General features: G+C 72.8%; 108 protein-coding genes (2 of these 108 only partly in view). 43 read left to right on the forward strand and 65 right to left on the reverse strand.

All coding sequences use genetic code 11. The features are described from left to right. Nucleotides 1–633, forward strand: the 3' portion of a protein-coding gene (locus O7604_RS24690; RefSeq protein WP_281577957.1) for an alpha/beta hydrolase. The gene continues 246 nt to the left of window position 1, outside the view; only the last 633 of its 879 coding nucleotides appear in the window; the start codon falls outside the window, past its left edge; it ends in the stop codon at nucleotides 631–633. 61 nt (nucleotides 634–694) lie between these two features. Further along, nucleotides 695–1111 (forward strand): ASCH domain-containing protein, encoded by a 417-nt coding sequence (locus tag O7604_RS24695; protein WP_269706377.1) that lies wholly within the window; start codon nucleotides 695–697, stop codon nucleotides 1109–1111. 17 nt (nucleotides 1112–1128) lie between these two features. Here the strand turns inward: O7604_RS24695 and O7604_RS24700 are convergent, their stop codons facing one another. Next, the gene (locus O7604_RS24700) at nucleotides 1129–2256 is read right to left on the reverse strand and encodes a CoA transferase (protein WP_281577958.1); all 1128 of its coding nucleotides are present in this window, start codon (nucleotides 2254–2256) and stop codon (nucleotides 1129–1131) included. 113 nt (nucleotides 2257–2369) lie between these two features. Between O7604_RS24700 and O7604_RS24705 the strand changes: the two genes are divergently transcribed. After that, entirely contained in the window at nucleotides 2370–3770 is a 1401-nt protein-coding gene (locus tag O7604_RS24705; RefSeq protein ID WP_281577959.1) for an acyl-CoA synthetase, read from the forward strand. 49 nt (nucleotides 3771–3819) lie between these two features. Next, nucleotides 3820–4554 (forward strand): zf-HC2 domain-containing protein, encoded by a 735-nt coding sequence (locus tag O7604_RS24710; RefSeq protein WP_269706380.1) that lies wholly within the window; start codon nucleotides 3820–3822, stop codon nucleotides 4552–4554. A gap of 128 nt (nucleotides 4555–4682) precedes the next feature. Here the strand turns inward: O7604_RS24710 and O7604_RS24715 are convergent, their stop codons facing one another. Next, the gene (locus O7604_RS24715; RefSeq protein ID WP_269706381.1) at nucleotides 4683–5249 is read right to left on the reverse strand and encodes a sigma-70 family RNA polymerase sigma factor; all 567 of its coding nucleotides are present in this window, start codon (nucleotides 5247–5249) and stop codon (nucleotides 4683–4685) included. 148 nt (nucleotides 5250–5397) lie between these two features. Beyond that, nucleotides 5398–5871, reverse strand: coding sequence for a molybdenum cofactor biosysynthesis protein (locus tag O7604_RS24720; RefSeq protein WP_281577960.1), 474 nt, complete (start codon nucleotides 5869–5871; stop codon nucleotides 5398–5400). Between the two features lie 91 nt (nucleotides 5872–5962). On the opposite strand from O7604_RS24720, the gene O7604_RS24725 reads away from it, so the two are divergent. After that, nucleotides 5963–7222 (forward strand): hypothetical protein, encoded by a 1260-nt coding sequence (locus O7604_RS24725; protein ID WP_281577961.1) that lies wholly within the window; start codon nucleotides 5963–5965, stop codon nucleotides 7220–7222. Between the two features lie 103 nt (nucleotides 7223–7325). Here the strand turns inward: O7604_RS24725 and O7604_RS24730 are convergent, their stop codons facing one another. The 5 genes from O7604_RS24730 to O7604_RS24750 all read right to left on the reverse strand — a co-directional run bounded on the left by O7604_RS24730 (nucleotide 7326) and on the right by O7604_RS24750 (nucleotide 12071). Next, the gene (locus O7604_RS24730; protein ID WP_269706384.1) at nucleotides 7326–8396 is read right to left on the reverse strand and encodes a PIN domain-containing protein; all 1071 of its coding nucleotides are present in this window, start codon (nucleotides 8394–8396) and stop codon (nucleotides 7326–7328) included. A gap of 35 nt (nucleotides 8397–8431) precedes the next feature. After that, nucleotides 8432–8659 (reverse strand): hypothetical protein, encoded by a 228-nt coding sequence (locus O7604_RS24735; RefSeq protein WP_269706385.1) that lies wholly within the window; start codon nucleotides 8657–8659, stop codon nucleotides 8432–8434. A 127-nt stretch (nucleotides 8660–8786) separates the two neighbouring features. After that, a complete protein-coding gene (locus tag O7604_RS24740) occupies nucleotides 8787–10376 on the reverse strand; it encodes a DHA2 family efflux MFS transporter permease subunit (RefSeq protein ID WP_269706386.1) in 1590 nt (529 codons plus the stop codon). A 328-nt stretch (nucleotides 10377–10704) separates the two neighbouring features. Next, complete coding sequence (locus tag O7604_RS24745; protein ID WP_281577962.1) at nucleotides 10705–11337, reverse strand: DUF305 domain-containing protein; 633 nt, start codon at nucleotides 11335–11337, stop codon at nucleotides 10705–10707. Then, entirely contained in the window at nucleotides 11322–12071 is a 750-nt protein-coding gene (locus tag O7604_RS24750; RefSeq protein ID WP_281577963.1) for a lytic polysaccharide monooxygenase, read from the reverse strand. Before O7604_RS24750 ends, O7604_RS24745 begins: the two co-directional genes overlap by 16 nt. Nucleotides 12072–12316: 245 nt before the next feature. Here O7604_RS24750 and O7604_RS24755 point away from each other — a divergent pair, with 245 nt between their 5' ends. Then, nucleotides 12317–14371 (forward strand): cellulose binding domain-containing protein, encoded by a 2055-nt coding sequence (locus tag O7604_RS24755; RefSeq protein WP_281577964.1) that lies wholly within the window; start codon nucleotides 12317–12319, stop codon nucleotides 14369–14371. A 7-nt stretch (nucleotides 14372–14378) separates the two neighbouring features. On the opposite strand, the gene O7604_RS24760 is transcribed toward O7604_RS24755, so the two are convergent. Then, nucleotides 14379–15221 (reverse strand): phosphatase PAP2 family protein, encoded by an 843-nt coding sequence (locus O7604_RS24760; RefSeq protein ID WP_281577965.1) that lies wholly within the window; start codon nucleotides 15219–15221, stop codon nucleotides 14379–14381. Nucleotides 15222–15295: 74 nt separating this feature from the next. Next, the gene (locus O7604_RS24765; RefSeq protein ID WP_281577966.1) at nucleotides 15296–16936 is read right to left on the reverse strand and encodes an MDR family MFS transporter; all 1641 of its coding nucleotides are present in this window, start codon (nucleotides 16934–16936) and stop codon (nucleotides 15296–15298) included. 121 nt (nucleotides 16937–17057) lie between these two features. On the opposite strand from O7604_RS24765, the gene O7604_RS24770 reads away from it, so the two are divergent. The 5 genes from O7604_RS24770 to O7604_RS24790 all read left to right on the forward strand — a co-directional run bounded on the left by O7604_RS24770 (nucleotide 17058) and on the right by O7604_RS24790 (nucleotide 23736). Next, nucleotides 17058–17648, forward strand: coding sequence for a TetR/AcrR family transcriptional regulator (locus O7604_RS24770; RefSeq protein ID WP_281577967.1), 591 nt, complete (start codon nucleotides 17058–17060; stop codon nucleotides 17646–17648). Nucleotides 17649–17737: 89 nt separating this feature from the next. After that, complete coding sequence (locus O7604_RS24775; RefSeq protein WP_281577968.1) at nucleotides 17738–19069, forward strand: low temperature requirement protein A; 1332 nt, start codon at nucleotides 17738–17740, stop codon at nucleotides 19067–19069. Between the two features lie 21 nt (nucleotides 19070–19090). Beyond that, nucleotides 19091–20155 (forward strand): SRPBCC domain-containing protein, encoded by a 1065-nt coding sequence (locus O7604_RS24780; protein WP_281577969.1) that lies wholly within the window; start codon nucleotides 19091–19093, stop codon nucleotides 20153–20155. 396 nt (nucleotides 20156–20551) lie between these two features. After that, on the forward strand, nucleotides 20552–21979 hold the full coding sequence (locus O7604_RS24785; RefSeq protein WP_281577970.1) for a non-reducing end alpha-L-arabinofuranosidase family hydrolase: 1428 nt from the start codon (nucleotides 20552–20554) through the stop codon (nucleotides 21977–21979). A 26-nt stretch (nucleotides 21980–22005) separates the two neighbouring features. Then, complete coding sequence (locus tag O7604_RS24790; protein WP_281577971.1) at nucleotides 22006–23736, forward strand: cellulose binding domain-containing protein; 1731 nt, start codon at nucleotides 22006–22008, stop codon at nucleotides 23734–23736. Nucleotides 23737–23795: 59 nt separating this feature from the next. Here the strand turns inward: O7604_RS24790 and O7604_RS24795 are convergent, their stop codons facing one another. Then, on the reverse strand, nucleotides 23796–25361 hold the full coding sequence (locus tag O7604_RS24795; protein ID WP_281577972.1) for a pectate lyase: 1566 nt from the start codon (nucleotides 25359–25361) through the stop codon (nucleotides 23796–23798). A gap of 331 nt (nucleotides 25362–25692) precedes the next feature. Here O7604_RS24795 and O7604_RS24800 point away from each other — a divergent pair, with 331 nt between their 5' ends. Beyond that, nucleotides 25693–26907, forward strand: coding sequence for a hypothetical protein (locus tag O7604_RS24800; protein WP_281577973.1), 1215 nt, complete (start codon nucleotides 25693–25695; stop codon nucleotides 26905–26907). Here O7604_RS24800 and O7604_RS24805 read toward each other — a convergent pair. After that, the gene (locus O7604_RS24805; protein WP_281577974.1) at nucleotides 26845–27852 is read right to left on the reverse strand and encodes a DMT family transporter; all 1008 of its coding nucleotides are present in this window, start codon (nucleotides 27850–27852) and stop codon (nucleotides 26845–26847) included. The genes O7604_RS24800 and O7604_RS24805 overlap by 63 nt on opposite strands. Nucleotides 27853–27880: 28 nt before the next feature. Here O7604_RS24805 and O7604_RS24810 point away from each other — a divergent pair, with 28 nt between their 5' ends. Further along, nucleotides 27881–29272, forward strand: a complete 1392-nt coding sequence (locus tag O7604_RS24810; protein WP_281577975.1) for a PLP-dependent aminotransferase family protein — start codon at nucleotides 27881–27883, stop codon at nucleotides 29270–29272. 249 nt (nucleotides 29273–29521) lie between these two features. On the opposite strand, the gene O7604_RS24815 is transcribed toward O7604_RS24810, so the two are convergent. From O7604_RS24815 to O7604_RS24845, 7 genes are all read right to left on the reverse strand, one after another. Next, nucleotides 29522–33808, reverse strand: coding sequence for a discoidin domain-containing protein (locus tag O7604_RS24815; protein ID WP_281577976.1), 4287 nt, complete (start codon nucleotides 33806–33808; stop codon nucleotides 29522–29524). A 96-nt stretch (nucleotides 33809–33904) separates the two neighbouring features. Continuing rightward, nucleotides 33905–36775: a discoidin domain-containing protein gene (locus O7604_RS24820; RefSeq protein ID WP_281577977.1), complete on the reverse strand. Its 2871-nt coding sequence runs from the start codon at nucleotides 36773–36775 to the stop codon at nucleotides 33905–33907. Nucleotides 36776–36929: 154 nt separating this feature from the next. Next, nucleotides 36930–38555 carry a glycoside hydrolase family 13 protein gene (locus O7604_RS24825; RefSeq protein WP_269707091.1) on the reverse strand — a complete coding sequence of 542 codons (1626 nt, stop codon included), beginning with the start codon at nucleotides 38553–38555 and terminating at the stop codon, nucleotides 36930–36932. Nucleotides 38556–38646: 91 nt separating this feature from the next. After that, nucleotides 38647–39534, reverse strand: a complete 888-nt coding sequence (locus tag O7604_RS24830; RefSeq protein WP_269706403.1) for a carbohydrate ABC transporter permease — start codon at nucleotides 39532–39534, stop codon at nucleotides 38647–38649. Between the two features lie 3 nt (nucleotides 39535–39537). Continuing rightward, the gene (locus tag O7604_RS24835) at nucleotides 39538–40497 is read right to left on the reverse strand and encodes a sugar ABC transporter permease (RefSeq protein WP_269706404.1); all 960 of its coding nucleotides are present in this window, start codon (nucleotides 40495–40497) and stop codon (nucleotides 39538–39540) included. Nucleotides 40498–40557: 60 nt separating this feature from the next. Beyond that, complete coding sequence (locus O7604_RS24840; protein WP_269706405.1) at nucleotides 40558–41934, reverse strand: extracellular solute-binding protein; 1377 nt, start codon at nucleotides 41932–41934, stop codon at nucleotides 40558–40560. A gap of 328 nt (nucleotides 41935–42262) precedes the next feature. Beyond that, nucleotides 42263–43264, reverse strand: coding sequence for a LacI family DNA-binding transcriptional regulator (locus tag O7604_RS24845; RefSeq protein ID WP_194801556.1), 1002 nt, complete (start codon nucleotides 43262–43264; stop codon nucleotides 42263–42265). A gap of 199 nt (nucleotides 43265–43463) precedes the next feature. Between O7604_RS24845 and O7604_RS24850 the strand changes: the two genes are divergently transcribed. Further along, the gene (locus O7604_RS24850; protein ID WP_281577979.1) at nucleotides 43464–45464 is read left to right on the forward strand and encodes a glycosyl hydrolase family 28-related protein; all 2001 of its coding nucleotides are present in this window, start codon (nucleotides 43464–43466) and stop codon (nucleotides 45462–45464) included. Nucleotides 45465–45516: 52 nt separating this feature from the next. Here the strand turns inward: O7604_RS24850 and O7604_RS24855 are convergent, their stop codons facing one another. The 4 genes from O7604_RS24855 to O7604_RS24870 all read right to left on the reverse strand — a co-directional run bounded on the left by O7604_RS24855 (nucleotide 45517) and on the right by O7604_RS24870 (nucleotide 49050). Continuing rightward, on the reverse strand, nucleotides 45517–46326 hold the full coding sequence (locus O7604_RS24855; protein ID WP_281577980.1) for a SigB/SigF/SigG family RNA polymerase sigma factor: 810 nt from the start codon (nucleotides 46324–46326) through the stop codon (nucleotides 45517–45519). A 143-nt stretch (nucleotides 46327–46469) separates the two neighbouring features. After that, a complete protein-coding gene (locus O7604_RS24860; RefSeq protein ID WP_281577981.1) occupies nucleotides 46470–47033 on the reverse strand; it encodes a GerMN domain-containing protein in 564 nt (187 codons plus the stop codon). Further along, complete coding sequence (locus O7604_RS24865; RefSeq protein WP_281577982.1) at nucleotides 47030–48379, reverse strand: HAMP domain-containing sensor histidine kinase; 1350 nt, start codon at nucleotides 48377–48379, stop codon at nucleotides 47030–47032. The genes O7604_RS24860 and O7604_RS24865 overlap by 4 nt, the downstream gene beginning before the upstream one ends. Continuing rightward, nucleotides 48376–49050 carry a response regulator transcription factor gene (locus tag O7604_RS24870; RefSeq protein WP_269706411.1) on the reverse strand — a complete coding sequence of 225 codons (675 nt, stop codon included), beginning with the start codon at nucleotides 49048–49050 and terminating at the stop codon, nucleotides 48376–48378. The genes O7604_RS24865 and O7604_RS24870 overlap by 4 nt, the downstream gene beginning before the upstream one ends. A 149-nt stretch (nucleotides 49051–49199) precedes the next feature. Between O7604_RS24870 and O7604_RS24875 the strand changes: the two genes are divergently transcribed. The 5 genes from O7604_RS24875 to O7604_RS24895 all read left to right on the forward strand — a co-directional run bounded on the left by O7604_RS24875 (nucleotide 49200) and on the right by O7604_RS24895 (nucleotide 52329). After that, nucleotides 49200–49565 (forward strand): STAS domain-containing protein, encoded by a 366-nt coding sequence (locus tag O7604_RS24875; protein WP_269706412.1) that lies wholly within the window; start codon nucleotides 49200–49202, stop codon nucleotides 49563–49565. 9 nt (nucleotides 49566–49574) lie between these two features. Beyond that, nucleotides 49575–49889, forward strand: coding sequence for a hypothetical protein (locus tag O7604_RS24880; protein ID WP_269706413.1), 315 nt, complete (start codon nucleotides 49575–49577; stop codon nucleotides 49887–49889). Beyond that, nucleotides 49886–50452 carry an STAS domain-containing protein gene (locus O7604_RS24885; protein WP_281577983.1) on the forward strand — a complete coding sequence of 189 codons (567 nt, stop codon included), beginning with the start codon at nucleotides 49886–49888 and terminating at the stop codon, nucleotides 50450–50452. The genes O7604_RS24880 and O7604_RS24885 overlap by 4 nt, the downstream gene beginning before the upstream one ends. Next, a complete protein-coding gene (locus O7604_RS24890) occupies nucleotides 50452–50736 on the forward strand; it encodes a BON domain-containing protein (RefSeq protein WP_269707092.1) in 285 nt (94 codons plus the stop codon). Before O7604_RS24885 ends, O7604_RS24890 begins: the two co-directional genes overlap by 1 nt. A 138-nt stretch (nucleotides 50737–50874) precedes the next feature. Next, a complete protein-coding gene (locus tag O7604_RS24895; RefSeq protein WP_281579997.1) occupies nucleotides 50875–52329 on the forward strand; it encodes a cellulase family glycosylhydrolase in 1455 nt (484 codons plus the stop codon). Between the two features lie 44 nt (nucleotides 52330–52373). On the opposite strand, the gene O7604_RS24900 is transcribed toward O7604_RS24895, so the two are convergent. Further along, complete coding sequence (locus O7604_RS24900) at nucleotides 52374–53264, reverse strand: diiron oxygenase (protein WP_281577984.1); 891 nt, start codon at nucleotides 53262–53264, stop codon at nucleotides 52374–52376. A gap of 48 nt (nucleotides 53265–53312) precedes the next feature. On the opposite strand from O7604_RS24900, the gene O7604_RS24905 reads away from it, so the two are divergent. The 4 genes from O7604_RS24905 (at nucleotide 53313) to O7604_RS24920 (ending at nucleotide 55800) form a co-directional block, all read left to right on the forward strand. Continuing rightward, nucleotides 53313–54029, forward strand: coding sequence for a TetR/AcrR family transcriptional regulator (locus O7604_RS24905; RefSeq protein ID WP_281577985.1), 717 nt, complete (start codon nucleotides 53313–53315; stop codon nucleotides 54027–54029). Next, the gene (locus O7604_RS24910) at nucleotides 54026–54295 is read left to right on the forward strand and encodes a DUF4873 domain-containing protein (protein ID WP_269706417.1); all 270 of its coding nucleotides are present in this window, start codon (nucleotides 54026–54028) and stop codon (nucleotides 54293–54295) included. Before O7604_RS24905 ends, O7604_RS24910 begins: the two co-directional genes overlap by 4 nt. Nucleotides 54296–54316: 21 nt before the next feature. Then, nucleotides 54317–54955 carry a YdcF family protein gene (locus O7604_RS24915; protein ID WP_269706418.1) on the forward strand — a complete coding sequence of 213 codons (639 nt, stop codon included), beginning with the start codon at nucleotides 54317–54319 and terminating at the stop codon, nucleotides 54953–54955. Between the two features lie 83 nt (nucleotides 54956–55038). After that, nucleotides 55039–55800 carry a glycosyltransferase family 2 protein gene (locus O7604_RS24920; RefSeq protein ID WP_269706419.1) on the forward strand — a complete coding sequence of 254 codons (762 nt, stop codon included), beginning with the start codon at nucleotides 55039–55041 and terminating at the stop codon, nucleotides 55798–55800. Here O7604_RS24920 and O7604_RS24925 read toward each other — a convergent pair. The 5 genes from O7604_RS24925 to O7604_RS24945 form a co-directional block, all read right to left on the reverse strand. After that, on the reverse strand, nucleotides 55760–55882 hold the full coding sequence (locus O7604_RS24925; RefSeq protein WP_281577986.1) for a hypothetical protein: 123 nt from the start codon (nucleotides 55880–55882) through the stop codon (nucleotides 55760–55762). The two genes, O7604_RS24920 and O7604_RS24925, sit on opposite strands and share 41 nt — an antisense overlap. Next, on the reverse strand, nucleotides 55879–56532 hold the full coding sequence (locus tag O7604_RS24930; protein ID WP_269706421.1) for an SDR family oxidoreductase: 654 nt from the start codon (nucleotides 56530–56532) through the stop codon (nucleotides 55879–55881). The genes O7604_RS24925 and O7604_RS24930 overlap by 4 nt, the downstream gene beginning before the upstream one ends. A 5-nt stretch (nucleotides 56533–56537) precedes the next feature. After that, entirely contained in the window at nucleotides 56538–56660 is a 123-nt protein-coding gene (locus tag O7604_RS24935) for a ribosomal protein bL36 (protein WP_043324353.1), read from the reverse strand. Between the two features lie 123 nt (nucleotides 56661–56783). Further along, nucleotides 56784–58154, reverse strand: a complete 1371-nt coding sequence (locus O7604_RS24940; protein WP_269706422.1) for a PHB depolymerase family esterase — start codon at nucleotides 58152–58154, stop codon at nucleotides 56784–56786. 128 nt (nucleotides 58155–58282) lie between these two features. Beyond that, complete coding sequence (locus O7604_RS24945) at nucleotides 58283–59368, reverse strand: DUF4037 domain-containing protein (protein ID WP_269706423.1); 1086 nt, start codon at nucleotides 59366–59368, stop codon at nucleotides 58283–58285. A 99-nt stretch (nucleotides 59369–59467) separates the two neighbouring features. Here O7604_RS24945 and O7604_RS24950 point away from each other — a divergent pair, with 99 nt between their 5' ends. Continuing rightward, a complete protein-coding gene (locus O7604_RS24950; protein ID WP_281577987.1) occupies nucleotides 59468–60391 on the forward strand; it encodes a 5'-3' exonuclease in 924 nt (307 codons plus the stop codon). Nucleotides 60392–60399: 8 nt separating this feature from the next. Here O7604_RS24950 and O7604_RS24955 read toward each other — a convergent pair whose 3' ends face one another. Continuing rightward, the gene (locus O7604_RS24955) at nucleotides 60400–61290 is read right to left on the reverse strand and encodes an MHYT domain-containing protein (protein WP_269706425.1); all 891 of its coding nucleotides are present in this window, start codon (nucleotides 61288–61290) and stop codon (nucleotides 60400–60402) included. A 167-nt stretch (nucleotides 61291–61457) separates the two neighbouring features. Then, the gene (locus tag O7604_RS24960; RefSeq protein WP_281577988.1) at nucleotides 61458–64238 is read right to left on the reverse strand and encodes a DEAD/DEAH box helicase; all 2781 of its coding nucleotides are present in this window, start codon (nucleotides 64236–64238) and stop codon (nucleotides 61458–61460) included. A gap of 103 nt (nucleotides 64239–64341) precedes the next feature. On the opposite strand from O7604_RS24960, the gene O7604_RS24965 reads away from it, so the two are divergent. Then, on the forward strand, nucleotides 64342–65088 hold the full coding sequence (locus tag O7604_RS24965) for an HAD-IA family hydrolase (RefSeq protein WP_269707094.1): 747 nt from the start codon (nucleotides 64342–64344) through the stop codon (nucleotides 65086–65088). Nucleotides 65089–65142: 54 nt separating this feature from the next. Next, nucleotides 65143–66135: an EamA family transporter gene (locus tag O7604_RS24970; RefSeq protein ID WP_281577989.1), complete on the forward strand. Its 993-nt coding sequence runs from the start codon at nucleotides 65143–65145 to the stop codon at nucleotides 66133–66135. On the opposite strand, the gene O7604_RS24975 is transcribed toward O7604_RS24970, so the two are convergent. The 3 genes from O7604_RS24975 to O7604_RS24985 form a co-directional block, all read right to left on the reverse strand. Next, nucleotides 66098–67024 carry a diacylglycerol kinase family protein gene (locus tag O7604_RS24975; RefSeq protein ID WP_269706428.1) on the reverse strand — a complete coding sequence of 309 codons (927 nt, stop codon included), beginning with the start codon at nucleotides 67022–67024 and terminating at the stop codon, nucleotides 66098–66100. The genes O7604_RS24970 and O7604_RS24975 overlap by 38 nt on opposite strands. Nucleotides 67025–67130: 106 nt before the next feature. Beyond that, nucleotides 67131–67781 carry a fasciclin domain-containing protein gene (locus O7604_RS24980; protein ID WP_281577990.1) on the reverse strand — a complete coding sequence of 217 codons (651 nt, stop codon included), beginning with the start codon at nucleotides 67779–67781 and terminating at the stop codon, nucleotides 67131–67133. A gap of 110 nt (nucleotides 67782–67891) precedes the next feature. Beyond that, nucleotides 67892–68590, reverse strand: a complete 699-nt coding sequence (locus O7604_RS24985) for a hypothetical protein (RefSeq protein WP_269706430.1) — start codon at nucleotides 68588–68590, stop codon at nucleotides 67892–67894. Between the two features lie 184 nt (nucleotides 68591–68774). Between O7604_RS24985 and O7604_RS24990 the strand changes: the two genes are divergently transcribed. After that, nucleotides 68775–69659, forward strand: a complete 885-nt coding sequence (locus O7604_RS24990; protein ID WP_281577991.1) for an ABC transporter substrate-binding protein — start codon at nucleotides 68775–68777, stop codon at nucleotides 69657–69659. Nucleotides 69660–69940: 281 nt separating this feature from the next. Here O7604_RS24990 and tatC read toward each other — a convergent pair whose 3' ends face one another. From tatC to O7604_RS25015, 5 genes are all read right to left on the reverse strand, one after another. Beyond that, nucleotides 69941–70894, reverse strand: coding sequence for a twin-arginine translocase subunit TatC (gene tatC, locus O7604_RS24995; RefSeq protein ID WP_281577992.1), 954 nt, complete (start codon nucleotides 70892–70894; stop codon nucleotides 69941–69943). A 21-nt stretch (nucleotides 70895–70915) separates the two neighbouring features. Next, the gene (gene tatA / locus O7604_RS25000) at nucleotides 70916–71248 is read right to left on the reverse strand and encodes a Sec-independent protein translocase subunit TatA (protein ID WP_269706435.1); all 333 of its coding nucleotides are present in this window, start codon (nucleotides 71246–71248) and stop codon (nucleotides 70916–70918) included. 217 nt (nucleotides 71249–71465) lie between these two features. Continuing rightward, nucleotides 71466–71714, reverse strand: a complete 249-nt coding sequence (locus O7604_RS25005) for a hypothetical protein (RefSeq protein ID WP_269706436.1) — start codon at nucleotides 71712–71714, stop codon at nucleotides 71466–71468. Between the two features lie 10 nt (nucleotides 71715–71724). Next, nucleotides 71725–72732, reverse strand: a complete 1008-nt coding sequence (locus tag O7604_RS25010; RefSeq protein WP_281577993.1) for a YafY family protein — start codon at nucleotides 72730–72732, stop codon at nucleotides 71725–71727. Beyond that, on the reverse strand, nucleotides 72729–73727 hold the full coding sequence (locus tag O7604_RS25015; protein WP_269706439.1) for a WYL domain-containing protein: 999 nt from the start codon (nucleotides 73725–73727) through the stop codon (nucleotides 72729–72731). The genes O7604_RS25010 and O7604_RS25015 overlap by 4 nt, the downstream gene beginning before the upstream one ends. 104 nt (nucleotides 73728–73831) lie before the next feature. Here O7604_RS25015 and O7604_RS25020 point away from each other — a divergent pair, with 104 nt between their 5' ends. Next, nucleotides 73832–74824 (forward strand): cation diffusion facilitator family transporter, encoded by a 993-nt coding sequence (locus O7604_RS25020; RefSeq protein ID WP_281577994.1) that lies wholly within the window; start codon nucleotides 73832–73834, stop codon nucleotides 74822–74824. Nucleotides 74825–74869: 45 nt separating this feature from the next. Continuing rightward, nucleotides 74870–75955 carry a DUF3866 family protein gene (locus tag O7604_RS25025; RefSeq protein ID WP_281577995.1) on the forward strand — a complete coding sequence of 362 codons (1086 nt, stop codon included), beginning with the start codon at nucleotides 74870–74872 and terminating at the stop codon, nucleotides 75953–75955. Between the two features lie 59 nt (nucleotides 75956–76014). On the opposite strand, the gene O7604_RS25030 is transcribed toward O7604_RS25025, so the two are convergent. The 8 genes from O7604_RS25030 to arc form a co-directional block, all read right to left on the reverse strand. After that, nucleotides 76015–76233, reverse strand: coding sequence for a hypothetical protein (locus O7604_RS25030; protein ID WP_269706443.1), 219 nt, complete (start codon nucleotides 76231–76233; stop codon nucleotides 76015–76017). 59 nt (nucleotides 76234–76292) lie between these two features. Beyond that, complete coding sequence (pafA, locus tag O7604_RS25035) at nucleotides 76293–77651, reverse strand: Pup--protein ligase (protein WP_269706444.1); 1359 nt, start codon at nucleotides 77649–77651, stop codon at nucleotides 76293–76295. Between the two features lie 149 nt (nucleotides 77652–77800). Continuing rightward, nucleotides 77801–78634 carry a proteasome subunit alpha gene (prcA, locus tag O7604_RS25040; RefSeq protein ID WP_269706445.1) on the reverse strand — a complete coding sequence of 278 codons (834 nt, stop codon included), beginning with the start codon at nucleotides 78632–78634 and terminating at the stop codon, nucleotides 77801–77803. Nucleotides 78635–78689: 55 nt separating this feature from the next. Continuing rightward, nucleotides 78690–79529 carry a proteasome subunit beta gene (gene prcB, locus O7604_RS25045; protein ID WP_181726645.1) on the reverse strand — a complete coding sequence of 280 codons (840 nt, stop codon included), beginning with the start codon at nucleotides 79527–79529 and terminating at the stop codon, nucleotides 78690–78692. Beyond that, on the reverse strand, nucleotides 79448–79729 hold the full coding sequence (locus tag O7604_RS25050; RefSeq protein WP_269706446.1) for an endonuclease domain-containing protein: 282 nt from the start codon (nucleotides 79727–79729) through the stop codon (nucleotides 79448–79450). Before O7604_RS25050 ends, prcB begins: the two co-directional genes overlap by 82 nt. After that, the gene (locus O7604_RS25055; RefSeq protein WP_030504127.1) at nucleotides 79707–79913 is read right to left on the reverse strand and encodes a ubiquitin-like protein Pup; all 207 of its coding nucleotides are present in this window, start codon (nucleotides 79911–79913) and stop codon (nucleotides 79707–79709) included. The genes O7604_RS25050 and O7604_RS25055 overlap by 23 nt, the downstream gene beginning before the upstream one ends. 107 nt (nucleotides 79914–80020) lie before the next feature. Further along, nucleotides 80021–81538, reverse strand: coding sequence for a depupylase/deamidase Dop (dop, locus tag O7604_RS25060; protein WP_348650995.1), 1518 nt, complete (start codon nucleotides 81536–81538; stop codon nucleotides 80021–80023). Between the two features lie 166 nt (nucleotides 81539–81704). Beyond that, nucleotides 81705–83486 (reverse strand): proteasome ATPase, encoded by a 1782-nt coding sequence (gene arc, locus O7604_RS25065; protein ID WP_269706447.1) that lies wholly within the window; start codon nucleotides 83484–83486, stop codon nucleotides 81705–81707. Between the two features lie 177 nt (nucleotides 83487–83663). Between arc and O7604_RS25070 the strand changes: the two genes are divergently transcribed. Next, nucleotides 83664–83957, forward strand: a complete 294-nt coding sequence (locus O7604_RS25070; RefSeq protein ID WP_269706448.1) for a ferredoxin — start codon at nucleotides 83664–83666, stop codon at nucleotides 83955–83957. 70 nt (nucleotides 83958–84027) lie between these two features. On the opposite strand, the gene O7604_RS25075 is transcribed toward O7604_RS25070, so the two are convergent. The 3 genes from O7604_RS25075 to O7604_RS25085 form a co-directional block, all read right to left on the reverse strand. Then, nucleotides 84028–84600, reverse strand: a complete 573-nt coding sequence (locus O7604_RS25075; protein ID WP_013476950.1) for a hypothetical protein — start codon at nucleotides 84598–84600, stop codon at nucleotides 84028–84030. Between the two features lie 175 nt (nucleotides 84601–84775). Next, entirely contained in the window at nucleotides 84776–85720 is a 945-nt protein-coding gene (locus O7604_RS25080; protein ID WP_281577996.1) for a tRNA (adenine-N1)-methyltransferase, read from the reverse strand. Next, on the reverse strand, nucleotides 85717–86775 hold the full coding sequence (locus O7604_RS25085) for a M50 family metallopeptidase (protein ID WP_281579998.1): 1059 nt from the start codon (nucleotides 86773–86775) through the stop codon (nucleotides 85717–85719). Before O7604_RS25085 ends, O7604_RS25080 begins: the two co-directional genes overlap by 4 nt. Nucleotides 86776–86991: 216 nt before the next feature. Between O7604_RS25085 and O7604_RS25090 the strand changes: the two genes are divergently transcribed. The 4 genes from O7604_RS25090 to O7604_RS25105 all read left to right on the forward strand — a co-directional run bounded on the left by O7604_RS25090 (nucleotide 86992) and on the right by O7604_RS25105 (nucleotide 92437). Next, nucleotides 86992–87894: a PD-(D/E)XK nuclease family protein gene (locus O7604_RS25090; RefSeq protein WP_269707097.1), complete on the forward strand. Its 903-nt coding sequence runs from the start codon at nucleotides 86992–86994 to the stop codon at nucleotides 87892–87894. Nucleotides 87895–88178: 284 nt separating this feature from the next. Continuing rightward, entirely contained in the window at nucleotides 88179–88862 is a 684-nt protein-coding gene (locus O7604_RS25095) for a response regulator transcription factor (RefSeq protein WP_281577997.1), read from the forward strand. A 261-nt stretch (nucleotides 88863–89123) separates the two neighbouring features. Beyond that, nucleotides 89124–89888 (forward strand): ABC transporter ATP-binding protein, encoded by a 765-nt coding sequence (locus O7604_RS25100; protein WP_269706451.1) that lies wholly within the window; start codon nucleotides 89124–89126, stop codon nucleotides 89886–89888. Next, complete coding sequence (locus O7604_RS25105; protein ID WP_269706452.1) at nucleotides 89888–92437, forward strand: FtsX-like permease family protein; 2550 nt, start codon at nucleotides 89888–89890, stop codon at nucleotides 92435–92437. Before O7604_RS25100 ends, O7604_RS25105 begins: the two co-directional genes overlap by 1 nt. 52 nt (nucleotides 92438–92489) lie before the next feature. On the opposite strand, the gene O7604_RS25110 is transcribed toward O7604_RS25105, so the two are convergent. The 3 genes from O7604_RS25110 to O7604_RS25120 form a co-directional block, all read right to left on the reverse strand. Then, nucleotides 92490–93128, reverse strand: coding sequence for an HAD family phosphatase (locus tag O7604_RS25110; RefSeq protein WP_269706453.1), 639 nt, complete (start codon nucleotides 93126–93128; stop codon nucleotides 92490–92492). A gap of 115 nt (nucleotides 93129–93243) precedes the next feature. After that, a complete protein-coding gene (locus O7604_RS25115; RefSeq protein ID WP_269707098.1) occupies nucleotides 93244–93984 on the reverse strand; it encodes a neutral zinc metallopeptidase in 741 nt (246 codons plus the stop codon). Between the two features lie 186 nt (nucleotides 93985–94170). Further along, nucleotides 94171–94353: a hypothetical protein gene (locus O7604_RS25120; protein WP_013286093.1), complete on the reverse strand. Its 183-nt coding sequence runs from the start codon at nucleotides 94351–94353 to the stop codon at nucleotides 94171–94173. A gap of 436 nt (nucleotides 94354–94789) precedes the next feature. Here O7604_RS25120 and O7604_RS25125 point away from each other — a divergent pair, with 436 nt between their 5' ends. Genes O7604_RS25125 through O7604_RS25135 form a run of 3 tightly spaced genes read left to right on the forward strand, consistent with a single transcriptional unit; the run spans nucleotide 94790 to nucleotide 95903 of the window. Beyond that, nucleotides 94790–95119: a hypothetical protein gene (locus tag O7604_RS25125; RefSeq protein ID WP_281577998.1), complete on the forward strand. Its 330-nt coding sequence runs from the start codon at nucleotides 94790–94792 to the stop codon at nucleotides 95117–95119. After that, on the forward strand, nucleotides 95119–95571 hold the full coding sequence (locus O7604_RS25130; protein WP_269706455.1) for a MerR family transcriptional regulator: 453 nt from the start codon (nucleotides 95119–95121) through the stop codon (nucleotides 95569–95571). Before O7604_RS25125 ends, O7604_RS25130 begins: the two co-directional genes overlap by 1 nt. Next, nucleotides 95568–95903, forward strand: coding sequence for a YnfA family protein (locus O7604_RS25135; RefSeq protein WP_269706456.1), 336 nt, complete (start codon nucleotides 95568–95570; stop codon nucleotides 95901–95903). Before O7604_RS25130 ends, O7604_RS25135 begins: the two co-directional genes overlap by 4 nt. A 10-nt stretch (nucleotides 95904–95913) precedes the next feature. On the opposite strand, the gene O7604_RS25140 is transcribed toward O7604_RS25135, so the two are convergent. Next, entirely contained in the window at nucleotides 95914–96333 is a 420-nt protein-coding gene (locus tag O7604_RS25140; RefSeq protein ID WP_269706457.1) for a hypothetical protein, read from the reverse strand. Nucleotides 96334–96446: 113 nt separating this feature from the next. Between O7604_RS25140 and O7604_RS25145 the strand changes: the two genes are divergently transcribed. Next, on the forward strand, nucleotides 96447–97445 hold the full coding sequence (locus O7604_RS25145) for an RNA polymerase subunit sigma-70 (protein ID WP_269706458.1): 999 nt from the start codon (nucleotides 96447–96449) through the stop codon (nucleotides 97443–97445). Between the two features lie 87 nt (nucleotides 97446–97532). Next, entirely contained in the window at nucleotides 97533–97979 is a 447-nt protein-coding gene (locus O7604_RS25150) for a DUF6069 family protein (RefSeq protein WP_281577999.1), read from the forward strand. Between the two features lie 41 nt (nucleotides 97980–98020). Here the strand turns inward: O7604_RS25150 and O7604_RS25155 are convergent, their stop codons facing one another. Continuing rightward, nucleotides 98021–98422, reverse strand: coding sequence for a hypothetical protein (locus O7604_RS25155; protein ID WP_281578000.1), 402 nt, complete (start codon nucleotides 98420–98422; stop codon nucleotides 98021–98023). A gap of 203 nt (nucleotides 98423–98625) precedes the next feature. Here O7604_RS25155 and O7604_RS25160 point away from each other — a divergent pair, with 203 nt between their 5' ends. After that, a complete protein-coding gene (locus tag O7604_RS25160) occupies nucleotides 98626–99027 on the forward strand; it encodes a hypothetical protein (RefSeq protein WP_269706461.1) in 402 nt (133 codons plus the stop codon). Between the two features lie 71 nt (nucleotides 99028–99098). After that, entirely contained in the window at nucleotides 99099–99500 is a 402-nt protein-coding gene (locus O7604_RS25165; RefSeq protein WP_281578001.1) for a hypothetical protein, read from the forward strand. A gap of 75 nt (nucleotides 99501–99575) precedes the next feature. On the opposite strand, the gene O7604_RS25170 is transcribed toward O7604_RS25165, so the two are convergent. The 3 genes from O7604_RS25170 to metH form a co-directional block, all read right to left on the reverse strand. After that, nucleotides 99576–100445, reverse strand: coding sequence for an endonuclease/exonuclease/phosphatase family protein (locus tag O7604_RS25170; RefSeq protein ID WP_269706463.1), 870 nt, complete (start codon nucleotides 100443–100445; stop codon nucleotides 99576–99578). A 77-nt stretch (nucleotides 100446–100522) separates the two neighbouring features. Next, complete coding sequence (locus O7604_RS25175) at nucleotides 100523–101629, reverse strand: family 43 glycosylhydrolase (protein ID WP_281578002.1); 1107 nt, start codon at nucleotides 101627–101629, stop codon at nucleotides 100523–100525. 346 nt (nucleotides 101630–101975) lie between these two features. After that, nucleotides 101976–105491, reverse strand: a complete 3516-nt coding sequence (gene metH / locus O7604_RS25180) for a methionine synthase (protein WP_281578003.1) — start codon at nucleotides 105489–105491, stop codon at nucleotides 101976–101978. 242 nt (nucleotides 105492–105733) lie between these two features. Between metH and O7604_RS25185 the strand changes: the two genes are divergently transcribed. Together O7604_RS25185 and O7604_RS25190 are read left to right on the forward strand one after the other, a co-directional pair. Next, nucleotides 105734–106603 carry a PAC2 family protein gene (locus O7604_RS25185; RefSeq protein WP_030504102.1) on the forward strand — a complete coding sequence of 290 codons (870 nt, stop codon included), beginning with the start codon at nucleotides 105734–105736 and terminating at the stop codon, nucleotides 106601–106603. A gap of 115 nt (nucleotides 106604–106718) precedes the next feature. Further along, nucleotides 106719–107510: a GntR family transcriptional regulator gene (locus O7604_RS25190; RefSeq protein ID WP_281578004.1), complete on the forward strand. Its 792-nt coding sequence runs from the start codon at nucleotides 106719–106721 to the stop codon at nucleotides 107508–107510. 38 nt (nucleotides 107511–107548) lie between these two features. Here the strand turns inward: O7604_RS25190 and O7604_RS25195 are convergent, their stop codons facing one another. The 7 genes from O7604_RS25195 to O7604_RS25225 all read right to left on the reverse strand — a co-directional run. Continuing rightward, the gene (locus tag O7604_RS25195) at nucleotides 107549–108787 is read right to left on the reverse strand and encodes an IS110 family transposase (RefSeq protein WP_281578005.1); all 1239 of its coding nucleotides are present in this window, start codon (nucleotides 108785–108787) and stop codon (nucleotides 107549–107551) included. 389 nt (nucleotides 108788–109176) lie between these two features. After that, nucleotides 109177–110415: a cysteine--1-D-myo-inosityl 2-amino-2-deoxy-alpha-D-glucopyranoside ligase gene (gene mshC / locus O7604_RS25200; RefSeq protein WP_281578006.1), complete on the reverse strand. Its 1239-nt coding sequence runs from the start codon at nucleotides 110413–110415 to the stop codon at nucleotides 109177–109179. A 67-nt stretch (nucleotides 110416–110482) separates the two neighbouring features. Continuing rightward, the gene (locus O7604_RS25205; RefSeq protein WP_281578007.1) at nucleotides 110483–111301 is read right to left on the reverse strand and encodes an SCO1664 family protein; all 819 of its coding nucleotides are present in this window, start codon (nucleotides 111299–111301) and stop codon (nucleotides 110483–110485) included. Next, entirely contained in the window at nucleotides 111298–111879 is a 582-nt protein-coding gene (locus O7604_RS25210; protein ID WP_269706469.1) for a DUF3090 domain-containing protein, read from the reverse strand. The genes O7604_RS25205 and O7604_RS25210 overlap by 4 nt, the downstream gene beginning before the upstream one ends. A gap of 87 nt (nucleotides 111880–111966) precedes the next feature. After that, on the reverse strand, nucleotides 111967–112680 hold the full coding sequence (locus O7604_RS25215) for a histidine phosphatase family protein (protein WP_269706470.1): 714 nt from the start codon (nucleotides 112678–112680) through the stop codon (nucleotides 111967–111969). A gap of 64 nt (nucleotides 112681–112744) precedes the next feature. After that, on the reverse strand, nucleotides 112745–113365 hold the full coding sequence (locus O7604_RS25220; protein WP_281578008.1) for a hypothetical protein: 621 nt from the start codon (nucleotides 113363–113365) through the stop codon (nucleotides 112745–112747). Between the two features lie 137 nt (nucleotides 113366–113502). Further along, nucleotides 113503–113602, reverse strand: the final stretch of a protein-coding gene (locus O7604_RS25225) for an undecaprenyl-diphosphate phosphatase (protein WP_281578009.1). The gene runs 737 nt beyond the window's last position; the window shows 100 of its 837 coding nt (coding positions 738–837); its start codon lies off the right edge, out of view; the stop codon is at nucleotides 113503–113505.

A 113602-nucleotide genomic window follows, 5' to 3' on the forward strand; every position in this document is an offset into this window, starting at 1 on the left:
ACCGAGCTGCGCCGGCACGTCGGGACGGCCCCGGTCGGGCTCTGGGGGTTCAGCCAGGGCGCGTGGGCGGCGGCGCTCACCGCGACCCGGCACCCGGTCGGCTTCCTGGTCCTGGTCGGGTGCAGCGGCGTGAGCCCGGCGGTCCAGATGCGCTACGGCACCGCCGAGCAGCTGCGCCGCAACGGCTACGGCGCGGCCGACCTGGCCGAGCTGGCCGAGCTGCGGCGCGTCGCCGAGGGGTTCCAGCGTGGCGAGGTGCCGCGCCCGGTGGCGCAGGCGGCGATCGACGCGGCGGCGCGGCGGCGGTGGTTCCCGCTGGCGTTCCTGCCCGACGAGCTGCCCGCCACGCCCGGCACCTGGACCGACATGGACTACGACCCGGCACCGGTGCTGGCGCGGCTGACCGGCCCGGTGCTGCTCTGCTACGGCGAGACGGACGCGTGGATCCCGATCGAGGACAGCCTCGCGGTGTGGCGGCGGACGGCCCGCGACGCCGAGCTGACGGTGGCCCGGCTGGCCGGCTGCGACCACTCCCCCACGCTCGGCGAGGCCGAGGACCTGGACGGCATCTCCCCGCAGTACGAGCGGGTGCTGCTGGACTGGCTCGACCGCACGCTGCCGCCGCCGGGCTGAAGGGGCCGGGCGCCACGAAAGGTGGTCGCCCGCCCCGCGTGACCCGGCTACGCTGCCGCGCATGGACGCCGAGCTGCCCACGTTCGAGTTCGCCTTTCCCGGTCCGCTGCGCGACCAGCTCGTCGCCGCGGTGCTCGACGGGAGCAAGACCACCACCACCGGCCTGCTGCAGGACTACGAGATCGACGGCGAGCCGCTGCCCGAGGTCGGCACCCGCTCGGCGGTGATCGACTCCGCCGGCCGGCCAGTCGCGGTGATCGAACTCGTCGAGGTCCGCGTCGCCCCGCTCGGCGAGGTGGACCTCGACCACGCCCGCGACGAGGGCGAGGGGTTCGAGACGGTCGCCGCGTGGCGGGAGGGCCACGAGAGGTTCTGGCACGGCGACGACTACCGCGGCTGGCTCGGCGACCCCGGGTTCACAGTGGACGACGACACCCCGGCCGTGCTGGAACGCTTCCGCCTGGTCGAGACGCTCTGACGTACCGGCCGGGCGGCTCACTCCGTGGCGAGCCAGGCCCGCAGCGCCGCGCCGTGCTCATCGAGGTCGGGTGGCGGCAGGTCGTATCGGGGCGGGGTGTCGGACAGGCCGATCGGGTTCCGGATCCCCGGCACGCCGCCGGTCGTCACCACCGGCTCCAGGCCCAGCCCTTCCGCCAGCGCCACGCCCTCGGCCACCGAGTTGATCGGGCTGCACGGCACGCCGGCGGCACGCAGCTCGGCGAACCAGTGCGCGCTGCCGCGCCGGGACAGCGCCGCCACCAGCAGCGGCCGCAGCTCGTCGCGGTGCGCGACCCGGTCGGCGTTGCGGCGGAACCGCGCGTCGTCGGCCAGCTCCGGCACGCCGAGCACCCGGCAGAGGGTACGGAACTGACCGTCGTTGCCGGCGATCACCACCAGGTCGCCGTCGGCGGTGGGCAGCGGCTCGTACGGGACGATGCTCGGGTGCGCGTTACCCATCCGGTGCGGCGCCGCTGCCCCGGCGACGTACGCGCTGGTGTGGTTGACCAGCCCGGACAACGCCGAGGAGAGCAGGTCCACGCGGACGTGCTGCCCGCGCCCGGTCGACTCCCGGTGCCGCAGCGCGGCCAGGATCCCGACCGCCGCGTGCAGCCCGGCGATCACGTCGAACACCGCCACCCCGGCCTTGTAGGGCGGGCCGTCCGCGTCCCCGGTGAGGCTCATCAGGCCGGCGGCGGCCTGCACCATGAGGTCGTACCCGGGCAGGTCGGCGCCACCGGCGTCGCCGAAGCCGCTGATCGAGGCGTACACCAGGCGGGCGTTGCGGGCGGTGACCGTGTCGTGGTCGAGGCCGAAGCGGCGCAGCGCGCCCGGCCGGAAGTTCTGGATCAGCACGTCGGCCCGGTCGGCGAGCCGGTGCGCCAGCGTCAGGTCACCCGGGTCGGTCAAGTCGAGGACCAGCGAGCGCTTGTTGCGGTTGACCGACAGGTAATAGGTCGAGACGTCGTCGCGGACCGGCGGGCGCCAGCCCCGGGTGTCGTCGCCGCCCGGCGCCTCCACCTTCACCACGTCCGCGCCCAGGTCGGCCAGGAGCATCGTCGCGTACGGCCCGGCGAGGATCCGGGAGAAGTCGGCGACCAGCACCCCGCGCAACGGACCCGACATGCCACCCCTCCCTCGCCGCCGACCACGATGACACATTCCTGACGGCCCACCCGGCCGGGGTTGCCCGTCCGGCTACGGTCACCTCGGGGACGTACCGGGAAAGGGGTGTGCCCGTGTCGCTGCTGAGCCGGCTCGCCGAGACCACAGACGACCGTCCGGGCGCGGTCCGGGTGGAGGACCGGTCGCTGTCCTGGGTGGAGCTGCGCCGCGCGGCCAGCGCGGTCGCCGACGACCTGCGCGGCGCGGCCCGGGTGGCGGTGCCCGCCACCGCGACCCTGGAGACGGTGGTCGGCGTGGTCGGCGGGCTGCTCGCCGGCGCGGCCGTGGTGCCCGTGCCACCGGACGCCGGCCCGATGGAACGCGACCACATCCTGCGCGACTCCGGCGCGGAACTGCTGCTGGCCACGCCGGGCACGCCGGACGCCGGCGCGCCGCCGGTCGTGCCGCTGGACCTGGCCCGGCGCTCGGACACCACGCATCCCGAGCCCGACCCGGCGGCCACCGCGCTGATCCTCTACACCTCCGGCACCACCGGCGCGCCGAAGGGCGCGGTGCTGTCCCGCCGAGCGATCGCCGCCTGCCTGGACGGGCTCGCCGACGCCTGGGCCTGGACCCCCGACGACGTGCTGGCACACGGCCTGCCGCTGTTCCACGTGCACGGGCTGGTGCTCGGCGTGCTCGGCCCGCTGCGCGTCGGCAGCCCGCTGCGCCACGTCGGCCGGCCGCACCCCGAGCGGTACGCGGCCGCCGGCGCCTCGATGTACTTCGGCGTGCCCACGATCTGGTCGCGGATCGCGGCGCAACCGGCGGCGGCGCGGGCGCTGCGCGGCGCCCGGCTGCTCGTGTCCGGCAGCGCGGCACTCCCCGAGCCGGTCTTCGCGGCGCTGGCCGGGCTGACCGGCAACCGGCCGGTCGAGCGGTACGGGATGACCGAGACCCTCGTGACGCTGAGCGCCCGCGCGGACGGTCCCCGGCGGCCCGGCACGGTGGGCGTGCCGCTGCCCGGCGTGCACACGCGTGTGGTGGACGACCACGGCGGCGCGCTGCCCGCCGACGGCACGGCCATGGGCGAACTCCAGGTACGCGGCGGCACGCTGTTCGACGGCTACCTGAACCGGCCGGACGCCGACGCGGCCACCCGCACGGCGGACGGCTGGTTCCGCACCGGCGACGTCGCGACCGTCGACCCGGACGGCGCCCACCGGATCGTCGGCCGGGCCGCCACCGACCTGATCAAGAGCGGCGGATACCGGATCGGGGCCGGCGAGGTGGAGGACGCGCTGCTGGCCCACCCGGGTGTCCGGGAGGCGGCGGTGGTCGGCACGCCCCACCCCGACCTGGGGCAGCAGGTGACCGCGTACGTGGTCGGCGACGGCGTGGCCGAGACCGAGCTGATCGACTTCGTGGCACGGCAGCTGTCCGCGCACAAGCGGCCACGGCAGGTACGGCTGGTCGGCGCGCTGCCCCGCAACGCGATGGGCAAGGTGCAGAAGTCCCGGCTGGGCGAGACGTGACCCGCACCCCGCCGGGAACCAGGCGGACCGTCCGGACGACTATCCCTACATGGTGTGTGAGCAGTGGCGGGAGATCCTGTCGGCACAGCTGGACGGTGAGGCGTCCGGGTCGGAGATCGAGGCGGCCGAGGCGCACCTGACCGGCTGCGCCGGCTGCCGCGCCTGGTTCGACACCGCCGCGTCGGTGACCCGGCGTGCCCGTACGCAGCTCGCCCCACGGGTACCCGACCTGGTCGACGCGGTCCTGGCCGCCGCCCCGCCGCCCCGGCCCAGCCGCCGCCACCGGATCACGCTCGGCCTGCGCGGGGCGCTCGGCCTGCTCGGCGCGGTGCAGCTCGTGCTCGGCCTGGCCCAGATCGGACGGGAGGCGGTCGTCGCGCACGCACACGTCTCCGGCCAGCACCTGTGGCACGAGTCGGCGGCCTGGAACGTCGCCGTCGGCGCCGGGTTCCTCTACGTGGCCGCGCGCCGGTCCGCCCCGTCCGGCCTGCTGCCGATGCTCAGCGCGTTCGTCGCCACGCTCGTGCTGCTGTCGGTGAACGACCTGATCACCGGGCAGGTGGCGATGACCCGTCTGGTCAGCCACGGCTTCCTGCTGGTCGGCTGGGCCGTGATGCTGGTGCTGTCCCGGCTCGGCCGGCGCCCCGGCGACACGCCACCCGGGCAGCGCCGGTCGGACGGATCGCGGTGGGCGCTGCCGGCCGAGGAACCGGCCGCGCCGGCGCTGCGGCTGGTGCCGCCCGGCCCGTACCCGGCACAGGCCCGCGACCGGCGCGCCGCCTGACGGTCCGCGCGGAGCCGGTGCGTCCCCGCGCGGGCCTTCTGCCTCTCCGCGCGGACCCGTGTTCCCGCGGGCCTTTGCGTTCCCGCGATCCCGCAGTGCCGTCCCGGCGAGTCCCGGCGGTCGCGGCCTCAGCGGGCCCGGCGGTCGCGGGCGTCGCCGGACCAGGCGGCGACCAGGTCCTCACGGGCACGGGCCACGCGGGAGCGGATGGTGCCCACCGGGCAGCCGCACACCTCGGCCGCCTCGGCGTAGGACAGGCCGAGCACCTGGGTGGCCACGAACGCCTCCCGCCGGTCCGGCGGCAGCGTGGCGATGAGGCCGCGCAGCACCACGCCGTCGTCCCCGCCGCCGGTCACCGCGCCGGCCGCCTCGGCGGCGGCCTGCCAGTCCGGCAGCGCCGCCACGCGGGGCCGGGCGGTCGCCGCCCGCACGTGGTCCACCGCGACCCGGCGGGCGATGGTGAAGATCCAGGTACGCGCCGACGACCGGCCCGCGAAGCCGGGCAGGCTGCGCAACGCGCGCAGGAACGTCTCCTGGGCGAGGTCATCGGCCTCGGCGGGCCCGGCCAGGTGGGCGAGGAACCGCCACACCGGCGCCTGGAGGGCCCGGACGAACGCGGCCGCGGCCAGCTGGTCTCCCCGGGCGGCACGACGGGCCCACCCGGTCACCTGCTCGTCGTCGGCGTCCGGGCTCATCCGCGGCCGGCCCGCCGGTCCGGCATGCTCATGCCGGACGGTACGGAAACGGACCCCGCTCGGTTCATTCCTGGCGTCCCTCCTGCCGGCGCCGGGTGCCGGCCGCCCTCGATTGGTCGGCCGGCGGGTGGGAAAAGTTCCCCCGCTGTCAGTCGTCGACGGACACGGAGACCGGCCCGACCCGCAGGACGCCGTCGGAGAGCGGAGCGCACCGGACGCCACCACGGCGGCGCATCGCCTTCCACGTACCGGGTGCGACCACCACGTCGAGCCACGCGCAGGGCGGGGCGGCCCGGTGCACCCGCAGCCGGACCGGGCCGGCACCGGAGTCGAGCGTGAGGACGCGCCCGACCAGCTCGTCCACCGGGATGCCGTCGGTCAGCACGTTGCGCCGCAACTGGGTGAGGTCCGCCCCGGGCGGTAGCGACTCCCGTGCGATCAGCGTGACGCTCGCCTGCCGGTGCGCGGGACGGCCGAAGTAGCGGTCACCGACGATGCCGAGCCCGGCGCGCACCTGCACCTCGTCGACCAGTTCACCCGGTGGTGCCGGGGCGGGTCCGTCCGCCGGGCGGCCCACGTACCGGTGTACGGGCGAGGCCAGCAACTGGACGATCCGCGGCATGCCCGAAGTCTAATCGCGGGCATACCATTGCCAAACCGGACGATAGCCGCGCTCACGTATCCGCGTCCCGAGCAGGGCCGTTGTACCAGGTGTGACGGCGAGGCGACACGACGCGATCGGGGCTCATCCGCGGTGGCGGCTGGCCTGGGCCCGGCGCGAGAACGAGCGCCGGCGCCGGGCGTACGAGGCGGCGGCCCGGATCTGGCGCCGGCACGCCGAACACCTCGACCGGCTGGCGATGGAGGCGGCAGGCTTCCACGGCTGCGCGCTGCCGGGCACCCCGCTGCCGGTGCCGCTGGACGACGGCGAGATCGTCTACCGCATCCTGCCCACCGTCGACCTGGTCGAGGCCACCGCCCGGCACCTGCCCGGGCTGCCGGTGCCGGGCCGCACACTCGCGGGCTGCCTCGACCCGGCCGACGGTCCGCTACCGGCGGGACTGCGCGTGGTCGACAGCGGCGCCGCCGTGGTGACCGACCGGCGGGTGGCCTTCGCCGGGCACGACGTCCGGCGGGACTGGCCCCTGCGGGAGCTGCACGGCCTCGGGCACCACCCGGGCCGCCCGGTCACCCTGCTGCACGGCGCCGACGGTGGCACCCCGGCGGGTCTCCGCGTACCGGCACCTGGTGCGGCGAACGCCCGGTTCTACCTCACTCTGGCCCACGCCGGCGCCACCGGCACGCGACAGGCGGTCGTCGAGGACGTCGAGGCGCTGCGGTCCGCGCACCGGGCTGCCCGGCCCCGGCCACCCCGGCCGCTCGGCCCGTGGGACGCCCCGGCCGAACGGGCGCTCCCCCAGCGGCTGGCGGCAGCGGGCGTCGCGGCTGTGGCAGTGCTGCTGGGTGTCACCTCCGCCGGCACCTGGACGGCCACCGCCGGGCAGACCGATCCGGCGCACCGACCGGCGACCCATCCGGCGACCGCTCCCGCCGCGACTCCCTCACCTCCGGCCCCGTACACGGCGACTCCGGCCGACCCGTCGTCGCAGCCGATTCCCCGGCCGACCCGGTCCGCGCCGCGACCGGAGCGTCACCCGGTCACCCTGCCGGGCGGGCGGGTCCTCACCACCGCACCACCTGTCGCCGGGGCGCCGCCGACGCACCCCGGCGACCGCCCGCCGGCACCCGTCGAACCGACCGCGCCACCCGCCGACCCGGTGACCCCGGCGCCGACCGTGAGCCCGACGGGCGACCCGGACCCGACCGGAGGGCCCGGTCCCACGGACGAGCCGAGCCCGACCGCGTCTTCCGAGCCGCAGACCCTCCTGGACCTGGTGGGCCTGCGGCTCGGTCTGGCCATCCAAGTCGGCGCCGGCCCCCAGGCAGACACCAACCCGCACACCCTCCGTTGATCTTGCACTTTCGGCCCCGGGAATGAGGGATTCGTCCCGCTTTCGGAGGGCCGAAAGTGCAAGATCGCGGGGGCGAGGGCCGGGGGCGAGAGGGCGAGGCGTGTCAGGGGGTGTGGGGGGTCAGGAGGTAGTCGCCGTCGTCGGGGCTCCAGCGCAGCTCCACCGCTCCGCCCGTCGCGGCCGCCTTGCAGAACTGGAGGAAGCTGCGGTAGCCGAGCTTCTTCTCGCTGAAGTCGGGCCGCGCGCGCCGGAGCTGGTCCTTCAGGCCGGACAGCGCCACCGCGCCACCGTCCGCGGCGAGGTCCACCACCACGGAGCGCAGCAGCCCGAACGCGACCTCCCGGTCGCCCTGCTCGGGGAGCGAAACCTCCGGGTCGCCCTTGGCCGGCCCGGCGGCCAGCTCCACCACGTTGTGCGCGGCGAGGTGGCGCAGCAGTTCCCCGAAGGTCCGGAAGCCGTAGTCGGACTCGCTGAACGTGGGGTCCTTGCGCAGCAGCGCGCGCTTGAGCGCGGAGGCGGTCACGTCGCCGCTGGAGCTGCCCTGCATGCCGGCGACTGTCTGCACGAGCTGCACGGCGAGCGTGTCGACATCCCGCGCCGAATCGTCCTCGGCCGGGGTCTCCGCCACCGGCTCGGGCGCCGGCTCCGCGGGCGAGGGCCGGGCCGGGCGCGACCGGCGGGCGGCGGGCGGCGGTACGTCCACGCCTTCGAGGCGGTCGTAGTAGAGGAACTCGTCGCAGGCCGGCGGCAGCAGCGCGGAGGTCGACTTCTCGACTCCGACGCCGATCACCCGCTTGTTGAGTTCGCGCAGCTTGTGCACGAGCGGGGTGAAGTCGCTGTCGCCGGTGCAGATCACGAACGTGGAGATGTAGCCGCGCTCGAACGCCAGCTCGACCGCGTCCACCGCCATCTTGATGTCGGCGGCGTTCTTGCGGGAGGCGCCCATCCGCTGCGGTATCTCGATCAGCTCGACGTGTGAGCGGGTGAGCATCCGCCGGTCCTCGTCGAAGTACGACCAGTCCGCGTACGCCCGGCGCACCACCACGCGTCCCCGCTCGGCGAGCGCGTCAGCGATCGGCCGGAAGTCGAACGGCCGGCCGCCGTGATGGTCGCGGACGCCCAGGGCCAGGTTCTCGTAGTCGAGGAACAGCGCGATGCGGTCTTCGTGATCCACGGAGGCAGCCTAGCCCGGCCGGACCGCCGCGCCGGTCAGCGCCGCTCGTCGCGGTAGACGGTCTCGCGGCGGGCCACCCGCTGGATGGCGTAGCTGGTCACCAGCAGCAACAGCGCGAGCACCACCTCGACGCCGGCGACGGTGCCGGTGGCGACGGTGAGCCCGAGCAGCAGCAGGATCAGCCCGACGACGGCGAGCAGGCCCGCGAGCAGCAGCCGGTTGCGCCGTCGCGCCGACCGCTGCGCGTCGTCGTCTGCGCTCACGCTGGCCCGCCTTCCTCCGGTTCCGGTTCCGATCCTAGGCGTCGGCCCTGGCCGGGGTGGCGGATCGCGACGCCGGAACGGCCCGGGGCCGGACGCGAACGCGTCCGGCCCCGGGTCACGGCGGCGGTCAGTGGATCGGGACCGGCATCGGACGCTTGTCCTCGCCCGGGTCCCCGTCGAGCAGGTGGGAGGGCTCGCGGCGGCGGGGCAGGAACGCGGCCGGGACGAAGGTCAGCAGTACCAGACCGAAGGCCACCCAGAACGTGGTGGAGAAGGAGTTCGCCGCGAAGTCGAGCCCGCGCTCGATCAGCGACGGCGGCACCGGGAACTGCTGGAGCAGCTCGGGCTGCTGCTGCGCGGCGATGGCGAGCTGGGCCTCGGTCAGCGGGGCGCCGGTGGCCGGGTCGGTGACGCCGGGGATCGGCTGCGAGCCGTTCAGCTCACTGGTGAGGATGACCGACATGACCGCGGCGCCCACGGAACCGCCGATCTGCTGGAGGATGTTGACGAGCGTGGAGCCGCGCGCCACCTCGGCCGCGCTGAGCGTCTTCAGCGCCGAGGTCATGATCGGCATCATCGTGCCGCCCATGCCGAGGCCCATCACGAACAGCGAGCCGCAGAGCAGCCAGTACGACGTGTCGGTGCCGAGCTGGGTGAAGGTGAAGAACCCGGCCGCGATGAGCACCAGCGCGAACGGCACCGTACGGCCGACCGGCACCTTGTCGGCGAGCATGCCGGCGATCGGCATGGTCAGCATCGCGCCGATGCCCTGCGGCGCGATCAGCAGGCCCGCGGTCAGCGTCGTCTCGCCGCGCACCTGGAGGAAGTAGCTGGGGAACAGCAGGCCGGCGCCCATGAACGCGATGATGAACACGAACATGGTGACGGCGGCGATGGTCAGGTTGCGGTTGCGGAACAGCCGCAGGTCGAGCAGCGGGTGCCGGGGCCGGAACGAGTAGAGCACGAAGGCGACCACGAGCGCGCCGCCGACGAGCATCGGCAGCCAGACCTTGGTGTCGGCGACGGTGCCGGTCTCGGGCAGCGTGGAGATGCCGTAGAGGAACAGCGCGAGACCCGGCGACAGCATGAGCATGCCGAGGAAGTCGAACGACTCGGACGGCTCGGCGTTGTCCTTGGGGAGCGCCAGCTGGGCGTAGACGAGCGCGACCAGGCCGATCGGCAGATTGATCAGGAAGATCCAGTGCCAGCTCGCCACGTCGATCAGCCAGCCGCCGAGGATCGGGCCGGTGATCGGGCCGAGCAGCATCGGGATGCCGAGCACCGCCATCAGGCGGCCGATGCGGTGCGGGCCGGCGGCCCGGGTCATGATCGTCATGCCGAGCGGCATGAGCATGCCGCCGCCGAGGCCCTGGACGACCCGCCAGGCGATCAGCTCGCCGATCGAGTCGGCGGTGGCGCAGAGCCCGGAGCCGATGGTGAACAGCGCCAGCGCCACCATGTAGAGGCGTTTCGTGCCGAACCGGTCGGCGGCCCAGCCGCTGAGCGGGATGACAGTGGCCAGCGCGAGTGTGTAACCGGTCATGGTCCATGCGACGCGGGCGTACGTGGCGTCGAACTCGCTCTGGAACGTCGGCAGCGCCACGCTGACGACTGTCACGTCGAGGATCGACATGATCGCACCGAGCACGACGACGCCGGCCACCTTGAGTACGGCGGCGTCGAGCTTCGTCGACGTCGCGACGGGTTGCTGGGTCACTGACGGTCTCCTGGAATCCGGTCCGGCACGAAGGTGGCGGTGGCGGCGCCGCGCGCCGTCGGTGGAGCGCGGGCGGAACGCGCGGCGGGCGGCGTCCGGGCGACAGCGTAGCCATGACCTGCGACGAGACGCGGCCGGTTTTGCCGAGGGGCGAACCAGCGCGGTGCCCGGAGCCGCCGCGTCACCGGCTCGGACGTGCTCCGTCGGCTCGCGGAAAGGGCAGGTGCGCGCCGATTCGCCAGTCTTGTCGAGGCCCTGACCGGCGGCGGTGACCGTGACGAAGGTCATGCCTCGTCCGAGCGGCGCGAACGGGTGGCGGCCCTGCCGCTCAACCCAGGCCGGCCATCAGCTCGACCTCGGCCGTACGGGAGCGGTCGATGCGGCGGGCGAGGTCGCGTACCCGCTCGCTGGTCCCGGCGGCGACCTGGGCGCGGGCCAGGTCGGCCGCGGTGCGCTGGTGCCGGCCGAGCACGTCGAGCAGCACCCGGTCGGCGTCGGCGGGCGCGGCGGCGCGCAGCCGGGCCAGTCCGGCGGCGGCGTCGCTGTGCCCGGAGTGGTCGTGCCGGGCGGCCGCGGCGGCGGCCGACGGGCCCGCTTCGCGCAGCCAGCCGCGCATGGTCGCGAGTTCGTCGGTCTCGGTGGCCCGGACGGCGGCGATCAGGGTGCGGATCCGCGGGTCGGTGGCACGGTCGAGGCCGACGCCGACGATCTCCAGGGTCTGCTCGGTGTGCGCCACCATCATGGCCAGGAACAACGCGTCGATCCCGCTGGTGGTGCCGTCCGCGCCGGCCGGGGCCGACGCCGTGGCGGACGGGACCGGCGGGGACGGATCAGCGGCGGGCGGCCCGCCGCACCCGGGCAGGGCCAGCACCACGCCGAGCAGGGTGGCGGCGGACGCGCGGCGGAGCCGGGGACCGGCCGGCTCCGCCGCGCGGCTACGCGGGCTCAGATCTGCTGCCACAGCGCCGGTACGTTCGGCGGCTCCCAGCCGGCGATGGCGGTGTGCGCCTGGCGGCAGCGGTAGGTGCGGCCGTCGTAGGTCACCGTGTCACCGACCTGGTACGCCCGCCCGGCGGTCCACGTACCGCCCGGCGCCGGGGTGCTGGTCCGGGTGGGCGTGGGCGAGGGCGCGGGGGTGGTGGGCGCCGCCGTCGGGGTGGGTGACGGGGTCGGGTTGCCGCCTCCGCCGCCGATCTGGAGGTCGACGCAGGAGTAGAACGCGTTGGCGGTGTCGGAGATGTTCCAGATGGCGAGCAGCTTCTGCCGGCCGGAGAAGCCGCCGAGGTTGACCGTGTGCGAGACGGTCGCGCCGGGCTGGCGTCCCCCGCCGTCGACCACGGCGACCCGGGTGCCGCCGATCCAGTACTCCCAGTTGGCGGTGGCGTGCCGGGCGGTGTTGACCCAGGTGAACGTGACGCTGCTGCCGACCGAGGTGGCCGGCCAGTTGCGGCTGTCGTCGTTGAGGACCGCGAACTGGGCGATGCCGGCGTGGCAGTTGCGCAGGCCCTTGGGGCCCTCGACGCTCTGCGGCTCGTACTTGATCTGGCCGCAGTCGGGGACCCGGTTCTGCGCGCAGAGCGCCTGGCGGCTGGGCGGCGAGGAGACGTAGCCGTGGGCCTGCGCGGGCGCGGCGAGCGCCAGCGTCCCGGTGACGGCACCGGCGGTGAGCAGCGGGAGGGTGATTCTTCGGCGCATGGTGGCAACTCCTTCGGGGGGAACGGAAGGTGCCCCGAACATAAATTAAACATTGTTAACAGTAAAGACTCCTGTCTATAAATTAAGCCCTGCACTCCCCGGTGCCGGGCGTATGATCCTGATCGATGGCTCGCCGCGCGGAGCCGATCGTCGTTCGTGGGCATCCCGCCGCCGTCGCGCTCCGGGAGGACGACGCAGAACCGGGCATCTCCCCGTCGTCCCACTCCCCCGAAGGACATCCCCGGATGAGAAGACCCACCGCGTTCGCGGCCGGCCTGCTGCTGCTCGCCACCGCGCTCGGCACCGCCGGCGGACCGGCCGCCGCCGAACCCACCGACCCGGTCACCGTCACCGTGAACACCCGCGCCGGGCTGGCCACCGTCCCGGCCACCGCGCTCGGCGTCAACCACGCCATCTGGGACGCGCAGCTCGGCAGCGCCGAGACGTCCGACCTGCTCAAGGCCGCGGGCGTGAAGATGCTGCGCTACCCCGGCGGCTCGTACGCCGACATCTACCACTGGGAAACGCACACCGCGCCCGGCGGCTACGTCGCGCCGAACACCGACTTCGACACGTTCATGGCCGGCGCCCGCCGCGTCGGCGCCGAGCCGATGATCATCGCGAACTACGGCACCGGCACGCCCGCCGAGGCGGCGGCATGGGTCCGCTACGCCAACGTCACCAAGGGCTACGGCGCCAAGTGGTGGACGGTCGGCAACGAGAACTACGGCAACGGCCACTACGGCTCCGCCTGGGAGGCCGACGACCACCCGGACAAGAGCGCCTCCCAGTACGCCCGGCTGGTGGTCGAGTACGCCGACGCGATGAAGGCGGTGGACCCGAGCATCAAGGTCGGCGCGGTGCTCACCATGCCCGGCAACTGGCCGGACGGCATCACCGCCGGCTCCGACCCGGGCCCGTGGAACCAGACGGTCCTCTCCATCGCCGGTCCGAAGATCGACTTCGTGGACGTGCACTGGTACCCGGGCGGCAACGCCGCCGACTCGCTGGCCCGGACCAACCACCTGCCCGACGCGGCCTGGCTGCTGCGCCAGCAGATCGCCCGGTACGCCGGCCCCGGCGCGGACCGGATCGGGATCAGCTTCACCGAGCTGAACGTGGACGCGGGCCGTACCACCGCGCCGGGCGCGCTGTTCCTCGCCGACGCCTACAGCGGGCTGCTGGAGCAGGGTGTGTTCACCGTGCAGTGGTGGAACGTGCACAACGGCATCGGCACCGTCTCCGAGGTGGCCGGGCAGACCGACTACGGCGACTTCGGGCTGCTGTCCAGCGGCAACTGCACCAGCGACGGCGAGGTGTGCCAGCCGGCGTTCAACACCCCGTTCGCGCCGTACCACGCGCTGTCCATGATGAACCTGTTCGTCCGGCCCGGGGACCAACTGGTCCGGGCCGGGACGGACGAGCCGCTGGTCGCCGCGCACGCGGTACGCCGGCCGGACGGCAGCGTCGCGGTCCTGCTGCTCAACAAGGACCCGGACAACGCCCACCCGGTGGCGCTCGACTACGCCGGGTTCACCCCGGCCGACGAGGCGCCGACGGTGCACACGCTCACCAACGGCGCGACCGGGATCAGCACCGGCCGCTCGGGCGACGCGAGCACCCGCACGCTGCCGCCGTACTCGCTGACCACGCTCGTGCTGCGACCGGCCGGCAGCTCGGCCGGGAGGCCCGGCGCCCCGGGCCGGCCGACGGCGGGCGCGGTGACCGACCGCGCGGCGACCATCTCCTGGCCGGCGGCCACGCCGGGCGCGTCCCCGATCGCCAAGTACGAGGTGCACCGGCAGTACGGCGCGGTGAGCGAGCAGCTCGGTGAGACCGCCGGCACGTCGCTGACGGTGGGCAACCTCGAACCGGGCGCCCGCTACACGGTCAACGTGCTGGCCCGGGACACCGCCGGGCGGGTCTCCTGGTCGTCGCCGCCGCTGACGTTCGCCACCGGCAGCCCCGCCGAGAGCTCCTGCGCGGTACGGTTCGACGACGACAACGACTGGGGCAACGGGTACGTGGCGAACGTCGAGGTCGTCAACACGGGCGCGAAGGCCGTGGACGGCTGGACGCTCACCTGGACCTGGCCGACCGCCTGGCAGCAGGTGAGCAGCGGGTGGAGCGCCACCTGGGACCAGCAGGGCCGCACCGTCCGGGTGACGCCCACCGCCGACAACCGGCGGCTCGCCGCCGACGGCGGCAGCACGACAGTCGGCTTCGTCGGCGCGTACAGCGGGCCGAACGTGCCGCCGGGGGCGTTCCGCCTCAACGGCACGGTCTGCACGGTGCGCTGAGGAGCCCTCAGCCGCGGCCGGGTGGCCGCAGCCGCACGTCGGCCGTCGCCGGGACCTTCGGGTTCCGGCGGCGGCCCGACCGCCGGGGCGCCGGCACCACGTGCGGGCGCACCGGTCCGGACGGGAGCGTGGGCGGTTCCGGCGCGGGCGGCGGCAGGACGGCCAGGATCGCCACGAGCAGCGCCACCGCGACGGCGCCGTCGAGCCAGTAGTGGTTGCCGGTGACCACCACCACGAGCGCGGTCGCCAGGGGGTGGAGCAGCCAGAGCCAGCGGAGGCGTCCGGTGGTGACCGCCATCAGCGCCAACGCGATCGCCAGCGCCCAGCCCACGTGCAGCGACGGCATGGCCGCGTACTGGTTGCTGAGCTGGTCGGTGTCGGGGGGACCGTAGACGCTCGGGCCGTAGCGGGTGCCGGTGTCGACCAGTCCGGTGAGCGCGGTCAGCCGCGGCGGCGCGAGCGGAACGCAGACGTGCAGCACCAGCGCCACCGCCGTGAGCGACGCCAGGGCGCGCCGCAGGCGCAGGTAGTGGGCCGGGCGGCGCAGCCAGAGCCAGACCAGGCAGAGCACGGTGGCCGGGAAGTGCATGTAGGCGTAGTAGGAGTTGGCGACGCGTACCAGCAGCTCGTGCGACAGCAGCGGCCCCTGCACGAGCATCTCGTCGGGCAGGCGCAGCAGCCGCTCCAGCCGCCAGACCCACTCACCGTTGGCCAGGGCCACGCCGGCGTGGTCGGCCACCACCTGACGGCCCGCCTTGTAGGCCAGGAAGAGCACGGCGACCAGCGCCAGCTCCCGCGCGGCCCGCTGCCATGCGGCGAGGCGGGCGGGCGCGGTCCGCGTGACGTCCACGGCTCCTCCTTCGGTTCGTCCCCGCATGGGCCAGGGCCGCCGCCGGGGTCGGCGACGGCCCTGGGGGTACGGGCTCAGCGGCGGGCGTGTTCCTCCCGGCCGGCCGAGTCCACGCTCACCTCGTCGAAGGCGGGCGCGCCGTCGACGGCGTCCGCTCCCACCGCCACCGATCGGCCGGTGTCCGGCAGATCGAGGCTGGAACGCAGGGTGACCGGGCGCAGCAGCAGCGCCGCCACGATACCCACCACCGCGATGGCGGCCGAGATCAGGAAGATGTGCCCCGTTGCGTCCCCGTACGCGGCCCGCACGATCTGCCGGACCGGCTCGGGCAGCGCGTCGAGGTTGAGCGTGCTGCCGCCGCCCCCGCCGGAGGCGGGGATGCCGGCCGCGGCGAGGTCGTGTGTGATCCGGTCGCTGACCCGGCGGGCGAGCACCGCGCCGAGCACCGACACACCGATGGTGCCGCCGAGCGAACGGAAGAACGCGACGCTGGCGCTGGCCGCGCCGATGTCCTTGAGCGCGACCGTGTTCTGCACGGCGAGCACCAGGTTCTGCATGGTCATGCCGACGCCGACGCCGACGATGAACATCGCGAGGCCGACGAAGACCAGCGAGGTCTCGTGGTCGATGGTGCCGAGCATGGCGAACCCGACGACCAGCACGACCGCGCCGAACACGATGTACGGCTTGACCTTCCCGGTGGCGGTGATCATCCGGCCGGCCACGATCGAGGAGATCAGCACGCCGGCCATCATCGGGATGGTGAGCAGGCCGGCCTCGGTCGGGCTGTAGCCGCGGCCGATCTGGAAGTACTGGCCGAGGAAGACCGCGCCGCCGAACATCGCCATGCCGACCGCGAGGCTGCCCAGGATCGCCAGGGCGGTGGTGCGCTCGCGGACGATGTGCAGCGGCACCACCGGCTCGGCGGCCCGTGCCTCCACCGCGACGGCGAGCGCGAGCAGCAGCACCGAGCCGCCGACCATGGCGCCGGTCTGCCAGGAGGCCCAGGCGAACGAGTCGTCGACGAACGAGATCCAGATCAGCAGCACGCTGACGCCGGCGGCGATGAGTGCGGCGCCCAGGTAGTCGATCTTGACGTTGGCCCGGCGCGCGGTGGGCAGGTTCAGGGTGATCTGGAGCAGGAACAGCGCGACGGCCGCGACCGGTACGCCGACGAAGAAGCACCAGCGCCAGCCGAGCCAGGAGGTGTCCACGATCAGGCCGCCCAGCAGCGGGCCGCCGACGGTGGCCAGCGCCATGACGCCGCCCAGGTAGCCGTTGTAGCGGCCCCGCTCACGCGGCGGGATCATGGCCGCGATGGCGACCTGGACCAGCGCCTGGAGGCCACCGACGCCGATGCCCTGGAAGGCGCGGGCGGCGATGAGCTGCCCGGCGCTCTGCGCGAAGCCGGCCGCGACCGAGCCGACCAGGAATACCACGATGGCGATCTGGATCAGCAGCTTCTTGTTGAACAGGTCGGCGAGCTTGCCCCAGATCGGGGTGGTCGCCGTGGCGGTGAGCAGGGTGGCGGTGACCACCCAGGTGTACTGCGTCTGCGAGCCGTTGAGCGCTCCGATGATCTTCGGCAGGGCGGTCGAGACCACGGTGCTGCTCAGCATGGCCACGAAGAGCACCAGCAGCAGACCGCTGAGCGCCTCCAGCGTCTTCCGCTTGCTCATGGGGGCGGCCTCAGCCGTCGCGGTGGGTGCGCTCATGCGCGCGTCCTCCAGGTGTGTCGATACGGGGTGGCCGCTTCGTTGCCTCAAGCAATCAACACTAAACCTTGCCCTGTAGGCAAGTTTGCCCATTGAGAAATGGGTCACCTACGCTGGACGCATGGAGGAGTGCACCGGGCTGCGCGAGCGGAAGAAGGCGGCCACCCGCCTGGCGCTGCACGAGGCGGCGCTGTCCCTCGCCGTCGCGCACGGCCCCGACCGGATCACCGTCGAGGCGATCGCCGACGCCGCGAACGTCTCCCGGCGGACGTTCTCCAACTACTTCGGCGGCAAGGAGGAGGCCCTCTTCCACGGCGACACGCTGCGGCTGCGCCGGCTCCTCACGCTGGTCGCGGACCAGCCGGCCGAACTGTCGCCGTGGGCGGCGCTGACCCGGGCCGCCCTGGCCCAGGCCGAGGACGGCTTCGACGACCCGGCCGAGCCCTGGCTCAACCGGCGCCGCGAGCTGCACGGCCACCCCAGCCTGGCCGCCCACCAGGTCGCCGCGTACGCGGCCCTCGAGCGGGAGATGGCCGCCGAACTGACCCGCCGGCTGACCGGATCCGACGCGCCGCTGCGGGCCCGGATCGTCGCCGCGACGTTCCTCGCCTCGCTGCGGATCGCCGCGCACGAGTGGCTGGAACACCCGGGGCGGCCGTTGCGCGACGTGCTGCGCGACGTGCTCGCCCTGGCCGCCCCGACCGCGGGCTGAGCGCTCCCCGGCCGCCCGCTCCCGGTCGGGGCGGTGGAATGGCCGGCGAAAGCGGCACCCCGCCTGACCTGGGCTGACACACTCGCCCGGTGGGTGGCGACCGGTGGCGCAAGGGGCTCGGGCCGGCGACCGGCGTCGCCCCCGCCACCCGGGTCGACCGGTTCGAGATCTTCTTCGACCTCGTCTTCGTGGTGTCCTTCTTCATCATCACGCGCGCCACCGCCGCGAACGTGACCCCGAGGGAGCTGCTGCACGCGCTGCTGGTGCTCGCCGTGCTGTGGTGGTGCTGGGTGGTTCACAGCGCCGTCGCCGCCCGGCTGCGCCTCGGCGAGGGCTTCGTGCCGATCCTCATGGTGGTCGGCATGATCGCGCTGTTCACCTTCGCGCTCGCGCTGCCGCAGACGTTCGGCGACCTGGACAAGGGCAGCGCCGGACCGATCCTGGTCACGATCAGCTACGTGGTGATCCGGTTCGTGCACACCGCCCTGTACTGGTACGCCACGCGTGACGACCCGCCGGCCCGGCGCAAGCTGCGGCTGTTCCTGCCCGAGGCGCTGGTCACCGCCACCCTGCTGCTGGTGGCGGCGCTGCTGCCCCCGCGCGTACCCCCGGAGGTCGGTCCGTGGCTGCGCGACGGGCTGTGGATCGCCGTGGTGGCCATCCAGTACAGCAGCGGTCTGCTGGCCGGCACCGACGGCTGGAAGATCACCTCGGCCGAGCACTGGACCGAACGGTACGACCTGATCCTGATCATCGCGCTCGGCGAGTCGGTCATCTCCGTCGGCGTCGGCGGCAACCTGCTCGGCCAGCCCGTGACCTGGCCGGCGATCCCGGCGGCGATCTTCGGCATCCTGTTCACCGCGGCGCTCTGGTGGGCGCACTTCGACATGATCGGCCCGGCCGCCCGGATCGCGCTGCACGCCGCGCAGGGGCACGCCCGGGTGACCCTGGCCCGCGACGCGTACGCCTACCTCTACCTGCCCATGATCGCCGGGGTGATCCTGTTCGCGATCGGCGCCGAGGAACTGGTCCGGATCGTCACCGACCCGGCGGGCGGTGCGATGGAGCGCGGCCACGGTCCGGCCGTGCCGCTGCTGTTCGGTGGCGTGCTCCTCTACCTCGCCGCCAACACGGCGTTCCAGTGGCGCGCGCTGCGGACACTGTCCTGGACCCGCCTCGGCACCCTCGTCCTGCTCGCCGCGGCACTGCCGGTCGGCCGGCACCTCCCGGCGCTCGGCGCGCTGGGCCTGCTCACCGCGATCTGCGTGGCCCTCGTCGCGGCCGAGCTGGTGATCTTCGCCGACGGCCGGGCCGCGCTGCGCCGGCTGATGCACGAGGAGAAGGCCAGCGCCGAGGAGAGCGAAGCCGCCTGGCGCGCCCGCTGGCGCGACGACGGCGACAGCGCCCCACACCGGCCTTGACACAGGCCCTAGAGTCTCCGCGTGATCGAGATCGTCACCGAGGTCGACCTGTTCCACCCGCCCGCCCGGGTCTGGCGGGCGCTCACGGAACGCGCGCTGCTGGCCAAGTGGTTCGCCGACAGCGCGCCCGGGTCCGAGCGGTGGATCCTGGCCACCGCCGCGCTGCCCGGCTACGACGGCGACACCGAGGTGGAGACCGTCGAGCTGCGCGCACCGGACCGGCTGGTGGTCCGCTGCCGGGAGGCCGGCCGGGCCACCCGACTCGCCTGCGACCTCACCCCCACCGCGCACGGCACCCGGCTGTCCGTCCGCGAGGTCCTCGAGGAGGGCGACTGGGACGCCGACGCCCGTGCCGAGCAGCACGAGCAGGCGGTGACCGGACGGCTGCCGGCCATTCTCGACTGGCTGGCGTTCCAGAACGTCGACCTGCGCCGCGCCGAGGGCGGGCTGACCGCCGAACTACCTGTGGTCCGGCTGCTCGGCGACGAGCCCCGCCGGCCCGGGCGGCGCCGGGCGCTGCTGGCGGCGGGCGCGGTCACGCTGGTCGCCGCGGCGGCCGGGGCGACGGTGTGGGCCACCGGCGACGACCCGCCCGCGCCGGCCGCGCCGGCGCCCACGACATCGCTGGTCATGCCGTCCAGCGCCACGCCCTCCGCGCGCCCCACGACCGCGCGGCCCACGCCCAGCGCCAGCCGCCGCAGCGCGTCACCCTCGCCGACGCCGTCGCCCACCCCCAGCCGTACGCCGAGCGCGACGCCCTCGACTGTGGTCGCGGCACCGCTGACCGCGACGTACGAGACGGTGAACGACCGGGTCTTCGGCTACCGGGGCGAGGTGGTGCTGCGCAATCCCGGCCCGGCGCCGCGTCCGGGCTGGACGGTCACCGTGACGCTGCACGACGGCGCCACTGTGGGCAGTGTGAGTGGCGCCGAGGCCACCCAGAACGGCACCGTGGTCACGTTCACCGGTGGGGCGTTGCCGGGCGGCCAGTCCGCCACCATCCGGTTCGACGTCCGCGACCCGGACCCCCAGCACGACGCCCCCGCCGCCTGCGCCGCCGAGAACACCCCCTGCACCCCCGCCTGACCCACCTCCCCCCTCCCCCACCCCGCCGCGCCCGCCCGGCTCGGTCCGCCCGGCCCCGCCCTGCCCTGCCCGGCCCTGCCCGGCCCTGCCCGGCCCGGCCCGGCTCGGCTCGGCTCGGCCCGGCCGATCATGAAGTTGGACCGCGGATTTGTCCGCATTGGCTGCGGCCAACTTCATGATCGGCGCGCACGGGCGCGCGGCGGGGAGTGCGGGCGCGGGGTGGGTGCGGGGTGGGTGCGGGATGGGCGCCGGGGTGGGCTCTGATTCGGTGGGTGCGGAAATGGGTTGTTGAGTGCGTGGGAGCGCTCCCGTAACATCCCTGACGCGGCTGTTAACGCTCACAACACAATCGCCACCGCCAATGCCAGAGCCGCCGCCCCCGCAGGAGGTCAGTTCATGCCCAGATCCAGATCAGTCAATGCCATATTGGCGTCCGCAGGTGCCGCGCTGCTCGCGTCGGCGACCGTCGCCGTGGCGCTGCCCGCCGGCGCGGCCGCCGCCGGCTGCTCGGTGAACTACGCGATCCCGTCGCAGTGGCAGGGCGGCTTCGGCGCCAACGTCACCATCACGAACCTCGGCGACCCGGTGTCGAGCTGGACGCTGACGTGGTCCTTCGGCGCCGGGCAGACGGTGACCCAGTCGTGGAACACGAGCCTGACCCAGAGCGGGTCCGCGGTGACCGCGCGCAACGTCGACTACAACGGGTCGATCCCGACGAACGGCAGCACGTCGTTCGGATTCAACGGCTCCTGGACCGGCAGCAACCCGGTGCCGACCAGCTTCGCGCTCAACGGGGTGACCTGCACCGGCGGCACCACCACGCCGACCGGCGGCCCGACCGGCGCTCCGACCACCGCGCCACCCACCACGGCGCCGCCGACCACCGCGCCGCCCACGACGCCCCCGCCGGGTAACACGTGCAGCCTGCCGTCGTCGTACCGGTGGTCCTCGACCGGTGTGCTGGCGCAGCCGCGCTCGGGTTGGGTGTCGTTGAAGGACTTCACGGTGGTGCCCTACAACGGTCAGCACCTGGTCTACGCCACCACGCACGACACCGGCACGAGGTGGGGGTCGATGAACTTCGGGCTGTTCTCCAACTGGTCGCAGATGGCCTCGGCGTCGCAGAACGCGATGTCGTCCGGCACCGTCGCGCCCACCCTGTTCTACTTCGCGCCCCGCAACATCTGGGTTCTGGCCTACCAGTGGGGGCCGACCGCCTTCTCCTACCGCACGTCGAACGACCCGACGAACCCGAACGGATGGTCGTCGGCGCAGCCGCTGTTCACCGGCAGCATCTCCGGCTCCGGAACCGGCCCGATCGACCAGACGCTGATCGCCGACGACCAGAACATGTACCTGTTCTTCGCCGGTGACAACGGCAAGATCTACCGCTCCAGCATGCCGATCGGGAACTTCCCCGGCAGCTTCGGATCGAACTACACCACGATCATGTCGGACTCCACGAACAACCTGTTCGAGGCCGTGCAGGTCTACAAGCTGCAGGGCCAGACCCGCTACCTGATGATCGTCGAGGCCATCGGCTCCCAGGGCCGCTACTTCCGGTCCTTCACCGCCACCAGCCTGGGCGGATCGTGGACGCCGCAGGCCGCCACCGAGTCCAACCCGTTCGCCGGCAAGGCCAACAGCGGCGCCACCTGGACCAACGACATCAGCCACGGCGAACTGATCCGCACCACCGCCGACCAGACCTTCACCGTCGACCCCTGCAACCTCCAACTGCTCTACCAGGGCCGCTCCCCCAACTCCGGCGGCGACTACGGCCTCCTGCCCTACCGACCCGGACTGCTCACCCTCCAGCGCTGAGCCGACCGATCGAGGAGAGAGGTCCGATGAGAAGGCACAGAACGACCCGTACCGCGGTGTTGTCGGCCGGGGCCGTCCTGCTGGCGTCGACCGCGATGGCCGCGGCGCTGCCGGCCGGGGCGGCGGCCGCCGGCTGCGCGGTCACCTACGCCGTGTCGTCGCAGTGGCAGGGCGGCTTCGGCGCGAACGTCACAGTCACCAACCTCGGTGACCCGGTCAACGGCTGGACGCTCACCTGGTCCTACGCCGCCGGCCAGACCGTCACCCAGGCGTGGAACGCCACGGTGACCCAGAGCGGAGCGGCTGTCACCGCCCGCAACGTCGACTACAACGGGTCCATCCCCACCAACGGCACCACGTCGTTCGGCTTCAACGGGGCCTGGACCAGCAGCAACCCCGCACCGACGAGCTTCGCGCTCAACGGGGTGACCTGCACCGGCGGCACGACGCCGACGTCGCCGTCCACCTCGCCGTCCACGTCGCCGACGATTTCGCCGACCACCTCACCGAGCACCCCGCCGCCCACCGGGGCGGCGGACATCACCGTCGACACCGCCAGCCGCTACCAGACCATCGACGGGTTCGGCGCCGCGGTGTCGATCTGGGGCGGCGCCTGGTCGACGGCCGAGACGCAGACGCTCGTCGGGCTCGGCCCCAACCAGCTCGGCCTGTCCATCGTGCGTACCGGCATCTCGCCGGTGTCCGGCGAGTGGGGCACCCAGGTCAGCGCGCTGCGCACGGCGAAGTCGTACGGGTCGAACGTGAAGATCATGGCGTCGCCGTGGACCGCCCCGGCGGCCTGGAAGACGAACAACAGCCGGATCAACGGTGGCAAGCTGCGCACCGACTACTACGACGACTACGCCAACCACCTCAACAGCTACGTCCAGTACATGCGCAACCAGGGCGTGACGATCGACGTCACGTCCGTGCAGAACGAGCCGGACTGGCACCCGGACTACGACTCGATGGACTGGAGCGGCACCGAACTCCAGACCTTCGTCCGGGAACAGGGCGCCAAGGTGCAGAACACCAAGCTGATGGTCGCCGAGGCGGTGAACCTGAACTACGGCTACACCGACCCGACGCTCAACGACGCGGCCGCCCGCAACAACATCGGCTACATCGGCGGGCACCTCTACGGCACCGAGGCGTCCGGCCGGCTGAAGCCGTACACGCTGGCGCAGCAGTACAACAAGCCGGTGTGGATGACCGAGTGGAACCTGCACGAGGCCGACGGCGGCGGCTCCAACATCTGGGGCAACCCGGCCAACGCCGCGGCCTGGAACGAGACGCTCGACGACATCATGCGCACCGTGCACAAGTCGATGGAGTCGAACTGGAGCGCGTACGTCTGGTGGTACGGCAAGCGCTACTACTCGTTCATCGGTGACGGCGAGTCCGCGTACGGCACGGTGGCGGGCGCGCCGCTCAAGCGCGGGTACGCGTTCTCGCAGTACGCGAAGTACGTGCGGCCCGGCTACCAGCGGGTCGCCCTCACCAAGAGCTCGAAGGCGTCGCCGCTGGAGGTGACGGCCTATTCCGGCGACGGGAAGGTCACGCTGGTGATCCTCAACCGGTCGACCAGCGCGGTGAACAACGCGATCATCCAGGCGCCGCAGAACGTCAGCCGGGCGGAGTACGTGGCCACGTCGCAGAACGCCAGCGCGGCGAGCCAGCCGGTGGGCGTGAACGGCAACCAGGTGACGGTGAGCGTCGGCGCACGGAGCATCTCCACCGTCGTGCTCACCCTCTGACCGGGGACACGAACAGGGGCGGGGGCGGCCGGATCGGCCGCCCCCGCTCGTCGTGCCTGCTAGCTGGCGTACGTCTCGAACTCGCCGACCCTCGGCGTACCGCTGGAGCTGTTGATCTTGAAGTTGATCTTCTTCAGCGAGGTCGCGCCGAAGGTGATCTGGCCGGCCCCGCTGCCGGAGGCCAGCACCGCGCCGGTGTCGTTGTTGACGAGCTGCCACGACCCGATCGAACCCGAGGTGCCGGACGGCTCGCGGATGACCACGCGGGACACGGTGGTGGCCGAGCCCCACTTGATCGAGACGGTGCCGGTCGACCCGGACGGCGACCAGTACGTGCTCAGGTTGCCGTCGCGCACGTTGCCGTAGCTGGTGCCGTCGGCCTTGCTGGACCCGTCGGCCCCGGCGCCGGAGAGCAGGCTCAGGTTCGTCCCGCCGGACGGCGGCGGGGTGGTCGTCCCGGGTGGCGGCGTGGTGGGGGCGGGCGTGGTCGGCCCCGGCGTGGTCGGGGCCGGGGACTGCGGCGAGCAGTTCCCGTCGGACACGCGCAGGCCGGTGTTGGGCCCCGCCGTCTGCCGCACGATGTCCGGCACGCAGCTCGCCGCGTCGAGCCGGTACGAGTACGGGACGCTGACCGTGGTCGTCGACGTCACGTTCGGGCCCGCCGGGTAGTTGTCGCTTCCGGGCGAGGACCAGGTCACGTTGTCGAAGATGTTGCCGCTGACCTGCCAGGTGCCGCGCTCGCTGGTGTAGAACGTGCCGAGCACGTCCTTGGAGTTGCGGAAGTAGTTGTTGTCCACCTTGGCCCGCGCGCCGGCGCGGGAGTTGATGCCCGACTCGTGCAGCCCGGTGTAGTGGTTGTTGAACATGTGGGCGATGCCGCCGCGCAGCAGCGGCGTACGGGAGTCGATGTTCTCGTACAGGTTGTGCTCGAACGTGATGTAGCCGTTGCCGCGGTCGCTCTCACTGGACCCGATGAGGCCGCCGCGACCAGAGTTGCGCAGGATGCTGTACGACAGCGTCACGTACTGGGTGTCGTCCTTCATGTCGAACAGGCCGTCGTAGCCCTCCGACTCCCCGCCGGACGCCTCCAGCGTCACGTGGTCGACCCACACGTTGCGGACGCTGCTCTCCATGCCGATCGCGTCACCGCCGTTGGAGGTGGGCGAGCCGGACTTCTTGACGTTCCGCACCGTCACGTTCCGGATGATGATGTTGCGGGAGTCGCGGATGTGGATGCCGAGCTGGTCGAAGACGGCGCCGCTGCCCACGCCGATGATGGTGACGTTGCTGATCTGCTTCAGCTCGATCACGCCGTCCGCGGTGTTGCAGCTCGATCCGGAGACCTTGCTGGTGTTGCCGTGGTTGATGGTCCCGGTCACCTCGATGATGATCGGGGTGCTGCTGCTGGCCCGGCCGCACAGCGCGGCGTGGATGGCGGTGCCGGTGGTGGCGCGTACGGTCTGCCCGCCCGCACCGCCGGTGGTGCCGCCGTTCTGGGTGGCGTAGCCGGTGGCGCTGCCGGCCGCCGCCGACGCCTGCGGGGACGGCATCACCACGGCGACGGCGATTCCCACGACCGCCGTGGCCAGTGCCGCGTGGAGTCGCAGCGCGACTGGTCTTCTCATGTCGCCTCATTCCTTTTTCGAGCATGCGGGAATTGCCGCCGAGCAGCGGCATTCACCGAATGGGAATAATGAGGAGCCGCGACGCGATCAGGCGCGCCGCCGGCGAATGTCGTTCATCTGCGAGGCCCGGCCCGCACATGAAACATCGATGTAACGCAATCGTATGAAAGCGCTTTCCAGGAAGGCAAGGGCTGGCGTTTGCAGGTTTTTTGCACTGCTCCGGCCACCGGGACCGGGAGGGCGCCGCCTTGACGGGACGCGAGATCGATGATTGCCTGCACCCCACCCTGACATCGAAGCTCGTCTACCTCATGCCCCCACGAGGAGCGTCATGCCCCGTTCCCGCAGGACCCGCCCGCTCGCGGCGGTCGCCGGCGTCGTCGCCGCCGTGCTGGCCGTCTCGCCGGCACCCGCCGCACCACTGACGGCCCCGGCGGCCACCGGCAACACGTGGAGCGCCGACCTCACTGCCGTCGACTCCGACGACGTCAACGTCCGCTGGACCGGCACGGAACTCCGCCTCGCCGACCCGGCCCACCGACCCGCGGCCCGGCACGGCATCGCGGCCGAGGGCACGCTCGTCGTCACGCCGCACTCGCTCGCCGTACCGGCCAACCGGGTCCGCGCCGACATCGTCGCGAGCCCCGGCCTCGACGGCGCCGTCGAGGTGGCGGCGCGTGGCTGGCGGTCGGGCGGGTGGACCGAGTGGCGCTCCGCCGCCGGCGGCGCCGTCTTCGACCAGCCGGTCACCCGGGTGCAGATCCGCGTCGCGCTCACCGCCGGCCGGCCGGCCGCCGCGCCCGCCCTGCGCCGGGTGCGGCTCACCGCCGACTCGGTCGCCGCCGTCACGGCCGCCACCCCGGGCCTCACCTACCGGGTGTACGCCACCCGCGAGGGCCTGGTCGGCGGCACCACCGCCAACGGGCACGTGATCGTCTCCCGGGACCACTTCGTCGCGCTGCCCTCGTTCCGGGGCCTCGCGCCGAAGAACACCGGCGACTACACCGTGCGGGTCTGCACCACCACCCGCAGCCGCTGCGAGTACGCGCCGGTCTGGGACGTCGGACCGTGGAACACCAAGGACGACTACTGGAACCCCAGCAGCACCCGGGAGATGTGGAAGGACCTGCCGCAGGGCCGGCCCGAGGCGCAGGCGGCGTACCAGAGCGGCTACAACGGGGGCCGGGACCAGTTCGGGCGCGTGGTGGGCAGCCCGGCCGGCATCGACCTCGCCGACGGCACGTTCTGGGACGGCCTGCTGCTGACCGACAACGCCTGGGTCGACGTCGCCTACCTCTGGACCGGCACCGGCACCCGGGGCCGGATCGGCAGCGGGCCGCTCAACATCCGCTCCGGCCCGAGCACGAGCAACGCCGTCGTCGGCCTGGCCGCCACGTACGCCAACGTGCCGATCGAGTGCTCCGTCACCGGCCAGTCGGTGAGCGGACCGTACCGGACCACCAGCCAGTGGAACCGCCTCGCGTCAGGACACTTCGTCAGCCACGCGTACGTCTCCACGGTGACCGGCACCATCGCGCCCTGCTGAGGCCGGCTCGCCCGGGGCGGGCCGGCCTGCCGAGAACGGCCCGCCCGGGGCGCGCGCCGGCGTCGCGCCGCTGCGGGTGCGCTGGATGAGCACCACGCAGGCGAGCACCGCACCCGCCACCACCATCGCACCGGTCGTGACCGCCTCGCCGAGCAGCACCGCCGACCAGACCAGCGTGAGCACCGGCTGCACGAGCTGGATCTGGCCCACCTTGGCGATGCCGCCCCGGGCCAGCCCGGCGTACCAGGCGAAGAAGCCGAGGAACATCGACACCACGGTGAGGTAGCCGAACCCGGTCCAGGCGGCGGTGCCGCCCTGCGGCGGGTGGACGAGAGCGGCCACCACCGTGACCGGCACGGTGACCGGGAGCGACAGCAGCAGCGCCCAGCAGATCGTCCGGGCGCCGCCGAGTTCGCGGGCCAGCCGGCCGCCCTCGGCGTACCCGAGGCCGCAGAGCACCACGGCGGCGAGCAGGAACAGGTCGGCGAACGACAGCGTCCCGCGCATCGAGCCGCTCGCGGCGAGGAACGCGAGCACCAGCGCCAGCCCGGCGGCACCGGCGATCCAGAACAGCGGCGGCGGCCGTTCGCCGGCGCGCAGCACCGCGAACACGGCGGTCATCGCGGGCAGCACGGTGACGACCACGGCGCCGTGCGCCGATGTCTGCGTGGTGAGCGCCAGCGAGGTGAACAGCGGGAAGCCGACCACGACGCCGAGCGCGACGATCGACAGCCGTCGCCACTGGTCCCGGGTGGGGCGCGGCGCACCGGTCAGCCGCAGGTAGGCCCACGCGAGCAGCGCCGCGCCGACCGCCCGTCCGAACGCGACGAACCAGGGGTCGAGTGCGTGCACCGCGACGCGGGTGGCCGGCAACGACATGCTGAAGGCGAGCACACCCAGCGCGCCCAGTGCGATCCCGGCACCCGGCTTCGCCGTTACCGCCATCGGTGCAGTAGCGCTACTCTGTGCTCTCATGAATGATGGTAGCGCTATCGACCGCGTCGTTCGGCACCTGGGTGCCCTGGCGACCGATGCCGCCCCCGGCACCCGGCTGCCGTCGGTGCGGGAGCTGACCGCGCACCATCACGTCTCCCCCGTCACCGTCGCCGAGGCGACCCGGCGGCTCGTCGCGGACGGGCTGGTCGAGACACGGCCGGGGCGCGGCGCGTACGTGGCCGCCCGGCGCACCGGAGCGCCACCGGCGGACCTGTCGTGGCAGACGGTCGCGCTGGGCTCGCGGCGGGGCGGCGAGGAGGAGATGCAGGCGCTACTGGCGCTACCGCCGTCCGGCGCGATTCCGCTGACCGGCGGCTACCTGGACCCGGATCTCCAGCCGTCTGCCGCGCTCGGTGCGGCGCTCGCCCGCGCGGCCCGGCAACCGGCCGCGTGGCAGCGCGGCCCGGTCGAGGGACGCGCCGACCTGCGCGCCTGGTTCGCCCGCGAGGCGGGTGGCGGCCTGCGCGCCGAGGACATGGTGATCTGCCCCGGCGGGCAGGCCGCGCTCTCCTCCACGCTGCGGGCACTCACGATGCCCGGGGACACGGTGCTGGTCGAGTCCCCCACCTACCTGGGCGCGCTCGCCGCCGCGCGCGCCGCCGGGTTGCGGGTGGTGCCGGTACCCGCCGACACCGACGGGGTACGCCCCGACCAGCTCGCCGCCGCGTTCGCCCGTACCGGCGCCCGCCTGTTCTACTGCCAGCCGCTGTACGCCAACCCGCACGGCGCGACGCTCTCCGCCGCCCGGCGCGCCGACGTCGCCGAGGCGGTCCGCGACGCGGACGCGTTCCTGGTCGAGGACGACTACGCCCGCGACCTCACCATCGACGGCGAGGCCCCGCCACCGCTGGCCGCCGACGACCCGGACGGGCACGTCGTCTACCTGCGCTCGCTCACCAAGTCCACAGCACCCGGCCTGCGGATCGCCGCGCTCGGCGCGCGCGGACCGGCCGGGGCGCGGCTGCGCGCCGCCCGGCTGCTCGACGACCTCTTCGTCGCCGGGCCGCTGCAACAAGCGGCGCTGGAGTTCCTCACCGCGCCGGCCTGGGACCGGCACCGCCGTACGCTGCGTCGGGAGCTGCGGGCCCGCCGGGAGGCACTGCTCGCGGCGCTGGACCGGCACCTGCCGTCGCTGGCGCCGCGCGACGTGCCACGCGGCGGCCTGCACCTGTGGGTACGGCTGCCCGACGGCACCGACGATGTCGCGGTGACAACGACGGCCGCCGCGGCCGGCGTCACCGTCTTCCCCGGGCGCCCCTGGTACGCGGCCGAACCTCCCGCCCCGCACCTGCGCCTGACGTACGCCGCCGCCCCACCCGACCAGATGGACGAGGCGATCCGCCGCCTGTCCACCGCCCTCCCCCACTGACCGGCGGGCTCACACCTCCGTCGATCTTGGACTTGTGGTGCCACGTCTTGTCGGCTTCGCCCCGCTATCAGAGGCGCCACAACTCCAAGATCGCCGTTCGGCCCGGGGCCCCGCACCCATCCCGCTCCATCCCCGCGATCTTGCAGTTGGGTGCCCCTCATACCGGGAGTAATCCGGCATCGCGGGGGCCGGAAGTGCAAGATCGCGGGGGCGGGAGGGGTGGGGCGGGGCGGGGTGGGCGGGGTCGGGTCAGTTGCGGGTGATGGTGAAGGTTGTTGTGGTGTTCTTGATGTCCTGGGCGTTGTCGGCCAGGCGGAGGTTGGTGAAGGTCGCCGCGCCGACCGCGGGGCCCTGACCTGGCTCGGGCATCTCGTTGACCCAGATGCCGAAGCCGGACTTCGCGTCGAACGCGTCACCGCTGCGCCGCGCGCCGGAGATCGACACGTTCGTCAGCACCGTGTCGGTGATCGGGTTCTCCGGCTGGCTGCCGTTGTACTTGGTCTGGAACATGATCCCCGAGTACGTCGGGTCGACGATGTCCACGTCGGTCACCCGGATGCCACGGAACTCCTTCGACGCGGAGAACAACCACATCGCCGGGAACGTCTGCGCACCCCAGAAGTGGCCGCCGGACCGGATCAGGGAGATGTTCTCGAACCGGGTGGGCGGGCTGGCGCCGAACCCGACGAACGGGTAGCCGAAGTCCAGCGAGCTGATCGTGATGCCCGAGTACGTGAGCTGGTCGGCGATGTAGAGGTTGCGGAACACGTTGTCGTAGCCGCCGTACACGGCCAGCCCGGCCGCCCGCCAGGTCAGCGTGGCGGTCAGGTTCTCGAACACGTTGCCGTGGTTGCCGCCGGAGCCGCCCTGGTCGGTGGCGGAGAACAACGCGAACGCGTCGTCACCGTTGGAGCGGCCCTCCGAGTTGGTGACCAGGTTGTCGGTGCTGCCGTTCGTCATGTTCACCGCGTCGGCGAAGGTGTTGCGGAACCGGCTGTCCCGGATGGTCAGCCCGTCCACGCTCACCCCCCAGTACGCGCACACGGTGTGCTCCACCCAGACGCTGTCGAGCGTCAGGTCGTCCACGTCCTTCAGTTCGCCCCACACCTTGCCGGGCCCGTCGATCCGGTTGGTGTAGTTGCCGAAGAACGCCAGGTGGGCGAAGGTCGAGCCGCTCGCCGAGGACTCGACCCGGAAGCCGGCGTCGGTGTTCTGCTGGTTGCGCGGCGTCTGGAAGCGGGTGAACCACATGCCGGCGCCGACGACCTTCACCGCCTTGCCGTACACCTGGAACTTCTGCGCCGTCTCGTACGTGCCGGCGGGCAGGTAGACGCCGACCAGGGTGCCGGTGGTGTCCATCCGGACCGCGTCGAGCGCGTTCTGCACGTCGGCGTGGCTGAACCCGGTGGGCACCTTGTAGCGGGCCGGGTCGGGGTTGGCGCGCGGCGACACCAGTTCGGTGTCGACGAAGTCGATCGCGTACGTGGTGGTGTTCGCCGGGTCCTTCTGGAGCCGGATCCGGCTGCCCGCCGGGACCGTGCTGTCGAGCAGGACGTTCGCCTCGTCGTACAGGTGCCGGGGCGCCCCGGCGCTCGGCGAGTCGCTCGGCCCGGCTTCGGCGCCGTAGAGCCAGATGTGCTTGGAGGTGAGGCTCATCGGCTTGTGCAGCACACCGTTGACGTAGACGTTGATCGTCGAGTCGATCCCGCCTCCGCCCGGCGCGTCCGGGATGGAGAAGCGGGCGACCAGCGCGTTCGCCGCCGAGCGGGTGGTCCACTCGACGTACGCGCCGGTGGTGTTGAGCGTGACCGCGCGGCGGCCGGACGCCTCCCCGGCGAGGTCGCCGATGGTGCGGTTCGGGCCGATCACCTGCGCGCCGCCGCCGGTCGTGCCGTCCTCGGCCTCGTAGGCGTCGTACGGCAGGTTCGCGCCTCGGCCGACGAACAGCGACCGGTCGCTGGTGTTGTTCTGCCGCTTGACCGGCAGCTCGTTGGCGTCGTCGGCGAGCACCACCCGCACGGTGTACCGGCCGTTGACGGCGGTCCAGGTACCCAGCGACACCGGACCGGCGGTGGCCCCGGCCGCGATCGTGCCGCTGTACGAGCCGGTGAGCGTGCGGACCACCGCGCCGGACTGGTCGCGCACCGTCAGCGTGACGCCGTGCGCGCCGCTCGCCGACGCGATCGTGCCCTGGTTGCGCAGCGTCACCGCGAAGGAGACGGCCGCGCCGGCGCTCGGCGTGCCGGGTGACCAGGTGACGGCGGAGGCGACCAGGTCGGAGCTGGCGACCGGGCTGACAGTCAGCGGGGTCGGGCTGGTGTAGGAGTTGTTCGCCTCGTTCTGCTCGATCACCGCGTTCGACTCGTCGACCTTCGCGGTGAGCGGGTAGCTGCCGGCGTCGCGTACGCCGATGTTGGCCGAGACCGTGCTCGACGCGCCTGCGGCGAGTGCGCCGACGGCGGCGGTGCCGACCTTCGTCGTACCCAGGTAGAGGGTGACGGCGGTGGCGGCGGAGGCCGCGGTGCCGGCGTTGCGCACGGTGGCGGACAGCGTGATCGCGTCGGTCTCCACCGGCGCGGACGGCGCGGCGGTGACGGCGGTGACGGTGAGGTCCGGGTTCGGCGCCGGCACGCCGATGACCTGGATTTCGGCGACCTGGCCGTTGGAGGAGCCGGAGTTCGCGGTGAACTGGAGCCGCACGTCCGCGGCGGTCGCGGAGACCGGGACGGTCACCGTGTTCGCGCTGGCCGGGTTGAAGGAGTACGTGGCGGAGCCGACCAGGCTGGTGAACCCGGACGCGGACTGCTCCCGCCCGAGCACCTGGAACGTCTGGGTACGCGCGCCCCACGCCGGGTCCGGGTTGAGCTTCACCACGACCGCGCTGATGGCGGCGTTGGCGCCGAGCGCGACGGTGAGCGTGCTCGGGTACGCGCCGGGCGCGCCCTCCCAGTACGTGGTGACGTCGTTGTCGACGGCGTTGGCGGCGGCGAACACGTGCACCATCGACGAGGCGGTGGCGGGCTTGCCGACCGCCAGGTTGGTGCCGCCGGTGCTGCTGCCGGTGCGGGTGACGGTGTTGCTGTTCGCGGACACGTTCCCGGCGGCGTCGCGGGCCCGCACGTGGTACGAGACGGTGGCGCTGTCCGGCTGGCTGTCGGTGTACGTGAGCGTGGAGCCGCTGGCTGTGGTGCGCAGCGTGCCGTTGGCGTACACCTCGTAGCCGGTGACGCCCACGTTGTCCGTGGACGCGGTCCAGGTCAGCCGGATCTGTCCGCTCGCCGGCTGGGTGTGGGCCAGGTTGCCGGGCGCGGTGGGCGCGACGGTGTCCCCGGTGTTGCCGGTACGGGTCACCGTGTTGCTGTTCGCCGACACGTTCCCGGCCGCGTCCCGCGCCCGCACGTAGTAGGAGACGGTGGTCCCGGCCGGCTGGGTGTCGGTGTACGTCAGCGTGGTGCCGCCGACGCTCGTGCGCAGCACACCGTTGGCGTACACGTCGTAGCCGGTGACGCCCACGTTGTCGGTGGACGCGGTCCAGGTCAGCCGCACCTGGTCGGTGGCGGGCTCGGTGACCGCGAGGTTGCCGGGCGCGCTCGGCGCCTGGGTGTCACCGGTGGCCGGGCCGTAGACCTCCAGCTCGGCGAGCTGACCGGCGGGCCAGGCGCTGTTCGCGGTGAACAGCAGCCGCACGTACCGGGTGGACGCGGTGGGCACGGTGACCGTCACCGTGTTGCCGCCGCCCGGGTCGAACGCGTACGACGCGGAGCCGACGAGCGTGCCGAACGTGGAGCCGTTCGTGCTGCCCTGCACGGTGATCGTCTGGGTGCGCGCGCCCCAGCCGGACGGCAGCCGCAGCACCAGCCGGTTGATGCTGGTGGCAGCGCCCAGGTCGGCCTGGATCCACTGCGGGAACGCGTTGTTCGGGCTCTCCCAGTAGGTGGCCGCGTTGCCGTCGTTGGCGTTGCCGGCGCCGTACACGTCGGCGTGGCCGCTCTCGGTCATGGTCCGGCCGAGCGCCAGGTTGGTCGAGGAGGTGGCCGCGCCGTACACCTCCAGCTCGGCGAGCTGCGCGGCGGTCCAGCCGGTGTTCGCGGTGATCACGACCCGCAGGTAGCGGGCGTTCGTGGCGGTGAAGCCGAGCGTCACGGTGTTGGCGGCGGCCGGGCTGAACGTGCGGCCGGCGGAGGCGACGACTGTGGTGAAGCCGCTGCCGTCGGCGCCGGCCTGCACCGACAGCGTCTGGCTGCGGGCCTCCCAGGCGGCCGGGAGCTTCAGCACCACCTGGTCGACGGCGCGGCTGGTGCCGAGGTCGACCTGGGCCCACTGTGGGAGCGCGCCGCTGCTCTCCCAGTAGCTGCCCTGGTTGCCGTCGGTCAGGTTGGCCGCGACGTAGGGGCCGTTGACGCTGCTGGCGGTGGCGGTGCGCCCGGCGGCGAGGTTCGGGCCGCCGGCGGCGAGGGCCGGTGGGGCGGGGGCCGCGGTGACGACCAGGCCGACCGCGGCGAGCGCCGCGACGATTCCGGTACGGAGTCTGGACATGGTGGACGGACACCTTCTTCCCGGGGGAGGTGGAGAGGCGTTCGGGGGTGGGGGTGCGGTGGCGCGGCGGGACCGGGGCGGCCCCGCCGCGCCGGGTCAGGAGGCGTACACCTCGAACTCGGACAGCTGGCCGGCCGGCCAGCCGGTGTTGCCGGTAAAGGTCAGCCGCACGTAGCGGCGGTCACCGGCGGGCAGCGCTATCGACACGCTGTTGCCGCCCGCCGGGTCGAACGTGTAGCCCGCCGCCGCCTTGAGCGTCGAGAACGACGGGCCGTCGGTGGAGCCGAGCACCGCCACGGTTTGGGTACGGGTCTGCCAGGCGGCCGACGGGGGCAGCTTCAGCACCACCCGGGCGACCGGCCGGGCGCTGCTCAGGTCGACTGTCACCGACTGGGGGAAGGCGTTGTTGGCGCTCTCCCAGTAGGTGGCGGCGTTGCCGTCGACGGTGTTCGCGGCGCCGTACACGTCGGCGTGGCTGGTCTCGGTGACCGGCCGGCCCGCCGCGAGGTTGCCGGCCGGTGGCGCGGTGGTGGGCGGCGCTGTCGTGGCGGGCGGCGGCGTGGTGATGCCGCCGCCGTACACCTCCAGTTCGGCGAGCTGGGCCGCCGGCCAGCCGGTGTTGCCGGTGACGGTGACCCGGACGAACCGCCGGTCGCCGGACGGCAGCGGGATCGACACGCTGTTGCCGGCGGCCGGGTCGAAGACACGCCCCGCCGACGCGGCCAGCGTGGTGTACGAGGAGCCGTCGGTGGAGCCGAGCACCGACAGCGTCTGGGTACGCCGTTCCCAGCCGGGCGGGAGCTTCAGCACCACCCGGTCGACGGTGCGCGACGCGCCGAGGTCGACGGTGAGCGACTGCGGGAACGCGTTGTTGGCGCTCTCCCAGTAGCTGGTGGCGGTGCCGTCGACGGCGTTGGCGGCGGCGTACGTCTGGGTGGTGCTGGTGGCTGTCGCCGGCCGGCCCAGGGCCAGGTTCCCGCCGGCCGGCGGCGGCGTGGTCGGCGGCGCGGTGGTCGGCGCTGCTGTCGTCGGCGCTGCCGTGGTCGGCGCCGGGCTGGTCGGCGGCGGGCTGGACGGGCCGTTGCCCCACTGCGGCTGCGGCCACGGCCCGCAGTACGGGGTGGGTGTGTACCAGCCGGAGTTGCCGGCGCCCTGGGTGATCTGGAAGCCGCTGCCGACGCAGTTGTGGATCGGGTTGGACTGCGCGATGCCGGTGGCGCGCACGTTCGTGAACCGGACCTGGCTGGGCGCCTGCACCTGGAGCGCGTACGTGCCCGCGCCGTCGATGCGGACGTTGTCGAACGAGATGCCGCTGGTCTGGCCTTCGATCCAGTGCAGCGCCGCGTACGAGCTGTCCAGGATGTCGGTGTCGGTGACGGCGATCGCGGCGCCCTGGATCGGTTCGTTGAGCGCGGAGAACCAGATCGCACCGACGCCGAACTGCCAGTTGTAGTCGGAGTTGCCGTTGCGGATCAGCGTGTTGCGGGCCACCGTGATCGTCCCGGCCACTGCTGTCGGCCCGGTGACGCCCGGGTAGCGGTTCGCCACGTGGATGCCGCCGCCGTTGGTGACCGAGTCGGCGGTGACGTTGTCCGCGATGGTGATGTCCCGCCCGCCGTACGTGACCAGGTGGTTGGCCAGGATCGTCACGCCGATGGTGTTGCGGGTGAAGGAGTTGCCGACGTTCGGCACGTTCTGCGCCCACATGGCCAGCGCGTCGTCGCCGGTGTTGCGGACGAACGTGTTCGTCACAGTGGAGTTGGTGACGCCCCAGTGGAAGTTCACCCCGTCGGCGGTCTGGTCGAGGATGCGGCTGTTGCGGATGGTGAAGTTGTCCATCGGGCCGTCCATCCAGGCGCCGACCTTGGTGTGCTGCAACCACAGGTTGTCCACCACGGAGTTGCTCATCGCCCCGCCGATGGCGTTGACCTGGTCCTCGTCGACGCGTTCCCGGATGTCGCCGATGATGGCGAAGTCCCGCAGCGTGACGTTGCGGCTGGGCCCACCGGCCTCGTGCGGGCGGATCTCGCCCGAGTAGCCGCCGCCCGGCACGTACTTGCCGTAGATGCCGGCGGCGCGTTTGCGATCGGTCGGGTGCCGCCCGCCCAGCACCGAGTACCAGGGGCCGGCGCCGCGCAGCGTCACGCCGTCGACCACCACGTGGTCCCAGAGCGTGAACGTGCCGGCCGGGATCCACACCGCCCGGCCCTGCGCCCTGCCGGCGTCCACGGCGGCCTGGAACTTCGCCGTCGAGTCGGTGCCGCCGGTCGGGTCGGCGCCGAAGTCGGTCACCACGTCCAGCACGCCGGACGGCTTGGTGATCGGTGCGCCGACCAGCTCGAAGTCGGCCAGGTCGATGGTGAACGTGGGTGACTGGGCGGTCGAGGAGACCTGGAGGCGGATCTTCGTGCCGGCCGGGTACGTGGTGCCGAACATGGTGCGGGTCTCGTCGTAGAAGTGGTGCGGGTTGGTGTCGCCCGGGTTGTTGTTGAACGGGTAGCCGCCGTAGTACCAGCCGTACCGGGAGGTGACCGGCACCGCCTTGACCAGGGTGCCGTTGGCGCGCAGGTCGATGGTGGCGTCGCGGCCGGTGCCGGCGGCGTTGTCCGGCAGGCTGTACCGGAACGTGACAGCGTTGGCCGGGGCGGTGAGCGTGAACTCGACGTACTCGCCGACCGCGTCGAGCGTGACCGCCTCCCGGCCGGACGCCTCCGACGGCAGCGTGCCGTAGCGCCGGTCGGGGCCGATCTTCGTGCCGGTGTGGGCGGCCTGCTCGGCCTCCTGCTCCCGGAACGGCACTGTGGCGCCGCGTCCGGTGATGTCGAACGGGGACAGCCCGGCGGCGGACGCCGGGGTGGCGGTCGTGGTGAGCGCCACGACGACGAGTGTCGAGGCGGCGAGCGTGACGGCGGCGAGGGCGGCCACGCCGGTGCTGCGGTGGCGGTGCGCGGTGCGGTGCTCGGCCATGCGGGGTGTGCTCCCTTTCGTCGGTGGCCAGATCCCCCCGTGCGGCGTTGCCTCTCCTTCCTCCTCCCCAGGTGTGCGGCGTCTGTGGCGGCCGGGACGGGCCGCCGGGTGGTTCGGCGGCGCCGGCGGCGGGACGGGGCCGCCGGCGCCGCGGTCAGGCCGATCGGGTACGCAGCCAGACCGCGGTGTCCGGTGGCAGCCGGTCGTCGTCGAGTGGGCCGCTGGCGAGCAGCAGCTCGTCGTGCGCGGGCAGCGGCACAGCCGCGCCGCCGAGGTTGACCAGGCAGGTGAAGCCGGGTTCGCGGGCGAACGCGAGCACACCGTCCGGTGCGGGCAGCCAGGTCAGCGTGCCGTCGCCGAGCGCCGGTTCGGTGCGGCGCAGCGCCAGCGCGGCCCGGTACAGCTCCAGCATCGAGTGCGGGTCGCCGGTCTGGGCGCGGACCGTGCGGTCCTTCCAGTCGGCCGGTTGCGGCAGCCAGGGCGCGGTGGCCGCGCCGTCGGGGCTGAACCCGAACGGCGGGGTGTCGCCCTGCCAGGGCAGCGGCACCCGGCAGCCGTCGCGGCCCGGGTCGACCCGCCCGGACCGCTCCCACATCGGGTCCTGCCGCAGCTCGTACGGGATGTCCTCGACCTCCCAGAGGCCCAGTTCCTCACCCTGGTAGACGTAGGCGGCGCCGGGCAGCGCGAGGGACAGCAGCGCGGCGGCGCGGGCCCGGCGGGTGCCCAGTTCCAGGTCGGTGGGGATGCCCTCGCGTTTGGCGGCGAAGCTGAACCGGGTGTCGGCGCGGCCGTACCGGGTGACGTGGCGGGTGACGTCGTGGTTGGACAGCACCCAGGTGGCGGGCGCGCCGACCGGGGCGTGCGCGGCGAGCGTGCCGTCGATGCTCTCCCGCAGCGCGGTGGCGTCCCAGGCGCAGCCGAGGAAGTCGAAGTTGAACGCGGTGTGCAGCTCGTCCGGGCGCAGGTAGTTCGCGAACCGCTGCCGGTCGGGCAGCCACACCTCCCCCACCAGGGCCCGCTCGCCCGGGTACGAGTCGGCGATGCGCCGCCACGCGCGGTACACGTCGTGCACGCCGTCCTGGTCGCGGAACGGGTGTGGCCGGTCCGGGTGGACCTCCGGCAGGGTGCCGTCCTTGACGAGCAGACCGGCCGAGTCGATGCGGATGCCGTCCACGCCCCGCTCGAACCAGAACCGCAGGATGTCCTCGAACTCGGCGCGGACCCGGGGGTGGTCCCAGTTGAAGTCGGGTTGCTGCGGGGCGAACAGGTGCAGGTACCAGTCGCCGGGGGTGCCGTCCGGGTCGGTGGTGCGGGTCCAGGTCGGGCCGCCGAACTCGCCGGTCCAGTCGGTGGGCGGCAGGTCACCGCCCGGTCCCCGGCCGGGACGGAACCAGAACAGGTCCCGCTCCGGCGCGCCCGGCCCGCCGGCGAGCGCGGCCCGGAACCACTGGTGCGCGTCGGAGCAGTGGTTGGGCACCACGTCGACGATGCTGCGGATGCCGAGCGCGTGCGCCTCGGCGATCAGCGCCTCCACCTCGGCGAGCGTGCCGAAGACCGGATCGATGTCGCGGTAGTCGGCCACGTCGTAGCCGGCGTCGGCCATCGGCGACGGGTACCAGGGGCTGAACCAGATCGCGTCGACGCCGAGCGCGGCGAGGTGATCCAGGCGGGACCGGATGCCGGCGACGTCGCCGATCCCGTCGCCGTCGCCGTCGGCGAAGCTGCGCGGGTAGACCTGGTAGATCACCGCGGAGCGCCACCACGGGCTGTTGTCGGCCATGGACACGGGCACCTGCTTTCTGCGGGTTCGGTTCTGCGGCGGCGGGCTTGCGGCGGGCTTGTGGACGGCGGCGGCCGTGCGGCGGCGCCGGTCAGCCCTTGAGGCCGCCGGTGGTCAGGCCGGACATGATGTTGCGCTGGAAGATCAGGAACAGCACGACGGTGGGGATCGCGGCGATCACCGACGCGGCGATGACCACGTTCATCGGGGTGCCGCCGGCGAATGCGTAGATGCCGACGCTGACGGTCCGCGTCTCCGGTGACGGCATGACCAGCTTCGGCCAGAGGAAGTCCTTCCAGACCGCCGTCACCGCGAAGATCGCCACCACGCCGAGGATCGGCCGCGACATCGGCAGGACGATGGACCAGAGCGTGCGCAGCGGGGAGGCGCCGTCCATCATGGCGGCGGCCATCAGGTCCTCCGGGATCGAGTCGAAGAACCGTTTCAGCAGGAAGATGTTGAACGCGTTGGCCACCAGCGGCAGCCAGATCGCGAACGGCGAGTCGAGCAGGTTGACGTGCACGATCGGCAGGTCGATCACCGTGACGTACTGCGGGACGATGAGCACCATCGCCGGGATCATCAGCGTCGCCAGCATCATGCCGAGGATCAGCTTGCCCAGCACCGGGCGCAGCTTCGACAACGCGTACGCGGCGGCGGTGTCGAGGACGAGCTGGAACACCACCGCCCCGGTCGCGTAGTAGAACGTGTTGAACAGCAGCTTCGCGAGATCCAGGTTGGTCCAGGCGTCGACGTAGTTGCCCGGCTGCGGATCGCGCGGGAACAGCGTCGGCGGCGTCTGGGCGATCTCCTGGCCGGACTTCAGCGCGCCGGTGACCATCCAGTACAGCGGGCCGAGGAACACCAGCGTGAACCCGGCCACGACCGCGGAGAGCACGACCCAGTAGAGGACGCGGCCGCGACCGCGCCGCAGCTGCGCGTGCGAGATGAGGGTACGGGTGGTGGTGTCGGCGGCCATGTCCTAGTCCTGTCTCGCGGTCAGTCGCAGGTAGACGGCGGAGAACCCGGCCAGCACCACCAGCATGATCACGCCGAGCGCGGCGGCGCCGTTGAGGTCGTTCTGGAAGAACCCGTGCTGGTAGATCAGGTACGCCACCGAGGTCGCCGAGTCCTGCGTACCGGCGCCGTTGGCGAGGATCAGCGGCTCGATGAACAGCTGCATGGTGGCCACGATCTGGAGCATCGCCAGCAGCGCCAGGATCAGCCGGGTCTGCGGGATCGTCACGTGCCGGATGCGCCGCCACACCCCGGCGCCGTCGATCTCGGCGGCCTCGTACAGCTCGCCGGGGATGTTCTGCAACGCGGCCAGGTAGATCAGTACGGCGCCGCCCATGTTCATCCAGGTCGACGCGATCACCATGGCGGGCATCGTCATCGCCTGCGACTGCATCCACTCCGACGTGGGCAGTCCCAGCGCGGTGAGGATCGCGTTGAACAGCCCCGCCTCGCTCGGGTCGTACGCGTAGAACTTGAACAGGAACAGCGCTGAGGCCGGCGGCAGCATCACCGGCAGGTAGACCAGCACCCGCAGGTAGCCCTTGGCGTGGTGCAGCTCGTTGAGCAGGATCGCCACGAAGAACGGCACCAGGTAGCCGAGCACCAGCGCCAGGCCGGTGAAGACGAACGTGTTCTTCCAGGCGGTCCAGAAGCTCGGATCGGCGATGATCCGGCTGTAGTTTTCCCAGCCGACCCAGGTGGTCTCGCCCCGGCGGGTGCGCTGGAAGCTCATCACGACGCCGCGCACCATCGGGTACCAGGAGAAGACGGCGAAGCAGACGACAGCGCCGATGAGGAACGTGTGCCCGGTGACGTTGTCCCGGACCTTGCGGCCGAGGCCGGCGCGGCGTCCGGCGGTACGCGACGGCGGCGGCGCGACGGGGCCGGTACGGCGGGTGGCACCGGGGGCGGTGGTGAGCGCCAAGGCGACTCCTGCGGTGCTCGGGGAGGTGGGGCCGGTGCGCCGGCCCCACCTCCGGTCGGGTCAGCTCTGCGCGGCCAGCAGCTGGTTGACCTTGTCCTCGGCGGTCTTGAGCAGGGCGTCGATGTTCGCGTTCGGGTTGGTCAGCACCCCGGACATCGCGGCGTCGAGCACCGCGTAGATGGCCTGGGCGTTACGCGGCTCGCCCTTGATCGGCACCGGGTTCGCCTCGAAGACCGCGAAGTTCGTGGTGTCCACGTTGGCGTTGGCCTTGCGCAGCTCCAGTTCCTGCTTCTGCGCGTCGCTGCCGCCTGCGAACAGCAGCGGCTGGGGCAGGCCGACCGGGTAGTTCTGCGGCTTGGCACGCACGTAGTCGAACTGGCCCTTGCCGGGGGTGAGCTTCTGGTAGGCGAGCCACTTCAGACCGGCCTTGACCTGCTCGGGGCTCAGGCCCTTCTTGAAGAAGTAACCCTCGCCGCCGCCGAGCGTGGCCTTGGCGGGGCCGTCCTGGCCGGGCAGCGGGCCCATCGCCCAGTCCTGGTACTTGCCCTGGAACTGGCTGACGATCGCCTGGGTAGCGTCCGGCGCGCCGATGAACATGCCGACCTTGCCGGCGCCGGCGTTGGTGAGCAGGTCACCCCACTGGAGCAGCTGCCGGGCGCCCATGCTGTTGTCGCCGTACCGCATGTCCTTGAGGTTTTGCAGGACCTGCTTGCCCATCGCGTTGTTGAAGTCGGCCTTCTTGCCGTCGGCGCTGAGCACCTGGCCACCCTGGGAGTAGAGCAGCGAGGTGAAGTGCCAGCCGCCGGTGTTGCCGGCGCTGTACTCGGCGTACCCGGCGATGCCGTCGCCGAGCGCGGAGATCTTCTTGGCCGCGGCCCGCACCTCGGGCCAGGTCTTCGGCGGGTTGTTCACGTCGAGCCCGGCCCGCTGGAACAGCGCCTTGTTGTAGATCAGGCCCATCGAGTAGTTCTTCACCGGTACGGCGTAGAGCTTGCCGCCGTCGGTGAAGACCTCCTTGAGCGCGGGGTCGACGCTGTCCCAGGTGGGGATCGTGTCCTTCGTGGCGTACTGGCCGATGTCCATCGCCTGGCCGGAGTCCAGCACCTGCTGCAGGTCGGTCATGTAGCCGTAGAAGACGTCGGTGACGGTGCCGCCGGCGAGACGGGCGGTGAAGTCCGGCGGGTTGTTGCACTGCTCGCCGACGCTGACGCTCTTGACGACGATGTCCGGGTTCTGCCGCTGGAACTCGGCGACGTCGTCGTTCCAGTTCTTCAGCAGTTCCTTCTGCGCGCCGACCGGCTGGCAGTCGACGGTGATGGTGACCTTGCCGCCGGCGTCGCTGCTGTCGTCGCTCTTGGTGGAGCACGCCGCAAGGCTGAGCCCGAGGCCGGCCGCGAGCGCTACGGCCGCGACCTTCCGATACTGCGGTACGGACATCTGTCCATCCCTTCGGGAACGGGTGTATCCATGGCCTTCACTGATGTGCGGTGACCGCGCGGGTGCCTGTGGTGGTGGAACGGCAACCGGCGCGCGCCCTGCCTCCGGAAACCGCGCCCCGGGTCAGGTGTGAGTGGAGTCACTGTAGCGACGCCGACCGAAGCCAGCAAGATGCGAACTCAAGAACGCAAAAACGCGACGGTACGGCGGAAGGCAGCGCGGCGACGGCAGACTGGGGCGTGGGAGCGCGGCCATGCGGGCGCGGTTCGCCGCCACCGGACCGGAGATGGCGCGGTGGGCGTGGTGGGCGGGCGGAGCCCGCCGGGGGTCAGCGGCGAGGGGCGGGTGCGGTGGAGCCGCGTACCACCAGCTCGGGCTCGAACAGCAGCTCGTCGTGCAGCACGCCGGCGCCCTCGATCTGGGTCACCAGCAGGTCCACGGCGGCCTGGCCCATCGTCTCGATCGGTTGCCGCACAGTGGTCAGCGGCGGGTCGGTGCAGGTCATGAACGCCGAGTCGTCGAAGCCGACCACCGAGACGTCGGCCGGCACGGCGCAGCCCAGGCGGCGGGCGGCCCGGATGGTGCCCAGCGCCAGCACGTCGCTGGCGCAGACGATCCCGGTGGCGCCGCGCTCGATCAGTTTCGTGGCCGCGACCCGGGCGCCCTCCATGGAGAAGCTGGACCGCTCCACCAGGGACCGGTCCTCGCCCCAGCCGGCGGCCCGGACCATCGCGTCGAGCTTGCGGCGCGAGGGCACGTGGTCGGCCGGGCCGAGCACCATGCCGATCCGCTCGTGGCCGAGGGAGCGCAGGTGCCCGTACGCCTGCTCGACGGCGACCGCGTCGTCGGTGGACACCCGCGGGAAGCCCAGCTCCTCGACGCCGGCGTTGACGAGCACCACCGGCAGGCCCCGGTCGGTCAGGCGCCGGTAGTGCTCGTGGGAGGCGTCGGCGAGGGCGTACGAGCCGCCGGCGAAGATGACGCCGCTGACCTGGTGGTCGAGCAGCATCTCCACGTACCCGGACTCCGGTACGCCGCCGATGGTGCGGGCACACAGCGCCGGGGTGAAGCCGCGCTGCGCGAGCGATCCGGTCACCACCTCGGCCAGCGCCGGGAAGATCGGGTTCTGCAGCTCCGGCAGCACCAGGCCGACCAGGCGGGCGCGCTCGCCGCGCAGCTTGCTCGGGCGCTCGTATCCGAGCACGTCGAGGGCGGTCAGCACGGCGGTCCGGGTCGCCTCGGACACGCCGCCGCGGCCGTTCAGCACCCGGCTCACGGTCGCCTCGCTGACGCCCGCCTTGCGGGCCACCTCGGTCAGGCGCTTCGTCACGGCGGCAATCGTACGTCGGATTCTTGCAAGAAATGAACAGCCGGAGCGGTCACGTCTTGCCGCGAACGGTCGCAGCCGGTCCGAAAGATACGAGCAGATTGATGCTTGAAAGGCGACAGAGCGCTGGAATAGCATGAGGAGCCTTGTCGATGGCCTGCGCCGCCGGGGCCACCCGTCCCCCGAGAAAGTGGGTGCTCCGATGTCGCGGAGCGTGCCGAGGATCCTCGCGGCGGCGCTCGTCGCCGCCGCCCTGCTCGTCCCGCCCGGCGCCGCCACGGCGAGCCCGCCGCGCGGACCGGCTCCCGTGGTGACCCGCGCCGGGCTCGACCCCGCGCTGGTGGCCGGGCGCGGCGCGACAGTGGACTACGTCGAGCAGGAGGCGGAACACGGCCGGACCACCGGCACCGTGATCGGGCCGGACCGGTCGGCGTACACACTCGCCGGTGAGGCGTCCGGCCGCCGGGCCGTGCGCCTGCTGCCCGGCCAGTACGTCGAACTCACACTCCCCCGGCCCACGAACGCGCTGACCGTGCGCTACAGCATCCCGGACGCGCCCGGTGGCGGTGGGATCACCGCGCCGTTGCGGGTGACCGTCGGGCGCGCGCCCGCCCGCACCCTGACGCTGACCTCGCAGTACGCCTGGCTCTACAACCAGTACCCGTTCACCAACGACCCCGGCGCCGACCTGCTGCACCCGGACTGGTGGATCACCGAGTGCTCCTGCGTCCCGGCGGCCACCACGCCCGCACCGGTGATCACCAAACCGTTCCGGCCACACCACTTCTACGACGAGCAGCGCCTGCTGCTCGGCCGTACCCATCGGGCCGGTGAGGTGGTCCGGCTGACCGCGCCGCGCGGCACGGCCGCCGCCTGGACGGTGATCGACCTGGTCGACTCGCGCCTGGTCGCGCCGCCCCGCGTAGTACCCCGCGCGGTGAACGCGCTGTCGTTCGGCGCCGACCCGACCGGCCGGCGGGAGTCCGCCGACGCGCTCGACCACGCGATCGCGTACGCCCGCCGGGTGGACCGCCCGCTCTACCTGCCACCGGGTACCTACCAGGTCAACCGGCACGTCGTCGTGGACGACGTGACGATCGCCGGGGCCGGGAGCTGGTACACGATCGTGCGGGGACGCGAGGTCGCCCTGGACACCCCCGCGCCCGACGGCTCGCGGCACACGGGCGTCGGCTTCTACGGCCGCGACGCCGCCGACGGCGGCAGCAGCAACGTGCACCTGTCCGGTTTCACGATCGAGGGCGACGTACGGGAGCGGATCGACACCGACCAGGTCAACGCCATCGGCGGGGCGCTCAGCCACAGCACGATCGACGGCCTCTACCTGCACCACACGAAGGTCGGCATGTGGTTCGACGGGCCGATGACCGGCCTGCGGGTCACGAACACGGTGATCGCCGACCAGATCGCCGACGGGCTGAACTTCCACACCGGCGTCACGCACTCGTCGGTGACGAACTCGGTGGTCCGCAACAGCGGCGACGACGCGCTCGCGATGTGGTCGGAGGGCACGGCGAACGCGTCGAACACGTTCGCGTACAACACCGTGCAGTCGCCGGTGCTCGCCAACGGCATCGCGCTGTACGGCGGCACCGACCTGACCGTCGCGCACAACCTGATCGCCGACCCGGTACGCGAGGGCAGCGCGATCCAGGTGGGCTCCCGGTTCGGGGCCGAGCCGTTCACCGGCCGGCTACGGATCACCGGCAACACCACGGTGCGCGCCGGCACGTACGACCTGAACTGGAACATCGGCCTCGGCGCGATCTGGTTCTACGCGCTGGACCGCAGCATCGACGCCGCGGACATCCTGGTCAGCGGCGACGCGTACCTGGACAGCACGTACAACGCGATCATGCTGGTCAGCGACTGGCCGGTGAAGGACAGCGTCCGCATCGACAACGTACGCTTCCGCGACATCCGGGTCGACGGCACCGGCACGTCGGTGGTCAGCGCGCGGACGGCGGGCGGGGCGAGCTTCGCGAACGTCGACGCCCGCCACGTGGGCGCGGTCGGTGTGAACAACTGCGGGTCGTTCCACTTCACCCCGGCCGGGTCGGAGTTCACAGTGACCGACCTCGGCGGCAACGACGGCGGGTGGCTCGCCCCGTGGCTGCTGCCGAACACCATCACCTGCGACGACCGGCCACCTGTGGTGCCGCCGCCCCCGCCCTCGCGCTGGTGACACACGACGCGACCCCCGCCGGCCGGGCCGGTGAGGGTCGCGTCCGGGTCGATCAGGCCTCGGTGAGCTGGCCGCGCAGCTTGGTCAGGGCGCGGGCGAGCAGCCGGGACACGTGCATCTGGGAGACACCGACCCGGGCGGCGATCTCGCTCTGGGTCAGGTTGCCGTAGAAGCGCAGCGTGAGGATCTTCTGCTCCCGCTCGTCGAGCGTGGCGAGCGCCGGGCCCAGGGAGGCGCGCAGGTCGGCCAGCTCGTACTCGTTGTCCTCGGTGCCGAGCGTGTCGCCCAGCTCGGTGGCGCTGTCGCCGTCGCCGATCGGGGTGGACAGCGAGACCGCGTTGTACGCGCGGGCGCCCTCCAGGCCCTCGAGCACCTCTTCCTCGGTGACGTCGAGGTGGGCGGCGATGTCGGCCACGGTCGGCGCCCGGTTGAGCGTCTGGGTCAGCGTGCTGTTGGCCTCGGAGATGCGCAGCCGCAGCTCCTGGAGGCGGCGCGGGACCCGGATGTTCCAGGTGCGGTCGCGGAAGTGCCGCTTGATCTCGCCCAGGATGGTCGGGATGGCGAAGCCGGCGAAGTCGACACCGCGCGAGGCGTCGAACCGGTCCACCGCCTTGATCAGGCCGAGCGCCGCGGTCTGCGCCAGGTCGCCGGCCGGCTCGCCGCGACCGCTGTAGCGGGCGGCCAGGTGGTTCGCCAGCGGCAGCCACGCCTCGATGACCTGGTTGCGCAGGGCGGCCCGCTGCGGGTGGTCGGCGGGCAGGGCGGCGAGCGCCGCGATCAGCTCGCTGGCGCGGGTCTCCTCACCGGTCTGCGGCGCGCGATGCACCTCGGTGGCGGTCGATGCCATGGTCATCGTGGTCATGCTGCCCTTCCTGTCCTCGGAGAACGGGTGGCCCTCCCACACCGGTCGTGCCAGCCACACTAGACCAAAGGTCACGGCCAAATCAACCGAACGGACGATGGAGATTTTGTGTCATATCCGGACATAGGGCCGGTACGGGCGTGTCAGCGAGGCAGCAGCGGCCGGTAGTCGGCGGCGGTGAGCGGCAGCGCGGACAGGCTTCCGTCCGCGCGCGGCACCTCCAGCGGCTGCCCGTCCCGGCGGAACGCCACGCTGTAGACGTCCGGCCGCTGAGTGAGGCTGCACACGATCTGCCCGAAGGCGAGCACCTCGTCGTTGCGGCCGGTCTCCTCCCCGGCCTGACGCACGTCGACGGTGGCCAGCGTGCCGGTCAGTGTCGCCCCGGCCACCGCCACCGTGCCGGGCAGCGCCGTGGCCAGCCCCTGGCGGCGCTCGCCGCCGTCCGGCCCGGCCAGCAGGTGCTGCAGGTGCGCGTCCACCCCCGGCAGTCCGTCCACCCGGCGCGTGACCACGACCAGCCCGTCGTCCCGGACGAAGCAGAACGGCTCGTCCACCCGCCCGTCCCCGTCCACCGTCGAGGACACCGCCGGCGTCGGGAACGCGCCCGGTGGCGTCTTCACCAGCCGGGGCTCGTCGTCCACCGGCACCCCGCAGCCGGCCAGCAGCACGACCGCGAGCAGGCCGGGCAGGAGCCGCCGCCGGCTCATCGCAGCGCTCCCGGCAGTTCGACGCGGAAGCGGGCGCCGGGTGCGCGGTCCAGTACGGCGGCCGTTCCGCCGTGCGCGGCGGCGTGCTGCGCCACCAGGGCGAGCCCGAGGCCGGTGCCGTCGGTGCCGGCCCGGTCGTGCGCCGCCCGCCCCCTGACGAACCGGTCGAAGATGATCTCCCGATCGGCGGGCGGCACGCCCGGCCCGCTGTCGTCGACCTCCAGCACGCCCACGCCGTCGCGCCCGGCGAGACGTACGGCGACCGGCCCGCCGCCGTACCGCTCGGCGTTCTCGAGGAGGTTCAGCAGCGTCTGGGCGAACCGGCGCCGGTCGACCCACCACAGGCGCGGGGCGTCGCCGTCGAGAGACACCAGGCTCTCCGGCAGCGACCGTTCCCGGCAGGTGGCGCGGGCCAGCTCCACCACGTCGACCGTCTCGCGGTGGGCCGGCTGCTCGGTGCGGGCCAGCTGGATGAGGTCGTCGACCAGGCGCTGGAAGCGGGTCACCTCGTCGGCGACCAGACCCGCCGCGGTGGCGGTGCGCTCGTCCTGGTGCTCCCGGCGGCGGTGGAGCACGCTCGCGGCGGCGGCCAGAGTCTGCAGCGGCGAGCGCAGCTCGTGGCTCACGTCGGCGGCGAAGCGCCGGTCCCGCTCGATGCGGTGCACCAGCTTGTCGACCATCTCGTTGAACGAGCTGGACAGGCGGGTGAGGTCGGGATCGGTGGTCGGGTCGAGCCGGGTGGCGAAGTCGCCCGCCGCGATCCGCTCCGCCGCGTCGGCGACGGCGGTGAGCGGACGCAGACTGTGCCGGGTGGCGTACCAGCCGAGCGCTGCGCCCGCTCCGGCGACCATGATCGCCACGGCGATCAGCGCCAGCCCCACCACCTGGAACGTCTCCTCGACCTCCCGCAGCGACGTCAGCTCGTAGTAGCCGAGCGCCCCGGGCAACGGCACGCCGACCAGCAGCGCGGGCTGCCCGTCGAGCCGGATCCGCTGCACCGCGGGCTTGCCGTCGGCCACCATGCGCTGCAACTCCACCGGCACCGAACTGGCGCCCACGTCGGCGGTACGGGCATACCACCCGTCGGGCAGGTGCAGCAGCGGCCGGCGGGTGCTGCCGGTGTCGAGCGAGCGCAGCACGGCCACCACGTCCGGGGTGCCGGTGTCGAGGCCGGAGCGGACCACCGCGGCGTCGTAGTAGGCGGCCCGGATCGCGGTGCGCTCCCGCTCGTCGAGCAGCGAGCGCCGGGTCAGGTCGTACGAGAAGAGGGCCATCAGCGCCGACAGCAGCAACGCACCGACGGCGAACGCCGCGGTGACCCGGGCGCGCAGGCCGGGGCGGGTCATCGCTGGAGCTTGTAGCCGAGGCCGCGCAGGGTGACCAGGTGGCGCGGGTTGGCCGGGTCGGATTCGATCTTCTGGCGCAGCCGGCCCACGTGCACGTCGACGAGCCGCTCGTCGCCGGTCTCGTAGCCCCAGACGCGGCTGAGCAGCTGCTGGCGCGACAGCACCCGGCCGGCGTGCTCGGCCAGCTCGCAGAGCAGCCGGAACTCGGTGCGGGTCACCGGCACCGGCCGGCCCGAGCGCCGCACCTCGCCGGCCTCCGCGCTGATCTCCAGGTCGCCGAAGAACTGGGCGGGCACCGGCCCGGCCACCGTGCGTACGCGCCGGCGCAGCGCCCGCAGCCGGGCCGACAGCTCCTTGATCGCGACCGGCTTCACCACGTAGTCGTCGGCGCCGGCCTCCAGCGCGGCGACGATGTCGTGGGTGTCGTCGCGGGCGCTGATCACCACGACCGGCACGTCGTCGTCGCGGCGCAGCTGACGGATGCAGTCGAACCCGTTCATGCCGGGCAGCATGAGGTCGACGAGCACGTAGTCCGCCGGCTTCTCCCGCTGCCGGCGCAAGCCGTCCTCCGCGGTCGGCGCGCCGTACGCGTCGTAGCCCTCCTCCTCCAGGGCGAGCTGCAGCGCGAGCCGGATGCGGTCGTCGTCCTCGATCACCAGTACGGCCGTCATATGGGCATCATGACCGGCGTGCCACGGGGAGCCCAATCGCGTGGGCCGTTCGTGGTTTTTGTCATCGAACCGTCATACAACCGTCCGGGGACCTCCAAGATCCCTGCGCAGAGTGGGGTCTGACCTCGTCCCACCACGGAAGCGACCCGATGCCCGCAACCCTGCCGTCCCCGCCGGAGTCCGCCGTGCCGCACGTGCGCGTGGACATCACCGACGAGCTGGACCTCGCCGGGCTGCCCGAGGTCGCCCACGTGCTGGACCGCATCCTCGCGCTGCGGCCCCGCGAGCTGACGATCGACCTCGCCGCGTGCCGGCATGTGGACGCCGCCGCCGTCGCGCTGCTGCTGGACGTGCACCGACGGCTCGCGCGGCAGGGCGGCGTGCTCACGCTGAGCAATCCGCACCCGCGCATCCGGCGGATCCTGGAGACCTCCGGGCTGGGCGCCGTACCCGTCGTCGACACGCCCCGTCCGGCCGCGCGCGGCCGGGCCCGGGTCGCGTCCGAATCACGCTGAGGAGGAGTGGTGACCGGCAGCACGCTCGTCGGAGCGCTCGTGGTGGGCCTGGCAGTCGGCGGGCTGGGACGGCTCGTCCTGCCGGGGCGCAAGGCTGTCCCGGTCTGGCTGACACTCGCGCTCGGTGTGGCGGCCGCGCTGCTGGGCGCGATCGTGGTCGGGCTGGTGGACCGGCGCACCGACGGATCGCCGGTGCTGCCGCTGGTGGTGCAGTCCGGTTTCGCCGCCGTGGCGGTCGTGCTGGCGGTGGTCGCCGCGGGCCGGCCGGAGGCGGAGGGTCAGACGCCGCCCGCGCCGGGCGGCCGGCGGAAGGAGGAGGTGTGACTGTCGTACCAGCGGAGCACCTGATGATGCTCATCTGTGACGGCTGCGGCGACAGCGTCACCGGTACCGGCGCCACGCTTCCCGACGCCGAGGTGGTGTGGACGCTGGTGTTCGAGCACGACTGGGTCGGTTCCCCGTTCGCGTCCGGCCCGCACCACTGCCCCCGCTGCAGCACCCGGGCGGCCATCGCCGACGACGGCCTGGGCCTGGACGACCTGGAACAGGTCGCGGGTACCCCGGCGGCGCACGACGTGGACCCGTCCGCGGCGGTACGCCGGGCCCTCGCCGAGCGCTCCCTGCGCGACGGGATGGAGCTGGTCGACCTGTCCGGGCTCGAGGTGATCGACTCCGCCGGGCTCAGCCTGCTGGTGCGCGCCCACCAGGACGCCCGGCGCGACGGCCGGCGGCTGGGCCTGGTGTCGCCGTCTCGGTTCGTGCTCACCGTGCTGCACACCATGCGGCTCGACGGCGTCTTCACCGTCGTCGACGGCCGCGCCCCGGCGCCGGGGCCCGCGTCCCGGCGACCGGTCCTGACCGAACAGAAGGAGCCCTCCCCGTGGTGATGCCCTGGCCGTACCCCGAGTTCCCCTTCACCGGCGGCGGGCCGGAGCCCGACGACGCCGACACCCGGCTCGCGTCGCTTGTCGCGCAGCGGCTCAGCGCCGACTGGACCACCCGGCGGCAGCAGATCACCGTGACCGTGCAGAACCGGGTGGTCATCCTGGCCGGCCTGGTGGCCGACCCGCAGACGCGCCTGGTCGCCGCCGAGCTGGCCTGGGACGTACCGGGCGTGTTCGACGTGTGCAACGCGCTGCGGCTCTACGGCGGGCGGCGCGGCGGCCGCTGAGCCGCGACTGTTGCACGCATCGGCGTCCACCTCTACGCTCGGCCGTGGGAGCGCTCCCCCAGGCCGCCGCGTCGGGCTCACCGGGCAGGTTCACGACGGGCACCGTCCGATCACCATCAAGCGATGGGACCTTCCCGCATGTTCTCGATTCCCCGCCCGTCCCGGCGGCACCTGCTCGTCGGCGGCGCGGTCGGCGCGCTCGCCCTCGCGGCGGCGGCCGTCCTGCCGTCGCCGAACGCGATGGCGGCGACCGGCTGCGCCGTCACCTACACCACCAACTCCTGGCCCGGCGGCTTCACCGCGAGCGTGGTGGTGCGCAACCTCGGTGACCCGGTGAGCAACTGGACGCTCGGCTTCACCTTCCCCGACGGTGGCCAGCGCGTCGTGCAGGGCTGGTCGGCCACCTGGCAGCAGAGCGGCTCGGCGGTCACCGCGCGCAGCCTGGACTACAACGGCGCGCTCGGCACCGGCGCGAGCACGACCGTCGGCTTCAACGGCTCGTGGACCGGCGCGAACCCGAACCCCACGTCGTTCACGCTCAACGGCACGGCCTGCACCGGCGGCACGAGCACCCCGCCGCCCGCGACCACGCCGCCGCCGACCACTCCCCCGCCGACCACCCCGCCCCCCACCACCCCGCCGCCGCCGACCGGCACCACGCCGGTCGCGATCAACGGCCAGCTCCAGGTGTGCGGCGTCAACCTCTGCAACCAGTACGGACGGCCGATCCAGCTGCGCGGCATGAGCACGCACGGGTTGCAGTGGTTCGCCAACTGCTACACCGACGCCTCACTGGACGCGCTGGCGAACGAGTGGCGCTCCGACCTGCTTCGCGTGTCGATGTACGTGCAGGAGCAGGGCTACGAGACCAACCCGGCCGGATTCACCGCCCAGGTGAACACGCTCGTGGACAAGGCCGAGGCCCGGGGCATGTACGCCCTGATCGACTTCCACACGCTCACCCCCGGCGACCCGATGTACAACCTGGACCGGGCCAAGACGTTCTTCGCCAACGTGTCGGCGCGCAACGCCGCGAAGAAGAACGTGATCTACGAGATCACCAACGAGCCCAACGGGGTCAGCTGGTCGACCATCCGCACCTACGCCGAGCAGGTCATCCCGGTGATCCGGGCCAACGACCCGGACGCGGTGATCGTCGTCGGCACCCGCGGCTGGTCCTCGCTGGGCGTCTCCGACGGCAGCAACTCCGACGAGATCGTGAACAACCCGGTGCGGGCGCAGAACATCATGTACACGTTCCACTTCTACGCCGCGTCGCACCAGGACAACTACCGCAACGAGGTGCAGCGCGCGGCGAGCCGGCTCCCGCTGTTCGTCACCGAGTTCGGCACCGTCACCTACACCGGTGACGGCGCCGTCGACACCGCCAGCAGCAACGCCTGGCTCGACCTGCTCGACCGGCTGAAGATCAGCTACGCCAACTGGACGTTCTCCGACGCCCCCGAGGGCTCGGCGGCGCTCCGGCCGGGCACCTGCGCGTCCGGCTCGTTCAGCGGCACGTCGGTGCTCACCGAGTCCGGCGCGTACATGCGCGACCGGATCCGCACCGCCGACAACTTCCCCACCTCCTGACCGGGCGGCCGGCGGCGATCCTTTCCCCTTCGGGTCGCCGCCGGTCAGCCCTCCACCAGGCCGGCCCGGCGCCACAGCGCCCGGCCCGGACCGGCGACGAGACCCAGGTCGGTCAGGTGGTCGGCGATCCGCTGCGCGGACCAGCGCAGCGTGGCCCGCCAGTGCGGATTCGCGCGCGCCGCGGCGCGCCCGGCCGCCGGGTCGATCCCCACCGCCGCGTACGCCCGCGGGTGCACCAGGCGCCGCGTGATCGAGTACGCGGCCCGGCCGATCACCAGCCGCGCGTACGCGAGCGCCACCGGTCCGGCGGCCTCGACCTGCCGGGTCAGCTCGTCGCGGGCGAAGCGCACGTGCCGCGCCTCCTCCACCACGTGGATGCGCGACACCATCCGGATCAGGGGCTGCAACGACTCGTCGGCCACGATCTCGCGCTGGAACGAGTCGAGGATCTCCTCGGCGATCAGGATGGCCGCGTACATCTGCGGGCCGGTCGCGGTGGACTTGAGCCAGCGCCCGAGCAGGTGGTCGAACGGCTCGGCGCGGTAGACCGGGGCGCCCGCGGCCTCGATGAGCCGCCCGAACATGATGGAGTGCCGGCACTCGTCGGCGACCTCGGTGAGCGCGTACTGGGCGTGCCGGCTGGTCGGGTCCGCGTCGTAGTACTGCCGGATCAGCATCTGCATGAGGATCGTCTCGAACCAGATCCCGGCGCTGGCCGCGCTGGCGACCTCGTGCTTGGTCAGCTCGACCCGCTGCTCCTCGGTCAGCCCGTCCCACAGTGGAGTGCCGTAGAGGCTGCTGCGCGACGGCGGCAGCCAGTACGCGCCGGGCACCGGTGGCGCCGACCAGTCGATGTCGACCATCGGGTCGTAGCTGGTGCGCACCGAGGCGGAGAGCAGGCGGTCGGCGACCGCCTCGCGCGGGAATCCGGCCATGACCCCTCCATATTGACGTAACTTCGAGTAACTGTTACGAGTGGTAGCATGCGACGCACCACCGCCGATGTCAATGGCCCCGACTCCCCCGGGGAGCCGGCCGCACCCCGCTCCGGCGGGCGGCGCGACCGCTGGGCCGACCACCGCGAGCAGCGGCGGCAGGAACTGATCGCCGCCGCCGTCCAGGCACTGCTGCGGCACGGCCCGAACGTCGACATGGACCAGGTCGCCGCCACCGCCGGAGTCAGCAAACCGGTGCTCTACCGCTACTTCGCCGACAAGGCACAACTCTGGCTGGCGGTCAGCGAGATGGTCGCGGCGCGCGTGGTGGCCGCCATCGCGCCCGCCGTGGAGCAGGTACGCGAGGAGCGCGCGCTGGTCGAGGCGACGATCGACGCGTACCTGAGCGTGGTCGAGTACGAGCCGTCGCTCTACCGGTTCCTCGTGCACGAGTCCGGGCATCCCGGCATCCAGCAGGTGGTCACCGGCACCAGCCGGCAGGTCGCGACCGGGCTGGCCCGGGTCATCGGCGACCGGCTGCGCGCGCTCGGACTCGACGCCGGCCCGGCCGAGCCGTGGGCGTACGGGCTGGTCGGGTTCGTCCAGGCGGTCGGCGACTGGTGGACCACGCACGGGCAGCCGATCCACCGGGCCGCGCTCACCGAATACCTGACCACGCTGCTGTGGAGCGGCATCGAGGGGGTCCGCCGGGGCGCGGACCTGCCACCGGAGCTGACCCGCGCGCACGAACGGATCGACAGGTGACCTGGGAGGGCACGGCCCAGGTCGCCGGCACCACGGTACGGCTGCACGGCGGCGGCCGGTTCGAGCCGGTCGACGGCCGCTACCACTGGGCCGGGCGGGTCGAGCCGGAGCCGCGCCTGGTGCGGCTGCTGCGCTCCGGCCGCCGGGACGTGGAGGTCCGGATCGGCGAGCGGGTCACCAGGGCCCGGCTGGCCGAGGTGGACCCGTGGGGCGGTGTCCGCATCACCGGCGTCGGCACGCCACCCTGGCCGCCGGACGACGAGTGATCCGGGCCGTACCGTGAAGGGATGACGCCTCCCGCCACCGTGCTGCTGGTCTTCGGCCGCGGGGTGGTGGCCGGCGACGACGGCTACCGGCTCACCGCGGAGAGCGTCGCGCGCACCGAGGCCGCGGTGGCCTACGTCCGCGCGCACGCCGAGGCGTTCCGCCGCGCGCCGGACGCCCGCGTCGTGTTCACCGGCGGCTGGCCGCACAGCCGGGCCGGCGCGCCCGGCCCGCCCGCCGGATACCGGGAGGCGGAGCTGATGCGGGCGCTGGCGCGCGAGGCCGGCCTCGACGCGTACGCCCGGTCGGCGGCCGAGACCCGCTCCCGCACCACACTGCAGAACCTGGCGCACACCGTCCAGGACGGGCTGCTGGGCGCGGCGGAGTTCACCGCGCGGCACCCGCTCGGGCTGGTCTCCCACCCGTGGCACCTGCCCCGCGTCCGGATGCTGGCCGCACGCGTGCTCGGCCTGTCCGGCCCGGCGCTGACCGACGTGCCGGTGACCGCCCCCGACCCGGTGCCCGTCCGGCGGGAGCGGGCCGCCCGGGCACTGAGCCGGATCGGCCTCCTCGGTGTGCGTACCCCGGAGGCGTCGCTGCGCCGCGAGCGGGCGCTGACCCGCGCCGCCGACCGGATCGGACGCCTCACGCCCCGGCGGTGATTCACCACCGCGCGCCGGGGGTACGAGCGTCCTCGATCGACCCGGCGGGCCGTGCCGGCGGGCGAGTCCACCCGGGAGGTTCCGTGATCGTGCTCGTGCCGGTGTACCGGCCCGGTGACCGGCTGCCGCCGCTGGTCGGCGACCTGCGGGCGGCGCTGCCCGGCGCCGGGGTGCTCGTCGTCGACGACGGCAGCGGCCCGGCCGCCGACGGGGTGCTGCGCGCGGCCCGCGACCAGGGCGCGACGGTGCTGCGCCGCCGGGTCAACCGGGGCAAGGGCGTGGTGCTGCGCACCGGCTTCCGGTACGCCTCGACGCACCTCCCCGGGCGTGACGTGGTCTGTGTGGACGCCGACGGCCAGCACGGCGTGCCCGACGTGTGCGCGGTGGCCGAGCGGACGCGCGCCACCGGCGCGACGACGCTGGGCGTACGCGAGTTCGACGGCGAGGTCCCGGCGCGCAGCCGGTTCGGCAACGCGGCGACCCGGGTGGCGTTCCGGCTGGCGACCGGCCGGGACGTGCGGGACACCCAGACCGGGCTGCGCGCCCACCCGGCCGCCCTGCTCGGCTGGCTCACCACGATCCCCGGTGACCGCTTCGAGTACGAGATGAACGTGCTGCTGCGGGTGGTGCGCGCCGGGCTGCCGGTCGAACAGGTGGACATCGCCACCCGCTACCACGGCGACAACTCGGGGTCGCACTTCTCCGTGCTCGCCGACTCGGTACGGATCTACCGGCCGCTCGCCGCCTCCGCGCTCGCGCGTGTGACCGGGCGCTCCGAGGTGGACGGCCCCCCGGCCACCGCCGTCACGACGTCGCGTCCCACACCTGCGTCTCGAACTGCCTGAGCTGCTCGCGCAGCGACGGCGGATACGTGGTGCGGTACGGGTGCTCCCCGGCCGGGACCACCCGGACCATCTCGTCGATCATCTCCTGCGGATCGCGCTGGTGGCCGAGGTAGTCGCCGAAGTCGGGACGGGGCAGCAGGGCTCCGGACTCGTCCACCACTGGGACATGGTCTCCACGCCGGTGTCGTTGTACCCGGTCCGGTACGGGCCCGGGCTGATCACCGCGACGCGTACCCCGCGCGGTTCCAGCTCGCCCTTCATGGCCCAGGCCAGCGCCTCGATCGCGTGTTTGGTGGCGGCGTAGACGCCGATGAAGGGACGGGTCCGTACGCCCACCGCCGAGGACACCCAGACCACCTTTCCCGCGCCCCGGGCCAGCATCGGCGGCACCAGGTCCTGCGCCAGGTGCAGGTGGCCGAACACGTTCACCTCGAACGACCGGCGGACCCGCTCCATCGGGATCTCCACCACCGCGCCGGCCTCCTGCACGCCGGCGTTGAGCACCAGGATGTCCACCCGGTGCCGGGCCGCGGCGGCCCGGTCGGCCGGGTCGGTGACGTCCAGCTTGATCGCGTCCAGGGTGACGCCGGCCCGCTGCGCCTCGGCGCGCAGTTCGCGGACCTGGGGCCAGACCTGCGCGGCGGCGATCACGTGGTGGCCGTCGCGGGCCAGCCCGAGCGCGGTGCCCCGGCCGAGCCCGCTGCCGGCCCCGGTGATCAGGATGTCGGCCATCGAGCTCAGCCCTGCCGGGCCTTCTGCCGCCGGTCGGACTTGTTGAGGACGAACAGCTTGCCCCGGCGCCGGACCACGATCGAGTCGGCCTTGCGCTTGAGCGCGCGCAGGGAGCTTCGGACCTTCATATCCGCTCCTTCGGTTCCCGCCGGTGTCCGTCCGGCACGGGTACCCGCCGGCGCGGCGCTCATGCCCGAGCGGGGTGGTGGCGTCGCCGTGGCGGGACGCCACCACCTCGTCGTACGGGCGGATCAGGCGGTCGTGCAGGTGCTCCCGTTCAGCGTGAACGAGGCGGGCCGGCCGGTGTTGCCGGTGTGGGTGGCCTGGAAGCCGATGTCCACCGAGCCGCCCGGCGGGATCGACGCGTTGTAGGACACGTTGCGGGCGGTCACCGCGCCGCTGGACGGGCTGTACGTGGCGTTCCAGCCGCCGGTGATCGTCTGGCCGCCCGGCAACGTGAACGCGAGGTTCCAGCCGTTGATCGCCGTGGTGGACGTGTTGGTGATCGTCACCGCGGTGGTCAGGCCGTTGTTCCAGGCGTTCACCACGTACCCGACCCGGCAGGCGCCCGACGCCGGCGGCGTGGTCGGCGGCGTCGTGGTGGGCGGAGGCGGAGTGGTGGGCGGAGGCGTCGTCGGCGCAGGCGTCGTCGGCGCAGGCGTGGTGGGGACGGCCGTGGTGGGCGGCGGCGAACTGAAGTCCAGGCCGAAGAAGCGGATGACCTGCGCCGCGTCCACCGGCAGGTTGTGCGTGACGCCCTGCATGCTGATCGCCTCGACGGTCGCGGTGCCGCCGGTGCCGCCGTAGCGGGTACGGGTGTAGCCGGGCTGCGGACTGTCCGTGTAGTCGGGCGTCTGGCTCAACCCGTTGACGTTCGTCCACTGGTCGATCTGCTCGCCGAAGTTCGGGTAGCGCAGCGTCTCGTCGTTGGTGCCGTGCCAGATCTGCATCCGCGGGCGCGGACCGGTGTAGCCGGGGTAGGCGTTGCGCACCAGGTCACCCCACTGCTGCGGGGTCTTCAGCACCTGACCGTTGGCGCACTCGCTGTTCCACTCCGAGCCGTTCGTGGTGGCGAAACAGCCGAACGGCACACCGGCGAAGGCGGCGCCGGCGCGGAACACGTCCGGGTAGTCGCCGAGCAGGACGTTCGTCATCATCGCCCCGGACGAGGTGCCGGTGGTGAAGATTCGCTGCGAGTCGACCGGGTAGCGCTGGCGTACGTAGTCCACCATCGACTTGACGCCCACCGGGTCGCTGCCGCCGTCCCGACGCAGCGCCTGGGGCGAGGAGACGTCGAAGCACTTGCTGCTGCGGGTCACCGACGGGTAGATCACGATGTAGCCGTACCGGTCGGCGAGCGCCGCGAACTGGGTGCCCGAGTACATGGCCGGGCCGCTGCCGGTGCAGTAGTGGTTCACCACGAGCAGCCCGGGACGGGCCGCCACGGTGTCCGGGACGTACAGGTACATGCGCAGGTTGCTCGGGTTGGTGCCGAAGTTCGTCACCTCGGTCAGCGCGGCGGCCGAGGCCGGACCGGGGACGGCGAGCGCCGCCGCCACGGCGAGCCCGGCAGCGGCCAGCGCCGCGCCGAGCAGCCGGAGTCTGCTCTTTCTGGACAGCATGCTGTTCTCCTCGGTGGTGGGAACGCCGCGCGACGCGGCGTTCTCGCCGGCGAGGCGCCTGCGACGGGCGGCCCGGACCCTCGGAGACGAGATAGACAGTCGCGGATCGATGCGACTCGAATCGGAGTCTAGGCCCCGCCCGGCGGGCCGACAACCGCCGCGGTCACCCGGCGGGCGCGGTCGGGGTGGGTGAGCACGTCCACGCTGTCCACGTACTGGTCCACCGCGCCCACCGGCGGACGCTCGCGCAACTCCGGGTCGCTGATCGCGGCCCGCAGCGCCTCGACGAACCGGCAGGCGTGCAGCACGAGGAACGGCCGGTCGTGGAACGGCCGCGCCGCCGGGTCCACCGGCGGCGCCAGCGCGGCGTCGTTCGTCCAGCCGGCCACCGTCTCCAGCGCCCGGACCAGGCCGGGCTGCCGGGCCGCCCAGTCACCCGGGCCGAGCGCGGCGCCGAGCCCGTCTGCCACCGGCGCCGCGTCCGGCAGCGTCGCGAACACCGTGCCGAGCCATTTCGCGTACGGGGGCCAGCGCCGGTGCAGCAGTAGACCGAGGCGCATCAGGTCCCGGGCCAGCCCGGCGACCACGACCCGGCTGCCCAGGTCGTCGCCGACCTCGGCGCAGCGGCCGGCCAGGTGCTCGGCCTGGGCGACCCGCTGCCACCCGGAGGCCAGCACGTGCCGCCACACGTCGTCCGGATACCACGCGAGCCGGGCGCGGACACCGGTGAGCGCGCCGTCGAGCCCGTCGTGGAACACCGCTCCCCCGGTCAGCTCGGCCAGGCGCTGCGTCGGCGTCGCCAGCCAGTCCGCCACCGACATCCCGGCGCGCGGATCGGTGCCGAGCCGGTCGCGCAGCCAGCCGCCGAGTTCGTCCACCGTCACGCCGTGCCGGTCGCCGTCGGCGTGCACCGTGCCGAGCCGCGCCTCCGGCCCGCCGGCGTACCGGGTCGGCCAGCCGAGGAACCGCGCCGGCAACTCCGCGTCCAGCACCGCCCGTACCGGCGCCACGTCGTGCGTCCTGCCCACGAAGACCTGGGTACGCGGACCCCAGTCGTGGTCGGTGGAGCGGGGCGTGTCGAGGCCGAGCAGCTCGGAGCCGCCGTCGAGCAGACCGGCGGAGTACGGCAGGCCGGGCAGCCGCCGCGCCAGCAGCGGACCCACCACCTCGTCGTGGAACCGGCGGGCCAGGGTCAGGCCGGGTACGAAGCTCACCCCGCCAGTCTGCTCATGCCGCGCCCCGCGCGCGCCCGGGTTTCCGGCCCGGCGGTCGCCTCCCCCATCTCGTCACAGGGCTGTGGAAGGCTTGTCGCCGTGGCACACCGACAGCCGATCCTCCTGATCGACTCCCCCAGCCTCTACTTCCGCGCCTACTTCGGCATCCCCGAGTCGGCCGCGAAGACCGACAACGGCCAGCCGGTGAACGCCGTACGCGGCTTCCTCGACATGCTCGCCCAGCTCGTGCGCACCCGCCGGCCCGACCGCATGATCTGCGCGCTCGACCACGACTGGCGGCCGGCGTGGCGGGTCGAGCTGCTGCCGTCGTACAAGGCGCACCGGGTCGCGCCCGAGGGCGGCGAGGTCGTGCCGGACACGTTGTCCCCGCAGGTGCCGATGATCCTCGAGGTGCTGGATGCGCTCGGCATCCCCGCCGTGGGCGCCACCGGCTACGAGGCCGACGACGTGCTCGGCACGCTCTCGGTGACCCAGCCGGGCCCGGTCGAGGTGGTCTCCGGCGACCGCGACCTGTTTCAGCTCGTCGACGACGCGCACCCGGTGCGCCTGCTCTACGTCGGCCGGGGCGTGGCCAAGCTGGACGACTGCGACGACGCGGCGGTCCGCACCCGTTACGGCGTGCCCGCCGACCGGTACGCCGACTTCGCGGCGCTGCGCGGCGACCCCAGCGACGGCCTGCCCGGCGTCACCGGGGTCGGCGAGAAGACCGCCGCCCGGCTGATCGACCGCTACGGCGGCCTCGACGGCATCCTGGCCGCGCTCGACGACCCGCGCTCCGGATTCGCGCCGGGGCTGCGGGCCAAGCTCGACGCCGCCCGCGACTACCTGGCGGTGGCGCCGAAGGTGGTCCGGGTCGCCACCGACGTGCCGCTGCCCGAGCTGGACCCGGCACTGCCGACGGCGCCGAGAAATCCGGACCGGCTGCTGGAGCTGGCGCAGCGCTGGAACCTGGCCGGCTCGTGCCGCCGTCTGGTCGACGCCCTCGCGGGCGACCGATCGTGATCAGTTGATCACGGTCGGCGGTCGGTGCTCCGGCGCGACGGGAACTGAGCGCCGGGCTGCGCCAGCGTCGAGCGGGCCCGCAGGCCGACCGGGTCCGGCGCCGGCTCGGCGGGGGCAGCCGTGGACGGTCCGTCGTCGAGCCTCGAACTGATGTACGCGGCCCCGGCGCGGTCGTCGTCCGACGGCGCGGCGAGCAGCGCGTAGACCAGCCCGACCACGCCGAAGACCACGGCGAGCACGATCGGCACCAGCAGTCCGCTCACCTCGGTGCCGGAGGCCGGCCCGCGGCTCTCGTGCAGGTGCACCGACAGCGCGCTCATGCCGGTGAAGTGCATGCCGTTCACCGCGATGCCCATGACCAGCGCGGAAGCGGCGATGGCGAGCACCCGCCGGACGGTCATCGCCAGCCAGAGCGCCACGGTGGCGGCCACGATCGCGATGACCACGGAGAGCGTCACCCGCAGCGGGTCGTAGCCGAACGAGCCGTCCAGGCGCATCGCGGCCATGCCGGTGTAGTGCATGGCGGCCACCCCGGCGCCGGTGAAGAACCCGCCGGCCAGCAGCCGGGGCGCGGCGAGCCGGCCGGTGCCCACGATCCACAGCCCGATGCCGACCGACACCACCGCGATCACCGTGCTGGCGGCCGTCAGCGGCACGTCGTACCGGATACGGGTGCCGCTGACGGCGAACCCGAGCATCGCCATGAAGTGCATGGCCCAGATGGCGGTGCCGCCCAGCGCCCATGCCGCGAGCAGGCCCCACCAGGCACGCTGCCCGCCGCTGGTGGCGGTCCGGATCCGCCCGGCGCAGACCAGCCCGAGCGCCGAGCCGAGCACCGACAACGCGTAGCTGAGCGCGGGTGTGATCCACCCGTACTCGAAGTGATTGATCTCGCCCACGACGCCCTTCCCTCACCTCGGCCGAGCGCGAAGCACGGCACGCCCGGGGGCAATGATCGGGCAGGCCCTGATCAGGGCATGCATCGACCCCCCGAGAATTCGCGCAGTGGCAGCGTCGTGACGCAGCGATGCGTCGGTTTTCGGCCGCGCGTGACCGAAAGTGATCCTCAGGCCGAGGCGTGGTAGGCCAGCACACCCCGGTTGACCGCCGCGATGGCCTGGCGGGCCGTGCCACGCAGCTCGGCGGAGGCGCCACCGGAGTCGGCGACCTGGCCGAGCAGGTCGACCACCTGGCGCGCCCAGCGGACGAAGTCGCCCGCCGGCATCTCCCCGTCGATCTGGTGGCCGCTGGCCAGCACCTTCGCCAGCGCCTCGCCGCGCGCCCAGCGGTAGATCGGCCAGGCGAAGCCGAGATCCGGCTCCCTGGTCACGGCGAGGCCGCGCGCCGCCTCGTCCGCCTCGATGTCCCCCCACAGCTTGAGCGTCTCGTCGACCGCGTCGGCGACCGCGCCACGCGGCAGCGACGCCCGCTCGTCGACGTCCCGCCGGGCCTCGAAGACCACCACCGACACGGCGGCGGCCAGCTCGGCCGGGGACAGGCCGTCCCACACGCGGCGGCGCAGGCACTCGGCCACCAGCAGGTCGGCCTCGGTCCAGATCCGGGCCAGCATCCGCCCGGCGTCGGTGACCTCGCCGTCGGCGGCCAGGTAGCCGCGCGCGGTCAGCAGTGCGACGATCCGGTCGAAGGTCCGGGCCAGCGAGCCGGTCCGCCCGGACACCCGCTGACGCAGCTCCTCGGTGTCGCGTTCCAGCCGGCGCCGGCGCTCCGCCCAGCGGGCGTGCTCCTCCCGGTCCGGGCAGGCGTGGCACGGGTGCGCGCGCAGCTCGACGCGGAGCTGGCTGAGCCGGTGGTCCTCCCCCGCCGCCTGACGGGACCGGCCGCCCCGCCGCCCGCCGTGCCGGTCCAGGCCGGTGCCGCTGACCGCCGCGGCCAGATCCCGCCGGGCCGCGGGCGAACGGTGGTTGAAGTGCTTCGGCACCCGGATCCGGGTGAGCACCTCGGCCGGAGTGGTGAAGTCGCCGGGGGTGACCCGCCCGGCCCAGCGGTCCTGGGTGAGGACCAGCGGCCGGGGCTCGCCGAACCCGCCGGTGGCCGGGTCCAGCACCACCGCCAGGCCGGCTCGCCGCCCGGACGGCACCCGGATCACGTCACCGACCCGCAGCCGCTCCAGCGAGGCCACGGCCGCCGCCTTGCGCTGGGTCTGGCCCTGCCGGGCGATGGCGCGTTCCCGGTCGGCGATCGCCACCCGCAGCGCGAAGTACTCGTCGAAGTCGCCGTGGTGGCAGGCGGCCTCCGCGCCGTACGCCTCGATCGTCTCGGTGTTGCGCTGCACCTGCCGGGCCAGGCCGACCACCGACCGGTCGGCCTGGAACTGCGCGAACGAGGACTCCAGCAGTTCCCGGGCCGGCGCCGCGCCGACGCTGCCGACCAGGTTGACCGCCATGTTGTACGAGGGCCGGAAGCTGGAGCGCAGCGGATAGGTGCGCGTGGAGGCGAGCCCGGCGACGTGCCGGGGGTCGGTCTCCGGCGACCAGACCACCACCGCGTGGCCCTCCACGTCGATGCCCCGGCGGCCGGCCCGGCCGGTGAGCTGGGTGTACTCGCCGGGGGTGAGGTCGACGTGGGCCTCGCCGTTGAACTTGACCAGGCGTTCCAGCACCACGCAGCGGGCCGGCATGTTGATGCCCAGCGCGAGCGTCTCGGTGGCGAAGACGGCCTTGACCAGCCCGCGGACGAACAGCTCCTCGACGACCTCCTTGAACGCCGGGAGCATGCCGGCGTGGTGCGCGGCCAGGCCCCGCTCCAGCCCGTCCAGCCACTCCCAGTAGCCGAGCACGGACAGGTCCTCGCCGGGGATGGCGGTGACCCGCGACTCGACCACCCGGCGGATCTCGGCGCGTTCGTCCGGGGAGGTGAGGCGCAGCCCGGCGGCGAGGCACTGCTGCACGGCGGCGTCGCAGCCGGCGCGGCTGAAGATGAACAGGATGGCCGGGAGCAGCCCTTCCCGGTCGAGCCGGTCGACGACGTCCGGGCGCATCGGGCCACGCCAGCGGGGGCCGCGCCGCCCGCCGCCGGGGCCGGCGCTGCGGCCCTCGCCCAGTTCCAGGCGCCGCATCGTGTCGCGGGTGTAGCGCAGCAGCTCGGGGTGCACGTCGTGCTTGCGGGCGGCGTCGGCGTCGTGGAACAGGTCGAACATCCGCTTGCCGACGAGCATGTGCTGCCACAGCGGTACCGGGCGGTGCTCGGAGACCACCACGGCGGTCTCGCCGCGCACGGTGACCAGCCAGTCGGCGAACTCCTCGGCGTTGGAGACGGTGGCCGACAGCGACACCAGCGTGACCGACTCCGGCAGGTGGATGATCACCTCTTCCCAGACCCCGCCGCGGAACCGGTCGGCCAGGTAGTGGACCTCGTCCATCACCACGTACGCCAGGCCCTCGAGGGTGGCCGAGCCGGCGTAGAGCATGTTGCGCAGCACCTCGGTGGTCATCACCACCACCGGCGCGTCCCCGTTGATCGCGTTGTCGCCGGTGAGCAGGCCGACGTGCGCGGCGCCGTAGCGGTCCACCAGGTCGTGGTACTTCTGGTTGGACAGCGCCTTGATCGGCGTGGTGTAGAAGCACTTGCGCCGGGTCGCGGGCGCGTCGCCGCCGGGCCGGCCGCGCAGCGCCAGGTGCACCGCGAACTCGCCCACCACGGTCTTGCCGGCGCCGGTGGGGGCGCAGACCAGCACGCCGCTGCCCCGCTCCAGCGCCTCGCACGCCTCGCGCTGGAAGTCGTCGAGATCGAACCCGAGATCTAGGGAGAATTCGTCCAGGGCCGGGAAGGCGGAGGCCTGCGCGGCCCGGCGGCGCGCCGCGGCGTACCGCTCGGCGGGGCTCGACATGGATCCAAGATTAATCGGTGCCGCCGAGGAGTACCGGTCAAGGCCATCCGGCAGGACGGTCGGAGCGGTCGGTAGGGTGCACGACGTGCCGGACCGTACCGAACTGCCCCACGTCTCGAGCGGCGCCGACGACGCCGTCCGCCCGGGCCCGTCCCGCCGGCCCGTGGAGGCGGTGCTCTTCGACTTCCACGGCACCCTCGCCCAGGTGGAGGAGCCGCTGGACTGGGTGCTCGCCGCCGCGGCCGCCTGCGGCGTCGAACTGGACCGGATCCGGGCCACCTCGCTCGCCGACCGGCTGCTCACCGCCGGGCGTGCCGGTGGCCCGCTGCCGGCGCGGGTGCCGCCCCGGCTGGCCGAGCTGTGGGCCGACCGTGACCTGTACCCGCACGCGCACCGGGGCGCGTACACCGGGCTGGCCGAGACCGTGGACACCGGCATCGACGGGTTCGCCGACGCGCTCTACGAGCGGGTGCTGGTGCCCGAGGGCTGGGTGCCGTACCCGGATACGGCACCGGTGCTGGGTGCGCTGCGGTCCGCCGGGGTGAAGGTGGCAGTGGTCAGCAACATCGGCTTCGACCTGCGGCCGCTGTTCGCCGCCTGGGACCTCGACGCGCTCGTCGACGCGTACGCGCTGTCGTACGAGGTGGGGCGCTGCAAGCCGGACCCGGGCATCTTCCTGCGGGCCTGCGGGATGCTCGGCGTCGACCCGGAGCGCACCCTCATGGTGGGCGACACCCCGGCCGACGCGGGCGCGGTGGCGGCCGGGTGCGGGGTGCTGGTGCTGCCCTGCGCCGACGCGGGCCGCCCGAACGGACTCGGCGCGGTGCTGGACCTGGCCGGGGCCGTCTGAGAACACCCCCCAGCGGCGCAAACGCGTCGCGGCGCACCGGCTACCGTCAGGGGCATGACCGGTGCCCACCCCTTGCCGCCGCGTGCGCCGGGACGGCTCGGCGGGGTCGCGCTGGTGCTCGGCGGGGCCCTGTCGGTGCAGTTCGGCTCCGCGCTGGCCGCGCTGCTGTTCCCGCGTACCGGGGTGGCCGGGGCGGTGACGCTGCGGCTGACCATCGGCGCCCTGCTGATGCTCGTGGTCTGCCGCCCCCGGGTACGCGGGTACGGACGCCGCGACTGGGCCTCGGTGCTGGCGTTCGGGCTGGCCCTGGCCGGCATGAACTCGATCTTCTACCAGGCGATCGAGCGGATCCCGCTCGGCCCGGCCGTCACCCTGGAGGTGCTCGGGCCGCTGGCGCTGTCGGTGATCGCCGCGCGCCGGGTGGCCGCCTGGTGCTGGGCCGCGCTGGCACTGGCCGGGGTGGTCCTGCTCGGCCAGGGCGGGTTCGACCGGCTCGACCCGGCCGGCGCCGCCCTGGCCCTCACGGCGGGTGCCATGTGGGCCGCGTACATCGTCTGCTCGGCGCGCATCGGCGCGCGGTTCCCCGGCGCGGACGGGCTCGCCCTCGCGCTGACCGTCGCGGCGCTGCTGACGCTGCCGTTCGGGCTGGCCGACGGCGGTGGCCGGCTGGCCGACCCGGTGGTGCTGGGGCTCGGCGCCGGGCTGGCGCTGCTCGCGTCGGTGCTGCCGTACAGCCTGGAGCTGGCCGCGTTGCGGCGGCTGCCGACGGCGACGTTCGCGGTGATGATGAGCCTCGGACCGGCGATCGCCGCGGTGGCCGGCTGGCTGGTGCTCGGGCAGGCGCTGCGCCCGGTCGAGGTGCTCGCCATCGCGCTCGTGGTCGCCGCGAGCGCCGGCGCGGTCCGCGCCGCCGCGCCGCCTCCAGCAGCGCCTCCGCCTCCGCCCGCGCCGCCTTCACCCGCGCCGCCGGCCGTTGCCGGCCCGCCGGGTGCCGCGGATGCGCCGGTGGTCAGCGCAGCAGCCGCAGCGCCGCCGGCACGGCAGTGACGGTCACCGGCAGGTCGAGGGAGCGCTCCCCGTCGGCGTACGTGGTGATGCCCTCGGCGGCCAGCTCCACCGTCCGCGCCCGGTAGACGCGCGCCAGCGGGTGCGTGACGTGGGTGCCCTGGTAGATCTGCGGCTTGACCCGCATCAGCGTGCGCCTGTCGAACCGTCCGCCCACCACCACGTCCAGCAGGCCGTCGTGCGGGTCGGCGTCCGGGCAGATCCGCATGCCGCCGCCGTAGCTGGCCGTGTTTCCCACCGCGACCAGCACCGCGTCGACCTCCTGCGCCTGTCCGTCGAGGACCAGCCGGTAGCGGCGTGGTCGCAGCCGGGCCAGCTCCACCACGATCGCCAGGTCGTACCGGCGGGGGCCGCGCGGCCAGCGCATCCGGTTGGCGCGTTCGTTGACGATCGCGTCGAAGCCGGCCGCGAGCACCGCCCCGAACCAGCGGTCGGCCTCGCCGGGCCGGGACAGCCGCGCCAGGTCGACCGGGCGGGAACGGCCGGCGGCGAGCGCCGCGGTGATCACCTCGACGGCGGCCATGGGGTCGGCCGGGAATCCGGTGTCCACGGCGAAGTCGTTGCCGGTGCCCGCCGGGACCGGCCCGAACGGCACGGCGGTGCCGGCGACCGCCTGCAACGCGCGGTGCATCGTGCCGTCGCCGCCCACCGCGACGAGCGCCCCGGCGCCGCCGGCGACCGCGGCGTGGCACGCCGCCTCCGCCTCCCCGGGGGTACGCGCGCGCAGCAACTCGACCGGGCGGCCCGCTCCGGCGAGGCGCTCCAGGATGCCGGGCAGCAGACCGCGGTGCCGCCCCCGGCCCGCGGTCGGGTTGGCGAGCACGGCGACGGGGCCGGGCGGGACATGATCGTGCGCGGTCACGGCGAGCACCGTACGGCACAGGTCCCGCAGGTCACCAGAGCGACGTCGCGGACATGCGGCCGGCGCACGCCGACGGCGCCCGGCAGGGGGTGCCGGGCGCCGTCGCGGGGGTGGTTCAGGGCAGGTCGATCGGGCGCAGCACCCGGTCCACCGCGTGGGCGATCTGCTTGTTGCCCTTGTTGATGTCGTACCGCACCACCTTGGCGTTGCGGTCGCTGGTGTCGGCGTCGACCAGGCGCACCTGCCGGCCGAACCAGTAGTGCTTCACGTCCACCTCGACGGTGGCGCCGAGCGCGGTGGTCAGGTCCGCGCCGTCGGCCTTCAGCGCCGCCTTGCGGTCGATCGTCGCGCCGGGCACGACGTGGTAGAGCAGGACATCCTCCACGGTGTCCACGCCGAGGCCGGCGACCGCGTCGAACGCGGCCTTCTCGCCCGGCAGCTTCTTCGCGGCGGTGATGTCCCGGACCAGCTCGCGGAACGCGTAGTCGTTCGGCACGAACGCGGTGAGCGCGACGTTGCCGTCGGTGAGCACCTTCACCGGCGAGTCCGGCTTGGCCTGCAGCACCGTCAGGACCGCCTTCGTGAGCACGTCGAAGTCCCACGGGTTGCGGTCGAAGCCGCTCTTGTCCGCGGTGAGCACGGCGGCCAGCGACCGCGTACCCGGCTGCTTGGCGCCGGCCTGGGCGGGCACGGCGACGGCGGTGGTGGCCACCGCCGCGGCCGTGGCGCCCACGGCGAGCCGGGCGGCGAGACGAGCGATGTTCATCGGGGAGCCTTTCGTCGAAGCGACCAGGTCCGTGACTGTCGTCACGACCATTGCTTCGCCCGCACCGTCCCCGGTGGATGCAGCCGGATCGACGCGTTTTCGCGGCCGCCTCAGCGCACCACCAGCCGCTTGCTGACCGACGGCACGCCGTCGCCCTTGACCTTCAGCGACCAGTCCCCGGCCGCGCCGAGCGTCACCACCGTCTCGGCGGTGCCGTTCGCCTCGGCCTTCATCTCGGCGACCCGCTTGCCGTCGGGGTTGAGCACGTACAGCGTCCGGGCTCCGGCGGTCTTGTTCGTCACCTTGAACGCGAGCTTCTCGCCGGGCTCGGCGATCAGGGCGTCCACACCGGTCATCGCGTCGTCGGTCAGCTCGATGGCCACCGACCGGTCGTAGGCCACCTCGGCCGCGGCGCTGGCGAGGTTGCCGTCGTCCGACACGGTGATCTTCGTGCGCACGCCGTCGCCCTGCCGGCCGGGCTTGCAGGCCACCTCGTACGTGCCGGTCTGCAGCGAGGCACGCAGGTCGCCGGTGCGGCCCGCCGGCACGTCCGCGACCTCGGCGATCACCTTGGTGAAGGCGTCACCCTCCCGGCCGTAGACGTAGACGCCGGTGGCCTGCTGACCCCGGTTGGTCACGGTGAAGGTGACAGTGCCCGGGGTGAACAGCGTGGTGGTGACCTCGCAACTGGTGTCGGTGGCGGTCACCGGCACCTGCTGGCCTTTCGGCGCGGGCTCGTCGTCACCGCAGGCGGTGAGCGCGGTGGCCGCGCAGAGGAGGGTCAGGACGGCGGCGGTACGGCTCTTCATCGGGTTCTCCGGTGCACAGGTCAGACGGGCTGACCGGAACGGGGCGCCGACGCACCCCGGCACACCGCCCGGGGGGCTCGGCGGAGTCAGCAGAGTCTAAGCGCGTACGGCGTCCCGGCAAGGCCCGAGGGCGACCCGATGTGCCCGCGCACCGGGCGATCCGCGCGACCGGCATGATGGCGGCATGCGGCTGGTCTCCCTGCTCCCCTCCGCCACCGAGATCGTGTACGCGCTCGGTCTCGGCGACGACCTCGTCGGCGTCACCTTCGAGTGCGAGGTGCCCCCGGCGTACCGGTCGGGCACCACTGTGGTCGTCGGCGGCCGGGACACCCGGGGCATGAGTCCCGGCGACATCGACGCGTACGTCAAGGCGCAGGTCGCGGCCGGCGCGGACCTCTACACGCTGCACTCCGGGGCGCTGGCCGGGCTGGACCCGGACCTGATCCTCACCCAGGACCTGTGCCGCGTCTGCGCGCTGCCCTCGGGCCGGGTCGCCGACGCGGTGGCGCACCTGGGGTGCCGGGCGGACGTGCTGTCGCTGGACCCGTACACCCTGGACGACGTGCTGGAGTCGATCCGGGCGGTGGGCGCGGCGGCCCGGGTGCCGGATCGCGCGGAGGCCCTCGTCGACGGCCTGTGGGCCCGGCTCGCGGCGGTCCGTGCGGCGGTGGCGGGCCGGCCCCGGCCACGGGTCGCGGTGGTCGAATGGGTGGACCCGCCGTTCGGCGCCGGGCACTGGATTCCCGACCTGGTCGACGTGGCAGGCGGTGAGCCGGTGGGCACCCACCGCGGCGCCCGGTCCGGCCCGACCACCTGGGAGGCGCTGCGAGCGGCTCGCCCCGAGGTGGTGCTGGTGGCGCCGTGCGGGTTCCGTCTCGACAGCGCCGCCGAGCAGGCCTCCGCGGTGGCCGGGCACTTCCCCGGCGCACAGGTGTGGGCGCTGGACGCGGACGGGCTGATCGTGCGCGCCGCCCCCCGCCTGGTAGACGGCGCCGAAACGATAGCCGCCATCCTCCACCCCGACGCGGTCCCCGCCGCCCCGCCCGAAGCAGCCCGCCGCATCACCTGACCCCCGCCCCGCCCCCGCCCCGCCCCCGGCCCCGGCCCCGGCCCGGCCCGGCCCGGCCCCGGCGATCTTGCACTTCCTGCCCGGGCAAAGTACGGAAACCGGTCATCCGAGGGGCAGCAAGTCCATGATCAACGTAAGGGCGGGCCGTCGCGCGGGCATCGAGTTCAAGGTTGGCGGAGGGCAGGGTGCCGGGTCCTCGGCGCGGCGGCGAGGGGCGGCTGCGGAAACGCGGACGCCGTCCCCGTGTGGCGGGGACGGCGTCCGGACGTGCGCGGGGTCGGTCAGGTCATGTCGTCGAAGCGGCGCTCGATCGGCCTCGGGGCGGCGACCGGTTCGGGCGCGCCGATCGGCTCGGACGCCTCGATTCGGCCTCCGGCGGGCACCGGCTCGGTCGACAGGTCAAGCGGTGACACCTCGTCGTCGGCGATGCCGGCGTAGGTCTCACGCCCGCGACCGCGCCGCCTGTCGTTGAGGAACGCCACCCCCACCGCGGCGAAGTAGAGCAAGCAGAGACAGATCGCCAGCGCCGTCATGCCGAACGGGTCGGGCGTCGGCGTGACCACCGCGGCGAACGCGAAGAACACGAACACCGCCACCCGCCACCAGCTCAGCAGCCGCTTGGCGCTGGCCAGGCCGACAAAGTTGAGCATCAGCACGATCAGCGGGAACTCGAACGCCACCCCGAACAGCAGGATCAGGTTCGTGACGAACGAGATGTAGCGGGTCACCTCGAGGTTGGTCGAGATGTCGTCGCCGGAGACGTTGAGCAGGAACTCCAGTCCCTTGGTGGTGACGAAGAACGCCAGCACCGCGCCGGCCGCGAACAGCGGGGCCGCCAGGGCGGTGAAGACGTACGCGTAGCGCCGCTCGTGCCGGTGCAGGCCGGGCGCGATGAACGCCCAGAGCTGGTAGAGCCAGATCGGCGCGGCGATGATCAGACCGACCCAGAGACCGATCTTGAGGTTCAGCAGGAAGACGTCGGCGACGCCGAGCTGCACGAACAGGCACTTGCCGGTTTCCGGATCGATCGACTGCGGCAGGTCGCAGTAGGGCTTCGACAGCAACGTCCGGACCGGCGTGGCCAGCCAGATGCCGAAGCCGAAGCCGACCAGGATCGCCAGCGACGCCCGGAACAGCCGATTACGTAGCTCACGGATGTGCTCCATGAGCGTCATCGAGCCGTCGGCGGCCCGCGCGAAGTTGCTCGGGCCGCGCTTCTTCAACCCGAAGGCCACGGTGGTTGGGGCCCTCTCGGATCAGTTCTCGCGGACGCGCTGCACCGGGTCGGCCGGCGGGGCCATGGGCTGCTGCGGCTGCGGGGCGTACGGCTGCTGCGTGTACTGCTGCTGGCCCGGGGCGTACGGCTGCCCCTGCACCGGCTGCTGCGGCGAAAGCGGCTGGTAGCCGGCCTGCGCGTCGGCCTTCTCGGCGAGGTCGCGGTCGTCGTCGTGCAGGCTCTTGGTCTCCGCCTTGATGATCCGCAGCGAACGGCCCAGCGAGCGGGCCGCGTCGGGGAGCCGCTTCGCGCCGAACAGCAGGATCAGCACGACCACGAGTACGGCGATGTGCCACGGCTTGAGGGCACCCATGGGAAGCTCCAGTCGCTCTGTGTCGGTGAGGGGTGGTCGTCGCCCATCGTACGTGTGTCGCAGCGGCTTGCCACCCCCGCGGGCCTGCCGGTGCGGGCCCGATCGGTGAAGTTTCGACCAACCCGAAGTGTCCCGTCAACCGTCCAGGTCCGCGCATTTCTGCGCGCAACCGCCCGGTTACGCGCAAACGACGCTCACCCGGGCCGACGGTCGTCGATCAGTCGCTGCGCTTGGCCTTGATCAACGCGATCCGCTCCTGCGCGAGCATCGACCGCTCCTGGAGCGACTCGGCCCGCGCCTGCAACTGCTCGGCGGCCGACCGCAGCGACTCCGCCTCGGCCGCCCGGCGCTGCAGTGCCAGCGCGGAACGGCGCAGACCGGGCAGGCGGCTCACCACCGGACGAATCGCCAGGGCCAGTACGACCAGCGCGAACAGCACGACCCCGAGCACGATCCACTTCACCACGGCGGTCAGCCTATCGGGTGACGCCGGCGGCCGCCGGGTCGGCGCTGCCGGTCGGGGTGGCGTACGCGTCGAGCGCGGCCACGGCCTGGGCGCGTACCTGCTCGGCCAGCTCGGCCGGCGCCACCACCGTCACCTCCGGGCCCAGCCCGAGCACGAACCGCCGGGCCCATCCGATGTCGGTGACGCGCAGCGACACCAGCCACTGCTCGCCGTCGGCCTCGACCCGCTCGCACGGGTAGTACTCGGTGATCCACCGCTCGCCCCGCCCGATCCGCAGCGTGATCAGCGGCAGGTCAGCCGACGGACGGAACACGCCGTCGCGCAGATCGTGCGGGCGGGCCTGCGGCGGCACCACCGCCTGCTCCGGCAGCTCGGTCACCGCGTCGATGCGGTCGGCCCGGAAGAGCCGCACGCCCTCGGCGCGGCGGCACCACGCCTCCACGTAGGCCCGGCCGCCGACCATCAGCATCCGCAGCGGGTCGATGGTGCGTTCGGTGGTCTCGTCCCGGGCCGCCGTGTAGTAGGTGATCCGCAGCGCCCGGCCGCGCTCGACGGCGGCGCGCAGCTCGCGTACCCGTGCGCTGTCTCCGGGCAGGCGGACCTCGACCGGCGCTCCGGCCAGGTCACCGGCGGCGTTCTCGATCTTGGCCAGCGCCCGCTCGACCGCTTCCCGGTTGGCCACGCCGGGCGTCTCGGCGATCATCCGCAGCGCCACCACCAGGGCCAGGGCCTCGTCCGGGGTGAGCCGCAGCGGCCGGTCGATGCCGGCGTCGTAGGTGATGGTCACCCGGTCGCCGTCGAACGCCATGTCGATCAGGTCGCCGGGGCCGTAGCCGGGCAGCCCGCACACCCAGAGCAGTTCCAGGTCCTCCCGGAGCTGCTTCTCGGTCACCCCGAGGTCGTGCGCCGCCTCGGCGATCTCGATGCCGGGGCGGGCCAGCAGGTAGGGCACCAGGTTGAGCAGCCGGGCCAGCCGGTCGGCGGAGGCACGGCCCGCGCGGGCCGCCGGGCGGGTCACCGGGCACCCCCGGTCACGGCCAGCTCGTCGTGGCGGGCGGCGACCTCCTTGAGCCGCTGGATGACCGCCTCCCGCACCTCCGGTGGTTCCAGCACGCGGACGTCCGGGCCGTAACCGACGATCTGGCCGGCCAGGTAGTCGGCGTCGGCGTACGGCAGCACCAGCCGGTCGCCGTCCGGACCGGCCTGGCACTCCACCGCCCAGCGGCGCAGCCCGGCGGCGCGCCCCGGAGCGGCCAGCACCGTCGCGCGGCCGGTGCGTTCCACCGGACCGGACCAGCGGGCCACGTGGCTGATCAGGTCGACCCCGGCCGGCGGCTCGTAGGCGCCCGGCTCGCCGGTGGCCCGGACGGCGCCGACCACCCGGGACAACCGGAAGCAGCGGGTCGCGTCGCGGTCCAGGTCGTGGCCGACGACGTACCACCGGCCGCGCCAGCAGACCACGCCCCACGGCTGGACCCGGCGGCGGGTGGGCGCGTCGCGGTCCGGCACGCGGTAGTCGAACCTGACCTCGCGCCGGTCCCGCGCGGCGGCGGTGAGCGGCGCGAACGCCGGGTCGACGGTGACCATCGGTTCCAGGCCCAGCGTGGCCTGCGGATCGACGTCGATGCCGGCGGCGCGCAGCTTCGCCAGCCCCGACGACGCGGCGGCGGCCAGCCCGGCGTGCTGCCACAGCCGGGCGGCGATGCCCACCGCTGCTGCTTCGTCCGGTTCGAGCGGGATGTCGGGCAACGCGTAGGCGCGTGGCGCGATCCGGTAGCCCGGCTCGGCGTCGAAGACGCTCGCCGTGCCGGTCTCCAGCGGCACCCCCAGCTCACGCAGCTCGGCCTTGTCGCGCTCGAACTTGCGCTGGAACGCCTCGTGGTCCTTCGCGTCGTCCGGGTCGTGCTCGTAGCCGGGCACGGTCGCGGCGATCTGCGCGGCGGTCAGGAACCGTCGCGTCGACAGCAGACAGATCACCAGGTTGACCAGGCGTTCGGTACGGGTCCGGGACACGTGCAAACGCTAGCAGCCCGCGCGTGGCGCGCGGGCACCCGCGCGGCGCGGCGCGGGTGTCTTCCCGACCGGCGGCGGGCATCGACCGGTCATAGGGTGATCGCATGGCGGAACCGGAGGTCAAGACCGAGAGCGTCGGCACCGTCGTGGTGGCCGGCGCGGCGAACCTCGCCATCGCCGTCGCCAAGCTGGTCGCGGGCCTGCTCTCCGGCTCCGCGGCGATGCTGTCCGAGGCCGCGCACTCGCTCGCCGACACCACCACCGAGGTGCTGCTCTACCTGGCGCTGCGCCGGGGCGCACGGCCCGCCGACACCCGGCACCCCTTCGGGTACGGCAAGGAGAGCTACGTCTGGGCGTTCCTCGCCGCGCTGTTCACCTTCGTCGCCGGGGCGGGCTTCGCCGTCACCCACGGCGTCACCAGCATCCTGGTGCACGAGCACAGCGGCGAGTACCTCGTCGCGTACGTGGTGCTGGCGGTCTCCTTCGCGATCGAGTCGGTGTCGCTGGCCCGGGCGGTCCGGCAGGTGCGCGGCGAGTCGCGCCGCTGGGGCACCACCCCGCGCCGCTACCTGCGCCTGACCGCCGACACCACCGTCAAGGCGGTCTTCCTGGAGGACAGCGCCGCGCTGATCGGCCTGCTGATCGCCGCCGGCGGGCTCACCCTGTCGCACCTGACCGGCGACGAGCTGTACGACGGGATCGCCTCGATCCTCATCGGCGTGCTGCTGCTGGTCGTCGCCGTCGTCCTGGCCCGCAGCAACATCTCGCTGCTGGTCGGCCGCTCCGTCTCCGACCGGCTGCACCGGCGCATCGAACGGGAGCTGGCGGACGTCCCGACCGTGGACCGGGTCGACACGCTGATGACCATGTTCCTCGGCCCCGACGACATCCTCGTCGCCGCCAAGGTCGACTTCCGGGACGACGCCACCGGCGCCGACATCGAGGCCGCCGCCGACGAGGCCGAACGCCGGCTCACCGGCCACTTCCCGGAGATCGGGTACGTCTTCCTCGACCCCACCCGGTCCCGTTCGGCCGGCCGGACCGCCCGCACCACCCAGGACGAGGCGGGCCGCCCGCTCGACGACCGGAACCCCTGACCCCGCCCGGGCGTCGTCGCGGCGGCGGCCGATACCGTGCACCGCATGGTGCGATGGCGGTCCGGCACGGTCACGGCGGTACGGCGACGGTGGGCCGGCGCTGCCGAACTCGACGTCGAGCTGCCCGACGGCGTCCGGATGCGCGCCCTGGCCTACCCGGCCCTGGTCGGTGAGCCGGAACCCGGCGACCGGGTGCTCCTCAACGCCGGTGCGCTGCTGATGGGCCTCGGCACCGGCGGCTACGCGCTGGTCGTGGCGCTGCCCGACCGGCTGCCCCCGGACCCGCCGCAGGCCGGCGACAACCGCGACGCCGGGCACCTGGTGAAGGCCCGCTACACGCCGCTGCAGCCGATCCTGCTCGGCGTGGACGAGGAGGCATCACCGCACCACGACCGGCTCGCCGCCGCCGACTCGGTCGACGGCATGCCCGTGGTCACCGCCGATCTGCACTCCGCGCTGCCGGCGATCCTGGCCGGGGTACGCGCCGACGCGCCCGACGCCCGGGTCGCGTACGTGCTCACCGACGGCGGGGCGCTGCCGGCCTGGTTCTCCCGCACCCTGGCCGGCCTGGCCGGGCACCTCGCCGGCACGGTGAGCGTGGGCCAGGCGTTCGGCGGCGACCTGGAGGCGAGCACGCTGCACAGCGGCCTGCTCGCCGCGCGGCACGTGCTCGGCGCCGACCTGGCCATCGTCGCCCAGGGCCCCGGCAACCTCGGCACCGGCACCCGCTGGGGCTTCTCCGGCGTCGCCGTCGGCGAGGCGGTGAACGCGATCGCCACGCTGGGCGGGCGCCCGGTCGGCTCGCTGCGCATCTCCAACGCCGACGCCCGGCCCCGGCACCGTGGCGTCTCCCACCACAGCCTCACCGCGTACGGCCGGGTCGCGCTGGCCCCCGCGGAGCTGGTCGTGCCGGACGGTCTCGACCCCGGCCTGGCCGCGGAGGTCGCCGCGGCGCTGACGCCGCTGGCCGACCGCCACCGGATCGTCACCGTGCCCGCCGAGGGCCTCGACGCGGCGCTGCGGGCGAGCCCGGTCGGCCTGTCCACGATGGGCCGGGGCCTGGACGCCGACCACGCCTACTTCCTGGCCGCGGCCGCCGCCGGCCGGTACGCCGCCGGCCTGCTGACCTGACCGGCGCGCCCCGCCGCCAGGCGCGTGGCCGGCGTCGCGGGACCGGGCCGGCGCGGCGGTCAGCCGAGGAAGATGATCAGCCCGAGCCAGGCACCCACGATGAGCGCCAGCGCCGCCGCGAGCACCCAGGTCGGCACCGTGTAGTCGCCACGCCTGTTGCGCTCGATCTCGGCGCGGATCTTCTCCCGCCGACGGTCGATCCAGTTGAGCTTCTCGGTGCCGTCGCGGTCCGAGGACGTCTCGCGGCCGGGCCCACCGGCGGATTCGGAAGTGTTCATCGCGACGCCAGCGTACCCGTGGGCGGGCGGCCGGTGCCGCGCACCGGCCGCCCACACGATCACATGCTGGCGATCAGCCGTTCCACCCGCTCGTCGTAGGCCCGGAACGGGTCCTTGCACAGCACCGTGCGCTGCGCCTGGTCGTTCAGCTTCAGGTGCACCCAGTCCACGGTGAAGTCGCGCCGCTTCTCCTGTGCGTGCCGGATGAACTCACCGCGCAGCCGCGCCCGCGTCGTCTGCGGCGGCGTCTCCTTCGCCTCGAAGATCTCCGGGTCGGTGGCCACCCGGTCCACCTCGCGACGACGCTCCAGCAGCCCGTACAGGCCGCGGCCGCGCCGCAGGTCGTGGTAGGCCAGGTCCATCTGCGCCACCCGCGGGTGCGACAACGGCAGGTCGTGCTTGCGCTGGTAGCGCTCGATCAGCTTCAGCTTGGTGACCCAGTCGATCTCCCGGGCCACCGGGTCCAGATCGCCGGTCTCGACCGCGCGCAGCACCCGGCCCCACAGCTCGACCACCCGCTTCGCGGTCTGGTCGCCGCCCCGGCGCTCCACGAACTCCGTCGCCTTGGCCAGGTATTCCTGCTGGATCTCCAGCGCCGAGACCTCCTTGCCGGAGGCCAGCCGCACCTTGCGCCGGCCGGTGATGTCGTGCGACACCTCGCGGATGGCCCGGATCGGGTTCTCCAGCGTCAGGTCGCGCATCACCACGCCGGCCTCGATCATCCGCAGCACGATGTCGGCCGTGCCGACCTTCAGCAGCGTGGTGACCTCGTTCATGTTCGAGTCGCCGACGATCACGTGCAGCCGGCGGTAGCGCTCCGCGTCCGCGTGCGGCTCGTCCCGGGTGTTGATGATCGGCCGGCTGCGGGTGGTCGCCGAGGAGACGCCCTCCCAGATGTGCTCGGCCCGCTGGGACAGGCAGTAGACGGCGCCGCGCGGCGTCTGCAGCACCTTGCCCGCGCCGCAGATCAGCTGCCGGGTGACCAGGAACGGGATGAGCACGTCGGCCAGCCGGCCGAACTCGCCGTGCCGGGACACCAGGTAGTTCTCGTGGCAGCCGTACGAGTTGCCGGCCGAGTCGGTGTTGTTCTTGAACAGGTAGATCTCGCCCGCGATGCCCTCGTCGTGCAGCCGCTTCTCCGCATCGACGAGCAGCCCCTCCAGGATCCGCTCACCGGCCCGGTCGTGGGCCACCAGGTCGGTCACCGAGTCGCACTCCGGAGTCGCGTACTCCGGGTGCGAACCGACATCGAGATAGAGGCGGGCGCCGTTGCGGAGGAACACGTTGCTCGACCGGCCCCACGACACCACCCGCCGGAACAGGTACCGCGCGACCTCGTCGGGGGACAGTCGGCGTTGCCCGCGATAGGTGCAGGTGACGCCGTACTCGGTTTCGAGGCCGAAGATTCGCCGCTCCATGATGAGACATTAGCCGCCCGGAGCCTCCGATGGGCAGCGCCGGCGCTCGCCGCTTGCGATCTCCCTCGCGCGGGCCGGGGAGGCGGCGGGCTCCGTACGCGAAAGACCCCGCCACCTCGGCGAGGTGGCGGGGTCCGCGAGCGCGGATCTCACTCGGCGGGCTTGTCCTCCGCGTTGCCCTCCAGATCGGCCGAACCCGCCGACGTGGTCGGCTTCTTCGCCTCCTCCGTCGGCACGGCCGGCGTCTTCGCCCGGCCCGGCGCCGGGGCGGTGTCGGCCTCGGCGTCGCCGTCCAGCAGCGCGGTGAGCGCAGCGCCCGTCACCCGCCGGAAGGTACGCCCCACCCGGCGCCGGTCCAGGACCGCCACCTCCAGCTGGTTCGCGGCGATCGTCCGGGCCGCCCCGCCCTCACCGCCGACGCTGCTCAGCGCCTTCATCGCGGCGCGCACCGCCTCGGACAGCGACATCTCCGGCCGGTGCTCGTTCTTCAGCACCCCGCTGATCGCCTCGGCCTGACCACCCATCGCCATCCGGCCCGGCTCGTCGTTCACCGAGCCGTCGTAGGTCACCCGGTAGAGGGAGTCGTCCTCGGCGGTGGCGCCCACCTCGGCCACGCAGATCTCCACCTCGAACGGCTTCGACTGCTCGGTGAAGATCGCGCCCAGCGTCTGCGCGTACGCGTTCGCAAGCGCCAGGCCGGTCACGTCCCGGCGGTCGTAGCTGAGCCCGTTGAGGTCGGCCATCCGCACGCCCGCGCGGCGCAGGTTCTCGAACTCGTTGTACCGGCCCACGGCGGCGAAGCCGATCCGGTCGTAGATCTCGCTGACCTTGTGCAGCGTGCTGGACAGGTTCTCGGCGACGAAGAGCACCCCGCCCGCGTAGCTCAGGACCACCGCGCTGCGGCCCCGGGCGATGCCCTTGCGGGCCAACTCGGAGCGGTCGCGCATGATCTGCTCGGGCGAGGCGTAGAACTGCATGGCCACGGCGGCGGTTCTCCTTCTGCGGGACTGCTGACTCGGTGGACGGTGCGGAGCGGCCTCAGCCGCCGGGGTTCTCCATCCGGCCGGACACCACGCTCTCCGCGATCGCCGCCGTCTCGGCGTCGGTGAGCCGGTGGGTGCCCTCGGCGGTAGCGGTCATCACGACCGGGTAGATCCGCCGGGTCAGGTCGGGGCCGCCGGTGGCGGTGTCGTCGTCCGCCGCGTCGTAGAGCGCCTCGACCGCCAGCCGCGTCGCGTCCTCGACCGACAGGCCGGCCCGGAACCGCTTCTTCAGCGCGGACTTGGCGAACAGCGAACCGGAGCCGATGGCGTCGTAACCGGTCTCCTCGTACGGGCCACCGGTCACGTCGAAGCTGAAGATCCGCCCGGCCCGCGCCGGGTCGCTCGCGGCCAGGTCGAAGCCGGCGAACAGCGGGATCACCGCGAGGCCCTGCATGGCCGCGCCCAGGTTGCCGCGGATCATCGACGCCAGCCGGTTGGCCTTGCCGTCGAGCGAGAGCATCGCGCCCTCGATCTTCTCGTAGTGCTCCAGCTCCACCTGGAACAGTCGCATCAGCTCGATGCCGATGCCGGCGGTGCCCGCGATGCCGACGAGCGAGTACGCGTCGGCCGGGTGCACCTTCTCGATGTCGCGCTGGGCGATCAGGTTGCCCATCGTGGCGCGCCGGTCGCCGGCCATGACCACGCCGCCGGCGGCCGAGATGGCCACGATGGTGGTCGCGTGCGGCGCCATGTCGGCGGCCATGCCGGGCGGCAGCGGCCGACGGCCGGGCAGCATCTCGGGGGCCACCTTGCTCAGGAACGCTGTGAAGGAGGACGTCCCCGCGTTGGTGAACACATCTGGAAGACGCCCGGATGGATCAAAACCCGCTGCCACGTGGTTCCTCTCAGGTACGTGATCGCCCCGGCCGGCCCCAAGGGAGCATCCCGGGACCGGCCAAGACCACCGTTGCAGTTGAAGCAGATTATCCCCCGCACCCGTCCGGTGCGATCATCGTGGTGCCGGCGGTTGACGGCCCGCCCGTCGCCCTGGCGGGCGAAACGGACATATGCCTCACTGGCCGCCCTTTTGTACATATCCCCGAACGAACTCCTCGGCGTTCTCCTCCAGGACGGAGTCGATCTCGTCGAGCAGGTCGTCCACGTCCTCGGTGATCTCGGCGTGCCGCTCGGCCACCTCGGGGTTGGCCTCAGCGGTGACCTCGTCGACCTCCTCGCGGGACTTGCCGGACTGGGTCTGCCCACCCTCTTGCGTCGCCATGGTGGTGCCTCCTCCACGATCGCCTGCGATCAACTTACCTCGCGGGAGCGACGAAAGGCCCGTCGCGTGCCCGTTTCCGGCACCCGGCGGGCCTTCCGGCATCGGGGTCACCCGCTGGTGAGCGTCTCCAGCAGATCCTTGGCGCTCTCGCAGCGGTCGAACAGCTCGCCGACGTGCGCGCGGGTGCCCCGCTCGGGCTCCATCATCGGCACCCGGACCAGCGACTCCCGGCCCACGTCGAAGATGACCGAGTCCCAGCTCGCGGCGACCACCTCGGAGGCGTACCGGTCCAGGCAGCGGCCGCGGAAGTAGGCCCGGGTGTCCTCCGGCGGCTCGGTCATCGCGGTGCGCGTCTGCTCGTCGGTGAGCAGCGTCTTCATCGAGCCGCGCTGCACCAGGCGGTGGTAGAGGCCCTTCTCCGGCCGCACGTCGGAGTACTGGAGGTCGACCAGTTGCAGCTTGTGCGAGCCCCAGCCGAGCTTCTCCCGCTCCCGGTAGCCCTCCAGCAGCCGCAGCTTGGCCACCCAGTCCAGCTCGTCGGCGCACTCGAACGCGTCCCGGCCGAGCCGGTCCAGCACGCTCTCCCAGCGGCGCAGCACGTCGGCGGTCTGCGCGTCGACGTCCTTGCCGTAGCGGTCGTCCACGAAGGAGCTGACCCGCTCCAGGTACGCCCACTGCACGTCCAGCGCGGTGAGCTTGCGGCCGTCGCGCATCCGCATCAGGTGCTTGAGCGACGGGTCGTGGCTGACCGCGCGCAGCTCGGCCACCGGGTCGGCGATGCCCAGGTCGGCGCCGAGGGCCTTCTCCTCGATCATGGCGAGGATCAGCGAGGTGGTGCCGACCTTGAGGAACGTGGAGATCTCGGAGAGGTTGGCGTCGCCGATGATGACGTGCAGCCGGCGGTACTTGTCGGCGTCGGCGTGCGGCTCGTCGCGGGTGTTGATGATGGGCCGCTTGAGCGTCGTCTCCAGCCCTACCTCGACCTCGAAGAAGTCGGCCCGCTGGGAGATCTGGAAGCCGCTCTGGCCGCCGTCCTGGCCGATGCCGACCCGTCCCGCGCCGCAGACGATCTGCCGGGTGACGAAGAACGGCGTCAGGTACGCCACGATGTCGGCGAAGGGCGTCTGCCGGCGCATCAGGTAGTTCTCGTGCGCGCCGTAGCTGGCGCCCTTGTTGTCGGTGTTGTTCTTGTACAGGTGGATCGGGTGGGTGCCCGGGATGGTCGCGGCGCGGCGGGCCGCCTCGGCCATCACCCGCTCCCCCGCCTTGTCCCACCGCACCACGTCGAGGGGGTTGGTGACCTCGGGTGTGGAGTACTCCGGGTGGGCGTGGTCGACGTAGAGCCGGGCGCCGTTGGTGAGTATGACGTTGGCGAGCCCGAGGTCCTCGTCGGCGAGCGCCTCGGCCGGGTCGTACGCGGCACCGGAGTAGGTGAACCCGCGGGCGTCGCGCAGTGGCGACTCCTCCTCGTAGTCCCAGCGGGCCCGGCCGCCCCGGTTGAGTTCCGGCCGCGCCCCGTAGGCGTTTACCACCTGGGAGGAGGTGACCATCGGGTTGGCTCCGGCCTGGCCGGGCACGGAGATGCCGTACTCGACCTCGGTGCCCATGATCCTTCTGACGCTCATCGACCTGCCCGCTCCGCTCGCCGTCCCGGTCCCCGTCATGTCGAGCGTAGTCGGCGTGACGCGCGCAGGGGGCGTGGCGGCAGCGCCGGGTCCGGTGTGGCGGCGTGCCTGAGGACGCGCGGAGGCCCGCGGCGCGTACGCCACGGGCCTCCGTCGAGCGGTCGGACTACAGGTATTGACCGGTGTTGCTGGCGGTCTCGATGGACCGGCCGGCCTCGGTGCCCTTGCCACCGGAGACGAGCGTGCGGATGTAGACGATCCGCTCGCCCTTCTTGCCGGAGATGCGGGCCCAGTCGTCGGGGTTGGTGGTGTTCGGGAGGTCCTCGTTCTCGCGGAACTCGTCGACGCAGGCGTCGAGCAGGTGCTGCAGGCGCAGACCCTTGCGCCCGGAGGTGAGGAACTCCTTGATGGCCATCTTCTTGCCCCGGTCGACGATGTTCTGGATCATCGCGCCGGAGTTGAAGTCCTTGAAGTAGAGGACTTCCTTGTCGCCGTTGGCGTAGGTGACCTCGAGGAAGCGGTTCTCCTCGGTCTCGGAGTACATCCGCAGGACCACCGCGTCGATCATCGCCGCGACGGTGGCCTGGGCGTCGCCGCCGTGTTCGGCCAGGTCGTCGGCGTGCAGTGGCAGGCCGGCGAGGATGTACTTGGAGAAGATGTCCTTCGCCGCCTCGGCGTCCGGCCGCTCGATCTTGATCTTCACGTCGAGCCGGCCGGGGCGCAGGATCGCCGGGTCGATCATGTCTTCCCGGTTGGAGGCGCCGATGACGATGACGTTCTCCAGGCCCTCCACGCCGTCGATCTCGCTGAGCAGCTGCGGGACGATGGTGTTCTCCACGTCGGAGGAGACGCCGGAGCCGCGGGTGCGGAAAACGGAGTCCATCTCGTCGAAGAACACGATCACCGGCGTGCCCTCACCGGCCTTCTCCCGCGCCCGCTGGAAGATCAGCCGGATGTGCCGCTCGGTCTCGCCGACGTACTTGTTGAGCAGCTCGGGGCCCTTGATGTTGAGGAAGAAGCTGGTGTGCCGGTCCTTCCCCTCCCGCTCGGCGATCTTCTTGGCCAGCGAGTTGGCCACCGCCTTGGCGATGAGCGTCTTGCCGCAGCCGGGTGGGCCGTAGAGCAGGATGCCCTTCGGCGGCCGGAGCTGGTGCTCGCGGAACAGGTCGGAGTGCAGGAAGGGCAGTTCCACCGCGTCGCGGATCTGCTCGATCTGCGAGTGGAGGCCACCGATGTCCTCGTAGTTGACGTCGGGCACCTCCTCGAGGACCAGTTCCTCGACCTCGCTCTTGGGGATCCGCTCGTACGCGTACGCCGAGCGGGGCTCGATCATGAGCGAGTCACCGGCCCGGATCGCGCTGCCGATCAGGGTCTCGGCGAGGTGCACGATCCGCTCCTCGTCGGAGTGCGAGACCACGAGTGCCCGGTCACCCGGAGCGCCCTCGGGGCCCGCCAGGATCTCCTTGAGCATCACCACCTCGCCGACCCGCTCGTAACCGAACGCGTCGACGATGTTGAGCGCGTCGTTGAGCAGGACCTCCTGGCCACGGCGCAGCTCGTCGACCTCGAGCGACGGCGAGACGGCCACCCGGAGCTTGCGCCCGCCGGTGAACACGTCCACCGTGCCGTCGTCGTGCTTGGCCAGGAACACGCCGTAGCCACTCGGCGGCTGGGCGAGACGGTCGATCTCCTCCTTGAGCGTCACGATCTGCGCGCGAGCCTCCTTGAGGGTGCTCACGAGCCGTTCGTTGTTCTCGGTCAGCCGTGCCAACTGCGCCTGGGTGGCCGCCAGCCGCTCTTCGAGCTGCCGGACGTGTCGGGGGCTTTCGGTCAACTTGCGCCGCACCAGAGCGAGTTCCTCTTGCAGGAACGCGACCTGCGTGGAGAGATCGTGGGCTTCCTTTTCCCACCGTGCGGCGCGCGAGTCCGCGTCGTCGCTGCGTGCCACGTCCCACCTCCCCGGGGGGCTTGAACGTTCTGACCTAACACTAGCCGCTATGAGCCCGATTCGGTCCACAGCAACGCGCTCGTCACCGAAGCTTGATCGCGAAGGGCTGGTCGCGGGGTGGGTACGGGCGTTCGGGTACCGTCGGAGCGTGGGACGGGAGAACATGGGGGGTGCTTCGTGACCGACGTCGCGACCGACCAGTTGCAGGTCTGGGTGGATCAGGACCTCTGCACCGGTGACGGGCTCTGCGTGCAGTACGCGCCGGAGGTCTTCGAGTTCGACGTCGACGGCCTGGCGTACGTCAAGGGGCCGGACGGCGAGCTGCGGCAGGCCGCCGGTGCCCGGGTGGATGTGCCGGAACACCTGCGCCTCGAGGTGATCGACTCGGCGAAGGAGTGCCCGGGCGAGTGCATCCACGTCGTGCGCGGCAGCGACGGCGTCGAGGTGGCCGGCCCGGAGGCCGACGACTGAGGCGGAGACGGACACGACGGGCCGGGGACGCACGTCCCCGGCCCGTCGCGCTTTCCGTGTCCAGGACCGGTCAGAGCAGGGGCCGGCCGACGACCGAGGCGACCAGCCGGGCGAACTCCTCCAGCCGGGCGATCTGCCCGGCACCGCCGTCGTCGAGGGTCTTGCCGAAGCGCAGCGCGTCGTGCCGGGGCGCGCCGATCGCCTCGTCGCTGGGCGGCGCCTCGTCCAGTGAGCTGAGCAGCAGGTAAACGTCGATGCTGTCGACCCGTACGGTGCCGTTGTCGGCGCGCATGAGCCGCCGCCGGCACCCGACCTCGGTGACGGTGGACAGCGGGACCACCCGCAGCGAGGAGGTCATCGCGCCGGGCGGCCCCTCCCCCGGCGGCACGTCCTCACCGTGCCAGAGCACCAGCCGGCTGCCGTCGCAGACGACCACTTCCTGCCACACGCCGTTGACCTCGTTGACGAAGCGTTCCAGCGTGAAGCCGAGCACCGAGGCGCCGCGCAGTACGCCGTCGAGCGCCTCCAGCGCGATGTCCGGGTCACGCAGGTACGCCCGGGCGGCCGACTCCAGGTCGGTGTAGGGCGACCAGTCCGGGAAGACTGCGGGCAGGTCGCCGTTGCCGTAGCCGGGGTTGCTCACGCCGCCTCCCGCCGACCCGCGCCGCGGCGCCGCCATCGGTTTCGGTCACCGGCACGGGCGCGCCGCCCGACGCGCGCCCCGATCCGCTCGCTCATGCCACCGTCTCCACCCGCTCAGGTGTCGTCCCCACCGGCACACATGATCCGCCCGTGCGCGCGCGCCCGCGCGGCGGGGGTCAGGACTCCTCCGGCTCCGTCGCCGCGCGGGCCGCGGCGGCGGCGCGCAGGGCGTCACGGCGCTGCGCGTACGCCTCGGCGCCCTTGCTGGGCTTGCGCCGGCGCGGCGGCGCGGTGACCCCGGGGGCGAGCTTGCGCGCGGAGACGAGGAACGCGGTATGGGCGATCATCCGGTGGTCCGGGCGGACCGCGAGCCCCTCGGCGTGCCAGTCGCGCACCAGCGACTCCCAGGCGCGCGGCTCGGTCCAGCCGCCGCGCTCGCGCAGCGCCTCGACCAGCTCGGACAGCTGCGGGGTGGTGGCCACGTAGCCGATCAGCACGCCGCCGGGCACGAGCGCCCGCTCGACCATGTCGAGCATCTCCCACGGGGTGAGCATGTCCAGGATGATCCGGTCGAATCCGGTCTCGGCGCAGTCGGCGACGTCGCCGACGTGCAGGTTCCAGGCCGGGTGCGGACCGTTGAAGAACGCCTCGACGTTGCGGCGGGCGATCTGGGCGAAGTCGTCGCGTACCTCGAACGAGTGCAGCTCGCCCTCGGTGCCGACGGCCCGCAGCAGCGAGCAGGACAGCGCGCCCGACCCGGCGCCGGCCTCCAGCACCTTGGCGCCGGGGAAGATGTCGCCCATGGCGACGATCTGCGCCGAGTCCTTCGGGTAGATCACCTGGGCGCCGCGCGGCATGGACAGCACGTAGTCCGACAGCAGTGGCCGCAGCGCCAGGAACGCGGTGCCGCCGCCGGAGGTGGTGACCACGCTGCCGTCGGGCAGGCCGATCAGGGTGTCGTGCTTGAGGATCCCGCGGTGGGTGTGGAACTCCTTGCCGGGCTCCAGCGTCACGGTGTGCATCCGGCCCTTCGGGTCGGTGAGCTGGACCCGGTCGCCGGGCCGGAACGGCCCGCGGTGGACCGGGGGCAGCGCCGGGACGGTGGAGATCTCTGCGGTCACGTGTTCGTCTTCCGTTCGGGTTCCAGGAGCTGGGCGAGATCCGCGATGTGCAGCACGCCGACCACATCTTCGCCTGCCGTCACGACGTACTGCGCGCCCGGGTGGGTGCGCACGGTCTCCAGCACCCGCTCGCCGTCCGCCCCGGCCGGCAGGGCCGGCACGGCGGACAGGTCGCGGGCCACCTCGTCCACCGCGACCCACGGCCTTCGTTCCGGGGGTACGGCGGCGACGCGGGCCGGGTCGACCAAGGCGACGGTACGGCCGGCCGAGTCGACCACGCCGAGCGCCGCCCCGGTGGTGCCCGCCTCGTCGCGGCGGCGCTGGGCCTCGGCCAGCGGTGTGCCGGTGGGCACGGCGAGCACCGGGCGGGCCAGCCGGGCCAGGTCGACCAGGTGCAGCCGCCGGCCGATGCGGGCCATCCGGATCGACTGACCGGCGCCGCGCCACAGCGTCAGCGCGACGAGCAGCAGCAGCGGCAGGGCCAGCGGGGCCAGTGCCCGGCGCATGGTGAGCACCACGACCAGCACCAGCGTGCCCAGCGCGACGGCCCGGCCCACCCAGCCGGCCACCTCGGTGCCGCGGTGCCGGTCGCGGGTGAGCGCCCACACCGCGGCGCGCAGCGCCCGCCCGCCGTCCAGCGGCAGCCCGGGCAGGCTGTTGAAGATCGCCACCACCACGTTGCTGACCGCGAGCTGGAAGGCGAGCTGGTGGCCGAGCGTGCCGGCGGGCAGGGCGAGGGTGGCGGCGACCGCGCCGGCGCCGAGCACCGCGGACACGGCCGGGCCGGCCAGGGAGATCAGCAGCTCGGCCCGAGGGCTGGGGGCGTCGCGGTCCATCTCGGTGTACCCGCCGAGGAGTTCCAGAGTGATCCCCCGCACACCGATGCCGTACCGGCGGGCGGTCAGCGCGTGCCCCAGCTCGTGCAGCAGCACGGAGCCGAGCAGCGAGATCACGAACCCGAGGCCGACCAGGTAGCCGCCGAGCGGGCCGAGGTCGAGCTGGCGGCGGGCCAGCGCCGCGTACAGCACGGTGACCACGACGGTGAGCAGCAGCATCGAGGCGTCGACGCGCAGCGGTACCCCGAGGACCCGGCCGAGGCTGAGCCCCGGCCGGCGGGGTCCTCGGCTCCGCTGCTGCACCGGCTCGATGCTACGTGAGGGCGTGGACCGGGCCGCCTCGGCCGCGAACCGGGGATCCGATCATGCTCCGGTGCGGCGGCGCCGGCCCTGTCACACGCGTGCCCTAACCTTCCGGGCATGACGGCGGAACCGATGATCGACAGTCCCGGTGACCAGACGGCGGCAGCGGCGCCGGTCACGGTGCGGGCCTCGTTGTCACCGTCGCGGGCGGCCGACTTCAAGACCTGCCCGCTGCTCTACCGGTTCCGCAGCATCGACCGGCTGCCCGAGCGGCCCACAGTCGAGCAGGCGCGGGGCACGCTCGTGCACGCCGTGCTGGAGCGGCTGTTCGACCTGCCGGCCGCCGCGCGCACCCCGGAGTCCGCCGGTGATCTGGTCGCCCCGCAGTGGGACCGCCTGGTCACCGAGGAGCCGGAGCTGGCCACGCTGTTCGCCGACGGCGACGCCGTCGGGCCGCAGGAGTTCCTCCGGTCGGCGACGGCGCTGCTCGACGGCTACTTCGCGGTGGAGGACCCGCGCCGGCTGGAGCCGGCCGAGCGCGAGGCGCTGATCTCCGCGGTGGTGGACGACGAGTTGCTCATCCGGGGCTACCTCGACCGGCTCGACGTCGCGCCGGACGGCGCGCTGCGGGTGGTCGACTACAAGACCGGCGGGGCGCCGCGGGAGGCGTTCGAGGCGCGGGCGCTGTTCCAGCTCAAGTTCTACGCCCTGGTGCTGTGGCGCACCCGTGGCGTGGTGCCGCGGGTGCTGCGTCTGCTCTACCTCAAGGACGCCGAGGTGTGCGACTACGCCCCGGACGCCGAGGAGCTGGTGCGCTTCGAGCGCACCGTGGTGGCGCTGTGGCGGGCGATTGAGCAGGCCACCGCCCGGCAGGACTTCCGTCCCCGGCCGAGCCGCCTGTGCGACTGGTGCAACCACCAGGCGTTGTGCCCGAGCTATGGCGGGACGCCGCCGCCGTTCCCGACGCCCGCCGCCGCGCCCGACCCGCTGGTGGACGCCCGCTCCCGCCCGGCGCCACCGGGCGCCGACGAGTAACCCCACCCCCACCCCCTCCTCCCCCACCGCAGCGCGGCACCGACGCGGTGATCATGAAGTTGACCGCCTCGGGAAGCGTTTTCCCACCGGCCAACCTCATGATCATCGAGCGATGGGGCGGCCGGGGCGGGGCGCGGCTCGGGCGGGTGCGGCCATCCTGCGGGAACGTGATGACCTGGCCGGGGCGCGGGCGGTCGCCGCCCTCTACCGTGGGTGCGGCCGATCCCGCGCCGGGTCGGCGCGGGTGTCCGGCCGGAGGGCCGCCCGGACGACGAGGGGGACGCATGACCGAGGGCGCCGTGTCCCGGCCGGTGCGGGTCCTGCTCGCCGACGACCAGCCGCTGCTGCGTACCGGATTCCGGATGGTGCTCGGCGCGGAGGACGACCTCGACGTGGTGGGTGAGGCCGGCGACGGCGCGGAGGCGGTGGAGCTGTCCCGGCGGCTGCTGCCCGACGTGGTGCTGATGGACATCCGGATGCCCCGTCTGGACGGCGTGGCCGCCACCCGGGCGATCGTGTCGGCCCGGCTGCCGGTACGCGTGCTCGTGCTCACCACGTTCGCGCAGGACGAACACGTCGTCGGATCGCTGCGCGCCGGGGCGAGCGGCTTCCTGACCAAGGACGTGCCGGCCGAGGACCTCGTCGCGGCGATCCGCACGGTGGCCGCGGGCGGCGCGGTGATGTCCCCGCGCGTCCTGCGCCGGCTGCTGGACCGCTTCGCCCCTATGCTGCCGGACCCGTCCGCCGCGCCGGCGCGGGCGCTGGAGCCGCTTACCGACAGGGAACGCGAGGTGCTCACCCACATGGCGCGCGGACTGTCCAACGCGGAGATCGCCCGGGTGCTGTCGGTCAGCGAGACCACCGTGAAAACCCATGTCGGGCATGTGCTGACGAAGCTACGGTTACGCGACCGGGTGCAGGCCGTCGTGCTCGCGTACGAGACGGGTCTGGTCCGTCCCGGCGGGTGAGGTGGCGCGGGTCACCTACCGTGACCAGCGGCGGGGCTGATGTGTTGACCATCACGCCAGGTAAGGGCCTGACGTCGGCGCCGCCGACCGGTCAGGGGTCACCCTGAGCCCGGATGGGGGGCGACCCTCAGCGGAAGATCGGCGCGGATTCCACCCCAGGTCGGAGGGATTTCGGCCTCTCGACCTCGAGGATGGATTCCGCCGCACCGGCCAGCGGGGGCGGTGCGGCAGCAGAACGACCATACGGAAGAGGTAGATGACGTGACCGCGACGGTAGGCCGAGAGCAGGCCGCGGCCCGGGCGAACGATGTGTGGAAGGTGTACGGCAGCGGCGAGGCGCAGGTCGTCGCCCTGCGAGGGGTGAGCGCCGAGTTCGAACGCGGCCGGTTCACCGCGATCATGGGGCCGTCGGGCTCCGGGAAGTCCACACTGATGCACTGCCTCGCGGGTCTGGACACGGTGACCAAGGGCACCGTGATGATCGGCGACACCACCGTGACGGGTCTCAACGACGCGGGTCTGACGAAGCTGCGCCGCGACAAGGTGGGCTTCATCTTCCAGCAGTTCAACCTGCTGCCGACGCTCACCGCGCAGGAGAACATCCTGCTGCCCCTGTCGATCGCCGGGCGCAAGCCCGACCCGGCCTGGTACGACGTCGTGATCGACACGGTCGGCCTGCGGGAGCGGCTCGGGCACCGCCCGGCGCAGCTCTCCGGCGGCCAGCAGCAGCGCGTGGCGTGCGCCCGGGCGCTCGTGGCCCGTCCCGAGGTGATCTTCGCGGACGAGCCGACGGGCAACCTGGACTCCCGCTCCGGCGCCGAGGTGCTCAAGTTCCTGCGCAACTCGGTGCGCGAGCACGGCCAGACCATCGTCATGGTCACGCACGACCCGACCGCCGCCGCGTACGCCGACCGGGTGGTCTTCCTCGCCGACGGGCAGATCGTCTCGGAGCTGATCGAGCCGACCGCCGAGACGGTGCTGGACACGATGAAGAAGCTGGACGCCCCGGTCGAGGTGGGCAACTGATGCTGCGGGCAACGCTCAAGAGCCTGCTGGCGCGCAAGCTGCGCCTGCTTCTGTCCGGGCTGGCGGTGGTGCTCGGCGTCATGTTCGTCTCCGGCGCGTTCGTGCTCACCGACACGCTCGGGCGGTCCTTCGACGCGGTCTTCGCCGACGCGTACGCCGAGGTCGACGTGAGCGTCGAGGCGAAGCCGAAGATCGACGTCTCCACGGCCGAGGGGATGCCGCTGAGCACCCCGCTGCCGGCATCCGTGCTCGACCAGGTCAAGGCAGCGCCCGGCGTCGCCGACGCCAAGGGTGTGGTCGCCGCCGACGGCGCCCGCATGATCGGCAGCAACGGCAAGGTGGTCACCTCGTTCGGTCCGCCGCAGCTGGGCCAGAACTGGCTCGGTGAGAGCGACCTGGTGGAGATACGCGAGGGCCGCGCGCCGCAGGCCGACGACGAGATCGTGATCAACACCTCGCTCGCCGAGGCGGGCAAGGTCAAGGTCGGCGACCGGGTCGGTGTGCTGACGCTCGCCCCGAAGAAGGAGTTCACGCTCGTCGGCGTGTTCGGCTACAGCGGCGGCCGGGACTCGATCGGTGGCGCCAACGAGATCTACTTCACCACCCCGGTGGCGCAGCAGCTGATGCTGGGCAAGCCGGACATGTTCAGCAACATCAGCGTCCAGGCCGCCGACGGCACCACGCCGGCCGCGCTGCGCGACGAGCTGGCCCGCACGCTGGGCACCGGCTACCAGGTCAAGACCGGCGAGCAGCTCGCCGACGACGCCTCGGCCGGCCTCAAGGAGGGGCTGTCGTTCTTCAACAAGATCCTCCTCGGGTTCGCCGCGGTGGCGCTGCTGGTCGGCACGTTCCTGATCCTCAACACGTTCTCGATCATCGTGGCGCAGCGCACCCGTGAGCTGGCCCTGATGCGGGCCATCGGGGCCAGCGGCAGGCAGGTCATCGGCTCGGTGGTGCTGGAGGCGCTCGCGGTCGGCCTGATCGCCTCGGTGCTGGGGCTCGCCGCCGGCATCGGCGTGGGCGCGCTGCTGGCGTACCTGTTCGGTCAGCTCGCCGGGGGTCTGACCCTGGCCGGGCTGGGCGTGCCGGCCTCGGCGGTGATCGGCGCGTTCGCGGTCGGCATGCTGATCACGGTGATCGCCGCGCTCCTGCCGGCGCTGCGCGCCTCGCGCATCCCGCCGATCGCCGCGATGCAGGACGTCGCCACGCCGGACCGGCCGCTGACCAAGGTCACCATCGGCGGTGCGGTGGTCACCGGCATCGGCGCGGTGCTGCTGTTCCTCGGTCTCGGCGGGCACGCCGGCGACAGCACCCTGGCGACCATCCTCGGTGGCGTGCTGTTCGCGTTCATCGGGGTGGCGCTGCTGACCCCGGTGATCAGCCGGCCGGTGGTCTCGCTGCTCGGCACGCTGTTCTCCTGGTCGGTGCCGGGCAAGCTGGGCCGGCTCAACTCGGGCCGCAACCCGCGGCGCACCGCGATCACCGCGGCCGCGCTGATGGTGGGCATCGCCCTGGTCACCGGCGTAACGGTGATCCTGGACTCGGCCAAGGGCAGCATCGGCAAGCTGGCCGAGGACAACATCAAGGCGGAGCTGGTGATCTCCGGGTCCACGACCGGGCCGCGTCCGGCGAGCTTCGACCCGGCGGTGCTGGAGAAGGCCGCCGCAATTCCCGGCGTGCGGATGGTCTCCGGCGAGTACGGCGACATGGGCGTGGTCGGCGGCGAGCGGACCTGGGTGGCCGCGTCGAGCAACGTGGCCGCGCTCCAGCAGATCTTCGGGGCGAAGGCCGCCGCCGGTGACATCAGCACCCTCGCGCCGGACCAGATGCTGGTCAGCTCCGACACCGCGAAGGCGCGCAACCTCTCCGTCGGCTCGACGGTGCCGGTGCAGCTGTCCCGCGGTGAGGCCCGCACCTACACGGTCAGCGGCATTTACGAGAGTTCGCAGCTGACCAACCCGGTGACGCTGCCGCCGCAGGCCGCGGCGGACTTCGCCATCCCGCAGCCCATCCAGGGCTTCCTGCAGCTCGCCCCCGGCACGTCGGTGGACGCGGTGCAGCCGCAGGTCGAGCGACTGCTGGCGGACAGCCCCGAGGTGTCGGTGGCGGACCGGGCCGCGTTCATCGAGCAGCAGACCGGGCAGCTGGACTCTCTGCTCCAGATGATCCAGATCCTGCTGGCGCTGGCCATCGTGATCGCGGTGCTGGGCATCATCAACACGCTCGCGCTGTCGGTGCTGGAACGGACCCGGGAGCTGGGTCTGTTGCGGGCGATCGGCCTGCGCCGCGCCCAGACCATGCGCATGATCACGGTCGAGGCGGTGGTGATCTCCATCTTCGGCGCGCTGCTGGGCGTGGTGGTCGGCACCGGTCTCGGCGCGGCGGTGGTCGAGGCGCTCAAGGACGAGGGCATCACCGACCTGGTCCTGCCGTGGGGTCAGATGGTGACGTTCCTGATCCTGGCCGCGATCATCGGCGTGGTCGCGGCGGTCCTGCCGGCGATCCGCGCCGCGCGGATCAACGTCCTGGGCGCCATCGCCCACGACTGACGTGAAAGGAAGGGCCCCTTCTTAACGCCTCGTGCATAAGAAGGGGCCCTTCCTAACGGTTGAGCAGGGCCGCGAGCAGCTCCAGGTCCGCCCCGAGCAGGCTCTCCATCTGGTGTACGCCGTCGGCGGGCGCCAGCGGCACCTCGGCCGGCACCGCCAGCACCGCCGCACCGGCGGCGAGCGCGCTCGCCACCCCGGTCGGTGAGTCCTCGATCGCCACGCACCGCTCGACCGGCACGCCCAGCAGACGCGCGGCGGTCAGGTACGGCTCCGGGTGCGGTTTGGCCGCGTCCACCTCGTCGCCGCAGACCACCGCGTCGAAGCTGTCCCGGCCCAGCGTGTCCAGAGCCACCTCGACCAGGGACCGGCCGCTGGAGGTGACCAGCGCGGTGGGGATGCCGGCGTCGCGTACCGCGCGCAGCAGCGCCAGCGCGCCCGGACGCCACTGCAGCCCGGTGCGGAACAGCTCCAGGATCCGGGCGCTGATCCAGTCGGCGCTGGCCTGGACGTCCCGCTCCGGCTGGCCCAGGTCGTCGTGCACGATCCGCATCGCGTCGGCCATCCCGGTGCCGACGATCGCGCGGCGGGCGTCCCCGGACAGGACACCGCCGTACACGGCGGCCAGCTCCTGCAACGCGACGTCCCACAGCTTCTCGCTGTCGACCAGGGTGCCGTCCATGTCGAAGAGCACGGCGGCGGGGTGCTTGCTGCTCAGCGGGGGCCTCCTTCGGTACGCGTACCCCGCCGATCCTGCCAGCCACGCCCGATGCGCCCGGCACCGTCCCCGATCGGGGTGACCCGCGGCATCACCCGAGACCGCAGGCGCCGAGCGACTTCTCGTACCCCCGGAAGAACGATTCGCTGCGCTGCTCGGCGGTGCCGTGCGAGCCCTCGGCGAACCAGGGCTGATCCGGGTCGTCGCCGACCGCCAGCAGCCCTTCGCGGAACTCCTCCAGGTCACCGTCCTCCAGCTCCAGCGCCCCGGACCGCACGCTGTCCCCGAGGTACGCCCCGGCCATGCAGTCGGCCTGCAGCTCCTGCTGGATGGTGAAGTTGTAGCGGATGCCCAGCCGCACCTGCATGCCGTGGGCGTACTCGTGGCCGAGCAGGTAGAACAGGAACGCGTCGCCGATCTGCCGGAACGCCGCCACCGACCAGTTCACGTCGTAGGCGATGAAGTCGCCGGCCGAGCAGTACACCGCGTTGTTGCGCGGCAGCCCCTGCCCGGCGCAGGCCACCTCGCCCTCGCGGCTGTAGGCCACGACCCGCCGGATCGGGGTGAACCGCTGGCCGGAGGCGCGGAACTGCTGCGCCCAGTACCGTTCGGCCAGCCGTACCGCGTCCTGGATGTCCTGCTGGAACTCGGCGACGCTGGTGGTGCCGTCCGCCCTGGTGGTCTGCGACTCGGGCTGCGCGCTGCTCCGGGGTGCGGGCTGCTGCGGCTCGCCCTGGTCGTAGCCGCCGGCCATGCAGCCGGCCGCGACCAGCGCGGCTACCACCAGTCCGGCGATCGGCCCACGCCCCTGACGTCCCGCCCTGTCCCCCACCATGACCTCCCGGCTGTCGCACCCGTGTCCCGCAGCAGTACCCCCGGCGGACGCCGGTGATGCTCACCGGCTCTCACGCACGGGCGTCGGGAAACGTTCACCGGGTCGCGGTGAGCTGGGGCGTCCTCCACTGGCGACGCCGCGGGGAGCCCTCGGGGGCACGAGCGGGGTAGCGGACCGGTGCGGTCAGTCCAGGCCGCGCATGATGTGCGGCTCGCCGTCGTCGTCGCCGAAGCAGCGGTGCAGCACCTGGGCACGTGCCCACAGGTCCAGGCTGCTCGGCGGCCCGACCGGGCCCGTGCCGGCGGGTGTGGTGGTCAGCACGGGAGCCGGTTCCGGCGGGACCTGCGACGTCACCTCGTCGGTCATGTCCGCCCCTTTCGTCGTACCCATGCTCGCCTCCGAGCGTTTCCGCCACGTCAACGCCGACGGCGGGGGCGTGGACGCGGCGCGCCTGACCCGCGCCGGCCCGTACTCCGGTGACGGTAGCCCTCCGAGCCCGCGAGCACAGCCGTATTCCCGACGTCGCCGCAGGTCGCGGCCGTTGATCACGCCGCGGCGCCGCGCCCGCCGGCCGGGCCGTAGGTGGCGCAGCAGGTGCCGCATCACGATCACCGAGAGCCCGGCGAGCACCAGCCCGGCCGGTGAGTGCGCGGCCTCGGTGCCACCGAGCGCGTGACCGAAACGGGACAGCGCCTGGGAGTGGTGCGGTGTCCGCGGCGTGACTGGACGGCGAGCGCTGTGCTCACGAGGCGAGGTATTGCCGCTTGCATCCGGTACCCGGGTACGGGCTTACCGTCGAGAGATGACCGACGACTCCTGGGTGCCCGGCACCTGCACGCTGCCGACCGCCGAACGGCCGCTGCGGGTGGCCGAGTTCGACGGACTGTTCCGCGACGCGCTGCGCGGCGTCGAGCGGCGGTCCGACCGGCATCTGCGGCTGCACCTCGACCGCACCGCCGAAGCGGCTGCCCGGGACCTGATCGCCCGCGAGTCGGCCTGCTGCTCCTTCTTCACGTTCGACCTCGCCCGCCCCGATGGCGACACGCTGAGCCTCGACATCCGGGTGCCGGCGGCCCGTGTCCGCGTACTCGATGCCCTGGCCCTGCGGGCCACGGCCGCGCGGGGCCGGTGATGGGCGAGCCGGAGCTGCGCAGCGGCCGGCTCGCCGACGCGGCCGGCGTGTCCGTGCAGACCCTGCGCTACTACGAACGGCGCGGGCTGCTGGCCGCGCCCCGGCGGTCGCCGGGCGGGCACCGCCTCTACCCGCCCGAGACCGTCACCCTGCTGCGGGTGGTGAAGGCCGCGCAGCGTCTCGGTTTCACCCTCGACGAGGTCGCCGGCGTGCTGGGACGCGGCCGGGGCGCGGGCCTGCAGGGGCACGCGCGGCGCAAGCTCGCCGAGGTGGAGCGGCGGCTGGCGGATCTCACCGTGGTCCGCGACACGCTCCGGGCCGCCGTCGCGGCCGGCTGCGACGACCCGGTCGAGTGTGCCGGCAGCGCCTGCTGCCCCCTGCCGTTCGCCGAGGGCGCCGACCGGACTGCCCGGCCGGCCTCCGGCCCGGTGTCGCTACGGTCTGACACATGACGGTCGTCCGGTCCATCCTGCTGTTCCTGCTCGCCGCGCTCGCCGAGATCGGCGGCGCCTGGCTGGTCTGGCAGGGCTGGCGGGAGAACCGCGGGCTGCTCTGGGTCGCCGCCGGGGTGATCGCGCTCGGCGCCTACGGGTTCGTGGCCACCTTCCAGCCGGACCCGAACTTCGGTCGCATCCTCGCCGCCTACGGCGGCGTCTTCGTCGCCGGGTCGCTCGCCTGGGGCATGGTGGTCGACAGGTTCCGGCCCGACCGCTACGACCTCGTCGGCGCGGCCATCTGCCTGGTCGGCGTCGCCGTCATCATGTACGCGCCGCGGACGGGCTGACCGTCCGCCATCACTCGAACCGGGCGATGAAGTCCTCCGGACGCCAGCGGGCCCCATCGCTGAGGTAGTGGAAGTTGAGGGTCAACTCGGCCCCGCCGGCCCGCTCCGCCATCTCCCGCAGTGTCATGTCCAGGAAGTACCTGTTCAACGGGATGATCGCCTTCTCGCCCTCCGGATACGGCACGTGCAGCAGCGCGAGCGCGTGGCTCATCGGTGGGTGCGTGAGGCCGCGTTCGTCGGCACGGTAACTGCCGTAGGTGACCTCGGCGATCCAGGAGATCTCGCCGCCGACGGAGGCCAGGGGGTACCGGCGCAGCGCCTCTGCCAGCAGCGATCCGAGGGTGCGCTGGGGGCGTACGTCGAGAAGCACACGATGCGAGTCGACGTCGTCGCCCATGCACACGGAATCCCGGTCGATCGAGATCTTCATGAAGCGCACCGTAGTACCGCCTGTCACCTCCGGGAGCGGGCGGCGGTGATGAGTTTTCCCGCCCGTACCCGTCACATCTTCGACAGGCCACGACGAGGCGGGAGGATGACGTGATGGGTGCGGAGACGCGGCGGGCGGAGCCGGACGTACGCGAGCTGGCTGAGGTCGGCGAGCCGGCGTTCGCCGCGCTGGCGCAGCGGCACCGGCGGGAGCTGCACGTGCACTGCTACCGGATGCTCGGATCGTTCGAGGACGCCGAGGACACCGTGCAGGAGACGTTCCTGCGCGCCTGGCGACGGCGGGAGACGTTCGCGGGACGATCGACATTCCGGGCCTGGCTGTACCGGATCGCCACGAACGCCTGCCTGGACCGGCTCTCCGCGTACCGGCCCGAGCCCGCGACCGGCGGCGAGGTGCGGTGGCTGCAGCCGTACCCGGACCGGCTGCTCGACGAGCTGCCCGCCGCCGGCGCCGACGAGCCGGAGGCCGTCGCGGTGGCCCGCGAGACGATCGAACTGGCGTACCTGGTCGCGGTGCAGCACCTCGCGCCGCGCCCGCGCGCCGTGCTGATCCTGCGCGACGTGCTCGGCTGGCCCGCCAAGGAGGTCGCGGAACTGCTCGGTGACTCGGTCAACTCGGTGAACAGCGCCTTGCAGCGCGCCCGCGCCGGCATGCGGGAACACCTGCCCGCGCAGCGGCAGGACTGGACCGGCGACGAGACCGATACCCGAACCCGCGAGCTGGTACGCCGCTTCACCGACGCCGCGGTCGCCAAGGACGTCGGCGCTCTCGCCGCGATGCTGCGCGACGACGTGCGGTGCTCGATGCCGCCCACGCCCGGCCTGCAGATCGGCCGCGACGCCGTGGTGAACGACTGGATCGCGGACGGCTTCGAGAGCCTGGGCAGCATGCGGGCCCTGCCCACCGCCGTGAACCGGCAGCCCGCCGTCGCGTTCTACCTGTGGCAGGAGAGCGACGGTGCGTACCTGCCACTCACCGTCGACGCCCTGCGCATCACCGGCGGGGAGATCACCGAGATCGTCACGTTCCACGCCGACCGGTTCCCGCAGCTCGGGCTGCCGGAGCGCCTGCCGGCCGACCGTACGCCGTAGTGCCGGTCCGGACGCCCGCGCTGCCCGGCGGCGCACGCGTCGCGGTGGTCGCGACCTCACCCTCAGGACGACGCTCGGAGGAACGACATGATCAGCAGCACCGGCACCGGCGTGGGCTCTCGCCGTTCGCACAGCTTCCGGCGGCTCGCCGTCACCGGCCTGGTCGCCACCCTCGGCGCGATGGCGGTCACCACGCTCGCGGCGGCGCTCGCCCGGGCCGCCGGTGTGGACTTCGAGATCCCGGACGGCGGCGGCGAGACGATCCCGTTGGGCGGGTTCGCCGTCGTGACCGGATTCTTCTCGCTCGTCGGCGTCGTCATCGCCGCCGTCCTGTTGCGGTTCAGCGCCTACCCCGCGCGGCGGTTCGTGTGGACGGCGGTGTCGCTGACCGCGCTGTCGATGGTCCCGCCGTTGATCGCCGGGGGCGACGCCGCCACTACTGTCACGCTGGTCGGGCTGCACCTGGTCGCGGCGGCGGTGATGATCCCCGCCCTGGCGTGGAGCCTGCGCGCGAGGAAGGGCGACCGGGGGTAGCTCCCCCTCGACGTTCAGCCGTGGTCGGGCGGAGCATCCGGCTACTCGGCCAGGGCTCCGCGACGACGCAGGGCCACCTTGGTGCCGCCGAACGCCACGAGCCAGGGCAACACCAGGAAGCCGCCGCAGCCGATCACGATCAGCCACAGCGTCTCACTCGGTTTTCCCTGGTGCTCCAGTTCGGGCCAGGTGAAGGCACTGCCGAGCAACGACAACGCGTAGAACAGGACGACCGCGATCGCGGCAGCCCTACCGATCCGGCGGCTGAACCCGACGCCCGCGGCGCAGAGAAAGCCGAGCCCGGACATGAGAATGGGGGCGAAGTACATACCGGACACGACGACGAAGGTGGAGTACATCGCGCCGGGGTCGAGATCCGACTCCGCCAACGGTGGCAAGCCGGCTCCGACCGCGTGGACGACAGCGGACAGGGCGGAGCTCACCACTTCGGCCTCCTCGCGCCGGGACGCTCGCACGCCATCGGGATCGATCCCTCAGTTCGACGGATCGGAGCTGTGGACCCGCTCCGGAGAATTTCCTGCGATCTACAGGATTCGATCAGGAACACTCGGGCACTTCGATACGGACCATACGCCGGGCGCCGCCAGTCGGCGCCCGGCGCCACGTACAACCGAGAGGTGACACCATGACCTTCCGCGCCAGGCTCGTCGGAGCCGCACTCGCCGGGACTCTCGCCGCCGGTGCATCGGCACTGGCTGGGGCGTCCGCGGCCAGCGCGCAGGCCGAACCCTGTGTTCAGCGCATCGCCGTGGTGAACAACGCCGCCTTCGTGATGTCCTTCAGTGTCCAGGCGAGCAACGGCCTGGAGACGGCGAACACCGACACCTACCCGATCAACCAGTCGCGGACGATCGATCTCACCACCACCGCGCTTCCCGTCGGGTCCGATGTCCGGCCGGTGGTGGACGCGGTGGCCGGAGCGACGCGGACCCCGAGCAGCTTCGTGTCGTACTGCGAGAACGGGCAGACCGCCACGTACTCGGTGACCGGGACGACGTACGACTACTCGGTCACGCTGATCGGCTGACCGGCACGTCGACGCTTCGGGGCGTCCGCCATCGCGGCGGGCGCCCCGCGCTCGTACGCTACGTTGATCGAGTGCCCGTACCCCGGCTGATTCCCATCGCGCACGAGCCCGGCCACCGGACGGACACGATCGGCCGCTACGACGAAGGGCTGTTCCTCGCCTCGGCGTGGGATCACCACGCGTACGTGCACCGCTTCGACCATGACGGGACGTACCGGGACTCGACCATCACGCGGGTTCCGGATCGAGGCGCGCTGAGTGAGGCACTCGACGGGCTGCTCGCGAGCCTGCCCGGCAAGGTGTACGGCGACATCGCCGTACACCTGTTCCAGACCCGTCAGGACGGTGTCGTGTTCGGTCTGGTCGACGAGTCCGGCGACCGGGCCGGCGACGGCAGCCACGTCGGCTGGGTCGAGTTGTATCCGGATCGCCTCGGGTTCCACGAGCCGTGGGACGGGCTCTACGACACGTGACGGCCGGCGTTGTGGTCCTCACCGGCCGGAGCTCCGCCAACCGCTGGTTGACGGAGCCCGACACGTTCGTATCGGTCAGGATGCGAGGGAGAAGTCCGCCACGACACCCTTGTGGTCCGAGTTGGTGTCCCCGACGATGCGGTAGTCGGTCATCCACATGACCTGGGAGCTCTCGATCCGCTTCCAGAAGTAGATGTAGTCGATGTGCCGGTTCCCGTGCGTGCCGGTCCCCTTCTCGCCGTAGAGGTTGTAGACGGAGCGGAGGTTCGGCAGCTCGTTGGCCTCGAAGACCTTCCACGGGAACTTCTCGTACCCGCGGGCCTTGTCGGCGCTGAAGTCGACGTTGAGGTCGCCGCTGACGATGACCTGGCCCTCCGCCTTCTTCTCGCGGGCCAGCTCCTTGACCTCCGCGAACTGCTGCTCCGCGCACCTGGTACGCGGAAGGTCTTCCGGCGAGCCGTTGTTGTCGATACCGGCGACGGCGTGGAAGTTGATGTGGAACACGTATCGTCCGGTCGCCTTGTGCCGGTACTTGACCCAGTTGTTGTAGCGCGGCGGCGGTGGCTCGTCGGGGTTGGTGTCGCACACGAACTTCGACCCCTTGTCGACCACTTCGAACATGCTCTTCTTCGCCAGCAGAGCTTCACCGGCAGCGTGCACCGAAGTGGTCGGGGCGTAGAACGTCCATCCGTTGTCGGCGGCCCAGTCCACCAGGAAGGCCCTGCGGGGGCCCACCTCGTTGAGCGCGACCATGTCCGCCTTCGAGGTGATGAGGTTCAGGTCGTGGAGGAACTTCTCGTGGGTGAGGCCGTTGTAGATGTTCAGGTGGCCGGCCTGGAAGGTCGACGCCGCCGCGGCCGGAGAGACCGGCAGGAGGAGGGTCGCCACCGTGAGTGTGGCGCCCAGGGCGACGGCTCGCCGGACAGCTCGCAGGGTTCTTCTCATGAATGATCCTTCCCGTTTGAGGACACACCGGGCCGGCGCCGCCACTGTGGTGGCGGTCGCCGTCCGGTGACAAATCGTTAGAGCTCCACCTTGAAGTCGGCGTTGGCGCCGGAGCCCGTGATGACGAGACGCCCGGTCCGGCTCTTTCGCCCCGAGCTGTCGTCGGCGAGGTAGTTCCACGTCACCCACGGCTTGCCGTCCCGGGCCTCGTAGACGTCCATCGCGCCCGGCCCACGCTTGTTACCCGGCAACGAGTACTTGCGCATGGTGTCGGGCAGGTGGGCCGCCGGACCCGAATAGGAGAACCAGGCCCGGTTCGGTCCGGGCATCGGCGAACACAGGCCGTCGTCGATCCGATCCCCGCAGAAGGCGACGCCGGTCGAGTAGTAGTTCTCCCGCCAGGCGTTGCCGGAGTAGAAGAGATACCAGGAACCGTTGTGGTGGAACGCGCTCGGATTCTCGATGACGGCGACCCCGCCGCTGTCCCGGTACGTGACCCAGCTCAGATTGTCGCTGCGGAAGATGACGACCGGATCGCTGTCGCGGTCGACGGTGCCGTTCGGGTTGAACTTCAACCTCATGACGGAGAGCGCCGACTCCGCCCCTTCGGCCCGCTGCCCGTCCCGCCAGGTCATCCAGATCGCACCCGCGGGACCGGCTACGACGTCCGCGTCGAGTGCCCACCGGTCGCCCTTGTCCGGGCAGGCGATCGGCGTGTCCTCGGCGTTGAACGGCCCGTACGGGTTCTGGGAGCGAGCCACGCCGATGCACTTGCGCCCGCCGTCGTTCTTCCTGCTGGCGGTGTAGAAGAGGTAGTAGCGGCCGACCCCGTCCTTGACGTGGTAGTGCGCCCCCGGGGTCCAGATCCCGGAGCCGGATTCGACCCACGCCCCACCGCCGCCCGGCATGGCGTCGCCGGCCACTGTCGGCGAGGTTCCCACGACATTCCCGGCGCCCGAAATGGCGTACGGCACCTTCTTGCCGCCGGTGCTGGCACCGTAGGTGATGTACTTGTTGGAGCCGTCGCGCAGCGCGATGGTGTCGGCGCCAGGGAACGGGAAGTCCTGCGACTCGTCGGCCGGATCGACGACGGCGGCACCGGCGGAGGGCGCGGTGGCGACGCCGGTCGTGGCCGTGAGGGCCACTGCCAGCCCTGCCACGAACGCGCGGATGGTGACTCGCATGAGGCTCCTCTGAATCCGGGTCAGATCCTGAGCACAGATCAAAGCATGCAAATACAACGATTACCAGAGCCGCGCGGAGCCGGCGGACCACGCCCACTTGCGACTGGGGCACCCGTGGCCGACCTGCCCCGGTACGACTCGGCGCGCGGGCGCCGATCTCCGCGCGGATGTCCGTCATCCCTCACTAGCTGCCTGATCATCCGATCAGCCTTCGGGGCGTGGGAGCCGCGAGGACCGCACCCGCAGGGCTTCGATGCCGCTCTTGGGTACGACTCGACCGGGCCGGCGGCCCGGCAGCGGACCAACCGGGTGTCGTGAACTTGTCAGCTCAGGCTGGGCGACGGCGTCACTTGGCGTTGAAGTAGTTCGCCTCCGGGTGGTGCACCACGATCGCGTCGGTGGCCTGCTCCGGCACCAACTGGAACTCCTCGGACAACTGCACCCCGATCCGCTCCGCGCCCAGCAGCTCCACGATCTTCGCCCGGTCCTCCAGGTCCGGGCAGGCCGGGTAGCCGAACGCGTACCGGCAGCCCCGGTAGTCGGTGCGCAGCAGACCGGCCAGGTCCGCCGGGTCGTCGTCGGCCACGGTGCCGCCGCCGGGCAGCACCAGCTCGGCCCGGATCCGCCGGTGCCAGTACTCGGCGAGGGCCTCGGTGAGCTGCACGGACAGGCCGTGCACCTCCAGGTAGTCGCGGTACTCGTTGCCGGCGAACATCTTCGCCGTGTACTCGCTGATCGGCTGCCCGACGGTGACCAGCTGCAACGCCACCACGTCGAGCTGGTCGCCCTTGGGCCGGAAGAAGTCGGCCAGGCACAGCCGCCGCTCCTGGCGCTGCCGGGGGAAGGAGAACCGGGCCCGCTCGCTGTGCCCGTTCTCGTCCAGCACCACCAGGTCGTTGCCCTCCGAGTACGCCGGGAAGTAGCCGTACACCACTGCCGCCTCCAGCACCTGGTCGGAGATCAGGCGGTCCAGCCAGTACCGCAGCCGGGGCCGGCCCTCGGTCTCCACCAGTTCCTCGTACGACGGGCCCTTGCCGCCGCGGGCGCCGCGCAGCCCCCACTGGCCGAGGAACGTGGCCCGCTCGTCGAGCAGCGCCGCGTAGTCGGCCAGCGGCACGCCCTTGACCACCCGGGTGCCGAAGAACGGCGGCTTCGGCACCGCCACGTCGGCCGCCACGTCGGAGCGCACCGACGCGTCGTCCAGTTCGGGCAGCGCCTCGCGCACCTGCGCCCGCTGCCGCTCGCGGCGCTCCCGGCGGGCCGCCAGCGCCGCCTCCCGCTCCGGGTCGATCACCGGCGCGCCGCCGCGCTTGGCCGCCATCACGCGGTCCATCAGGGACAGCCCTTCGAACGCGTCGCGGGCGTAGTGCACCTGACCGGGGTAGATCGACCGCAGGTCGTCCTCCACGTACGCGCGGGTCAGCGCCGCGCCGCCGAGCAGCACCGGCCAGCGCTCGGCCACGCCCCGGGAGGCCATCTCGGCCAGGTTCTCCTTCATGATGACTGTGCTCTTGACCAGCAGGCCGGACATGCCGATCGCGTCGGCCCGGTGCTCCTCGGCCGCGTCGAGGATCGCGTTGATCGGCTGCTTGATGCCGATGTTCACCACGTCGTAGCCGTTGTTGGACAGGATGATGTCGACCAGGTTCTTGCCGATGTCGTGCACGTCGCCCTTCACCGTGGCGAGCACGATGCGGCCCTTGCCGTCGTCGTCCGTCTTCTCCATGTGCGGCTCCAGGTAGGCCACCGCGGTCTTCATCACCTCGGCGGACTGGAGCACGAACGGCAACTGCATCTGGCCGGAGCCGAACAGCTCGCCGACCACCTTCATGCCGTCCAGCAGCAGGTCGTTGATGATGGACAGCGGCGTACGCCCCTGCGCCATCGCCGTGTCCAGGTCGGCCTCCAGGCCGTTGCGCTCGCCGTCGATGATCCGCCGCTTGAGCCGCTCGTCCAGCGGCAGCGCGGCCAGTTCCTCGGCTCGGGTGGCGCGCGCCGAGGCGGCGTCGACGCCTTCGAAGGCCTCGATGAACCGCTGCACCGGGTCGTAGCCCTCGCGGCGGCGGTCGTACACCAGGTCGAGCGCCACCTCGCGCTGCTCGTCCGGGATCCGCGCCATCGGCAGGATCTTGCTGGCGTGCACGATCGCCGAGGTCAGCCCGGCCTGCGCGCACTCGTGCAGGAACACCGAGTTGAGCACCTGCCGGGCCGCCGGGTTGAGGCCGAACGAGACGTTCGAGATGCCGGCGGTGAAGTTGACGCCCGGGTAGCGCGCGGCGATCTCCCGGATCGCCTCGATCGTCTCGATGCCGTCGCGGCGGGTCTCCTCCTGCCCGGTGGCGATCGGGAACGTCAGCGCGTCGATGAGGATGTCCTCCCGGCGCATCCCCCACCGGCCGGTCAGGTCGTCGATCAGCCGGGAGGCCACCCGTACCTTCCACTCCCGGGTGCGGGCCTGGCCCTCCTCGTCGATGAGCAGCGCCACGACGGCGGCGCCGTGCTCCTTGACCACCGGCATGACCCGCGCGTAGCGGGAGTCGGGGCCGTCGCCGTCCTCGAAGTTGACCGAGTTGACCACGCACCGGCCGCCGAGCATCTCCAGCCCGGCCTCGATCACGGCCGGCTCGGTGGAGTCCAGCACGATCGGCAGCGTCGAGGCGGTGGCGAACCGGCCCGCCAGCTCCCGCATGTCCTGCGTGCCGTCGCGGCCCACGTAGTCGACGCAGAGGTCGAGCAGGTGCGAGCCGTCGCGGGCCTGGCTGCGGGCCACCTCCACGCAGGCCTGCCAGTCCCCGGCGAGCATCGACTCGCGGAACGCCTTCGAGCCGTTGGCGTTGGTGCGCTCCCCCACCATCAGGATGCTGGCGTCCTGGGCGAACGGCACGTGGTGGTAGATCGAGGAGACCCCGGCCTCCGGCTTCGGCTCCCGCGCCACCGGCGCCCGCCCGCCGAGGCGCTCCACCAGCACCCGGATGTGCTCCGGGGTGGTGCCGCAGCAGCCACCGATCAGGCCCACGCCGTAGTCGGTGACGAACTGCTCCAGCGCGTCGGCCAGCTCGTCCGGGCTGAGCGGGAAGTACGCCCCGTCGGCCGTCAGCACCGGCAGGCCCGCGTTCGGCATCACCGAGATCGGGATACGCGCGTGCTGCGCCAGGTAGCGCAGGTGCTCGCCCATCTCCGCCGGGCCGGTGGAGCAGTTCAGCCCGATCAGGTCGACGCCGAGCGGCTCGATCGCGGTCAGCGCGGCGCCGATCTCACTGCCCAGCAGCATGGTGCCGGTGGTCTCCACCGCGACCTGGCAGATGATCGGCACGTCCCGGCCCGCCTCGGCGCGCGCCCGCTTCGACCCGACCACCGCCGCCTTGACCTGGAGCAGATCTTGGCAGGTCTCGATGATCAGCGCGTCCGCCCCGCCGGCGATCAGGCCGGCGGCGTTCTCCTGGTACGCGTCGCGCAGCGAGGCGTAGCTGGCGTGGCCGAGCGTGGGCAGCTTGGTGCCCGGACCCATCGAGCCGAGCACGAACCGGGGGTGCTCCGGCGTCGCGTACGCGTCGGCTGCCTCCCGCGCGATCCGCGCGCCCGCCTCGGACAGCTCCCGGATGCGGCCGGGGATGCCGTACTCGGCGAGGTTGGGCAGGTTGGCGCCGAACGTGTTGGTCTCCACGCAGTCCGCGCCGGCGGCGAGGTAGGCGTCGTGCACGCCGCGGACCACGTCCGGCCGGGTCACGTTGAGGATCTCGTTGCAGCCTTCGAGGCCGTCGAAGTCGTCGAGGGTGAGATCGGCGGCCTGGAGCATTGTTCCCATCGCGCCGTCCGCGATCAGGATCCGATCGGCCAGCAGGTCACGCAACGAGATAGACACATGCTCCAGGGTAGTGCGCCCGGCTGCGCCAGAGTTATCCGATCCGGCCCTTCTCACATACTGCCCACCGGGCCCCGCGTACCCCTTTCCTCCGGTTCGCCCGGGTGGTCCGGCCCGGCGACCGGCGCGGCCGACGGGCCGGCCCCGGCGGCGGCACGTAGGCTGACGGACGTGAAGGACAACAGGGGTGCGACCGTGCGACGGGGCGGCGCCGCGCCCGACGAGCAGGGTGAGGTGACGGCGTGACCGAGTTCGACGGGCTGCCGGTACTGCGCTCGCCGGTCGCCATCGCGGCCTTCGAGGGCTGGAACGACGCCGCCGACGCCTCCACCGCCGCCGTGGAACACCTGGAGCAGGTCTGGCAGGCCCGGCAGGTGACCGAGCTGGACCCGGAGGACTTCTACGACTTCCAGGTGAGCCGCCCGACGATCACCATGGCCGACGGGGAGACCCGGCGCGTCGAGTGGCCCACCACGCGGTTCATGGTGGCCAGCCCGGAGGGCACCGAGCGGGACGTGGTGCTGATCCGCGGCATCGAACCGAGCATGCGCTGGCGGACGTTCTGCGAGCAGGTGCTGGAGATCTGCCACAGCCTGGAGGTCGAGCGGGTGGTGCTGCTCGGCGCGCTGCTGGCCGACGTGCCCTACACCCGGCCGCTGCCGATCAGCGGCAGCGCGTCGGACGCCGACGCCGCCAAGCGCTACCAGCTCACCCCCACCCGGTACGACGGGCCGACCGGCATCGTCGGTGTGCTGCACGACGCGTGCACCCGGGCCGAGGTCGACGCGGTGTCGTTCTGGGTGCACGTGCCGCACTACGCCAACAACCCGCCCTGCCCGAAGGCCACGCTCGCCCTGCTGCACCGGGTCGAGGAGGTGCTCGACCTGCCGGTGCCGATGGCCGACCTGGCCGAGGAGGCAGCCGAGTGGGAGCAGCGGGTACGCAGCGCCGCCGAGCAGGACGCCGAACTCGGCGAGTACGTGCGGGAGCTGGAGGAACGGGTCGGCGACGCCGGCATCACCCCGTTGACCGGGGACGAGATCGCCCAGGAGTTCGAGAAGTACCTGCGTCGCCGCGGTGGTTCCGCCGGGCCGACAGCGGGTTCCTGGTAGCTCTTTTCCGTCGAAGCCGGGCTCCCTGATCGGGGCCCGGCTTCTTCGTGTCCGGGGTGGCGCGGTCACACCCGCTAGGGCATCCTAGGAACCTAGCTGTTCTGAGGAGGCCCGGATGCAGATCAACCCCGGCGCGGCCGAGTTCCCGCACCGGCAGATCGCCGCGCAGCTCAAAGCCCAGGTGCGCCGCGGCGACTGGGGTCCGGGCGAGCGACTGCCGTCCATCCCGGCCATCGCCGAGATGTTCGGCGTCGCGAAGCAGACCGTGCAGCGCGCCGTCGACCAGCTGCGGGTCGAGGGCATCCTGATCACCAAACCCGGCTCCGGTACGTACGTCCGGGGCACCCGGCGCCGCCTCAACCGCCTGTCCCGGGGCCGGTACGGCGGCTTCCGCGGCTACCACACCGACCTGGCCGCCCGGTACCGCCAGCAGCTCGTCTCGGTCGGCCGCTCCCCCGCACCGGCCGAGGTGGCCGACGCGTTCGGCGTCGCCGACGGCACCGAGCTGCTCTGCCGGCGGCACCTGGTACGCACCGACGACTCACCGGTCGAGGTCGGCGCATCGTGGTTCCTGCCCGCCGACACCTCAGGCACGTCGCTGGAGCGGGCCGAGGCGTTCGGGCGCCCGCTCTACCAGGAGGCCGAGGAGGTCACCGGCCGGCGGTACGTGACCGCCACCGACACGATCAGCGCGCGCCAGCCCAGCCGGGAGGAGGCGGAGATCCTCCAGATCCGCCCGGACACCCCGGTGCTGCACCTGCTGCACGTGGCGTACGACGAGCGGCGCAAGCCGATCGAGGTCGCCCAGGCCACCTGGCCCGGCCCGATGACCACGCTCACCGAGGAGTACAAGATCCCCGCGCCCGCCCCCGACCAGGACCCCGACCCCGGCCTGGTCCTGGGCTGATCCCGCCCCGGCTCCCCTCGATCTGTGAGTGGGGGTTGTCAAGTGGTGCGGTGGTGGTTGGTGATGGTGCGGTAGATCTGTCGGGCGATGTAGCGCTTGAGGCAGCGGGTGATTTCTTTGGTGGTGCGGCCTTCGGTGCGGCGTCGGGTGATGTAGTCGCGGGTTTCGGGGTGGATGCGGCGGCGGGTGAGGGCGATGGTGTGTAGGGCGCTGTTGAGGGTTCTGTCGCCGCCGCGGTTGAGGCGGTGGCGGTTGGTGCGGCCGCTGGCTGCGGGGATGGGGGCGGTGCCGGCGAGGGTGGCGTAGGCGGCTTCTGATCGGACGCGGCCGGGGTGGGACCAGGCGGTGAGGGCGATCGCGGCGGTGACGGGTCCGATGCCGGGTTGGTCGAGCAGGGGTGGGCACAGGTGTGTGACGAGGGTTCGGAGGCGCCGGTGGTTGTCGGCGAGGGTGGCGTCGAGGGTTTGGATGTGCCGGGCGAGGGTGGTCAGTTCGCGGCGGCGGGTGTGTTCCTCGCAGGGCAGGTCGGTGGTTTCGGGTAGGTCGAGGGCGGCCAGGCGGGCGATCTGGGTGGTGGTGGACAGCCCGCGTAGCGCCTCGCGCAGGGTGTCGTCGGCGGTCAGGATCAACGCTTTGACCAGGTTGATCGTGGCGGTGCGGGTGTCGCTGTGGTGTCGGCGGCAGATCAGCAGCAGACGCAGTGCCTCGCGTGGTCCGTCGCTTCGGGGCACGGCGATGCGCTCAGCGGGCAGGGCAAGCACCGTATGGGCGGCGGCGACCGCATCCAGGTGGTCGGACTTGCCGCCCCGCCGGCGTGACGCGGCGGCGGGTTTGGGTGCCTCGCTGACCGCTTCACCGGCAGCGGTCAGCACCCGGCACAGCCCTTGACCGTGCGCCCGGGTTCCTTCCACCGCCCACAACCGGCGCCCCTGCGGTGGGGTGTGCGCGACGGCGAAGGCCAGCAGCCGGGCCAACCCGTCCGGGTCGGTGGGCACGGTGACCTGCGCCAGCACGGCGCCGAGACGGTCGACCACGGCGGCGGTGTGCGTGTCGGTGTGAGTATCGACCCCTACCACCACGTCGTAGCGATCCGCGACTCGCTCTACGATCCTTGTCATCTCGGATTGTTGCTCCTTTAGCCAGCGACGACCGGGACAGTCGGCGTCGGCTCGGGAAGCAGTCACCACGGCGGCAGATCTGTGATGGGCCACGTGTGCTCGCACGGGCAGGCTTCTGATCAGGCCAGCAGGGTGGGCCGGGCCGGCGCCGACGATCACCCGGGGACAGGTCTTGCACAAGGCACACCCACACCACGGGCAGCCGGATCGACGAAGAGTCACCCAAGTGATCATCGATGCCGAACCCTAACGGCAACCAGCCGAACCGATCACCACACACATAGAAGCGTCTTGCACTTCGCGCCCCGGCAAACGGAACATTCACGACACCCTCGGGGCCACAACCGCAAGATCGCCGGCTGGGCACGCCGAGTGGAACACCACGGGTGTCAAACGGCCCTCGACACACCCATCACGTTCCACCCGCCCTCAGGCTCGCGCGATCTTGCGGTTGTGGCCCCCGCAAACCATGCAAAAGGGGCGAGCTGCGGGCCGTAAGTGCAAGATCGACGCGCGGGAGGGGCGGGACGGCGCGCGGGAGGGCGGGGTTACAGGGCGATGCCGAGGAGGGCGTCCACGGTGTCGGCGAACAACTTCGGGGCGACCGGGTCCTCGGTGACGCCGTCAAGGGCTCCGTCGGCCCAGCGGTCGGCCGCCGCCAGGGCACCCGGCGTGTCCAGGTCGTCGGCCAGGCGCTCGCGTACCTCGGCCAGCAACGCCGCGCCCGACGGCCCGGCCGGCGCGGCGGCGGCCCGCCGCCAGCGGCCCAGCCGCTCCTGCGCCTCGGTGAGCAGCTCGTCGGTCCAGGAGCGGTCGCTGCGGTAGTGCCCGCTCATCAGCGCCAGCCGCACCGCCATCGGGTCGACCCGGTCGGCCCGCAGCCGGGAAACGAAGACCAGGTTGCCCTGGGACTTCGACATCTTCTCCCCGTCCAGGCCGATCATGCCGGCGTGCACGTAGTGGTCGGCGAACGGCGCCTCGCCGGTCAGCCGCTCGGCGTGCGCGGCGGAACACTCGTGGTGCGGGAAGATCAGGTCGTTGCCGCCGCCCTGCACGTCGATCCGGTCGCCGAGCAGGTTCAACGCGATGACCGTGCACTCGATGTGCCAGCCGGGACGGCCCGCGCCCAGCTCGCCGCCGGGCCAGGACGGCTCGCCCTCACGGGCGCCGCGCCACAGCAGCGGGTCGAGCGGATCGCGCTTGCCGGCACGCTCCGGGTCGCCGCCGCGCTCGGCGAACAGCTCGATCATCTGCTCGCGGGACAGGTTCGACTCGTAGCCGAACCGGGGCGCGGCGGCGATGTCGAAGTAGACGTCGCCGGTGCCGTCGTCGAGGCGGTACGCCGCGCCGTCCTTCAGCAGCACCAGCACCTTCTCGGCGATGTCCGGGATCGACTCGACGGCGCCGACGTAGTGCGCCGGCGGGATCATCCGCAGCGCCTCCATGTCCTCGCGGAACAGCGCGGTCTCCCGCATAGCCAGGACCTTCCAGTCCTCGCCGTCGCGCTCGGCGCGCTCCAGCAGCGGGTCGTCGATGTCGGTGACGTTCTGCACGTACCGCACGTCGAGGCCGGCGTCGCGCCACATCCGCTGCACCAGGTCGAACGCGATCATGGTGGCGGCGTGCCCGAGGTGCGTCGCGTCGTACGGGGTGATGCCGCAGACGTACATCGAGGCCGCGCCCTCGGGCCGGCTGGGATGGGCGCCCTGCCGTGCCGAGTCGTACAACCGCAGCGGCACGCCCTCACCCGGCAGCCGTGGCACCTCGTGTCCCGCCCAAGACTCCATGACCGCCAGCCTAACGATCCGTCAGGCGCTCAGGTGCCGCCCCACGGGTGATCAACGCGACAACAGCTCACATCGGTGGCCAGGGCATCGCCGGCCACTCCTGCGGCGGCAGCGGGAACCGGCCGGACTCGCGCAGCCGCCGGACCCGTTCCGCCAGCGCGGTCAGCTCCCCGATCGTCAGGTGCTCGGCCAGTTCCTCGCCCAGTGGGCCGGCCAGCTGCCCGGCGAGGCCGTCGAGCATCTCCACCGCGTCCGGCGGTAGCTCGCGGCCGGCCCAGCCCCACAGCACCGTCCGCAGCTTCTCCTCGACGTGGAAGCTCACGCCGTGGTCGACGCCGTAGATGCGGTCGTCCGGGCCGACGAGCACGTGCCCGCCCTTGCGGTCGGCGTTGTTGATCACCGCGTCGAGCACGACGAGCCGGGCCAGGCGGGGGTCGTCGGCGTGCGCCAGCGCGTACGCCGCCCCGTCGTCGTCACGGGCCGCGGCCACCGGGAACCAGCGCGGCGGAACCTCCCGCGCCGGCACGAACCCGACGAGCGGCTCGGCCTCGTCCGGCTCGTCGATCCAGAGCTGGCACGAGCCGGGACCGAACGGGCCGTCGCGCAGCACGGTGGGCGGCACCAAGTCCCAGCCGGTGGCCCGGGACACCAGGTACGCGGACACCTCCCGGCCGGCGAGCGTGCCGTCCGGGAAGTCCCAGAGCGGGCGCTCGCCGCGTACCGGCTTGTAGACGCAGTGCGCGGTCACGTCGCCGAGGGCGATGACACCGCGCAGCGTCGCGTTGGAGGCGTCGACGAGCCGCCCCTGGAGGGTCAGCTCACCGTCGGCGAGCAGCCGCAGCGCCTCGGCGCCGTCCTGTCGGGGCTGCAGTTCCGACGAGGTCACCGGTGATAGCCGTTGTGCCGGGGGCAGAGGTGACCGGCCGGGTCGAGCGGCTGGCCGCACAGCGGGCAGGGAGGCCGGCCGGCGTTCACGACACGCTTGGCCCGCTCGATGAACTCGCGGGTCGCCTCCGGGGTCAGCCGGACCCGCAGGCGGTCGAGGTCGTCGTCCGGTTCGTCCGGGTCCTCGTCGGCGTCGTCGTCCGCGTCGCCCAGCTCGACCTCGACCTCCGCCTCACCGACGGCGATCGCCTCGATCACCACGGTGGCGGTGTCCACGTCGAAGGCCAGGCCCAGCGTGCCGACCCGGAACTCCTCGTCCACGGGCGTGTCGAGCGGCTCGTTGTCACCGGTCGCCGCGGCGGCCGTCTCCGGCAGCTTCACGCCGAACCGGCGCTGCGCCTCGGTGAGCAGCTCCTCGAGCTTCTCGGCGAGCAACGACACCTGGACCTTCTCCAGCGACACGCTGACCAGCCGGCCGCCGCCGCGCGCCTGGAGGAAGAACGTGCGCTCCCCCGGCGGGCCGACCGTACCGGCGACGAACCGCTCCGGCGGCTCGAAGGCGTGCACCTGGTGCGTCATACCCACGACCCTATCCGGCGTGTGGAAGCACCGCGCAGCCCACCGACGCCGAATCCGCCCAGAGCGAACGCGCCGCGTACGCCGGGCTCACCCGGCCGCGCCCGCGCCCCCGCCGACCGCCGCATCGGACTCCGCCGGTCGCGCCGCGCGCCGACGGCGCTTGCGCGGCGGCGGGACCAGCGCCGACAGGTCGCCGCCGGTGTCGTTGAGCCGGACCAGGAACGGCCGGAACGGGGTGTAGCGGATCGCCGTGACCGACGCCGGGTCGGCCACGATCCGCTGGAAAAGATCAAGGTGTACGCCGAGCGCGTCCGCCACGATCGCCTTGATCACGTCGCCGTGGCTGCACGCCAGCCAGATCGCCTCCGGCCCGTGCTCGGCGGTGACCCGCGCGTCCCACGCCCGTACCGCGGCCACGGCGCGCGCGGACATCGCCGCCATGGACTCGCCCTGCGGGAACGCGGCGGCGCTCGGGTGCTGCTGGACCACCGGCCAGAGCGGCTCCTTCGCCAGCTTCTTCAGCGACTGCCCCTCCCAGTCGCCGTACCCGCACTCGATCAACCCGTCGTCCACCACCGGTTCCACGCCCGGCAGGGCCAGATCGAGGGTCTGCCGGCAGCGGATGAGTGGGCTGGTCACCACCGCCGCCAGCGGCAGCCCGGCGAGGCGCGCGCCGACCGCAGCCGCCTGCGCGCGGCCGGTGTCGTCGAGCTCGACCGGTTGCCGCCCGGCCAGGCCGCCGTCGGCGTTCGCGGTGGTCCGGCCGTGTCGCAGAAGTAGAAGGGTCGCCACGCTGACCACCCTAGGCGGTACGCCCCTCGGATGATCGTCCCGCCACGACAGGCCGCGTTCCGGTGGTGTGGCCCTACTCCCGGTACACCCATCTGCGGAACCTGTCGGCCGCGTCCGACGCGCCGTCGGGCTCCGCCAGGGACCGCAGGGACCGCAGCGATGCCCGGTGCCGCCGGACCAGGAGCGCGACCCAGACGACCACCACCGCCCACAGCACCAGAGAGATGCTGCGGTACCGCCTGACCGCCGCGTCGGTCCGTGCCTCGGCCTCCGCCCTGACCTGGAACGCGTCGTAGATCACGGTGCCGTCGACGACGAAGGTCTCGGCTGTGACCCGGTAGGTCGCGTAGTCGTACAACCGTGCGCGCTCCAGATCCGGCCGGGGATCCCTGCTCATCTCGAATCGGACCGGCGTGCCGGGCATCAGTTCCTCGCGAGGCACCTCTCGTACGCTGAACTCGACCCGGGGGTGCTCGCGGAGCAGCACCCGATGGACCACGACGCCGAGGTTTCTGCTTCCCCCCGTCGTCTTTTCCAAGGTCTCCCGTACCGAGTCGACTGTGCCCGTCACCACGAACATCTCCGCCGGCAGTTCCGGCTTGTCGAAAGGCTCAGCCAGGTTCCACACAAAGGCCGCCAGAATGCCGATCATCACGGGAACGCCGTACAACGGTTTGAGGCGGAAGCGCGACATGCGGGTGACAGTAACCACCCCCGGCCACCGGGCCGCGCCGTCGCACACGCCGCGCGGCCCGACGTGGCCGGGTGGGCGACGAAGCCGAAGGCCGGCCACCTCGGACATCGGGGTGGCCGGCCTCTCGCACGACGACGTCAGGTGGCGCTGATCGTGCCGGTCGCCAGCAGGCAGATCACCAGGCTGCCCAGCGCCACCCGGTACAGCACGAAGACGTACAGCGTGTGGTGGGCGACG

Source organism: Micromonospora sp. WMMA1947, from assembly GCF_027497355.1.
Taxonomy (GTDB): domain Bacteria; phylum Actinomycetota; class Actinomycetes; order Mycobacteriales; family Micromonosporaceae; genus Micromonospora.

Excerpts from the sequence above, each read along its gene's own strand:
- O7604_RS24695 (WP_269706377.1), top strand. The coding sequence starts at position 695 with ATGGACGCCGAGCTGCCCACGTTCGAGTTCGCCTTTCCCGGTCCGCTG.
- O7604_RS24700 (WP_281577958.1), bottom strand. The coding sequence starts at position 2,256 with ATGTCGGGTCCGTTGCGCGGGGTGCTGGTCGCCGACTTCTCCCGGATC.
- O7604_RS24710 (WP_269706380.1), top strand. The coding sequence starts at position 3,820 with ATGGTGTGTGAGCAGTGGCGGGAGATCCTGTCGGCACAGCTGGACGGT.
- O7604_RS24715 (WP_269706381.1), bottom strand. The coding sequence starts at position 5,249 with ATGAGCCCGGACGCCGACGACGAGCAGGTGACCGGGTGGGCCCGTCGT.
- O7604_RS24720 (WP_281577960.1), bottom strand. The coding sequence starts at position 5,871 with ATGCCGCGGATCGTCCAGTTGCTGGCCTCGCCCGTACACCGGTACGTG.
- O7604_RS24750 (WP_281577963.1), bottom strand. The coding sequence starts at position 12,071 with ATGCGCCGAAGAATCACCCTCCCGCTGCTCACCGCCGGTGCCGTCACC.
- O7604_RS24755 (WP_281577964.1), top strand. The coding sequence starts at position 12,317 with ATGAGAAGACCCACCGCGTTCGCGGCCGGCCTGCTGCTGCTCGCCACC.
- O7604_RS24765 (WP_281577966.1), bottom strand. The coding sequence starts at position 16,936 with ATGAGCGCACCCACCGCGACGGCTGAGGCCGCCCCCATGAGCAAGCGG.
- O7604_RS24770 (WP_281577967.1), top strand. The coding sequence starts at position 17,058 with ATGGAGGAGTGCACCGGGCTGCGCGAGCGGAAGAAGGCGGCCACCCGC.
- O7604_RS24785 (WP_281577970.1), top strand. The coding sequence starts at position 20,552 with ATGCCCAGATCCAGATCAGTCAATGCCATATTGGCGTCCGCAGGTGCC.
- O7604_RS24790 (WP_281577971.1), top strand. The coding sequence starts at position 22,006 with ATGAGAAGGCACAGAACGACCCGTACCGCGGTGTTGTCGGCCGGGGCC.
- O7604_RS24795 (WP_281577972.1), bottom strand. The coding sequence starts at position 25,361 with ATGAGAAGACCAGTCGCGCTGCGACTCCACGCGGCACTGGCCACGGCG.
- O7604_RS24800 (WP_281577973.1), top strand. The coding sequence starts at position 25,693 with ATGCCCCGTTCCCGCAGGACCCGCCCGCTCGCGGCGGTCGCCGGCGTC.
- O7604_RS24805 (WP_281577974.1), bottom strand. The coding sequence starts at position 27,852 with ATGGCGGTAACGGCGAAGCCGGGTGCCGGGATCGCACTGGGCGCGCTG.
- O7604_RS24810 (WP_281577975.1), top strand. The coding sequence starts at position 27,881 with ATGAATGATGGTAGCGCTATCGACCGCGTCGTTCGGCACCTGGGTGCC.
- O7604_RS24815 (WP_281577976.1), bottom strand. The coding sequence starts at position 33,808 with ATGTCCAGACTCCGTACCGGAATCGTCGCGGCGCTCGCCGCGGTCGGC.
- O7604_RS24820 (WP_281577977.1), bottom strand. The coding sequence starts at position 36,775 with ATGGCCGAGCACCGCACCGCGCACCGCCACCGCAGCACCGGCGTGGCC.
- O7604_RS24825 (WP_269707091.1), bottom strand. The coding sequence starts at position 38,555 with ATGGCCGACAACAGCCCGTGGTGGCGCTCCGCGGTGATCTACCAGGTC.
- O7604_RS24830 (WP_269706403.1), bottom strand. The coding sequence starts at position 39,534 with ATGGCCGCCGACACCACCACCCGTACCCTCATCTCGCACGCGCAGCTG.
- O7604_RS24840 (WP_269706405.1), bottom strand. The coding sequence starts at position 41,934 with ATGTCCGTACCGCAGTATCGGAAGGTCGCGGCCGTAGCGCTCGCGGCC.
- O7604_RS24850 (WP_281577979.1), top strand. The coding sequence starts at position 43,464 with ATGTCGCGGAGCGTGCCGAGGATCCTCGCGGCGGCGCTCGTCGCCGCC.
- O7604_RS24855 (WP_281577980.1), bottom strand. The coding sequence starts at position 46,326 with ATGACCACGATGACCATGGCATCGACCGCCACCGAGGTGCATCGCGCG.
- O7604_RS24860 (WP_281577981.1), bottom strand. The coding sequence starts at position 47,033 with ATGAGCCGGCGGCGGCTCCTGCCCGGCCTGCTCGCGGTCGTGCTGCTG.
- O7604_RS24865 (WP_281577982.1), bottom strand. The coding sequence starts at position 48,379 with ATGACCCGCCCCGGCCTGCGCGCCCGGGTCACCGCGGCGTTCGCCGTC.
- O7604_RS24870 (WP_269706411.1), bottom strand. The coding sequence starts at position 49,050 with ATGACGGCCGTACTGGTGATCGAGGACGACGACCGCATCCGGCTCGCG.
- O7604_RS24875 (WP_269706412.1), top strand. The coding sequence starts at position 49,200 with ATGCCCGCAACCCTGCCGTCCCCGCCGGAGTCCGCCGTGCCGCACGTG.
- O7604_RS24890 (WP_269707092.1), top strand. The coding sequence starts at position 50,452 with ATGCCCTGGCCGTACCCCGAGTTCCCCTTCACCGGCGGCGGGCCGGAG.
- O7604_RS24895 (WP_281579997.1), top strand. The coding sequence starts at position 50,875 with ATGTTCTCGATTCCCCGCCCGTCCCGGCGGCACCTGCTCGTCGGCGGC.
- O7604_RS24900 (WP_281577984.1), bottom strand. The coding sequence starts at position 53,264 with ATGGCCGGATTCCCGCGCGAGGCGGTCGCCGACCGCCTGCTCTCCGCC.
- O7604_RS24905 (WP_281577985.1), top strand. The coding sequence starts at position 53,313 with ATGCGACGCACCACCGCCGATGTCAATGGCCCCGACTCCCCCGGGGAG.
- O7604_RS24915 (WP_269706418.1), top strand. The coding sequence starts at position 54,317 with ATGACGCCTCCCGCCACCGTGCTGCTGGTCTTCGGCCGCGGGGTGGTG.
- O7604_RS24925 (WP_281577986.1), bottom strand. The coding sequence starts at position 55,882 with ATGATCGACGAGATGGTCCGGGTGGTCCCGGCCGGGGAGCACCCGTAC.
- O7604_RS24930 (WP_269706421.1), bottom strand. The coding sequence starts at position 56,532 with ATGGCCGACATCCTGATCACCGGGGCCGGCAGCGGGCTCGGCCGGGGC.
- O7604_RS24935 (WP_043324353.1), bottom strand. The coding sequence starts at position 56,660 with ATGAAGGTCCGAAGCTCCCTGCGCGCGCTCAAGCGCAAGGCCGACTCG.
- O7604_RS24940 (WP_269706422.1), bottom strand. The coding sequence starts at position 58,154 with ATGCTGTCCAGAAAGAGCAGACTCCGGCTGCTCGGCGCGGCGCTGGCC.
- O7604_RS24960 (WP_281577988.1), bottom strand. The coding sequence starts at position 64,238 with ATGTCGAGCCCCGCCGAGCGGTACGCCGCGGCGCGCCGCCGGGCCGCG.
- O7604_RS24970 (WP_281577989.1), top strand. The coding sequence starts at position 65,143 with ATGACCGGTGCCCACCCCTTGCCGCCGCGTGCGCCGGGACGGCTCGGC.
- O7604_RS24980 (WP_281577990.1), bottom strand. The coding sequence starts at position 67,781 with ATGAACATCGCTCGTCTCGCCGCCCGGCTCGCCGTGGGCGCCACGGCC.
- O7604_RS24985 (WP_269706430.1), bottom strand. The coding sequence starts at position 68,590 with ATGAAGAGCCGTACCGCCGCCGTCCTGACCCTCCTCTGCGCGGCCACC.
- O7604_RS24990 (WP_281577991.1), top strand. The coding sequence starts at position 68,775 with ATGCGGCTGGTCTCCCTGCTCCCCTCCGCCACCGAGATCGTGTACGCG.
- tatA (WP_269706435.1), bottom strand. The coding sequence starts at position 71,248 with ATGGGTGCCCTCAAGCCGTGGCACATCGCCGTACTCGTGGTCGTGCTG.
- O7604_RS25020 (WP_281577994.1), top strand. The coding sequence starts at position 73,832 with ATGGCGGAACCGGAGGTCAAGACCGAGAGCGTCGGCACCGTCGTGGTG.
- O7604_RS25025 (WP_281577995.1), top strand. The coding sequence starts at position 74,870 with ATGGTGCGATGGCGGTCCGGCACGGTCACGGCGGTACGGCGACGGTGG.
- O7604_RS25030 (WP_269706443.1), bottom strand. The coding sequence starts at position 76,233 with ATGAACACTTCCGAATCCGCCGGTGGGCCCGGCCGCGAGACGTCCTCG.
- pafA (WP_269706444.1), bottom strand. The coding sequence starts at position 77,651 with ATGGAGCGGCGAATCTTCGGCCTCGAAACCGAGTACGGCGTCACCTGC.
- O7604_RS25050 (WP_269706446.1), bottom strand. The coding sequence starts at position 79,729 with ATGTACAAAAGGGCGGCCAGTGAGGCATATGTCCGTTTCGCCCGCCAG.
- O7604_RS25055 (WP_030504127.1), bottom strand. The coding sequence starts at position 79,913 with ATGGCGACGCAAGAGGGTGGGCAGACCCAGTCCGGCAAGTCCCGCGAG.
- dop (WP_348650995.1), bottom strand. The coding sequence starts at position 81,538 with ATGAGCGTCAGAAGGATCATGGGCACCGAGGTCGAGTACGGCATCTCC.
- O7604_RS25085 (WP_281579998.1), bottom strand. The coding sequence starts at position 86,775 with ATGCTGCTGCTCACCGTCGTGGTCACCGTGCTGTACGCGGCGCTGGCC.
- O7604_RS25090 (WP_269707097.1), top strand. The coding sequence starts at position 86,992 with ATGATCGACAGTCCCGGTGACCAGACGGCGGCAGCGGCGCCGGTCACG.
- O7604_RS25095 (WP_281577997.1), top strand. The coding sequence starts at position 88,179 with ATGACCGAGGGCGCCGTGTCCCGGCCGGTGCGGGTCCTGCTCGCCGAC.
- O7604_RS25105 (WP_269706452.1), top strand. The coding sequence starts at position 89,888 with ATGCTGCGGGCAACGCTCAAGAGCCTGCTGGCGCGCAAGCTGCGCCTG.
- O7604_RS25120 (WP_013286093.1), bottom strand. The coding sequence starts at position 94,353 with ATGACCGACGAGGTGACGTCGCAGGTCCCGCCGGAACCGGCTCCCGTG.
- O7604_RS25125 (WP_281577998.1), top strand. The coding sequence starts at position 94,790 with ATGACCGACGACTCCTGGGTGCCCGGCACCTGCACGCTGCCGACCGCC.
- O7604_RS25130 (WP_269706455.1), top strand. The coding sequence starts at position 95,119 with ATGGGCGAGCCGGAGCTGCGCAGCGGCCGGCTCGCCGACGCGGCCGGC.
- O7604_RS25135 (WP_269706456.1), top strand. The coding sequence starts at position 95,568 with ATGACGGTCGTCCGGTCCATCCTGCTGTTCCTGCTCGCCGCGCTCGCC.
- O7604_RS25140 (WP_269706457.1), bottom strand. The coding sequence starts at position 96,333 with ATGAAGATCTCGATCGACCGGGATTCCGTGTGCATGGGCGACGACGTC.
- O7604_RS25145 (WP_269706458.1), top strand. The coding sequence starts at position 96,447 with ATGGGTGCGGAGACGCGGCGGGCGGAGCCGGACGTACGCGAGCTGGCT.
- O7604_RS25150 (WP_281577999.1), top strand. The coding sequence starts at position 97,533 with ATGATCAGCAGCACCGGCACCGGCGTGGGCTCTCGCCGTTCGCACAGC.
- O7604_RS25160 (WP_269706461.1), top strand. The coding sequence starts at position 98,626 with ATGACCTTCCGCGCCAGGCTCGTCGGAGCCGCACTCGCCGGGACTCTC.
- O7604_RS25170 (WP_269706463.1), bottom strand. The coding sequence starts at position 100,445 with ATGAGAAGAACCCTGCGAGCTGTCCGGCGAGCCGTCGCCCTGGGCGCC.
- O7604_RS25175 (WP_281578002.1), bottom strand. The coding sequence starts at position 101,629 with ATGCGAGTCACCATCCGCGCGTTCGTGGCAGGGCTGGCAGTGGCCCTC.
- O7604_RS25190 (WP_281578004.1), top strand. The coding sequence starts at position 106,719 with ATGCAGATCAACCCCGGCGCGGCCGAGTTCCCGCACCGGCAGATCGCC.
- mshC (WP_281578006.1), bottom strand. The coding sequence starts at position 110,415 with ATGGAGTCTTGGGCGGGACACGAGGTGCCACGGCTGCCGGGTGAGGGC.
- O7604_RS25210 (WP_269706469.1), bottom strand. The coding sequence starts at position 111,879 with ATGACGCACCAGGTGCACGCCTTCGAGCCGCCGGAGCGGTTCGTCGCC.
- O7604_RS25220 (WP_281578008.1), bottom strand. The coding sequence starts at position 113,365 with ATGTCGCGCTTCCGCCTCAAACCGTTGTACGGCGTTCCCGTGATGATC.